This window comes from Arthrobacter sp. zg-Y1110 (genome assembly GCF_025244865.1).
GTDB lineage: Bacteria > Actinomycetota > Actinomycetes > Actinomycetales > Micrococcaceae > Arthrobacter_B.
In genome coordinates this window covers 224206-339548 of record NZ_CP104272.1, presented here as the reverse complement: position 1 = coordinate 339548, position 115343 = coordinate 224206, and the positions used below count along the sequence as shown (strand labels likewise).

General features: G+C 65.1%; 102 protein-coding genes (2 of these 102 only partly in view). 63 read left to right on the top strand and 39 right to left on the bottom strand.

Annotated features, from left to right (window positions below; genetic code table 11):
• Nucleotides 1-243, top strand: the end of a protein-coding gene (locus tag N2K99_RS01675) for an NUDIX hydrolase family protein (protein WP_227924051.1). It extends 297 nt beyond the left edge of the window; only the last 243 of its 540 coding nucleotides appear in the window; its start codon lies beyond the left edge, outside the window; its stop codon occupies nucleotides 241-243.
• A gap of 72 nt (nucleotides 244-315) precedes the next feature.
• Nucleotides 316-1182: a DUF6707 family protein gene (locus N2K99_RS01670; RefSeq protein WP_227934161.1), complete on the top strand. Its 867-nt coding sequence runs from the start codon at nucleotides 316-318 to the stop codon at nucleotides 1180-1182.
• On the opposite strand, the gene N2K99_RS01665 is transcribed toward N2K99_RS01670, so the two are convergent.
• The gene (locus N2K99_RS01665; protein WP_227934160.1) at nucleotides 1179-2213 is read right to left on the bottom strand and encodes an FUSC family protein; all 1035 of its coding nucleotides are present in this window, start codon (nucleotides 2211-2213) and stop codon (nucleotides 1179-1181) included. The two genes, N2K99_RS01670 and N2K99_RS01665, sit on opposite strands and share 4 nt — an antisense overlap.
• A gap of 194 nt (nucleotides 2214-2407) precedes the next feature.
• On the opposite strand from N2K99_RS01665, the gene tgt reads away from it, so the two are divergent.
• The gene (tgt, locus tag N2K99_RS01660; protein WP_227924055.1) at nucleotides 2408-3682 is read left to right on the top strand and encodes a tRNA guanosine(34) transglycosylase Tgt; all 1275 of its coding nucleotides are present in this window, start codon (nucleotides 2408-2410) and stop codon (nucleotides 3680-3682) included.
• Between the two features lie 70 nt (nucleotides 3683-3752).
• Here the strand turns inward: tgt and N2K99_RS01655 are convergent, their stop codons facing one another.
• Both N2K99_RS01655 and N2K99_RS01650 read right to left on the bottom strand, forming a co-directional pair.
• Entirely contained in the window at nucleotides 3753-3956 is a 204-nt protein-coding gene (locus N2K99_RS01655) for a hypothetical protein (RefSeq protein ID WP_227924056.1), read from the bottom strand.
• A 325-nt stretch (nucleotides 3957-4281) separates the two neighbouring features.
• On the bottom strand, nucleotides 4282-5016 hold the full coding sequence (locus N2K99_RS01650) for a queuosine precursor transporter (protein ID WP_227934159.1): 735 nt from the start codon (nucleotides 5014-5016) through the stop codon (nucleotides 4282-4284).
• Between the two features lie 191 nt (nucleotides 5017-5207).
• Between N2K99_RS01650 and N2K99_RS01645 the strand changes: the two genes are divergently transcribed.
• Both N2K99_RS01645 and thiD read left to right on the top strand, forming a co-directional pair.
• Nucleotides 5208-5861 carry a TetR/AcrR family transcriptional regulator gene (locus N2K99_RS01645; RefSeq protein ID WP_227924058.1) on the top strand — a complete coding sequence of 218 codons (654 nt, stop codon included), beginning with the start codon at nucleotides 5208-5210 and terminating at the stop codon, nucleotides 5859-5861.
• A 129-nt stretch (nucleotides 5862-5990) separates the two neighbouring features.
• Nucleotides 5991-6836: a bifunctional hydroxymethylpyrimidine kinase/phosphomethylpyrimidine kinase gene (thiD, locus tag N2K99_RS01640; RefSeq protein WP_227924059.1), complete on the top strand. Its 846-nt coding sequence runs from the start codon at nucleotides 5991-5993 to the stop codon at nucleotides 6834-6836.
• A gap of 90 nt (nucleotides 6837-6926) precedes the next feature.
• Here thiD and N2K99_RS01635 read toward each other — a convergent pair whose 3' ends face one another.
• The gene (locus tag N2K99_RS01635; protein ID WP_227934158.1) at nucleotides 6927-8444 is read right to left on the bottom strand and encodes a polysaccharide pyruvyl transferase family protein; all 1518 of its coding nucleotides are present in this window, start codon (nucleotides 8442-8444) and stop codon (nucleotides 6927-6929) included.
• Nucleotides 8441-9424 carry a glycosyltransferase family 2 protein gene (locus N2K99_RS01630; RefSeq protein WP_227924062.1) on the bottom strand — a complete coding sequence of 328 codons (984 nt, stop codon included), beginning with the start codon at nucleotides 9422-9424 and terminating at the stop codon, nucleotides 8441-8443. Before N2K99_RS01630 ends, N2K99_RS01635 begins: the two co-directional genes overlap by 4 nt.
• 291 nt (nucleotides 9425-9715) lie before the next feature.
• Between N2K99_RS01630 and N2K99_RS01625 the strand changes: the two genes are divergently transcribed.
• The gene (locus tag N2K99_RS01625) at nucleotides 9716-13630 is read left to right on the top strand and encodes a S8 family serine peptidase (protein WP_227934157.1); all 3915 of its coding nucleotides are present in this window, start codon (nucleotides 9716-9718) and stop codon (nucleotides 13628-13630) included.
• Between the two features lie 117 nt (nucleotides 13631-13747).
• Here N2K99_RS01625 and N2K99_RS01620 read toward each other — a convergent pair whose 3' ends face one another.
• The 4 genes from N2K99_RS01620 to N2K99_RS01605 all read right to left on the bottom strand — a co-directional run bounded on the left by N2K99_RS01620 (nucleotide 13748) and on the right by N2K99_RS01605 (nucleotide 17656).
• A complete protein-coding gene (locus N2K99_RS01620) occupies nucleotides 13748-14632 on the bottom strand; it encodes a DNA-formamidopyrimidine glycosylase family protein (RefSeq protein ID WP_227934156.1) in 885 nt (294 codons plus the stop codon).
• Nucleotides 14633-14711: 79 nt separating this feature from the next.
• Nucleotides 14712-15644: an RNA polymerase sigma-70 factor gene (locus N2K99_RS01615; protein WP_227934155.1), complete on the bottom strand. Its 933-nt coding sequence runs from the start codon at nucleotides 15642-15644 to the stop codon at nucleotides 14712-14714.
• 98 nt (nucleotides 15645-15742) lie between these two features.
• Nucleotides 15743-16126, bottom strand: a complete 384-nt coding sequence (locus N2K99_RS01610; RefSeq protein ID WP_227934154.1) for a DoxX family protein — start codon at nucleotides 16124-16126, stop codon at nucleotides 15743-15745.
• A gap of 81 nt (nucleotides 16127-16207) precedes the next feature.
• Nucleotides 16208-17656: a helix-turn-helix transcriptional regulator gene (locus tag N2K99_RS01605; protein ID WP_231709570.1), complete on the bottom strand. Its 1449-nt coding sequence runs from the start codon at nucleotides 17654-17656 to the stop codon at nucleotides 16208-16210.
• 196 nt (nucleotides 17657-17852) lie between these two features.
• On the opposite strand from N2K99_RS01605, the gene aceA reads away from it, so the two are divergent.
• The 3 genes from aceA (at nucleotide 17853) to N2K99_RS01590 (ending at nucleotide 21712) form a co-directional block, all read left to right on the top strand.
• Nucleotides 17853-19151: an isocitrate lyase gene (gene aceA / locus N2K99_RS01600; RefSeq protein WP_227934153.1), complete on the top strand. Its 1299-nt coding sequence runs from the start codon at nucleotides 17853-17855 to the stop codon at nucleotides 19149-19151.
• A 90-nt stretch (nucleotides 19152-19241) separates the two neighbouring features.
• Complete coding sequence (gene aceB / locus N2K99_RS01595) at nucleotides 19242-20873, top strand: malate synthase A (RefSeq protein ID WP_227934152.1); 1632 nt, start codon at nucleotides 19242-19244, stop codon at nucleotides 20871-20873.
• A 131-nt stretch (nucleotides 20874-21004) separates the two neighbouring features.
• Nucleotides 21005-21712, top strand: coding sequence for a DsbA family protein (locus N2K99_RS01590; RefSeq protein ID WP_227934151.1), 708 nt, complete (start codon nucleotides 21005-21007; stop codon nucleotides 21710-21712).
• Here N2K99_RS01590 and N2K99_RS01585 read toward each other — a convergent pair.
• Genes N2K99_RS01585 through N2K99_RS01560 form a run of 6 tightly spaced genes read right to left on the bottom strand, consistent with a single transcriptional unit; the run spans nucleotide 21709 to nucleotide 30870 of the window.
• Nucleotides 21709-23061: a M1 family metallopeptidase gene (locus N2K99_RS01585; RefSeq protein ID WP_227934150.1), complete on the bottom strand. Its 1353-nt coding sequence runs from the start codon at nucleotides 23059-23061 to the stop codon at nucleotides 21709-21711. The genes N2K99_RS01590 and N2K99_RS01585 overlap by 4 nt on opposite strands.
• A 57-nt stretch (nucleotides 23062-23118) precedes the next feature.
• Complete coding sequence (locus N2K99_RS01580; protein WP_227924079.1) at nucleotides 23119-23310, bottom strand: hypothetical protein; 192 nt, start codon at nucleotides 23308-23310, stop codon at nucleotides 23119-23121.
• 30 nt (nucleotides 23311-23340) lie between these two features.
• Nucleotides 23341-24465, bottom strand: coding sequence for a hypothetical protein (locus tag N2K99_RS01575; RefSeq protein WP_227934149.1), 1125 nt, complete (start codon nucleotides 24463-24465; stop codon nucleotides 23341-23343).
• Nucleotides 24466-24470: 5 nt separating this feature from the next.
• Nucleotides 24471-25835: a heparan-alpha-glucosaminide N-acetyltransferase domain-containing protein gene (locus N2K99_RS01570; protein ID WP_227934148.1), complete on the bottom strand. Its 1365-nt coding sequence runs from the start codon at nucleotides 25833-25835 to the stop codon at nucleotides 24471-24473.
• A gap of 14 nt (nucleotides 25836-25849) precedes the next feature.
• Nucleotides 25850-26818, bottom strand: a complete 969-nt coding sequence (gene dapA / locus N2K99_RS01565) for a 4-hydroxy-tetrahydrodipicolinate synthase (protein ID WP_227934147.1) — start codon at nucleotides 26816-26818, stop codon at nucleotides 25850-25852.
• Nucleotides 26815-30870, bottom strand: coding sequence for a Pls/PosA family non-ribosomal peptide synthetase (locus tag N2K99_RS01560; protein WP_227934146.1), 4056 nt, complete (start codon nucleotides 30868-30870; stop codon nucleotides 26815-26817). The genes dapA and N2K99_RS01560 overlap by 4 nt, the downstream gene beginning before the upstream one ends.
• Before the next feature lie 425 nt (nucleotides 30871-31295).
• Between N2K99_RS01560 and N2K99_RS01555 the strand changes: the two genes are divergently transcribed.
• Complete coding sequence (locus tag N2K99_RS01555) at nucleotides 31296-32441, top strand: heparan-alpha-glucosaminide N-acetyltransferase domain-containing protein (RefSeq protein WP_260554705.1); 1146 nt, start codon at nucleotides 31296-31298, stop codon at nucleotides 32439-32441.
• On the opposite strand, the gene N2K99_RS01550 is transcribed toward N2K99_RS01555, so the two are convergent.
• From N2K99_RS01550 to N2K99_RS01540, 3 genes are read right to left on the bottom strand one after another with little or no spacing between them, the layout of a single operon-like run.
• Entirely contained in the window at nucleotides 32438-33181 is a 744-nt protein-coding gene (locus N2K99_RS01550; protein ID WP_227934144.1) for a 4'-phosphopantetheinyl transferase superfamily protein, read from the bottom strand. The two genes, N2K99_RS01555 and N2K99_RS01550, sit on opposite strands and share 4 nt — an antisense overlap.
• A gap of 5 nt (nucleotides 33182-33186) precedes the next feature.
• Nucleotides 33187-33864, bottom strand: a complete 678-nt coding sequence (locus tag N2K99_RS01545) for a LytR C-terminal domain-containing protein (RefSeq protein ID WP_227924089.1) — start codon at nucleotides 33862-33864, stop codon at nucleotides 33187-33189.
• Entirely contained in the window at nucleotides 33857-34156 is a 300-nt protein-coding gene (locus N2K99_RS01540; RefSeq protein WP_227904874.1) for a type II toxin-antitoxin system VapB family antitoxin, read from the bottom strand. The genes N2K99_RS01545 and N2K99_RS01540 overlap by 8 nt, the downstream gene beginning before the upstream one ends.
• Before the next feature lie 103 nt (nucleotides 34157-34259).
• Between N2K99_RS01540 and N2K99_RS01535 the strand changes: the two genes are divergently transcribed.
• Entirely contained in the window at nucleotides 34260-35195 is a 936-nt protein-coding gene (locus tag N2K99_RS01535; protein WP_227934143.1) for a hypothetical protein, read from the top strand.
• A 21-nt stretch (nucleotides 35196-35216) separates the two neighbouring features.
• Here the strand turns inward: N2K99_RS01535 and N2K99_RS01530 are convergent, their stop codons facing one another.
• A complete protein-coding gene (locus N2K99_RS01530; protein WP_308036445.1) occupies nucleotides 35217-35858 on the bottom strand; it encodes a glutathione peroxidase in 642 nt (213 codons plus the stop codon).
• Nucleotides 35859-35912: 54 nt separating this feature from the next.
• Here N2K99_RS01530 and N2K99_RS01525 point away from each other — a divergent pair, with 54 nt between their 5' ends.
• A complete protein-coding gene (locus N2K99_RS01525) occupies nucleotides 35913-36941 on the top strand; it encodes an isopenicillin N synthase family oxygenase (protein ID WP_227934142.1) in 1029 nt (342 codons plus the stop codon).
• Nucleotides 36942-36947: 6 nt separating this feature from the next.
• Here N2K99_RS01525 and N2K99_RS01520 read toward each other — a convergent pair whose 3' ends face one another.
• Nucleotides 36948-37775 (bottom strand): VOC family protein, encoded by an 828-nt coding sequence (locus N2K99_RS01520; RefSeq protein WP_227924095.1) that lies wholly within the window; start codon nucleotides 37773-37775, stop codon nucleotides 36948-36950.
• Nucleotides 37776-37933: 158 nt separating this feature from the next.
• Entirely contained in the window at nucleotides 37934-39868 is a 1935-nt protein-coding gene (locus N2K99_RS01515) for a BCCT family transporter (RefSeq protein ID WP_227924096.1), read from the bottom strand.
• Nucleotides 39869-40267: 399 nt separating this feature from the next.
• On the opposite strand from N2K99_RS01515, the gene N2K99_RS01510 reads away from it, so the two are divergent.
• The 3 genes from N2K99_RS01510 (at nucleotide 40268) to N2K99_RS01500 (ending at nucleotide 44056) form a co-directional block, all read left to right on the top strand.
• The gene (locus tag N2K99_RS01510) at nucleotides 40268-40573 is read left to right on the top strand and encodes a zinc ribbon domain-containing protein (RefSeq protein ID WP_227934140.1); all 306 of its coding nucleotides are present in this window, start codon (nucleotides 40268-40270) and stop codon (nucleotides 40571-40573) included.
• A 39-nt stretch (nucleotides 40574-40612) separates the two neighbouring features.
• A complete protein-coding gene (gene fmdA, locus N2K99_RS01505; protein ID WP_227934139.1) occupies nucleotides 40613-41869 on the top strand; it encodes a formamidase in 1257 nt (418 codons plus the stop codon).
• 75 nt (nucleotides 41870-41944) lie between these two features.
• Nucleotides 41945-44056, top strand: coding sequence for an NAD(P)/FAD-dependent oxidoreductase (locus N2K99_RS01500; RefSeq protein ID WP_227934138.1), 2112 nt, complete (start codon nucleotides 41945-41947; stop codon nucleotides 44054-44056).
• Here the strand turns inward: N2K99_RS01500 and N2K99_RS01495 are convergent.
• A complete protein-coding gene (locus N2K99_RS01495) occupies nucleotides 44053-44643 on the bottom strand; it encodes a TetR/AcrR family transcriptional regulator (RefSeq protein ID WP_227934137.1) in 591 nt (196 codons plus the stop codon). The genes N2K99_RS01500 and N2K99_RS01495 overlap by 4 nt on opposite strands.
• A 55-nt stretch (nucleotides 44644-44698) precedes the next feature.
• Here N2K99_RS01495 and N2K99_RS01490 point away from each other — a divergent pair, with 55 nt between their 5' ends.
• Entirely contained in the window at nucleotides 44699-46186 is a 1488-nt protein-coding gene (locus tag N2K99_RS01490; RefSeq protein WP_227934136.1) for an MFS transporter, read from the top strand.
• 134 nt (nucleotides 46187-46320) lie between these two features.
• Nucleotides 46321-46986 carry an SDR family NAD(P)-dependent oxidoreductase gene (locus N2K99_RS01485; protein ID WP_227924106.1) on the top strand — a complete coding sequence of 222 codons (666 nt, stop codon included), beginning with the start codon at nucleotides 46321-46323 and terminating at the stop codon, nucleotides 46984-46986.
• Nucleotides 46987-46992: 6 nt separating this feature from the next.
• Here N2K99_RS01485 and N2K99_RS01480 read toward each other — a convergent pair whose 3' ends face one another.
• Both N2K99_RS01480 and N2K99_RS01475 read right to left on the bottom strand, forming a co-directional pair.
• The gene (locus N2K99_RS01480; protein ID WP_227934135.1) at nucleotides 46993-47820 is read right to left on the bottom strand and encodes an alpha/beta hydrolase; all 828 of its coding nucleotides are present in this window, start codon (nucleotides 47818-47820) and stop codon (nucleotides 46993-46995) included.
• Between the two features lie 279 nt (nucleotides 47821-48099).
• A complete protein-coding gene (locus tag N2K99_RS01475; protein ID WP_227934134.1) occupies nucleotides 48100-49863 on the bottom strand; it encodes an HNH endonuclease signature motif containing protein in 1764 nt (587 codons plus the stop codon).
• Between the two features lie 300 nt (nucleotides 49864-50163).
• Here N2K99_RS01475 and N2K99_RS01470 point away from each other — a divergent pair, with 300 nt between their 5' ends.
• Together N2K99_RS01470 and N2K99_RS01465 are read left to right on the top strand one after the other, a co-directional pair.
• Entirely contained in the window at nucleotides 50164-50379 is a 216-nt protein-coding gene (locus tag N2K99_RS01470; RefSeq protein ID WP_227924110.1) for a helix-turn-helix domain-containing protein, read from the top strand.
• Between the two features lie 4 nt (nucleotides 50380-50383).
• Complete coding sequence (locus N2K99_RS01465; RefSeq protein WP_227934133.1) at nucleotides 50384-50965, top strand: Clp protease N-terminal domain-containing protein; 582 nt, start codon at nucleotides 50384-50386, stop codon at nucleotides 50963-50965.
• 21 nt (nucleotides 50966-50986) lie between these two features.
• Here the strand turns inward: N2K99_RS01465 and N2K99_RS01460 are convergent, their stop codons facing one another.
• From N2K99_RS01460 to N2K99_RS01440, 5 genes are all read right to left on the bottom strand, one after another.
• Entirely contained in the window at nucleotides 50987-51592 is a 606-nt protein-coding gene (locus N2K99_RS01460; protein WP_227934132.1) for a bifunctional 2-polyprenyl-6-hydroxyphenol methylase/3-demethylubiquinol 3-O-methyltransferase UbiG, read from the bottom strand.
• Nucleotides 51593-51668: 76 nt separating this feature from the next.
• A complete protein-coding gene (locus N2K99_RS01455) occupies nucleotides 51669-52229 on the bottom strand; it encodes a hypothetical protein (protein WP_227924115.1) in 561 nt (186 codons plus the stop codon).
• A gap of 109 nt (nucleotides 52230-52338) precedes the next feature.
• Entirely contained in the window at nucleotides 52339-53559 is a 1221-nt protein-coding gene (locus tag N2K99_RS01450; protein WP_227934131.1) for an N-acetylglucosamine-6-phosphate deacetylase, read from the bottom strand.
• Between the two features lie 21 nt (nucleotides 53560-53580).
• A complete protein-coding gene (locus N2K99_RS01445) occupies nucleotides 53581-54327 on the bottom strand; it encodes a glucosamine-6-phosphate deaminase (protein WP_374200067.1) in 747 nt (248 codons plus the stop codon).
• Nucleotides 54324-55061 (bottom strand): FadR/GntR family transcriptional regulator, encoded by a 738-nt coding sequence (locus tag N2K99_RS01440; protein WP_227934130.1) that lies wholly within the window; start codon nucleotides 55059-55061, stop codon nucleotides 54324-54326. Before N2K99_RS01440 ends, N2K99_RS01445 begins: the two co-directional genes overlap by 4 nt.
• 200 nt (nucleotides 55062-55261) lie before the next feature.
• Here N2K99_RS01440 and N2K99_RS01435 point away from each other — a divergent pair, with 200 nt between their 5' ends.
• The 15 genes from N2K99_RS01435 (at nucleotide 55262) to N2K99_RS01365 (ending at nucleotide 69581) form a co-directional block, all read left to right on the top strand.
• Nucleotides 55262-56872: an ABC transporter substrate-binding protein gene (locus N2K99_RS01435; RefSeq protein WP_227934129.1), complete on the top strand. Its 1611-nt coding sequence runs from the start codon at nucleotides 55262-55264 to the stop codon at nucleotides 56870-56872.
• A gap of 120 nt (nucleotides 56873-56992) precedes the next feature.
• Nucleotides 56993-57901 carry an ABC transporter permease gene (locus tag N2K99_RS01430; protein ID WP_231709576.1) on the top strand — a complete coding sequence of 303 codons (909 nt, stop codon included), beginning with the start codon at nucleotides 56993-56995 and terminating at the stop codon, nucleotides 57899-57901.
• Nucleotides 57902-57904: 3 nt separating this feature from the next.
• Nucleotides 57905-60016 (top strand): dipeptide/oligopeptide/nickel ABC transporter permease/ATP-binding protein, encoded by a 2112-nt coding sequence (locus tag N2K99_RS01425; protein ID WP_227934128.1) that lies wholly within the window; start codon nucleotides 57905-57907, stop codon nucleotides 60014-60016.
• Nucleotides 60013-60828, top strand: coding sequence for an ATP-binding cassette domain-containing protein (locus N2K99_RS01420; RefSeq protein ID WP_227924124.1), 816 nt, complete (start codon nucleotides 60013-60015; stop codon nucleotides 60826-60828). The genes N2K99_RS01425 and N2K99_RS01420 overlap by 4 nt, the downstream gene beginning before the upstream one ends.
• Before the next feature lie 21 nt (nucleotides 60829-60849).
• Nucleotides 60850-61782, top strand: coding sequence for a dihydrodipicolinate synthase family protein (locus N2K99_RS01415; protein WP_227924125.1), 933 nt, complete (start codon nucleotides 60850-60852; stop codon nucleotides 61780-61782).
• Between the two features lie 5 nt (nucleotides 61783-61787).
• On the top strand, nucleotides 61788-62753 hold the full coding sequence (locus N2K99_RS01410) for an ROK family protein (protein ID WP_227934127.1): 966 nt from the start codon (nucleotides 61788-61790) through the stop codon (nucleotides 62751-62753).
• Nucleotides 62746-63420 carry an N-acetylmannosamine-6-phosphate 2-epimerase gene (locus N2K99_RS01405; RefSeq protein WP_227934126.1) on the top strand — a complete coding sequence of 225 codons (675 nt, stop codon included), beginning with the start codon at nucleotides 62746-62748 and terminating at the stop codon, nucleotides 63418-63420. Before N2K99_RS01410 ends, N2K99_RS01405 begins: the two co-directional genes overlap by 8 nt.
• Entirely contained in the window at nucleotides 63417-64400 is a 984-nt protein-coding gene (locus N2K99_RS01400) for an alpha/beta hydrolase (protein WP_227934125.1), read from the top strand. Before N2K99_RS01405 ends, N2K99_RS01400 begins: the two co-directional genes overlap by 4 nt.
• Entirely contained in the window at nucleotides 64397-64663 is a 267-nt protein-coding gene (tatA, locus tag N2K99_RS01395) for a Sec-independent protein translocase subunit TatA (RefSeq protein WP_227934124.1), read from the top strand. Before N2K99_RS01400 ends, tatA begins: the two co-directional genes overlap by 4 nt.
• Nucleotides 64664-64768: 105 nt before the next feature.
• Nucleotides 64769-64894: a hypothetical protein gene (locus N2K99_RS01390; protein WP_257793697.1), complete on the top strand. Its 126-nt coding sequence runs from the start codon at nucleotides 64769-64771 to the stop codon at nucleotides 64892-64894.
• A 112-nt stretch (nucleotides 64895-65006) separates the two neighbouring features.
• Complete coding sequence (locus N2K99_RS01385; protein WP_227934123.1) at nucleotides 65007-65399, top strand: hypothetical protein; 393 nt, start codon at nucleotides 65007-65009, stop codon at nucleotides 65397-65399.
• 53 nt (nucleotides 65400-65452) lie between these two features.
• Nucleotides 65453-66475, top strand: a complete 1023-nt coding sequence (locus N2K99_RS01380) for an NADPH:quinone reductase (RefSeq protein WP_227934122.1) — start codon at nucleotides 65453-65455, stop codon at nucleotides 66473-66475.
• Between the two features lie 158 nt (nucleotides 66476-66633).
• Nucleotides 66634-68175 (top strand): LTA synthase family protein, encoded by a 1542-nt coding sequence (locus N2K99_RS01375; RefSeq protein WP_227924132.1) that lies wholly within the window; start codon nucleotides 66634-66636, stop codon nucleotides 68173-68175.
• Between the two features lie 102 nt (nucleotides 68176-68277).
• Nucleotides 68278-68424 carry a hypothetical protein gene (locus N2K99_RS01370; protein WP_227924133.1) on the top strand — a complete coding sequence of 49 codons (147 nt, stop codon included), beginning with the start codon at nucleotides 68278-68280 and terminating at the stop codon, nucleotides 68422-68424.
• A gap of 8 nt (nucleotides 68425-68432) precedes the next feature.
• Entirely contained in the window at nucleotides 68433-69581 is a 1149-nt protein-coding gene (locus N2K99_RS01365; RefSeq protein WP_227934121.1) for a N(5)-(carboxyethyl)ornithine synthase, read from the top strand.
• A gap of 10 nt (nucleotides 69582-69591) precedes the next feature.
• Here the strand turns inward: N2K99_RS01365 and N2K99_RS01360 are convergent, their stop codons facing one another.
• The gene (locus N2K99_RS01360; protein WP_227934120.1) at nucleotides 69592-70017 is read right to left on the bottom strand and encodes a helix-turn-helix domain-containing protein; all 426 of its coding nucleotides are present in this window, start codon (nucleotides 70015-70017) and stop codon (nucleotides 69592-69594) included.
• 115 nt (nucleotides 70018-70132) lie between these two features.
• On the opposite strand from N2K99_RS01360, the gene N2K99_RS01355 reads away from it, so the two are divergent.
• The 5 genes from N2K99_RS01355 (at nucleotide 70133) to N2K99_RS01335 (ending at nucleotide 77528) form a co-directional block, all read left to right on the top strand.
• Nucleotides 70133-71005 carry an aldo/keto reductase family oxidoreductase gene (locus N2K99_RS01355; RefSeq protein ID WP_227934119.1) on the top strand — a complete coding sequence of 291 codons (873 nt, stop codon included), beginning with the start codon at nucleotides 70133-70135 and terminating at the stop codon, nucleotides 71003-71005.
• A 37-nt stretch (nucleotides 71006-71042) separates the two neighbouring features.
• The gene (gene murJ / locus N2K99_RS01350; protein ID WP_227934118.1) at nucleotides 71043-72758 is read left to right on the top strand and encodes a murein biosynthesis integral membrane protein MurJ; all 1716 of its coding nucleotides are present in this window, start codon (nucleotides 71043-71045) and stop codon (nucleotides 72756-72758) included.
• A gap of 92 nt (nucleotides 72759-72850) precedes the next feature.
• Entirely contained in the window at nucleotides 72851-73906 is a 1056-nt protein-coding gene (locus N2K99_RS01345) for a DNA polymerase IV (protein WP_227924183.1), read from the top strand.
• Between the two features lie 313 nt (nucleotides 73907-74219).
• On the top strand, nucleotides 74220-75713 hold the full coding sequence (locus tag N2K99_RS01340) for an amino acid permease (protein WP_227934117.1): 1494 nt from the start codon (nucleotides 74220-74222) through the stop codon (nucleotides 75711-75713).
• Between the two features lie 123 nt (nucleotides 75714-75836).
• Nucleotides 75837-77528 (top strand): cyclic nucleotide-binding domain-containing thioredoxin-disulfide reductase, encoded by a 1692-nt coding sequence (locus tag N2K99_RS01335; RefSeq protein ID WP_227934116.1) that lies wholly within the window; start codon nucleotides 75837-75839, stop codon nucleotides 77526-77528.
• Here N2K99_RS01335 and N2K99_RS01330 read toward each other — a convergent pair.
• On the bottom strand, nucleotides 77494-78330 hold the full coding sequence (locus N2K99_RS01330) for a PhzF family phenazine biosynthesis protein (RefSeq protein WP_227934115.1): 837 nt from the start codon (nucleotides 78328-78330) through the stop codon (nucleotides 77494-77496). The genes N2K99_RS01335 and N2K99_RS01330 overlap by 35 nt on opposite strands.
• 239 nt (nucleotides 78331-78569) lie before the next feature.
• Here N2K99_RS01330 and N2K99_RS01325 point away from each other — a divergent pair, with 239 nt between their 5' ends.
• From N2K99_RS01325 to N2K99_RS01310, 4 genes are all read left to right on the top strand, one after another.
• The gene (locus tag N2K99_RS01325; protein ID WP_260554704.1) at nucleotides 78570-79367 is read left to right on the top strand and encodes a hypothetical protein; all 798 of its coding nucleotides are present in this window, start codon (nucleotides 78570-78572) and stop codon (nucleotides 79365-79367) included.
• A gap of 121 nt (nucleotides 79368-79488) precedes the next feature.
• Nucleotides 79489-80874, top strand: a complete 1386-nt coding sequence (locus N2K99_RS01320; RefSeq protein ID WP_227934113.1) for an NAD(P)/FAD-dependent oxidoreductase — start codon at nucleotides 79489-79491, stop codon at nucleotides 80872-80874.
• A gap of 1 nt (nucleotide 80875) precedes the next feature.
• On the top strand, nucleotides 80876-81706 hold the full coding sequence (locus N2K99_RS01315) for an SDR family oxidoreductase (protein WP_227934112.1): 831 nt from the start codon (nucleotides 80876-80878) through the stop codon (nucleotides 81704-81706).
• Between the two features lie 204 nt (nucleotides 81707-81910).
• Nucleotides 81911-82498 (top strand): DUF3060 domain-containing protein, encoded by a 588-nt coding sequence (locus N2K99_RS01310; RefSeq protein ID WP_227934111.1) that lies wholly within the window; start codon nucleotides 81911-81913, stop codon nucleotides 82496-82498.
• Nucleotides 82499-82655: 157 nt separating this feature from the next.
• On the opposite strand, the gene N2K99_RS01305 is transcribed toward N2K99_RS01310, so the two are convergent.
• Nucleotides 82656-83756 (bottom strand): acyl-CoA desaturase, encoded by a 1101-nt coding sequence (locus tag N2K99_RS01305; protein ID WP_227934110.1) that lies wholly within the window; start codon nucleotides 83754-83756, stop codon nucleotides 82656-82658.
• A gap of 307 nt (nucleotides 83757-84063) precedes the next feature.
• Here N2K99_RS01305 and N2K99_RS01300 point away from each other — a divergent pair, with 307 nt between their 5' ends.
• Nucleotides 84064-85350 (top strand): DUF3500 domain-containing protein, encoded by a 1287-nt coding sequence (locus tag N2K99_RS01300; protein WP_227934109.1) that lies wholly within the window; start codon nucleotides 84064-84066, stop codon nucleotides 85348-85350.
• Here N2K99_RS01300 and N2K99_RS01295 read toward each other — a convergent pair.
• A complete protein-coding gene (locus tag N2K99_RS01295; protein WP_227934108.1) occupies nucleotides 85347-86690 on the bottom strand; it encodes an APC family permease in 1344 nt (447 codons plus the stop codon). The two genes, N2K99_RS01300 and N2K99_RS01295, sit on opposite strands and share 4 nt — an antisense overlap.
• 87 nt (nucleotides 86691-86777) lie before the next feature.
• The gene (locus tag N2K99_RS01290; RefSeq protein WP_227934107.1) at nucleotides 86778-87737 is read right to left on the bottom strand and encodes a LysR family transcriptional regulator; all 960 of its coding nucleotides are present in this window, start codon (nucleotides 87735-87737) and stop codon (nucleotides 86778-86780) included.
• Nucleotides 87738-87809: 72 nt separating this feature from the next.
• On the opposite strand from N2K99_RS01290, the gene N2K99_RS01285 reads away from it, so the two are divergent.
• Both N2K99_RS01285 and N2K99_RS01280 read left to right on the top strand, forming a co-directional pair.
• Nucleotides 87810-88772, top strand: coding sequence for a DMT family transporter (locus N2K99_RS01285; RefSeq protein ID WP_260554702.1), 963 nt, complete (start codon nucleotides 87810-87812; stop codon nucleotides 88770-88772).
• Between the two features lie 53 nt (nucleotides 88773-88825).
• Nucleotides 88826-89239: a VOC family protein gene (locus tag N2K99_RS01280; protein ID WP_227934105.1), complete on the top strand. Its 414-nt coding sequence runs from the start codon at nucleotides 88826-88828 to the stop codon at nucleotides 89237-89239.
• Nucleotides 89240-90090: 851 nt separating this feature from the next.
• Here the strand turns inward: N2K99_RS01280 and N2K99_RS01275 are convergent.
• On the bottom strand, nucleotides 90091-90576 hold the full coding sequence (locus N2K99_RS01275; RefSeq protein ID WP_227924151.1) for a nucleoside 2-deoxyribosyltransferase: 486 nt from the start codon (nucleotides 90574-90576) through the stop codon (nucleotides 90091-90093).
• A 120-nt stretch (nucleotides 90577-90696) separates the two neighbouring features.
• On the opposite strand from N2K99_RS01275, the gene N2K99_RS01270 reads away from it, so the two are divergent.
• The 3 genes from N2K99_RS01270 to N2K99_RS01260 are packed head-to-tail and all read left to right on the top strand — an operon-like array spanning nucleotide 90697 to nucleotide 92741.
• On the top strand, nucleotides 90697-91398 hold the full coding sequence (locus N2K99_RS01270; RefSeq protein ID WP_227934104.1) for an MSMEG_4193 family putative phosphomutase: 702 nt from the start codon (nucleotides 90697-90699) through the stop codon (nucleotides 91396-91398).
• Between the two features lie 15 nt (nucleotides 91399-91413).
• Nucleotides 91414-91974: a DUF3090 family protein gene (locus N2K99_RS01265; protein WP_227934103.1), complete on the top strand. Its 561-nt coding sequence runs from the start codon at nucleotides 91414-91416 to the stop codon at nucleotides 91972-91974.
• Nucleotides 91974-92741, top strand: coding sequence for an SCO1664 family protein (locus N2K99_RS01260; protein ID WP_227934102.1), 768 nt, complete (start codon nucleotides 91974-91976; stop codon nucleotides 92739-92741). Before N2K99_RS01265 ends, N2K99_RS01260 begins: the two co-directional genes overlap by 1 nt.
• Before the next feature lie 37 nt (nucleotides 92742-92778).
• Here the strand turns inward: N2K99_RS01260 and N2K99_RS01255 are convergent, their stop codons facing one another.
• Both N2K99_RS01255 and poxB read right to left on the bottom strand, forming a co-directional pair.
• On the bottom strand, nucleotides 92779-93180 hold the full coding sequence (locus N2K99_RS01255; protein WP_227934101.1) for a hypothetical protein: 402 nt from the start codon (nucleotides 93178-93180) through the stop codon (nucleotides 92779-92781).
• A gap of 422 nt (nucleotides 93181-93602) precedes the next feature.
• Entirely contained in the window at nucleotides 93603-95321 is a 1719-nt protein-coding gene (gene poxB, locus N2K99_RS01250; protein WP_227934100.1) for a ubiquinone-dependent pyruvate dehydrogenase, read from the bottom strand.
• A 567-nt stretch (nucleotides 95322-95888) separates the two neighbouring features.
• On the opposite strand from poxB, the gene N2K99_RS01240 reads away from it, so the two are divergent.
• From N2K99_RS01240 to N2K99_RS01190, 11 genes are all read left to right on the top strand, one after another.
• A complete protein-coding gene (locus tag N2K99_RS01240; protein ID WP_227934099.1) occupies nucleotides 95889-96488 on the top strand; it encodes a hypothetical protein in 600 nt (199 codons plus the stop codon).
• Between the two features lie 392 nt (nucleotides 96489-96880).
• A complete protein-coding gene (locus tag N2K99_RS01235; protein WP_227934098.1) occupies nucleotides 96881-97945 on the top strand; it encodes a GAF domain-containing protein in 1065 nt (354 codons plus the stop codon).
• Between the two features lie 67 nt (nucleotides 97946-98012).
• A complete protein-coding gene (locus N2K99_RS01230) occupies nucleotides 98013-98456 on the top strand; it encodes a Panacea domain-containing protein (protein ID WP_227934097.1) in 444 nt (147 codons plus the stop codon).
• A 126-nt stretch (nucleotides 98457-98582) separates the two neighbouring features.
• A complete protein-coding gene (locus tag N2K99_RS01225) occupies nucleotides 98583-99629 on the top strand; it encodes an HNH endonuclease (RefSeq protein WP_227934096.1) in 1047 nt (348 codons plus the stop codon).
• A gap of 186 nt (nucleotides 99630-99815) precedes the next feature.
• On the top strand, nucleotides 99816-101270 hold the full coding sequence (locus N2K99_RS01220) for a DUF3375 domain-containing protein (protein WP_227934095.1): 1455 nt from the start codon (nucleotides 99816-99818) through the stop codon (nucleotides 101268-101270).
• The gene (locus N2K99_RS01215) at nucleotides 101267-102055 is read left to right on the top strand and encodes a DUF4194 domain-containing protein (protein WP_227934094.1); all 789 of its coding nucleotides are present in this window, start codon (nucleotides 101267-101269) and stop codon (nucleotides 102053-102055) included. The genes N2K99_RS01220 and N2K99_RS01215 overlap by 4 nt, the downstream gene beginning before the upstream one ends.
• Nucleotides 102052-105363 carry an ATP-binding protein gene (locus N2K99_RS01210; RefSeq protein ID WP_227934093.1) on the top strand — a complete coding sequence of 1104 codons (3312 nt, stop codon included), beginning with the start codon at nucleotides 102052-102054 and terminating at the stop codon, nucleotides 105361-105363. The genes N2K99_RS01215 and N2K99_RS01210 overlap by 4 nt, the downstream gene beginning before the upstream one ends.
• 21 nt (nucleotides 105364-105384) lie before the next feature.
• Entirely contained in the window at nucleotides 105385-105579 is a 195-nt protein-coding gene (locus N2K99_RS01205) for a hypothetical protein (RefSeq protein ID WP_227934092.1), read from the top strand.
• An 82-nt stretch (nucleotides 105580-105661) separates the two neighbouring features.
• On the top strand, nucleotides 105662-106582 hold the full coding sequence (locus N2K99_RS01200) for an oxygenase MpaB family protein (protein ID WP_227934091.1): 921 nt from the start codon (nucleotides 105662-105664) through the stop codon (nucleotides 106580-106582).
• Nucleotides 106583-106851: 269 nt separating this feature from the next.
• Nucleotides 106852-108330: an MFS transporter gene (locus N2K99_RS01195; protein WP_308036441.1), complete on the top strand. Its 1479-nt coding sequence runs from the start codon at nucleotides 106852-106854 to the stop codon at nucleotides 108328-108330.
• A 309-nt stretch (nucleotides 108331-108639) separates the two neighbouring features.
• Complete coding sequence (locus N2K99_RS01190) at nucleotides 108640-110436, top strand: HNH endonuclease signature motif containing protein (RefSeq protein WP_227934090.1); 1797 nt, start codon at nucleotides 108640-108642, stop codon at nucleotides 110434-110436.
• Between the two features lie 37 nt (nucleotides 110437-110473).
• Here the strand turns inward: N2K99_RS01190 and N2K99_RS01185 are convergent, their stop codons facing one another.
• Nucleotides 110474-111172: a hypothetical protein gene (locus N2K99_RS01185; RefSeq protein WP_227934089.1), complete on the bottom strand. Its 699-nt coding sequence runs from the start codon at nucleotides 111170-111172 to the stop codon at nucleotides 110474-110476.
• 45 nt (nucleotides 111173-111217) lie between these two features.
• On the bottom strand, nucleotides 111218-112111 hold the full coding sequence (locus N2K99_RS01180; RefSeq protein ID WP_227934088.1) for a LysR family transcriptional regulator: 894 nt from the start codon (nucleotides 112109-112111) through the stop codon (nucleotides 111218-111220).
• Between the two features lie 218 nt (nucleotides 112112-112329).
• Between N2K99_RS01180 and N2K99_RS01175 the strand changes: the two genes are divergently transcribed.
• From N2K99_RS01175 to N2K99_RS01165, 3 genes are all read left to right on the top strand, one after another.
• Nucleotides 112330-113016 carry a thioredoxin domain-containing protein gene (locus tag N2K99_RS01175; RefSeq protein ID WP_227934087.1) on the top strand — a complete coding sequence of 229 codons (687 nt, stop codon included), beginning with the start codon at nucleotides 112330-112332 and terminating at the stop codon, nucleotides 113014-113016.
• A gap of 231 nt (nucleotides 113017-113247) precedes the next feature.
• Nucleotides 113248-114312: a phosphatase PAP2 family protein gene (locus tag N2K99_RS01170; RefSeq protein ID WP_227934086.1), complete on the top strand. Its 1065-nt coding sequence runs from the start codon at nucleotides 113248-113250 to the stop codon at nucleotides 114310-114312.
• A gap of 42 nt (nucleotides 114313-114354) precedes the next feature.
• A protein-coding gene (locus tag N2K99_RS01165; RefSeq protein ID WP_227934085.1) for a hypothetical protein crosses the window boundary here: on the top strand, nucleotides 114355-115343 show its 5' portion. 316 nt of this gene lie beyond the right edge of the window; only the first 989 of its 1305 coding nucleotides appear in the window; it begins with the start codon at nucleotides 114355-114357; the stop codon falls past the right edge of the window.

Genomic DNA, 115343 nt, shown 5'->3' with positions numbered 1-115343 from the left:
TTCGCCGTCGCCGAGTACTTCCCCTCCCCCTCCCAGAGCGGACTGACGGATGAACGCCAGCACGCCGTGGCGCTTGCCTATCTGATTCCCGTGACCGGTGAGTGCAATCCCCGCCAGGATGCATTGGAACTGTCCTGGCTGACTCCGGACGAAGCACTCAGCCCCGCGATCTACGCCGAATTTTCCGGCGGCCGCGGAGACCTGCTGCGCCAGGCACTGGCCTCGGCCGGCTGGGGTCGCTGAAAAAGGCGCCGCTGACAAGCTTTATATACTGGAGGTTCTGGGGAGCCGAGGTCCAACCACGAAGGAATCGCCATGTCTGAGAGCCTGCCGGAAACGTACGCGTTCCGGGTCAACGCGGAACTGCTTGCCCCCGGACAGATCCTTGTCCCGGGTGAGGGTGCTGCAGAACCCCTGGCTCCGGTAGCCGGAACCAGGGTGGAGGCCGATGATTTCGGTGTTCCCGCGCTGGTGCTCGCTAAATTGGATGACGGAACTTCGCTCCGGTTGGCCTACGGATCCGCCGTCCGGGTACAGGCTCCGGCTCCCGAAGGCGCGCCGTCGGACGCTGTTCGGCAGGTGCCTTCGGAGGAAGACAACGCGGCCGAAATCATTGCCGACGCCGCGGCCGCCCACCCGGAAAACTCCGCCGTCCAGGAGATTGCAGCGCGCCTGGAGCGTGGTTTGAACGTGAAATCCGGCAGCCACCTGCAGGATGTCCGAGATTTGGCCCACATTCTCTATATCGATCTCGGTGATGCCGAAAACGCCCTGAAGGTCTGCAACGTCATCACGGGGCTCCCCTTTGACGGGAACTTTGGCCGTTGGAACTGGATCCAGGGCGCTTTGGCCCTGGCGGCGCACATCACCCATGAGGCGGGCGACGCCGAGAGCGCGGCAGCGTACAGCCATGCCGTGCGTGCTGCGGACACGTCCGAGACGGACCCGATGAAGGCCAAGCTCGCTGCCGAGCTGCTGCAGCGCCAGCTGAACGAACCCAACCTGTACGACCGCGAAATCCACCGGGCTGCCGAGGCCGGTAAGGAGGCCAGCGAACGGGAATGGCGGATCCTGCGCCTGAACGCCCTGCTCTACCTGCGCTCCCACGGCGGTTCGCAGACGCTGTCCGACGCGGAGCTGGACCGGCGCATCCGCACCGAGCTGATTGCCGTACGCGGCTAAGCGGACTTCCGCTGCTTTTGCTGCAGCTGCTTTTGCCGGACATGGACGGCCAGCACCACGGCCATGCCGACGACGGCGCCGATCAGCGTTTCAATGCCGCGGTCCCGAAGCAGCTCCATCGGGTTGCTCTGGTGGGCCAGCTCCGTGCTGACCAGCGCCAGCGGCGTGACCACCACCTGCGCCAGCGCGTATTGCCGCGCTATGAACATCTCGGCCCCGAACTGGCAAACGGCAATGACCAGGACCATCTGCCAGGGCTCCAGTCCCGGAAGCAGGATCAGCGCCGTCAGCAACAGGCCGCCGAACGTGCCCAGGATGCGCTGCAGGCCGCGGTGGACCCGGTGGCGTACTGTCGCGCCGATCAGTGGAACGGTCGCCGCGACCATCGCCCAGTAGTTGTGGCCGATTCCCAGCAGGGTCGCGATGGATCCTGCCACCACTGCGGCCACCGCATACTGCAGCCCGTCAATGTAGATGAGGCGGCGCCGGGCCGGCGGAAAGGGCAGGCGTTCCGGTCGTTTCCATTCCGTGCGGTACTTCTGCACGAGCATCCCGGACAGGCCCAGCAGGATGGAGAAGGCCACCGTGAGGACCGCGGTGAGCATCCCCTGCCAGAGCGGAGGATGGTTCGGGACGGAGGATATGGCGGCGAAGGCGAAGATATGGAACAGCGAGCCGACTGGGCGTAGCCGCCAAAAGCCCGTGGCAATGGTGCCGAGCCCGGCTACTGCCGTGGTGCCGATGACGATTCCCCAGTCATCCAGGTCCAGGCGGGCACACAGCGCTGCCGCCAGGATGACGGCCAGCATAAGTGTCCCGGCGCGGCCCTGATGGCCCAGTCGCTGGCGGTGCGGTTCATTCCGGCCGTAGATCCCGGTGAAGGCACCGAACGTGGCGAAAATGGCCAGGTCAATCCGCCCCAGGAAAAGCAGCAGGACAAGCGGCACTCCCACTCCAATGGCGCAGCGGACGGCCGCGTGGTGGTCGTTGTGTGCCGGAGCGATCCGAAACATTTCCTGCAGGTGCGTCAACGCGGGTGGCCTCTGCCTTTCGTGCCGTAGGCATCGGAGGGGTGCGGGGGATATTCCGGCGGCCGGTTGCATGGCCGGTGGAATTCCGCCAATCCAACCTATCCCCGCCAAAGCGCCGGCAGACATAAATGTGGTGCATCTCCCAGCAGCCGCACCCGGCGGAAGGCCGGCGCGGAGTAGGGCAAAATGGAGGGGTGTCTTCCTCAGCCTTTTCCTTCACCCTCGGTAAGCGCCTGCGCGAAACCGCCCCTGCAGCGGCCGAACAGCGCGTCGAGGCGAACGGCGGCGGTTTTCAGGGCCGCACCGGCACCATCTCCACGCCGCACGGCGAGATCGCCACTCCGGCGTTCATCGCGGTAGGCACCAAAGCCACGGTCAAGGCGGTGCTCCCCGAGTCGGTCGCGGAACTCGGTGCACAGGCCGTGCTGGCGAACGCCTATCACCTGTATCTGCAGCCCGGCCCGGACATCCTCGATGAAGCCGGCGGCCTGGGGAAGTTCATGAACTGGTCCGGCCCCACCTTCACCGATTCGGGCGGATTCCAGGTCATGAGCCTGGGTGCGGGCTTCAAGAAGGTCATCAACATGAATGCCGACGGCACCACGCACGCCACCGGGGCGGACGACGACGTCGCCCCCGGCAAGGAACGCCTGGCACATATTGACGACGACGGCGTCTGGTTCAAGTCCCATCTGAACGGCGACAAGCATCGCTTCAGCCCGGAGATCTCGATGCAGGTGCAGCACAAAATCGGTGCCGACATCATGTTTGCGTTTGATGAGCTGACCACGCTCATGAATTCCCGCGGATATCAGGAAATGTCGCTGGAACGGACCCGTCTTTGGGCCCTGCGGTGCCTTGCCGAGCACCAGCGGCTGACCGAGGAACGCGCCGACAAGCCCTACCAAGCCCTGTTCGGCGTGCTGCAGGGCGCGCAGTACGAAGACCTGCGGCGTAAGGCAGCCCGGGATCTCGGTGCCATGGACTTTGACGGCTTCGGACTGGGCGGGGCGTTCGAAAAGGAAAACCTCGGCACCATTGTCCGGTGGTGCACGGAGGAGCTTCCGGAGAATAAGCCCCGCCACCTGTTGGGGATTTCCGAGCCGGATGACATTTTCACCGCCATCGAAAACGGCGCCGACACCTTCGACTGCGTTTCTCCCACCCGGGTGGCCAGGAATTCGGCGTTCTACACGCCGTACGGCCGCAAGAACCTGTCGAATGCCAAGTTCAAGCGGGACTTCGGGCCGTTGGTGGAGGGCTGCGACTGCTATACCTGCACCCATTACACCCGTGCCTACATCCAGCACCTGTTCAAGTCCAACGAGATGGTCAGCCACACGCTGATTTCCATCCACAATGAACGCTTCACCGTGAAGCTCGTTGATGATGCCCGGCTGTCCATCGACGACGGCACGTTCTTCGACTTCAAGGCAGAGGTCCTGGGGAAGTACTACAGCGGCAAGTAGTTGTTCTACCTACCGCAGCAATCCTTGCGTGCGACGTGCCGAGCTCCAGGGATTCTGCAGAGCCGGGCTGTTAGGAATTGTCCGGCTTGGCCTGGGTCGATTCATCCTCTTCCAAGGCGGGCTGGGCATCCCGTTCTTCGTCTCCGGGGCTCGAATCCTTCTCCTGGGCGTCGTCGATCATCGCCTGGGTGACTTCATCGTTGAATTCCTCCGCGGTGCCGGCAAGATTTTCATCTACTGCCTTGGCACCGGGGTTCGGGACTGGATTGCTCATGTTTGTCTCCTGCCGTACTGGGGAAGTGAAACGCTGGCGTTCCCCCACCTTTGCACACCTGGGCAGGGATTGCGCCCGGTGACCTGACGAGCATCACCGCACCTCAAAATCCCCGACACTCCCGCAAAACCGCCCGGTTTGAGAAACTGCTGCCAGTTTGTGGCTTTTGCTGCCGTTCTGCGCGGCAGCAGAATCCCGAGATGGCAGCGGATGTACAAACCGGCAGCAGAAACCCCGGCGAATAGCCTGCCCAGCGGCGCAGGCAGCGGCAGGCGCCTGACCCAAGCGCGTACTAACCGGCCCGTGTCAGCTCCGGCCCCGGGCCCTACGCCGCCACGGGCTCCAACTCAGTCGGTACATAGCTGGGTTCGCGCTTCTTGATGACCCGGATGACCAGGGCGGTGACCGGCACAAAAAGGTACTCGATGAGCGTTTTGTAGAGGAAGCCGAACAGGACGTAATTGAAGAACCCGCCGGCGTCGGTAATCCCGATGACTGGTGCCGCAATGGCACAGAAAATCAGGGTGTCCGCAAACTCCCCCACACCGGTGGATAGCATCAACCGTCCGGCCAGTGCCTTCTCGCGGAACCGCTCCTTCATCCGCACCAGCACCATTGAGTTCAGCAGCTGGCCGGCCAGGAACCCCAGCAGGCTCGCAAGGACAATCTGCCAGACCGGCCCGAGCGCCACTTCCAGTGCAGCCTGCTTCTCCAGCCCGTAGGCATCAGTGAACCCGGGCAGGGCAATGATCACGGCGAAGCTGGCGACGGCGAGGAGTGCCATCGCAAAGCCGGTAAAGATGGCCCGGCGGGCGGCTTTGAAACCGTAAACCTCGCTGACCACATCGCCGAGGATGTACGCGAGTGGAAAGAGGAAGAAACCGCCGTCGGTGACGATTTCCCAGCCGCCGGGAAGGGAAAACTGCACTCCCTTGGTGGCGCCGATATTCGAAATGACGATGACCACGCACATCAGGGTGAGGATCAGGTCGTACTGCGAGCTCCCGCGGGAGGCGTAAGTTGCAGAAGTTTTCACAGCTGCCCGTGGCTGTGCATCCATGGCAATTCCGTTCCGGTAGTGGTTCGCCTGGCTTTCGCCGGCTGTATTAGCACTGTGCCCGCTGCCCCGGGCGGCCCTATTGGACCGCCTCCATTCTGCCATGCCCGGTCCGCTCCTGCCGCGCACCCAATTTTGAACACGTTCAAAAGAATGGTCTACTAAACGCTGAAAATACTGCAAAGGGAGCATCATTGGCCGTCACCGCCAAGAGCGAACAGACGCGCCGGCTCCTCATCGACACCGCGCTGCGCCTCTTCGCCGCACAGGGCTACGAAAAGACCACCATGCGCGCCGTCGCGCAGGAGGCAAACGTTTCGGTAGGCAACGCCTACTACTATTTCCGTTCCAAGGATGACCTCCTCCACGAGCTTTACCGGTCCCTCCAGGACGAACACCGTTCAATTGCGCTGCCGCAGATCCGCGAGGGCCACAATCTGGGGGAAAACCTGGCGGTTATTCTGTCCACCGGCCTGACAACCATGGAGCCGTACCACGCCTTCGGCACGCATTTCCTGCGCGACGCCATGTCGCCGAACCGCAGGGAGGACGACGCCGTCGGGCGGGGGAAATCCATCGCAATGTTCCGTCAGGCGGTGTCGACCGCCCGGCCGCAGCCGCCCGTGGCTATCCGCGGCGACCTGCCCGAACTGCTCTGGCTGATGCATATGGGGATCACCTTCTTCTGGGTGTATGACCGCTCCCCCGGTCAGCGCAGGTCCCACCGGCTGGCCGCGAATCTGGCCCCGCTGGTGGCCAAACTCGTGATCCTGTCCCGGCTCCCGGTGGTCCGGAACATCCTCGAGGACGTAGTCCGCCTGCTCCGAGGCGTCCGCCGGGACGGTTAGCCCGCAGCGGCGGGAGCCGGCACGGTAACGCGCCGGGACACGACGGCGGCGGGGCACGACGGCGGCGCGCCGTAACAGCGCGTCTTACAAGGGTGGCCGGTTCCGCCGTTTTGGGTGGAAGATGGACCCATGTCTGCAAACACACCCACTTCTGCGGCCTCAGCTCCGGCCGTCACGCTCACCATCGCAGGTTCCGAAGCCACCGGCGGCGCCGGCGCCCAGGCCGACCTGAAGACCTTCCAGGAACTCGGCGTCTACGGCATCACCGCCCTGACCTGCATTGTGTCCTTCGATCCCAACAATTCGTGGAACCACCGGTTTGTCCCGGTGGACCCGCAGGTCATCACCGACCAGCTCGAAGCCATCACGACCGCCTACGACCTCGACACGGTTAAGATCGGCATGCTCGGCACCCCGGCAACCATCGACGTCGTTGCCAAGGCGCTGCAGGCCCAGGACTGGAAGAACCTCGTGCTGGACCCGGTGCTCATCTGCAAGGGCCAGGAGCCCGGCGCGGCACTGGATACCGACAAGGCGCTCAAGGCCCAGATCCTCCCCCTGGCAACCTTCGTGACCCCCAACCACTTCGAGTCGATGTCCCTGTCCGGCATGGACTCCATTGAGACCGTGGAAGACCTGCAGGAAGCAGCCCGCCGCATCCATGAAGCCAGCGGAGCCGTAGTGCTGGCCAAGGGCGGTGTCCGACTGGAAGGCGACGACGCCGTCGACGTCTTCTACGACGGCGAAACCATGGAGGTCCTGCGGGCACCCAAGGTAGGCGAGGTAGCTGTCAGCGGTGCCGGTTGCACCCTCGCTGCGGCCATCACTGCTGAACTGGGCAAGGGGGCCACGCCTCTGGAAGCGGCCAAGACGGCGAAGGCCTTCGTCACGGAAGGTATCCGCAACCGCGTTTCCTCCAACGCACCGTTTGATGCGCTGTGGCAGGGCAACGCCGGCCAGGGCCCGGCCCTCTAGGTTCCGGCCTAAGCGCCGCGCACCTTCCGCCTCCGTCGTTCACGACGGCAGCCGGAGGTGCGCGGCGCTTTCTATGCAACCGGCTGCGGCTTAGGCGCGGTGTCGGCGGAACTTCGACAAGGAACTGTGCAACCCCAAAGCGGTCTGCACGGTCCTGCTGCCGGCCAGCCGCTGGTGCGCTGTCCGCTCCTCCTCCAGGGCACGGTAGATAGGAGCAGTGAAGGACTGCACCCGTTCGTCCTCTGCCGCCAGGCGTGCTGCCAGGAGGGACTGCGGGTAGAACCGCCGGCGCAGCTCAGTCTCCGCGGCCGCCCACTCCCCGCGGCCCTCCAGCCGGGCACTCGGCGACAGGCCGGTTGCCCCTGGCGCCGCAGAAACGGCCGCCGCGGAAGTATCGGCCTGCAGGACGGCAGCCACCCGGTCCCACCAGATGCCGGCATCGCGGGTACGGAATTCCAGCACTGCCTTCAGGTGGCTCGCTGTTTCGGCACGCCGTTCCCATGCTTCCAGCAGCGCCTCATCCAACAGGTCCTCCTGCAGAGCGGGACGCGACAGCACAAAATCGTCCATCCCCCAGTTCTCCATGGCGCCCCTCAGGCGGGCATCGGAGTAGGCCTCCACGGACAACGCCACGGCGGCAACACCGGCAGAAAGCGCAAACACCGCCGGGTGGTAGCGGGTGGTCACCACGAGGGACGCCCCGCGTGTCAGCCGGGCAGCCTCACGGGCCTCCACGACCGGCACCAGGACTGCAGGCGTGTCCATCAGGGCCGCGATCTCCGCGTGCATGCCGGCGTCGGCGTCGATGTTTCCGGGGACACCCATGTGCGGGATGAACACGGCGGGCAGCTGCGTCTTGGCATGCAGCTGATCCAGTGCTGCCGCCAGCCCGCTCCGGAAGTCTTCATCCCCTCCGGGGGCAAACGTAACTGCCACATAGTCCCCCGCCGGAGCTTCATAGCGCGGCACGGGCCGAGCGGCGTCCTGCTGGACGGCGGCGCCGCCGTCGGGCAGCGCCGGGTCAGCGAGGAACGAGGCATCATCCAACCCCTGCACTGCGTCCACACCCAGTTCCCGGGCGATCCCGGCAGATGTGGATTCGCGGACGCCAACCAGTTGGGCGCCCTGAAGCATTTCGGCCAGGACCTGGGCATCCCGGGCTGTCAGCACCGGCCCGAGTGTCTGGCCGGACACCACTACGGGTTTGCCGAGGCTACGGGCAATCGCTGCCACCGCGGCACGCTCGTACAGGAGCCATCCGAAGCGCGAGTTCAGGTTCCCTCCGCCGGCAATCAGCACCGCATCCACTGACGCCAGCTGTTCCCTCAGCGCCAGGGCCGGATCCGACTCCGGCAAGGAGGACGCCCCGGCAAGATGCGCCTGGATGCGGCGCAGGTAGTCCTCACGTTCGGCAGGACTCCAGGGGAACTCCAGAGTCGATACGGCGGGATGCCCGTAGCCGTCCTGCGTCTGGTCGGGGTCCCGGGACAGCAGGACGACGTCGAACCCGCGCCTGGTCAGCTCGTCAGCAGCCGCGAGCCCCATGGCTTCGTCTCCCACGTGGTACACGTGCTGTCCGACGTCGGCCAGCACCGCAACGCGCGTCACTTCGCCGCCCTGCCGGTCAGGGAACGGATCCGCCCGGCCACTGAATGTATCCGGTCGACCGATCTGCTGAGACTGGTCCGCCGCACCACCGTATCTTCCAGCCGGAGGAGGGACTCATTCAATCTGTGTTCCATCTCCTCCATCCGCCGGCGGTTTTCCTCCAGGAGTTCTTCCTGCCGGGCCAGCAGCTTGGTCAGGTGCAGCAGGGTTCCCATACCGTGCCGGGAAATATCATCGCGAAGATAGGCGTCACGGACCTTGGCATCAAAACGGCGATGCGCGTCGGCCTTGTTGTTTACGCTGTTTGCACTGTCGCCGGATGCATCGGGACGCTGGCACCAAAACGCCAGCGGTTCGTCGTCGAGGAATTCCAGGGTGTGCCGGGACAGTACCCGGAGATGGAATTCCCAGTCGCCCACCGCTTCGAGGCTCTCGTCGTAATACCCGAGCTCCTCGTGCAGGGACCGCCGGTAAAGAAAGGAAATGGGCACGGCCTGGTTGATCCGCAGCATGGCGCCAAGGGAAACCTGCGTCATGTCGGGCCAGAAGGGAACCGAGTCGATTTCCCGGATATCTCCGCCGGCCATCTGTTCATAGCGGATGTTTGTCCGGACCATCACGCCTGCGGCAGCAGTGCTTTCCAGGCAATCCACGGTCCGCTTGAGGAAATCGGGATGCCACAGGTCATCATCGTCGTGGATGGCAATGTAGGTACTTGAGCAGGCCCGGATACCCGCGTTGGAGGCAGCTTCCATGCCTCGGCTCTCAGGCCGGTGAAGCACGGTAATACGTTCCCGGTACTCACCCGGGACAGCGGAAACTACTTGCTCGACGTCGGCCGGGGCGCCGCCGTCGTTAACCACGACCACAGTGAAATCACTGAAGTTCTGGCCGAAGATATTCTCCAGGGCCCGGGCCAGAAACAGCGGCCGATTCCGCGTCCTGACAACAATCCCGACGGAGGCAGAATCTAAAACCACGTGGCTCCCAGCTTTGGACGAACGTTCAGCTCACCTTACCAAGAAGGCGTAAGCACCCGACCCGTCACAAATCACCCGCCAGTAACACTGGTAACACCGTTGACATCCCTCCCCGGAGGGATGACTCTACTAGCAGTGCTGCAGCGTTCGGGGTCGCTTCTTTGGGGGTCACTGCATTCTGAGGCACCGGATCTGCCTATCCATTTTGCCAGGTTCGCCGGTCTCGGTCACTCTGCGGAACTCACTGCCGTACTTGTCCCTGGCCCCGGCGGCCTCTTTTGAGGGAGAAGTATGAACAATCCAAACCACCGGAGAGCAGGAAAGGCAGCGCTGGCAACAGTCGCAGGCTTTGCCCTCGCCTCCAGCATGTGGGCACCGGCTGCGGCCACTGAGGGGACCGCAAACGAGGAACCGACCATTCGGGGAATCGAAACGGTTACGCCTGATTTCAAGGTTTCACCGGATCTCGAAACCAAGCAGGGCCCGGTCTCGGTTTTCGTACAGTTCAGCGGCAAAGGCGCCTATGAACAGACCCAGCCCGTCGAAGTACTCGAAGGACTCGCCGAACCGCTGAACAAGTCCGGCCAGGTGCAGGAAATCCGCAGCGGCATCGAGACGAAGGCCGAAGAAGTTGCCCAGGCCGCTTCCTCGTCCATTCTTTACACCACCACCAACACCATCCCGGGTGTTGCCATCAACGGCGACGCTGAGGCAATCAGGGCGCTGGCAGCACGCGGCGACGTCGTCAAGATCACCGGCATCGTTCCCAAGACCTTTGACAACAAGGGCGGGGATATTGACGTCCGTGCCGTGGATTCCTGGGTGCAGCGGTCCCAGACCGGTGAGGGCGTCACCATTGCCGTCCTCGACACCGGCCTGGACTACACGCACTCGGACTTCGGCGGCCCGGGCACCCCCGAAGCGTTTGCGGCGGCGCAGGCTTCGCCCACTATCCCGGCAGCAAACTTGGGCCTTTACGATCCGGCCAAGTTCGCCGGCGGCTGGGACCTCGTCGGTGACGCCTACAACGCGGATCCCACCGACCCCGCCACGTACAGCCCCATCCCTGTCCCGGACGCCAACCCCCTGGACTGCGGGAGCCACGGCACCCACGTTGCGGGAACGGCAGCGGGTTACGGCACCAACGCTGACGGAACCACGTTCAGCGGGGACTACTCCACGCTCACCGGCAACCAGGTGAACGCCATGGGCATCGGCCCGGGCACCGCACCGAACGCCAAGCTCGTCAGCGTCCGTGTCTTCGGCTGCGTCGGCTCCTCCGAGGTTGTCGGCCAGGCCCTGGACTACGTCCTGGACCCGAACGACGACGGCGACTTCAGCGACCGCGCCCAGGTTGTGAACATGTCCCTGGGTTCCGCTTTCCCCGCCTATGACGATCCCGAAAACGACATTGTCAATGCGCTCACGGCCCAGGGCATCCTCTCGGTCGTGTCCTCGGGCAACTCCGGCGACATCTACGATATCGGCGGCTCCCCCGGCAGCGCCGAGACTGCACTGACCGTGGCAAACAGCGTCGGGTCCCAGACCACCCTGGACGCTGCACGCGTCCTGGCTCCGACTGCCGGAACCGGCAAGGGCCAGTACACCTCCAGCTTCGACTACGCCTCCGCTTCCGAGGCCGCTCGGACGGGCACCGTGGTGATGGCGCCGCAGGGCGGCAACTCCGACGGCTGCGCCGCACTGGAACCCGCGGGCGCCAATGCGGGCAAATGGGTCTGGCTGACCTGGGATGACAACTCCGCCACGCGCGAATGCGGTTCGGCCGTCCGCTGGAACAACGCCGCAGCCGCCGGCTACGCCGGCGTCGTCCTTGACTCCACCCTGAACGGCTTCTCGGCCGGTATTGCCGGAAACGCTACGATCCCCGGCTTCCAGTTCACCCGCGAATCCAGCGAGCAGCTGCGGCCGGCCGCCGAGGCCGGGACCCTGCAGATTCAGCTCGCTCCCGAGCTGGTGGGCAGCGTGACCGGACAGTCCGGCGCGCTGGACACCCTGAACGCCAGCTCCTCGCGCGGCGTCCACGGCTCCAACGGCGTGATCAAGCCCGACGTCGCCGCCCCGGGAACGCAGATCAAGTCCGCCCAGGTTGGCACCGGCACCGGCGCCTCCATCAAGTCCGGCACCTCGATGGCTGCCCCGAACGTAGCGGGTATTGCCGCACTCGTTGTGGGCGCGACGGATTACAACCCGTACGAGGTCAAGTCGATCATCATGAACACGGCGACCCACGACGTATTCGCCGGTGAAGGCGTAGTCCATGCGCCGAACCGCGTTGGATCCGGACGCGTTGACGCCCTGGACGCCCTGAATACGAAGGTCCTGGCCTACGACGCAGACAACCCGCGCCTGACGTCCATGAACTTCGGCGTCCTGGAAGTCGGAGCCGAGCCGGTCGAGATCACGCGCACCATCACGGTCGAGAACAAGGGCGATTCACCGAAGACGTACACGCCCGAGTACCTGCCCGCAACCGACATGCCCGGCGTCAGCATCAGCGTCAGCACTGCACCCGTGCAGGTTCCCGCCAACGCTACTGCCACCATCCCGGTCACGCTGAGCATTGCGGATCCCACCGCGCTGGCAAAGCGGATCGACCCGGCGGCCGAGCGGACCCAGGGCACTGGCGCCACCGCGCGCCAGTACATCGCCGAAGAATCGGGCCGCATCCAACTGACGAGCGAAGGATCGCCGGCCCTGCGGGTGCCGGTCTACTCCGCACCGAAGCCGACGTCCGACATGCAGGCAAGCTCCAAGATCTCGTTTGCCGGCGCGGCAGACCTGGCTACGTCCGTCACCTTCACCGGTCGCGGACTGGCCCAGGGCGAAGGCACCGAGGCTTATGTTTCGATGATGACGCCGCTGGTGCTGGGCGAGGAAAGCCCGCGCAGGAGCGATCTTGCGCTGGATTCCCTCTACGGCCTGGACCTGCGCAACGTCGGTGCTTCGTCCAACGTTCCGGCACTGACTGCTGCAGGGAGCACCAACCTGAACGCGGCTGTCCTGAACATCGGATTGAGCACCTGGGAAAACTGGGCCACGATCAGCGGTAACAGCACGATCCTGGTCGAGCTGGATACCAACTCCGACGGTGTACCCAACTTCGTGGCCGTCACCACCCGGATCACGGGTCTTGACCAGAGCGTCTTCCGCATTGCTCCGGTGACGGGCGTCGATGCGGACGGAGGGCTCGTGCTGGGCACCCCGCTCCCGGGTTCCTACCCGGTGAACGGTACCGTGGGCAACGTCGACAGCAATGTCTTCGACACCAACGTGATGACCCTGCCGATTCCGGCCGGTTCCCTTGGCCTGGATCTCACGAAGTCACAACCGATCCAGTACCGCATCTCCACCACCAACGCCATCAACGTGGATGAGTCCGGCGAGCGGGTTCCGGTTGACACCACCGCATGGATTCCGTTCAACCTCAGCCAGCCGGCCGTTTGGTTCCAGAGCAACAGCCCTGCTGCCTTCGTCTACGCGGAAGAGGACGGCGCAACCCTTACGGTCAACCGTCAGGCCAGCACCACGGGCGCCAAGGCACTGTTCCTGCACCACCACAACGCCGAGGGCGTCAAGGACCAGGTCACTCAGGTGGAAGTTGCTCCGCTGCGGTTCCCGGATGTTCCGGGCACCATGTTCGAATCGGACATCAACTGGATGGCTGACCAGGGGCTGACCACCGGCTACGAGGACGGCACCTACCGTCCGGCCGGTTCCATCAACCGCGATGCAATGGCGGCGTTCCTGTACCGTCTCGCGGGTTCGCCGAACTACGACGCGCCGGACGTGTCGCCGTTCACGGACGTCACGCCGAGCACGCAGTTCTACAAGGAGATCTCGTGGCTGGCCGAATCGGGCATCACTACCGGTTATCCGGACGGCACCTTCCGCCCGGTGGCACCGGTCAAGCGTGACGCGATGGCTGCCTTCATGAACCGGTTTGCCGGGGAGAAGTGCGGGATCGACGCCGCCGAGGGCTACCAGGCTCCGGGCACGGCTTCCTTCACGGACGTTCCGACCAACGACCAGTTCCACCGGGAGATCTCCTGGATGAAGGCATCCGGAGTGTCTACCGGTTACCCGGACAGCAGCTACCACCCGGGTGAGAACGTTTCCCGCGAGGCCATGGCGGCGTTCATTCACCGCCTGGACACCTACACGGAAAACAACGGTGGTTGCCGCTAAGCCCGTAGGGGCCTGGCACCGAAACACACCGGCAAGATAAACAGCACAACATAAAAACAGCGGGCCCCGGAGAAATCCGGGGCCCGCTGTTTTTCTGCCGGAAGCCCGGCCGCGAAGCTACTTCAGCAGCCGGGACATCCTCCGGTCCGCCAGCAGCTTGCCGCCGGTCTGGCAGGTGGGGCAGTACTGCAGGGAGGAATCCGCGAAGGCCACCTCCCGGACGGTGTCCCCGCACACCGGGCAGGGCTCACCGGTCCGCGCATGCACCCGCATGGCCTGCCGCTTGGAGTCCTTTAATTCCGCGGCGGGACGCCCGGACGCATTCTCGATTGCAGATTCCAGGACGGCACCCATCGCTTCGAACAACCGTTGGACCTCGCCCGGTCCGAGCTTGGCGCCGATGGCAAACGGAGACAGATGTGCTGCATGCAGAATCTCGTCGCTGTAGGCATTGCCGATCCCCGCGATGGCTGATTGGTCCCGCAGCAGACCCTTGATCTGGCCGTGATGGGAGCCGACCAGCTCCTCGAAAGCCGCCGGGCCGACGTCGAGCGCTTCCGGCCCCAGCCGGGCAATCCCAGGGACGTCCGCGACGTCCCGGACAACGTAGACCGCCAGCGACTTCCGAGTCCCCGCTTCCGTGAGGTCAAAGCCCGGTTGCGCCGAGCCGTCCTCCGTTGCGAAACGCACCCGCAGCGCCATCGCTCCCCGGCCCGGTCGCAGCCGTCCCGGCTTCAACGCATCGGACCAGCGCAGCCAGCCCGCCTTGGCCAGGTGCATCACCAAATGCACTCCCCCGGCGGTGACCACCAGGAACTTTCCCCGGCGTTCGACGTCGGACACCGGGCCTGCGTAGAGCTCCTCCAGCGGCACCGCAGCGGTTTTCAGCACGGGGATAGACAGCACTTCGACGTCGGCGATCACCAGTGCGGGGGCATCGGGCGGGAGCAGCTTTGACCGCAGGTAATCAACCAGTCCCTGCACTTCAGGCATCTCGGGCATGCCAACACCCTAGGCGAAACCAAAACCCTGAACCAGCGCTTATCCCGTACCGGGCCGGCAGTCCAACCCCGCTGCTGGCTCAGTTCCCCAGTGCTCTTACTTCACGGTTGAGTTCCCAGGCGTCCGCTACTGCTCCCAGATGCCGTAGCTTGTCGGGATTGATGACCGAGCGAATCGCCTGGATCCGCCCATCGAGCATGTCAAGCACCACCGTGGTCAGCACCCGCCCGTCCCGGTCACGGACTATCGCGCCGGGCTGCCGATTGATTTCGTGCTGCTCGATGGTGATATCCAGCCGGACCATGCGGGGGAAAACTGCGGCCAGCAGACGGGCCACGTTTGCGGCGCCGATAATCGGGCGAGCCAACTGCGGGGCGTTGCCGCCGCCGTCGCCGACCATCGACACGTCAGCGGCGAGCACTTTCTGCAGGCCGGCGATGTCACCGTCACGGAGGGCGTCGAAGAACCTCGCCGCCAGTTCGGAATGCTCGGTTCGGTCCGCCGCGAAACGTGTCCTGCCTGCTGCCATGTGGTCCCGTGCCCGCACCGCCAGCTGGCGGCAGGCGGCCTCCGACCGCCCGACCGCGGAGGCGACCTCCGGGTAGCCGAAGTCGAAGACCTCCCGCAGGACGAAGACCGCCCGTTCCAGCGGGCTGAGGCGTTCCAGCAACAGCAGCGCCGCCAGTGACACCGAATCGGCAAGCTCAGCGGCCCGGGCCGGATCCTCATACGGATCGTCGACCAGCGGTTCGGGGAACCAGGTGCCGACGTATTCCTCCCGCTGGACCCGCGCCGAACGCAGCACGTCGATCGAGCTCCGGGTCACCGCGGTGGAGAGGAAGGACTTCGGAGAGCGGGGCTCCCCGGGGTAAGCCTCGAACCGCAGCCAGGTATTCTGCAGCACGTCCTCTGCCTCGCTCACGCTGCCCAGAATGCGATAGGCGATCGAAAACAGCAGCGGCCGCAACGCCACGAACTCTTCGGTCCGGCCCACCGGGGTACCTCTTTCCATGAGCGATGCCGCCCGCAGCCGGGCGGCATCGCTGGTGTGACCACCACCCTCCGCGATGGGTCAACGAGTTTCAAGCCCCGCAGGAGTCCCGGGACCGCTCACGCAACAAAACGCTCGGGACCCAGCCTGCCCCACGCGATGAAGGCGGCCAGTGCCAAATACACCAGGTTGACCAGCATCAACGGGGCCTCGCTGCGCCGGCCGTGCGTGATCATCGCGCCGATCATCAGCAGGACCCAGCAGATAGCGGTCACCGGCACCAGAAAGGGTGCAACCCCGGAGACAGCAGGCAGGATCAGGCCCGCCGCAGCCATGACTTCGAGGACACCAAGGGTCTTGACGAATCCGCCACTGACATCGGCAGCCCATCCCCCTCCCTTGGCCGCAGCGAGTTTGGCCTTTGGAACGCATAGCTTGAGCAGTCCGCTGGCCAGGGCTACAGCCGCCAGCATCCCGGCGGCAATCCACAGTATGAGGTTCATCGTCTGCTCCTTGATGAGGAAATACCTACATCAGAGATGACGAAACAGCCGCTGCGTCTGTGACATGCCCCCGTGGTGGCGCTACCCCTCCGAATGCGCCTGCAGGAAGGAATACACCTCGGTCTCGTCCACGCCGGGGAACGCGCCGGGCGGCAGGGCAGCCAACAGGTGCGAATGTGCCCGTGCGCTGGGCCAGGCAAAGCCGGACCACTCGGACGCCAGCTCCCCCGGCGGGGTGCGGCAGCAGTCCGGATCGGGACAGCGGGATTTGGAACGTTCGGTGGTGTCCCGGCCCCGGAACCACTTCACGTGCTGGTACGGCACACCGATGCTGAGCGAAAACTTCCCGGCCGAACCCCGTTCCGTACGTGCCGTGCACCAGTAGGTGCCGGCCGGAGTGTCGGTGTACTGGTTGAACGCACTGAACTGGTCCGGCACGGAAAAGACCTCCCGGGAGGTCCAGTACCGGCAGATCGGCTGGCCCTCAATGGCGCCCGTGTGGTCCGCAGGGAACGTCACGCCGTCGTTCTCATATGCCTTGTAGACAATGCCGCTCTCGTGCACCTTCTGGAAATGGGTGGGAATCCCCAAATGCTCGGTGGCGAGATTGGTGAACCGGTGCGCAGCAGTTTCATAGGACACCGCGAAGGCATCACGGATGTCCTCCACGGCAATCTCCTTGGCAGCCTTGGCCCGCTGCAGGAACTCCACCGTGGCTTTCTCCGGCAGCAGCAACGCGGCGGCGAAGTAGTTCGTGGCCACCCGCTGGCCCAGGAATTCCCCGTAGCTGCTGGGCGTCTGGTGCTGAAGCACGTAGTGCCCCAGCGCCTGCAGCAGCACCGACCGCGGATCGTGGTCCGATCGCTGGGACTGGGTCAGGTAGATGCGCCGGTTCTTCAGGTCGGTGACGGAGCGCGTGGAGTGCGGCAGGTCGTTGACGTGGTGCAGGCTGAAACCCAGATGAGCCGCAATATCGGCGATCACATGCTGGGACAGCGGACCGGACGTGTGCCCCACCGAATCCAGCACCTTCTGCGCCTCGGCCTCGTATTCGGGGAAGTAGTTGTTGCGCTCGCGCATCATGGCCCGCAGTTCACCGTTGGCCCGGCGCGCTTCCTCGGGGGTGGCTACCTGCTCGTTGAGCCGGCGCTCGAGCTCGGCCTGCAGCCCCACCAGGGATTCCAGGACGTCGATGGGCAGCCGCGAACCGATCCGCACCTTCGGCAGGCCCAGGGAAGCATAGAGCGGGCCGCGCTGCGCCCGCTCGAGTTCGATTTCGAGCGCGGCACGCCGGCTGGGCGGCTCCGAGCCCAGCAGGGAATCGATGCTGACATCCAGCGCAGCGGCCAGCGCCTGCATCATGCCGAGCTTCGGCTCCCGCTTGCCGTTCTCGATCAGGGACAGCTGGGACGCCACGGTTCCGACGGCGGCACCCAGGTCATCGAGCGTCATGCCCTTGGCCTTGCGCAGGTGCCGCACGCGGCGGCCGAGGCTAATCACGTCCAGCGTGCGCTCGGCGTCGGGCCCCAATCCGCCCTTCGGAGAGTCTGGAGCGGGTCTGTTCCATGTAGTAGGCGTCACATTTTCAGATTACGCGAAGAATCGCATTTCTTTCCATAGAAAACCCCTAGAAGAGGGGTTGTTGTTGGCACAGGCTTAGTTCACAGCAGGAAATTCCGGTTTGAAGCGGACCGGTTTGAATGAATGAATTCAAGGAGATACAAGCATGAGCCAGGACCAGTTCACCGCCCCCACAGCAGAACAGCTCACTTCCGACTGGGAGACCAACCCCCGCTGGGACGGCATCGAGCGCGACTACACCGCCGACGACGTCGTCAAGCTGCGCGGCCGCGTCCAGGAAGAGCACACGCTGGCCCGCCGCGGTTCCGAAAAGCTCTGGGACCAGCTGCGCAACGCAGGCAATGACGGCTACACCAACGCCCTCGGCGCCCTCACCGGCAACCAGGCCGTCCAGCAGGTCAAGGCCGGGCTCAAGGCCATTTACCTCTCCGGCTGGCAGGTAGCCGCCGATGCCAACAACTCCGGCCACACCTACCCGGACCAGTCCCTCTACCCGGCCAACTCGGTTCCCACCGTGGTCCGCCGCATCAACAACGCCCTGCTGCGCGCCGACCAGATCGAATTCGCCGAAGGCATCCAGAGCGTCGAGGACTACCTGGTGCCGATCGTGGCTGACGCCGAGGCCGGCTTCGGCGGCCCGCTGAACGCCTACGAACTGATGAAGGCCATGATCACCTCGGGCGCCTCTGGCGTTCACTGGGAAGACCAGCTTGCCTCGGAGAAGAAGTGCGGCCACCTCGGCGGCAAGGTCCTCATCCCCACCGGCCAGCACATCCGCACCCTGAACGCCGCCCGTCTCGCGGCCGACGTCGCCGGCACGCCCACCGTGGTGATTGCCCGCACCGACGCCGAGGCCGCCACGCTCATCACTTCCGACGTCGACGAGCGGGACCAGGAGTTCATCACCGGCGAGCGCACCGCGGAAGGCTTCTACAAGGTGCGCAACGGCATTGAGCCCTGCATCGCCCGGGCCAAGGCCTACGCCCCGTACTCGGACCTGATCTGGATGGAAACCGGCACGCCGGACCTGGAGATGGCCCGCAAGTTCGCCGAGTCCGTGCGGTCCGAATTCCCCGACCAGATGCTGGCGTACAACTGCTCGCCGTCCTTCAACTGGAAGAAGCACCTGGACGACGAGACCATCGCCAAGTTCCAGCGCGAACTCGGCGCCATGGGCTTCAAGTTCCAGTTCATCACCCTGGCCGGCTTCCACGCCCTGAACTACTCCATGTTCGACCTGGCGCACGGCTACGCCCGCTCCGGCATGAGCGCCTACGTGGAACTGCAGGAAAAGGAGTTCGGCTCCGAATCCCGCGGCTACACCGCCACCAAGCACCAGCGTGAGGTCGGCACCGGCTACTTCGACGCCATCGCCACGGCACTGAACCCCGAAGGCAGCACCCTGGCCCTGGCCGGCTCCACGGAGTCCAGCCAGTTCCACTAAACCCCGGTACCGCGGGGGCGCCGGCTGCATCCGCAGCGGCGCCCCCGCGGCAACACCGCCACAGTTTTGAAAGACCACAAGGAGAACGCCATGAATGACCCGATCACCCTGAACGGCATTTCCCTCACCGCTCACGCAGTGCGGCGGCAGGAGGAAATCCTCACCCCGCAGGCGTTGGACTTCGTCAAGGCGCTGCACCGGGCCACGGCCACCCGCCGGCAGGAACTCCTTCAGCAGCGCCAGGCCCGCCGGACGCAGATTTCCAACGGTGCGGACCCGACGTTCCTGCCCGAAACCCGGAACATCCGCGAGGACGACACCTGGCAGGTGGCCCCCACGGCACCGGGGCTGGAAGACCGGCGGGTGGAAATCACCGGCCCGGTGGACCGGAAGATGACCATCAACGCCCTGAACTCCGGTGCGAAGGTATGGCTGGCCGACATGGAGGACTCCTCCACGCCGTCGTGGTCCAACGTCATCAACGGCCAGTTGAACCTGCGCGACGCACTGGACCGCCGGATAGACTTCACGTCCCCGGAGGGCAAGGAATACCGGGTGCAGGGTGCCTCACTCACCGAGCTGCCCACCATCGTGGTCCGCCCCCGCGGCTGGCACCTGCCGGAAAAGCACATGCTGGTGGACAACACCCCGATCGCCGGCGGCCTCGTAGACTTCGGGCTGTACTTCTTCCACAACGCCCAGCGCCTGATCTCCCAGGGCCGCGGCCCCTACTTCTACCTGCCGAAGATTGAAAACCACCTCGAGGCACGGCTCTGGAATGACATCTTTGTCCTGGCCCAGGACCTGCTCGGCATCCCGCAGGGAACCATCCGCGCCACGGTCCTGATTGAAACCATCACCGCCGCGTTCGAGATGGAGGAAATCCTCTACGAACTGCGGGACCACGCTGCAGGCCTGAATGCCGGCCGCTGGGACTACATCTTCTCGGTCATCAAGAACTTCCGGACCCGCGGACCCCGGTTCGTGCTGCCGGACCGCAACATGGTCACCATGACCGCACCGTTCATGCGTGCCTACACCGAGCAGCTGGTCCGGGCCTGCCACCGCCGCGGCGCCCACGCCATCGGCGGCATGGCTGCCTTCATCCCGAACCGCAAGGACGCCGCAGCCAACGACGTCGCCATGGAGAAGGTGCGCGCCGACAAGACCCGCGAGGCCGGCGACGGTTTCGACGGATCCTGGGTGGCGCACCCGGACCTGGTCCCCGTGGCCATGGAGGTGTTCGACGGGGTGCTCGGCGACCGTCCCAACCAGCTGGAGAAGACCCGCGAAGACGTGGTGCCCAACGACAAGGCACTGCTGGACATCGCTTCCACGCCCGGCGTCATCACCGAGGCCGGCATCCGCAGCAACATCGAGGTGGGCATCCGCTACATCGAGTCCTGGCTGCGGGGCAACGGTGCGGCCGCCATCAACAACCTGATGGAAGACGCCGCCACCGCGGAAATCTCCCGGTCGCAGATCTGGCAGTGGATCCACAGCTCCGCCGTGACCGACGAGGGCGACGTCGTGACCCACCAGTGGGTGGAGGAACTGCTCGACGAGGAGTTCACGAACCTGCAACGCTTCGAGGGCGACCGCTTCGACGACGCCCGCGAACTCTTTGAGGAAGTTGCCTGCGGGGAACATTTCCCCACCTTCCTCACCGTGCCTGCCTACGCCCGCTTCCTGCATGAATCGCAGGAGCTGGCCACGGCATAGCCGCTTGGGGGCGGCGAGGCGGATACCGCTTCAGTATCCGCTTCAGCAAGGGCCGGGAATCATTACCGCAGATGTTCGATTCGTTGAGCACTGCGGGAATGGCTCCCGGCCCTTGGCGCGTTGCACCCGATATGAAGATTGATATCTGGTTCGACATTGCCTGCCCGTGGTGCTACATCGGCAAGCGCCGCTTCGAGACAGCCCTCGCCCGTTTCCCGCATCGGGACGAGGTGGAAGTCCACTGGCACAGTTTCCAGCTCGACCCGTCCCTGCCGGACCACTTTGACGGCACCGAAGTCGAGTACCTCAGCGAGCGCAAGGGCATCGACCCCGAACAGCTCGCCGGAATGCTGGACCAGGTAACCGTCCAGGCCGCCGGCGAGGGACTGTCCTATGACTACGACTCCCTCGTGGTGGCCAACAGCTTCTCCGCCCACCGCCTGATCCACCTGGCCAAGGCGGAAGGCGGGCTCAAGGCCGCCGACGCCGCCAAGGAAGCACTGCTTTCGGCCCACTTCGAAAAGGGCATGAACATCGGCTCCGCTGACGACCTGCTGGAAATCGGCACCGGCATCGGACTGCCCGCGGACCGGGTGAAGGCCGTGCTGGCCAGTGACGAATACGCCGATGCCGTTCGCGCCGACATTGCCCAGGCACGCTCCCTGGGGATCAGCGGAGTCCCGTTCTTCGTGCTCGATGACAAATACGGCATTTCCGGTGCGCAGCCTGCCGATTTGTTTGCCTCCGCCCTGGAACAGGCCTGGCAGGAATCGCACCCGCTGGTTCACCTGACGCCGAAATCCGCGGATGGACCTGCCTGCGGACCTGACGGCTGCTAGGCCCTGAAGACGGCTGCCGGGACCGTGGGGTCGAACAGCCACGGCCCCAGCAGTCCGTTGGCCGAGACACCGGCGGCGGCATATGCCTTGTCGGCAAGGTCCAAAAAGTCAGAAGTACCGGCACAAGCGTGCCGGTACTTCTGCGTCCACTCCTGCAGCAGCGCGAAGAAGATCCCGTCACCGGCGCTGCGCCGCAGGACGTGCAGCGTCAACGCTCCGCGCCGGTAAACCCGTTCATCGAACATGGCTGCCGGCCCGGGATCTGCCAGCTGCAGGTCCTGCCGCTGGTGCTGCAGCCACTCCAGGTCCGCCGCGGCCCGCTGGTCGCTGCGGGCGCCGTCGGCCGCCTCCGCCCACAGCCACTCCGCGTAGGTTGCGAAACCCTCGTGCAGCCAGATATCCCGCCAACTGCCCGCCGTGACCGAATTGCCGAACCACTGATGCGCAAGTTCGTGGGCCACCAAAGACGCCGAACCCGAACCCAGGTGGTTGCATCCGAAGACCGACACCGACTGCGCCTCCAAAGGGATCTCCAACTCGTCGTCGGTCACCACCACCGTGTACCGGCCGAAGGGGTAGGGCCCGAACCGGGAGGTAAACAGGGTCATCATGGAATCCTGCCGGGACAGCGCGGCACTCGCGCGGTCGGTCAGGGACGGGGGCACGACGACGGACTGCGGTACCGCGCCGGGCAGGTCCAGGCACTCGTACCGCCCAATCTGGACCGTCGCCAAGTAGCTGGACATGGGTTCGGGTTGTTCGAAGACCCAGGTCTCCCGGCCGCGGCGGTCTTCGTGGGAGACCAGCTCTCCGTTGCACGTCACCCGGTAGCCGGACTCCACCGTCACGCTGATCCGATACCGTGCTTTGTCCGCAGGCAGGTCGTTGCAGGGAAACCAGGACGGAGCCCCGGTCGGCTGTCCGGCAACGAGGGCGCCGTCGGTCAATTCCTCCCAGCCGATGTCCCCCCACAGGCCGTTGCCCGCACGCGGTTTGCCCCGGTACCGGATGCCCAGCCGAAAGCTGTCACCGGCCTTCAGCTCCCGACTGGGCGTTATCGCCAGTTTGCCGCGTCGCTGGCGGAAGGAACGGACGTCCACCGGAGTTCCGGCGCACCAAAGCAGGACTTCTTCCACCCGCATCGGCCGGTCCAGGTCCAGGGTGAGCTGTTCAATGTCGACCAGGGCCGAGCCGGCGAGGCGCGCCTGCCCCTTCAGCCGGTTGAGGCCGACGTCGTAATCCAGTGTCAGGTCATACTCGCTGATGCTCAGGTCCGTGGAGCCTGACGCGGGAGTGTAGGGGTCGGGCGCGTGGTGCGGGTGTTGATGGTGGGATCCGGTCTGCCGCATGGCGGACATCCTGACACGGTGCGGCGTTTTCGCCACGGGTAGCTCCGGGAACCGGCCTTAGTTTTCAGCGTCCCGGGCGTATTGGCGCCACCGCTGCCGGTCCGCTTCGGGCAGGTCCTCCCAATCGGGTGCCGGGGGCATCCACAACCCGGGGAGCAGGGCCGCCCGTTCCTCGTACAGCAACCTGCCCTCGTCGGCTGCGTCGGGGTCCGTCCAGGCCGTCCCGTCGCCGGCAGGTGTTTCGTTCACGCTTAAACTCTAAGCGACACCGCAAACGCATCAGGGATTGTGTGAAGAAACGTCCTCCCGCGGTTTCCCTTCGCGCTCACTGTCCACCGGCCTGTCCACCGGCCGGTCGAGCGGCCGGTCCCGTGTCCGCTCCAGCTGCCGGGACGCGCCTGCCGGAGGGGCTTCCGCCGGCGGGGACCACCCCGTATGGGTCCGTGGTCTTGCCGCACTCTGGCGGTCCGACGCCGCCGTCTTGGCGAATGTGCCGGCGCTGGGCGGAGAGCCCGGCGGCTTCCGCCGACGCCCGGCCCTTTTGAGCGCCAGCCGGATCAGCAGCCCCAGCGCCGCCAGTACGCCGAGGGTCGTCAGCGTGCCGGTCAGCGTCTCCAGCCTGTGCTCGACTGCCGCTGCCTTCTCTTCTGCACGGGCCGCAGCGGCGGCAGCTTCGGAGGCGGCAGTGGACGCCGTGAAAACGTCTTCCACGGTCCCCATAACGATGCGGTCGCCCGGGACGGCCCTGCGCAGCAAGCGTGTGACCGTGGCCAGGTCCGTGGAAATGCATCCCCACGTTGGTGCGTACCCGGCATGGAAGAAAATCGCGAAGGAGGCACCCTGCCGGGTCGGCATATCCGGCGGGCGGTTCCAATTGATCACTGCTGCCTGCTCATAGAGGCCCTGCTCCATGTACCGCCAAAGATTCTCGTCTGCTCCTGCGCCTTCCCCTTCGAAGTACTGGTTATAGGTCTCCCCGTGCTGCCCGCCCCACCGGGAGGAGGGATTCAGCTCGTGATATTCCAGTTCAGTGCCCGGGTTGCTGCGTCCGAGCGCCTCGGTGAAGCTGAAGGACCCGGTCGGTGAATACAAGGTGTTTTCCCACATGCTGCCCGGGGGTGCAAAGCCGTTGCGGCCGCTGAAGCCCCAGGACTGCCATTCCTGCACATAGCCCCCGTCCTCGAAAACACAGCCGGTGAGGCGGGTTTCCGCAGCTCCGTACTTTTCAGCCGTCGCGAAAGTGACGCGCTTGGCTTTATGGACGGAGTAGCGGACTTCGCCCGCGTTGAGCCTCGCACACGGGTCGTGCTCCTGCTCCGCGCCGGCGGCCGGGAGAGGATGCAGCAAAAGGGCAGCAAGCAGCACCGAAGCTGCCGCAAGCCCGAGACGGCGTGCACGACTCAACAGCATCAACTGCGCTGACGGGCCCGGTGACGGGCCCGGCCTTCCGGCTCCGGCGGAGCCGGCGGATAGGGCGGGGCGGGTGGGTAGGCCACCGCGCGCGGTGCCGACGACGACGGTGCAAGCGGCTCAGCCTGGGTTCCCGCAGCCGCTGGATCCGGCCTTGTCGGCGACGTCAGGCTCTTCCGCTGACCTCCGGTGCGCTCCAGGTATTTGTTCCGCGCCCACTTCGAGGCTTCGGCAACACCCTTTTCCAGCGGCCCCTGGGCGGCGTACCGCAGCCAGATGGCGGCGAAGGCCGAGAGGATGACCAACTGGAGAATCATTGCCGGCACTGGCTGGTCCGCGAGCAGCCCGGTGGCCAGGAGTATCAGGTGCAGGGAGTACAGGGTCAGGGTCATCTTTCCCAACAGAGCCAAGGGCTGCAGGAGCCGCCCGCTGGCCCGCCCCAGCAGCAGCAGCCCCGCCAGGAACGCCGCCGAGATGCCGATGGTGTTGGCCAGCACCAACGGCGTACTGGAATAGGGGGCCAAGGAGGAAAGCCACCACCACGAATCTGTCGGCATCACCGGGTCCGGCCCCCAGATCAGTATCTCCTCAACGGTGCCCTCGGGGGCCGAAGACCATACCGACGTCGCGTCGATCAGTTGTTGCCGCCCGCCGAAGGGGCCGAGGATGAGGGCGGAAAGGACTGCTGTTGCAAGGGCAAGGCCGATGCCGGCCACCAGCAGCCGAATCTGCACCCCCCGCTCGGCCAGGTCCAGCCGACCGATAGCCAAACCGACGCAGACGTACGCCATCCACGGCAGTGCGGGATACGTGCCGGAGAGAAGGACCTGGCCAAGGACACCGCCGGGGGCTTCGACGAGCGTGGAGAAGCTGGGTTCCACACCGTTCATATCCGGCAGCAGATCCCTGGTGGCGTGCATCAGGACGGGGCCGGCGGCAGCGATACCTGCAGCAAGAACCAGCAGGGTCCGCACGCGCAGCCCGAGCAGTGGAAGGGCGAGCAGGAACATCACGCCGTAATAGACGAGGATCACCTGGGCGTTGATGGCGAGGTAGCCGAGCAACAGCCCGATCACGGTGATGAGGCCAGCGCGCACCGCAAGTCCGTATCGGACGGCAGCCATCTCCCGTCCCCGCGGCGGGTGCTTGCCGCCTGACATAAAGGCCAGCGATATCCCGGCAAGCAATGCAAAAAGGGCGGCTCCTCGGCCGGCGAACAGAAGCCAGGTGAGCGTGGGTGCGAACTCCTCGTTCCAGGCGGGCAGGATGTGGATCGCCATCATGGCAATCAACGCCGCGCCCCGGGCAGCATCGACACCGGTGACTCGCCGTTTGCCCACCCCTGCTTGAGCCGACCCGCTCATGCTTCCCCCTTTGCTCAATGCGCCCGTGCCAGAGTTTCGGGGAGTGTGGGGCCGGACGCAAGCGTAGTCGGCAATCCCGCGGCGGCGAGGTCAGCCACAAGCAGTTCAGTCTCCTCTTCGCTCAGGTCGGTCAGCGGTCCCCTGACGGGGCCGGCGGGCAGCCCCAGTTTCCGAAGCGCCGCCTTGGCCGATGCCGCGCCGGGGCACCGGAACATACCGGTGTAGATCGGCAGCAGGTCACGGTGAATCCGCAGCGCGTCGTCCACCCGGCCCTGCCGGTACGCGACCGTCAGGGCACGCAGCCGGTCAGCGGCGACATGGCCGACCACCGAGACGACACCGACAGCGCCAACGGACATCAGGGGCAGGTTCAGTGCGTCATCACCCGAGTAATAGACCAGCTCGCTGTGCTTCATGACCCAGGAGGAGGATACGAGATCCCCCTTGGCGTCCTTCACCGCAACGATGTTCGGGTGGCGGCCGGCCGCCACCAAGGTTTCGGGGGCAATTGCGACGCCGGTGCGGGCGGGGATGTCGTAAAGCATCACCGGCAGGTCGGTGCTGTCGGCAATGGCTTCGAAGTGGCGCAGCAGGCCTTTTTGCGTGGGGCGTGAATAGTAGGGGGCAACCACCAGCAGCCCGTCCGCCTTCTGTTCCGCCGCAGCCCGGGCCAGCTCGATGCTGTGCCGTGTGTCGGTGGAGCCCACTCCGGCGATAACCCTCCGCTCGGTGCCCGCGGTGACCCGCTTGGCCGAGTGGATCATTGACGCTTTTTCCCAGTCCGAGGTAGCGAAGGACTCCCCGGTGGTGCCGTTGACCACCACGCCGTCATTCCAGCCGGTCCGCAGCAGCCATCGGGCCAGCTCCTCGGCGCCGGTCTGGTCCAGTTGGCCGCGCTCGTCCATGGGCGTGACCATTGCGGTAAGCACGGTGCCGAACCGTCGGGAGACGGTTGTCCCTGTGTTGTCCGTAGATGTACTCATAATCCTGCTCCTACAGTTTTGTACTCGATCGATTTACGGTGACGGGCACGGCGTTCCGTGGGGCGGCTCTGGCCCCAATGTGCCAACGGGTTCCCGCACCAGGCGCTGTTCGTGGGGACGCTTTCCCCGCGCATCACCAACGAGCAGCCACCAACGGTGCCGCCCACTTCGATGGCGCTGCCCGGCAGCACGATGCTGTTGGGTCCCAGCGTGGAACCGTCGCCCAGCGTTACTTCGTCCAGGCGCATGATCCGGTCATGGAAAAGATGGGTCTGCAGTACCGTGCCGCGGTTGATGCTCGCTCCGTCGCCCACCTGTATCAGGTCGAATTCCGGCAGCCACCAGGTTTCGCACCAAACACTGCGGCCGATCCGCGCACCCATCCAGCGCAGCCAGGCGTTGAGCATCGGGGTGCCCAGACTCATCCGCACCAATCCGGGAACGGCCAGGGCTTCGGAAAACACGTCCGCCAGCTCGTTCCGCCAGACAAACGAACTCCACAGCGGGTGCTCCGAAGTTTCGAAACGGCCCACCAGCAGCCACTTCGCCATTACGGCGATGAGCGCTGCGGCGATCCCGCTCAGCAGGAGGACCGGACCGGACCACAGGACGGCCGTGAGGAACCCGAAGGCGTCATACAGTCCGGCCAGCGCCCACACTGTCAGCAGGGCCAGCCAGGCCGTGATCACCGCAGGCAGGATCCTGCAGGCTTCAACCGCGCTTCGGGCAACCAGCAGGCGTCGGGGAGGATCGTAGGTCCGTGCGGTGTCCCCCACCTGCACCGGCCTCGGAAGCTCCACCGCCGGACGCCCGAACCAGGAAGTGCCCGCCGGCATATTCCTGGGAGCCGAAGAAAGTACCGCGATCAGGGAGTTCCCCGGAACGTGTGTGTCCGGCCCCACGATCGCCGAGTTCCCGACGAAGGACTGTTCCGCGACACTCGCGGGACCGAGGTGCAGCCATCCCTGGCGCACCCGCCGCGCCGACATCATGGAATGGTCCGCCAGGAAGGTCCGGTCCTCCAGCCGCGTCAGGTGCGGCACGGTTTCCATAGTGGAGATTTCCACGTGCCGGCCGACCTTCGCACCCAGGATCCGCATCCACACCGGCGTGAGCACGCTGGCGTAGATCGGATACATCGTAATCAGCGACCGGCTCAGCATCAGGTTGCTCAACCAGGACGCCCAGCCCGTTATACCGTCCGCCGGGTGCATGCCCGGCGGCATCAGGTGAGCTGTACCGCGGACCACGGCGGCGGTGAGCACGAGGAACATCAGCATGGAAATCACCACGAAGACAGGTGCCCAGACGGCCAGGATCCACAACGCGTCGGTGAAAGAGGAAACACCGTTCAGCAACCACAGCATCAGGGCGGATCCGGGCGCTATGGAAAGGAGATTCAACAAGGCGATGCCGCCCAGGGATGCCGGGTAGAGCAACCGTACTCTTCGGGATTCAGCGGCAGGCGCTGCTTCCTCTGGCCATCCCGCCCCGGCACTACCGGTCTTCCGCATCTGGGATCCCGCCCAAAGCTCAAAGGCGGGGATTTCGCCGGAGACCAGGGTGCCCGGTTCCGTTTCCGCTCCGCGGCCTACCTTCGCCCCGCCCATCAGCGTGGACCGTGCACCGATCCGTACGTCTTCACCGATCTGGATCCTGCCGATGTGGAGCTGCCCGCCTTCAACCCAGTGGCCTGCCAGGTCTACTTCGTATTCGATGGAGGACCCGTCACCTATCGACGCAAAACCGGTAACGGGCGGCATGGCGTCAAGGTGCACGCCTTCACCGATGTTGCAGCCCAACTGCCGCGCATACCAGGTGCCCAGCGGGGATCCCATGATGGGCTCGAGCTTGCAGTACGTCACTATCCGCTCAGCAGCCCACAGCCTCAGGTGGGTGCTGCCGCCGCGCCGATAAATGCCGGGACCGATTCCCAGGAGCAGCAACCTGGACGAGACCACCGCGGCGATCATCCGTGCCGGCAGGCTGTACAAGGCCAGCCAGGCCGCAAGGGTGGGAACCACCGGTGGATCCGGAGTCCAGGGGCTGCCCACTACATGGAACATCACCATGCACACGACGGCGATGCCGGTGACGTACCGCAGGCCCGTGATCCCGTAGAGCGCCACGATCAGCGGCGCCTGGACCAGCCCCAGCCACCAGGGCGATTCGGGGGTTTCGCGGACGTCCAGGGTTGAATCGCGCAGTGACGCCAAGTGCTCGGACATCGTGATCAGCGTCGGATGCTCGTAGATATCGGCGACCGAGACCTTGGGGTAACGTTCCCGCAGCGCAGAGACCAATTGGGCGGCAGCCAGGCTGGCTCCGCCCAGGGCAAAGAAATCGCTTTCCTCGGTCAGCGGCAGCGGTCCCAGCAGATCGGTCCACCGCTGGCCCAGCCAACGCAGATCGGCGTTGAGCTCCACCCGGACGTCGGTTGGGGTTTCCATAACAGGCAGGGGCCAGGGCAGGGCCTTGCGGTCAACTTTCCCCGAGGCCTTCATCGGCAGCTCATCGACGATCCCCAGCGACGGGACGATGGATGCCGGCAGGTTCTGGGCCAGCTGGGCCCGTGCGGCGCCAAGGTCCAGGGTGGCGCCGGCCGCCGGGACCAGATATCCGGCCAGCACCTGGTTTCCGGACTGGGTGGAATGGACGGCGGCTGAAGCTACGGCCACGCCCGGCAGCCGGCTTAGGGCATCGTCAATCTCGCCGAGCTCAACCCGCCGGCCGCCCAGCTTGATCTGCTCATCCACCCGCCCCACAAAGACGAGGCCTTCCTGGTCTGCGCGGACGTGGTCTCCGCTGTAGTAGGCCCGTTCCCATCCGAGGGCGGGAAGCGGGGTGAATTTCTCGGCGTCCTTTTTCGGGTCGAGGTACCGCGAAACCCCTACACCGCCGATGACCAGTTCGCCCACTTCCCCCCAGCGCACGGGGGTCCCGTCTTCGCCGATGACGGCGAGGCTCCACCCGTTCAGCGGCAGGCCGATCCGGACGGTGGACTGTCCGTCCAAAAGTGCGCCGCAGGCAATAACCGTGGTTTCAGTGGGGCCGTAGGTGTTCCAGACCTCGCGCCCGGGGGCAGCCAGACGCCGGACCAGGTCCTCCGGGCAGGCTTCACCGCCGAAAATCAGCAGCCGCACGCGGTCAAGGGTCTCGGTGGACCAGTGCGCGGCAAGGGTGGGCACTGTTGAAACGGCAGTGATTCTCCGTTCGACGAGCCAGGGGCCGAGGTCCGCTCCGGACCGCACCACGGAACGAGGCGCCGGAACCAGGCACGCACCGTGGGCCCACGCCAGCCACATCTCCTCACATGAGGCGTCAAAGCTGACAGACAGCCCGGCCAGGACCCGGTCCCCCGGCGAAAGCGGGGCACTGACGCAGTAGAGCGAGGATTCGGCATCCACCAGGGCAGCCGCTGAGCGGTGGGTGACGGCCACCCCCTTGGGCTTGCCCGTGGAACCGGAGGTGAAGATGATCCACGCATCATCTTCGGGGTGCGGCTGGGGGCTGTGTCCGCCGCTGGGGACGCCCTGGAGCAGGTTCAGCTCCAACCCTGCTTCAATAACCGCGCAGACTCCGCCTTCGGCCCACACCGTTTCGGCACGGCCGGCCGGTTCGTCCGTGTCCACGGGGACATAGGCGGCACCGGAGTACAGCACACCGAGAATAGCTATGTACAGATCCACGGACCCGGAGGGGACATAGATTCCCACCCGGTCTCCTGCACCGATGCCGCCGGCCCACAGCCGCCTTGCGAGGTCCTGCACCCGGAGCTGAAGTTCGGCGTAGCTCAAGGAGACGGATCCGTCATCAATGGCGGGTGCGCCCGGATAGGCGGAGACCGTTTCGGTGATGATATCGACCAGTGTGCGCTGCTCCGGTGTGCGGCCGCCGTGAAGAACCGCCGATCCTGCGGGAACGGGACCGGAGTTTGCTACTGATGGTTCCCTCTGGGGAAGGGGTGGTGCGGTCTTGCTGCCGGAGGCGGCCGGGTGCCGGGTGGTTAATGGTCCTGCCGCCACGTCTTGTGGGTTTTCGGGCGTGTTCATATAAAGCAGTTCTCCCTGCTGGTGCATCTCATATCCGTGGTCGAGGGACCACAACCTGAGCCCGGCGATGGCCGGGGCGATGCAGGGAAGACTAGGAAAATCCCAGCGGATTCACATGAGTACCGCGGGCACGCAGGAGTCCATTCAGTACGGGGTTAATTACTCCCCCACCGCAGCGGCTACTCGAACCACTACCCGACCTGGATTCCGTTCCTCGGGCATCCCGCGTCAGGACGGGCAAGCAGGGCACAGGTAAAAACGGCTTCCGGTGCTTCACAGCCTGCGCTTAGGTTTCCGATAGGTTACGGACAGACGCCGTTGGTTGTGTGGTCCACCCCGGCACTCGACAGGGGCGCTGGACAACACCTGCCGATGGGATCCAAAGCATGTCTTCCTTAGCTACATCGAGACCCAGGCTGTCAGGAGTGGACGCTGCGCGCGGGCTGGCGCTTTTCGGGATGATGGCGATCCATCTCCTGCCTGCCTCGGGTGAAGATGTCGAGCCGACCCTGACGTGGCTGCTGTTCGCCGGCAAGGCGGCCGCGCTCTTTGCCCTTCTGGCCGGGGTTACGTTGGCCTTCACCACCCGAAGGGCAAGGACGGAAGGGGGACACTTCCTGACTGCGGCCCGGAGGAGTGTGGCGGCAAGGGCGGGACTGGTTACCGCCCTTGGCCTCGCCATCGCTTATGTGGACATGGACGCCTTCATCATCCTGGCCTACTACGGTGCCATGTTCCTGCTGGCAGTCCCGCTGCTGGGAGTATCGACCCGGACACTGCTCGTCGCCGCAGCGGCGTTCGCGCTGCTTGGGCCGATCCTGATGCAGGGCCTGCGGGATTACCTCCCTGCGCCCGGATTCGACCCCACCTTCTCCACTGTGTTCACCGAACCCGGCGTCTTCCTGAGTCAGCTTTTGCTGACAGGGACCTACCCCGCCATTCCATGGCTGGCCTACATTGCCGCCGGGCTCGCTATCGGCAGGATGAGCCTGGACCGTCCCAGAGTGCAATTGGTGCTGCTGGGGTCAGGCGCGGCACTTGCCGCGGCTGCCTGGTTCGGCTCCCGGCTACTGCTCGCCGGTCCGGGGTTTGACCGGTTGCTGGCATCGGAACCGGATCTAAGTCCAGACGACCTCCAGGGCATCCTGGTGTGGGGCACCGACGAGTACCTTCCCACCAGCTCCTGGTGGTGGCTGTCCATCGCCGCGCCGCACAGCACCACACCATTCGACCTGCTGCACACCATCGGAGTTGCCACGGCCGTGCTCGGCGCCATGCTGCTGGTTTCACGCTTTGCCGGTAAGGCGTTACTCCTCCTGTCCGCGCCCGGCCGGATGACGCTTACCCTCTACTGCACCCATCTGCTTTTCCTCGGCACCGGGGCACTGGCCGACCTCCCGGTAATCTCCCTTTGGCTTCAGATCACCGCATTCGTAATCTTCGCGGTGATTTGGCAGCGTGCGGGGAAACAGGGGCCGTTGGAGAAACTCGTCTCCCGGGGCGCCGCTTCCGCGCGGGACTCCGTCCTTCGGCGGCACCCGGATCCCCGTTCCGCCAAGCGGGGCCGCTAAGCCAACCCGTCCGCAATACTCGCGTCCACGGCGTAGGACAGCGCAAAGGAGGCGGGTAGCCCCAGCTGCTCCGGCCCGACGTCGTACGTGCGCAACCCGCTGAATCCGGCGCCGTTTCCGCGCCCCCGTTCGCCGAAATCCGTTTCCACATTGCGGGGATCAACCCGCAGCCCCTGGCCGGAGGCCTTCAGCAGGGCTTCCTTGCGTACCCAGATCTGCGCCCGCAGGCGGGGGCGGTTGGAAACCGCGGCGGCCGCGATGGCCGCCTTTTCCGTATCGGTGGCCATAACGTCCTCCACCGCCGTATCGGCGAAGGCCCGGGCATCTGAGTCCTCCAAGTCCACCCCCACACGCGTCTGCGCGAGCGCCGCCGCGAGCCAGTTCCCGGAACGGCTGAAACTGACCCTGAGCGGGGTTGGCTCGCCCGCAATGAAATAGCGCGGCTCCCCGTGGCTTCCGTCATTGCCGTGCAGGCAGTCGGGACAGTGCGCCACTGCGCTCACCGCGTCCTCGGGCGCTTGCAGGTACGCGGCCACCAGGGACCGGGCGGCCAGCCGTCCGGCAAGGAAACGACGGCGGTCCTCCTCGTGATGGAATCCCTGTGCCCGTGCGCGTACGGCGGGGCCCAGGCTGTCCGCTGCCCGAAGGTCCACCGAGTCCAGCGGCCGTACCGCCAGCCGCAGTACCGCCGGTTCCTGCCGGTGTCGAAAGGCGCGTGTTTCACTGTGTGGCAGGCCCACCGCGGTTACTGTCCGTCCGGCGTCGAACTGCCCGGACAACTCAGGGCACCCGGGCCCGCCGCCACGGCCTGTTCCGCCGGGAGGAGTTCCTGGAATCCGGAGCCGATCACCACGTCCACCGATGCGTCCGTCCGCTCGTCCAGGACGTAGTCCGTGCCGGGAATGTGCTGCTGCAGCGTGTAGGCGGCCGCGGCCCCGGAGGGTCCGGAAAGCACCAGCGCGGTCATGCCGGAACGGTTCACGCTGCTGTTGCCTATCCGGTCCACCCGGAATCCGCGCTCATTCAGGGCGTCTCCGACGGTTCCGCCCAGGCCCGGCGACGCCGTCGCGTTGTAGACATTCACCGTCACGGTGGCGGGGTCCAGATACGGAAAAGGCCCGGCCGGACATTCGTCCACCGGACCCGCAGAGGTGCTGGGTGCTGCCCCGGGCAGCCGTACCCACCCCGAAACCAATCCCTGGGCCAGGATCACTGCCAGCACCAGGAACAACGCCAGCACCCCGACCACTGAATTATGCAGCCGCCGGCGCCGTCTCGCACGCCGGACGAGCTCCGGTTCCTCGGTCGGTGCAAATACCGCGCCGAGGTCGCCTCCGGTAATGATCCGGTGCCCGTGCCATTCCCTTGGATCGTTCCTCGCCGGGTTGCCGCGGTGCCGCCCCTCAAGGGGCTCCTTAGTCATCGAGGACCAGCACGCGTGCGTGCAGTATGGTCCGCTGGTGCAGTGCCGTCCTTACGGCCCGGTGCAATCCGTCTTCGAGGTACATGGTGCCCTTCCATTGGACGACGTGCGGGAACAGGTCTCCGAAAAAGGTGGAATCCTCGGCCAGCAGCGCGCCGAGGTCCAGTGTGGCCTTCGTGGTCACCAGTTCATCCAGGCGAACCTGCCGGGGAGGTACCGCTGCCCAGTCCTTCGGTGTTACGTATCCATGGTCAGGGTAGGGGCGTACGTCGCCAACAGCTTTGAAGATCACTAGTACAGAGTAGATAACATCCGCATCCAAAGAAACAGCGGTGCTCGGGCGCGCCGCCCGCAAAAGCCCCGATTAGGCCGCTGATTACCCCCGAGACACGAAAATGCGGCCCGGGCAGCAGACACGGGATACTGGGGAGGTGAACACCTCTGCTCCCCGAATCGGTCTCCTGCTCGACGTCGACGGCCCCGTGGCCAGCCCCGTCTCCCGGAGCGTCCGTCCCTCCATCATCCGGGACCTGGTTACCCTGGCATCCGCAGGCTGGCCGGTCATTTTCAATACGGGCCGTTCCGACGCCTTCATCCGCGAGCAGGTCATGCAGCCGATGATGGCCGCTGGGCTGCCGGAAGGGGTGCGGCTGCACGCCGTGTGTGAAAAGGGTGCCGTCTGGTTCTCCTTCGACGGGACCGGATCTGACCAGCCCCAGGTGGACCCGGAATTGAAGGTCCCCGGCGACTATGCCGAGGCCATCCGCGACCTGGTGGCCGCCAAGTACTCCGAGACCATGTTCTTCGACGAAACCAAGCTGGCCATGGTCTCCGTGGAGCAGCACGTGCAGGTGGACAACTCGGATTACCTCACGGACCAGCGCCGCTTCGACGCCGATGCCCTGGAACAGATGTCCCTGGCCGGAATGGGCGGCCGGCGTTTGGAACATGCCATTCCGGATGCCCGCGGAACCGTCGCCTTCCGCATTGATCCCACCATCATCTCCACCGACATTGAAGCCATGGGGGTGGGCAAGGACCTGGGTGCACGGCGCGCACTGTCCCTGCTCGAAGCCGACGGCACGCCGGTTCCGCACGTCTGGCGGACGGTCGGCGATTCCCGCACCGATTACGCCATGGCTGACGAACTGGACGCACAGGGGTACGACGTCGCGCACGTGGACGTGCGGCCGGCGGACGGGGTCCCGTCCACGCCCTATCCGGTGCTGACGGCCGGGTCCCTGATTCACGACGACGCCGGCGCGGCCTTCTTTGAACGCTGGGTGGCAATGGCTGCCGGGGAAGCGGACGACGACACCGTCGTCGTCTAGCACTCCCCCGGCGCTGGAGCCCTACTCCAGGCGCAGGACCGCTTCTACGGATTCCTGGATTTCCGGTGCCCCGGGGGCGACGGCGGACGCGAAGCGGCCCACAATTTCGCCGCTGTCGGTGATGAGGAACTTCTCGAAGTTCCAGCCGATTTCGTCGCCCAGCTCGCCGTCATGGAACCGGGTCAGGGCTGCGTAGAGCGGGTGCCGGTTCGGTCCGTTGACGTCGACCTTGGCTGTCAGCGGGAAGGTGACGCCGAAGTTCCGCGAGCAGAACTCGGCGATCTCTTCGTTGGTGCCCGGTTCCTGCCCGGCGAAGGAGTTGCTGGGCACGCCGAGGATGGTGAAGTTCCGGTGCTCATAGGTTTCGTAGAGGGCCTGCAGTCCCTCGTACTGGGTGGTGAAACCGCAGCGCGAGGCAACGTTCACCACCAGCACGGCCTTGCCTCGGAACAGTTCTCCGAAGGTGGTTTCGGTGCCGTCCAGCATGGTCAGGGGAATGTCGTACAAGTTGTCGTTCGTATTGTCGTACGAGTTGTCATACAAGGCGTTGTCCTCCACGGAGCTCCCTTTCGTTTGGCCTGCTTCCATTGCATCCCATTCGCGGCGCAATACCGAATTTCCGGCGCCGATGCCTACCGAACGAAACACCGGGACGTGGTTCATAGCACTTCGTAATATTCTGTTCGAACTTGACATGCCCGGTGATAACTTGCCGCTATGAGTGTGATTCCCGAGTCAATTCCCGTCCTGGACCTGAGCACGGCACGCAACGCCGACGGCTCCTTCAATCCCGAATTCATCGACCAACTGCGCGATGCCACGCACCGGATCGGCTTCTTCCAGCTGGTCGGCTACGGTGCCGCCCAGGCCCGGGTGGAGGAGCTGTTCGACGTCACGAAGCGGTTCTTCAACCTGCCGCTCGAGGACCGGCTGGCCCTGGACAACCGCAATTCCCCGCACTTCCGCGGCTACACCCGGCTCGGCACCGAAATCACCAAGGGCCGCCCCGATGCCCGCGAGCAGGTGGACTTCGGCCCGGAACGCGCACCCGTGGCGGATTATCCTGCGGACCAGCCGTACTGGCTGGTCCAGGGCCCCAACCAGTTCCCGGATGAGGTGCTGCCCGAGCTGCGCTCCACCGCCATGGACTGGGCGGAGGCGATGAGCTGGGTGGGTGCGGAGCTGCTCAGCGCCATCGCGGTGTCCCTGGAACTGCCCGAGGACCACTTCGCCGAACCCTTCGAGGACACCCCCGCCTGGATGGCCAAGCTCATCCACTACGTGGGCGGCGTCGTGAAGGAAGCCGGCACCCAGGGCGTCGGCGCCCATGCCGACTACGGCTTCATCACCCTGCTGCTGCAGGATTCGGTGGGCGGCCTGGAAGTGAAGCCGCATGAGTCCGACACCTGGCTTCCGGTTGAACCCATCCCCGGCGCGCTGGTGGTGAACCTGGGCGAAATGCTCGAGGTGGCCACCCAGGGCTACCTCTCCGCGACTATCCACCGTGTCCTGGCACCGGCGCCGGGCGTGGACCGCTACGCCATTCCGTTCTTCTGGTCCCCGCGGCTGGACACGGTGATCGACCCGGTGCAGCTCCCTGCCGAGCTGGCTGCGCAGTCCCGGGGAATTTCCGATGATCCGGACAACCCCATGCTGGCCTCCTACGGCGCCAACGTCCTGAAGGGCTGGCTGCGGGCGCACCCGCAGGTGGCCAAGCTGCATCATCCGGAGCTGGTGGGGAAGTAGGCCGGCTCAGCCCGACGGCGGAGTGAACTGGCTGGCGGTGAATTCCGCACCTTGCGGGTCACGGATCAAGGCCGTGCGCGACCACTCTTCATCGCTCTGGTCCAGGACGGTGCCGCCGAGTTGTCCGGCGGCACCTGCAGTCCGGTCGCGGTCCGATACGGCAAACGTGACATGCCAGTGCGGCTGTTCGCCGGCGCCTGCATCCACATACCAGGCAACCGCATCTTCGAAGCCGGGCGGAACCTGGATCCCTGCCTGCCGCTCCCGGATGCCGGGATCGACCGTCGCCTCGAGGTGGTCGCCGTAGCCCGGCCTGCGGACCAGCCACCCGTACCCCAGATCGTCGGCCTGCCAGCCGAAGGCGTTGCCGTAGAACGCGGCGGCAGCACCGGCGTCGGCCGTATGCAGATCACTGAAGTTCCATGCCCCGGGCTCGTTGACCACCTGGGTTCCCAACCGGCGCCGGGCCTGCCAGATCCGGAACTCAGCGCCCTCGGGATCGGCCAGCACAGCGGCGCGGCCGCCCTCCCCGGCATCGGACGGCGGGGACTTCACCGTCGCACCGGCAGACTCCAGGCGTTCAGCCGCGGCCTCGGCGTCGTCGACTGCCAGATAGGTATTCCACGCCGCACCGGACCCGCCGCTGTCAGCGAACCCGCCGACGTCGGCTCCGTTGAGTCGGGCAATCCGGTAGCGCCCCGGCGCTCCCGGCGGCGTCGCATCCTCGAAGGTCCACCCAAAGAGCCGCCCGTAAAAGTCAGCGGCGGCGTCAACGTCAGGCTGTTCGGTGTCGATCCAGCACGGCACTCCCGCCGGATAGGTCCTTGCTGTCATGGCCTGCTCCCGTCCACGGCCACAGCCTAGTAGGCGGGAAACCGGCAGGGTAGACCCGGGAGCTGCCGGGGACATTCGAGGCCGGCGAGATGATTCCAGCCGGCTGCGGAAGCGGGAACCATGTGGTGCCCGCTTCCGCTTTCAGTTCGGCAAGAGCGCTAGTCGACGGCGCCTGCTTTTACCTTCTCCGAAGGCTCTTCCTCCGGGCCCTCAACAACATCCTGGTCCTGCACGTTGTCCGTGTACCACTCGGTGAGGGCGGGGTCGTCGCTCTCAAAGTCGGCACCGGCGCCTTCAGCCTCCGGCACATGCGCGGTGCCGAAGACGAAGTCGTCTCCGTGCTCGTCGATGCCGCGGCGCACGCCGCCGCTGATGGCCTCCAGCGCATACCGGCGCCGGATCATCAGCGGGTCGTTGCGCAGGTCCTTGGCCCAGGAGATCATCACACCGACGAGGATGATGGTGAACGGCAGGGCGCTGGTCACCATCATGGCCTGGAGTCCCGAGAGGGCGTTGTGCCCCCCGGCCAGCAGCAGGAACATGGCCATCAGCCCGAGTGCCGCCGACCAGATGATGGTCACCGATTTCGAGGGCACGGGCCGGCCCGACTGGGACATCGAACCCATGACGTTGGCCGCCGAGTCCGCGGCGGTGACGAAGAAGACCATAATCGCGAGCATGCACACGATCGCCGTCACGGAGCTGAACGGCAGGTTGGCCAGCAGATCGAACATGACGTTCTCTCCGGAGCCCTTCATGGTCAGGTCCAGCCCGTTCTGGTTCATCCAGATGGCGGTGCCGCCGAAGACCGTGTACCAGCAGACGGAGATGGACAAGGGAACGAAGACGACGACGGTGACGAACTGGCGCAGGGTGCGGCCCTTGGAGATCTTGGCGATGAACATTCCCACGAACGGCGACCAGGAGATCCACCAGGCCCAGTACAGGGTGGTCCAGCCGGTCAGGAAGGCCTCCTGCTCGGCGCCCTGGCCGGCGAAGACGGTCAGCATGTCCGGCAGGTTGCCGACAAACGCGATGAGCGAGGCGGGCAGCAGATCGAGCAGGAAGAACGTCGGACCGGTCAGCAGGACAAAGAGCGTCAGCAGAATGACCAGGGTCATGTTGAGGTTGGAGAGCAGCCGGATGCCCCTCTTGATGCCGGCGACCGCGGAGATGGTGAAGACAACCGTCAGGAGGCTGATGGCGACGACGACGAAGCCGTTGCCCAGCTCCTGGCCCGTGATGATCGAGACTCCGGTGCGGATCTGGATCGCGCCGATACCCAGCGAGGTCGCGGTGCCGAACAGTGTCACCAGCACGGCGGAAACGTCGATGATCTTTCCCAGCACGCGGTTGTTGCCGTCGGGGAAGACCGGTTCAAACAGCGACGAAATCAGCGGCAGCCGGCCGCGCCGGAAAGAGGCGTAGGCCAGGGCGCCGCCCACCAGGGCGTAGATGACCCAGGCGAGACTGGCCTGGTGCAGGAAGGTGGTCGACATGGCCGGCAGGATGGCGGCGGAGGTGCCGGCCTCGGCATCAGTCGAGGGCGGCGGGGAGAGGAAATGGCTGAGCGGCTCCATCGGCCCGTAGAAGATCAGCGCGATGCCCAGACCAGCTGCGAACAGCATGGAGATCCAGGACGTCGTGGAGTACTCCGGCGTGCTGTCGTCGGCCCCCAGCCGGATTTTGCCGGTCGGCCCGAAGCCGACCACCAGCATGAAGATCGCGGCGGCAACCATGGTGGCGTTAAACAGCCATCCGAAATGCACAACCACCCAGCCCTGTATGCCGGTGCCCACGGAACTGAGGTTGCTGGGCGCAAAAATCGCCCACGCCAGGACAGCGACAGAGATGGCCATGGCAAAAATGAACACGCTGCGCCGGGTCGGATAGCTGACCCCGGTGTCCTCAACGCTGATACCCGGGACCAGCCCGGGATGGAGGCTAAGCGCTGGGGCGGAAGCAGCAGTACGCAGCGCTTTTTTGACACGCTCGACAGGGCGGCCGGCAGCCTTGCGCACCGGAGCCCCGGACACGCTCGAACCGTCGGTACTGCCTGAGGCGTGCTCTGGTGGTGAAGACTCGGAATTCATAACGCTAAACTTTAGGGCATAAAGCGCCAATTACAGTAAATCATGGATTGCAACGGTGCCCCCTCGACCAAGCGCGGAAGCGCCCGCATAGCACTAATGCCGCGGTAGGACCAATCGAGCGTCAGGGCCCAAACCATGCTCCATGGATAGCCCTGCGCCGCGAAAGTATTGCACTTTACTCACCGATGCAGTCGACAGAAATAGCGAAAGTCCTGTTACTAATATCTCTTAACAATTCATTCTGATAATTCCCTCAAAACAATTGCAGCCGGCCGAATATCCCCATCGCGCACCTACCGTTGACTCGCTCCGGCCCCGTCCCTAGGCTGTCGGGCAAGCCGGAGCGGCACCGCTATTTCCAGTCCGTGACGCTCCCTCGGTGATCGAAAGGCTTTCGACATGCCGCTCTACGCCTATCGCTGCGGTTCAGCCGGGTTCACCTGCGCCGATTTCGAGGTCCAGCTCGCCATGGGCTCTGCCCCTGCTTCCCTCCCCTGCCCCAGCTGCGGGGCTCCCGCCCGGCGTCGCTTCACCGTGCCCAATCTCTCGCGCGCTTCCTCCACCGCGTACCAACAGATCGAGTCCACGCAGCGCTCGGCGTCGGAGCCCGCCGTCGTCCGCTCCCCCGGCCCGATGTCCGGTACCCGTCCGGCCGGCAACATCACCACCAATCCGCTCCACCGAAAGCTGCCCCGCCCCGACTAAAACTCCGCGCAAGAGCCCGCCCCAGTTAGAGGAGAAGCCATGCCGAAGACCGTCTTTCCCCTTGATTCGTCCCGGAAGTTCGAGGACCAGGAAAAGCTGGGGCACAACCGGTGGCATCCCGAAATACCGCCCGTCGCGGTGCTCAAGCCAGGAGAGGCCTTCCGGGTGGACTGCCGCGAGTGGTTCGACGGCGCCATCGTCAATGACGATTCCGCCGAGGACATCCTCAACGCCCCGCTGCTGACCGTGCATAAACTCAGCGGCCCGTTCGCGGTGGAAGGCGCGCGTCCCGGCGACCTGCTCGTGGTGGACATCCTCGACGTCGGCCCCATTCCCCAGGAAGACTCCGGCCCGCTGGCGGGACAGGGCTGGGGTTACACCGGGATTTTCGCCCGGGAGAACGGCGGCGGTTTCCTCACCGAGCAGTTCCCCGACGCTTACAAGGCCGTCTGGGATTTCACGGGCCAGACCGCCACCTCCCGGCACGTTCCCGGCGTCTCCTTTACCGGCCTGATCCATCCCGGACTAATGGGGACCGCGCCGTCGTCGGACCTGCTCGCCAAGTGGAACCGGCGGGAAGGCGACTTGATCGCCACCGACCCGCAGCGGGTGCCGCCGCTGGCGCTGCCGCCGGAGGCCGAACACGCCGTCCTCGGGGGCCTGCCCCGGGACCAGTGGGAACGGGTGGGCGCGGAAGCTGCCCGTACCGCGCCGCCGCGGGAGAACGGTGGAAACCAGGACATCAAGAACCTGTCCAAGGGGAGCCGGATCTTCTATCCGGTGTTTGTGGACGGCGCGAACCTCTCGGTGGGTGACCTGCACTTCTCCCAGGGCGACGGCGAAATCACCTTCTGCGGCGCCATTGAAATGGGCGGGTTCATCGATCTCCGAGTGGACCTTATTAAGGGCGGCATGGAGACCTACGGCGTGTCCGAAAACGCACTCTTTATGCCCGGCAACGTGGATCCGCAGTTCAGTGAGTGGATCGCGTTCTCGGGCACCTCGGTGACGCTCGACGGCGAGCAGCGCTATCTCGACTCGCACCTGTCCTACCAGCGGGCCTGCCTGCACGCGATCGACTACCTGACGAAGTTCGGTTACAGCCCGGAACAGGCCTACCTGCTGCTGGGTGCCGCACCGATCGAGGGCCGCCTGTCCGGAGTGGTGGACATCCCCAATTCGTGTTCCACGGTGTACATTCCGACGTCCATTTTCGACTTCGATGTCCGTCCGTCGGCGGCCGGACCGTTCCAGATTGACCCGGGCATTGGAGCGCCGCGGGCAAGCCGCACCTGACCGGCGGGGAGCGGGCGCGGCCCGGCGGGCCGCGGCGCGTGTTTACGGTGTACACATCGGGGCTAAAATACCCCTGTGAATACCAAAAACTTCCCCCACCTCATGGCCCCGGGGCGCATGGGCCCCATGGAAACGCACAACCGCATCGTCCTGCCGGCGATGGACATGAACGTCTCCGAGCACGGCGAGATTGAACAGCCTGAAATCGACCACTACGTGGCCCGTGCCGCGGGAGGCGCCGGCCTGATCATCACCGGTGCCTGCGCCATCGCGTTCCCGCACGGCGCGGCGTCCATGAAGGAGCCGGGACTGTCGGATGACAAGTACATTCCCGGCCTCAAGGCGCTGGCCGATGCCGTTCACGCCGCCGGCAGCAAGCTCTGCATCCAGTCCACGCACCACGGCAAAGTTGCCCGCGTGGACGTCGCCAATGACCGTCCGGTGCTCGCACCCAACCAGCCGGACTACACCTATGACATGTCCGCCCTGGCGGACAGCACCCGCGAAGAGCTCGGCAAGATGGGCGCCGCCACCGCCGGCAAGAAGACTGCCTACCGCGAGATGACGGCCGAGGACATTTCCTGGCTGGTCTCCACCTGGGCCGACGCCGCCGAACGCGTCGCCAAGGCCGACGCCGACGCAATCGAGATCCACGTGGCGCACGGCTACATCCTCGGCGTCTTCCTTAACCAGCGGGACAACCTGCGCACGGATGAATACGGCGGCTCCCTGGAAAACCGGGCCCGGCTGGCCTGCGAAGTCATCACTGCCGTCAAGGAGCGGGTAGGCGATCGCCTGGCCGTCCTGGTCCGTGTGGCCGGTGAAGAATACGGACAGGAGGGCGGCCTGACCCTCGACGAGGCGATCGAGGCCTCCAAACTGTTCGAAAAGGCCGGCGCTGACGCCATCCACGTCACCGGCTGGGGACGCAACCCGTTCGACAACTTCACCGACGGCCCGCTGCCCAACAAGGTGGGTGCCTACCTGAAGAACGCCGCGGAGATCAAGAAACACGTCAGTGTTCCGGTGATCGCCGTCGGCCGGATGCTGCCGGAGGTTTCCGAAAAGGCGCTGGCCGCCGGAGAGATCGACTTCGCAGCGATGGGACGCCAGCTGCTGGCCGACCCGGAGCTGCCGAATAAGCTGCGTGACGGCAAGTTCGACCAGGTCCGCCCCTGCATCAACTGTTACCTCTGCGTCGCGGAGAACTTCTTCGACGACACCCCGTTCTGTGCGGTCAACCCCGCATTGGGCAACGAGGCACTGCTGCCGCTGAAGCCTGCATCCGCGACCAAGCACGTAGTGGTTGTCGGCGCCGGCCCCGCCGGTCTGGAAAGCGCCCGGGTCCTGACCGAGCGCGGCCACCGGGTCACCGTCGTGGACAAGTCGGACCGCCTCGGCGGCACCATGTGGTTCTCCACCATGACCACCCCGGACAACGAACGCCTGCTGAAGTGGTTCAAGTCCGAAATCCGGCGCCTGAACATTGCGGTGAAGCTGAACACCCCGGCCACCGTGGAATCCATTCGGGCCCTGCACCCGGACCACGTGATCGTGGCCACCGGCGCCGTCCGTCCCAAGCCGGACTTCCCGGGCGGCGACCTGCCGATCGTACAGACCGGTGACACGCTGCGTGCCATGATGCTCGGCACCGCCACCGCTGAGGAAGCCGGCGCAGTGTTGAGCACCCTGGGCAAGCTCGGCCGCCTCTCCGGCGTGACCAAGAGCCCGGAGTTTGTCCGCCAGTTCACCAAGGTCTGGCTGCCCATGGGCAAGGACGTGGTGGTGATCGGCGGTTCCCTCGTGGGCCTCGAGCTGTCCGAGTTCCTTGCCGAGCGCGGCCGCCGGGTCACGCTGCTGCATGAAAAGCAGCAGCTCGGCCTGCCGCTGGCCATGCCGCGCCGCTGGACCGCAGTGAAGGAATCGGAAAAGCACGGCGTGAAGATCCACCGCAACGCCTCCATCACCCGCATCACCGAGAAGAGCGTCGAGTGGACCGTGGGCGGGGAAAGCTTCTCCGCCCCCGCCGACATGGTGGTCTACGCGGACGGCACGACGTCGGCCTCACCGCTGGCGGACGAGCTGCGGGCCGCGGACATCAGCTGCGACGTCGTCGGCGACGCCGGTGAAGTCAACTACATCCACGGCGCCATCCACTCGTCCTGGAAGGTGAGCACCGAGCTCTAGGACGGTATTGCCTCCTCCTTTGGAGGCGCAAGAAGCCGGCAGGCCGCAGTGATGGCGGCCTGCCGGCGTCGTTCGCGGGCGGCCTCGGAATCCTCGGTCCTGCCGGTGTAGAGCAATTCCGGGGACTGCGCCCATGCAGTGGCCAGCGAAAAAAGCAGGGTCATCAGGTCATCCGGATCCCAGGCAGGATCAATGATCCCCTGTGCCTGGGCGGCGGCAATATCGGCGGACGACGGCCCCGGGCGGCTGCAGGGGGCCAGCACTTCCGGCGCCCCCTCGAGCCGGGCCCAGTCCAGCATGCGCAGATGCTCGGGGTGCTCCACCGCATGGTCGTAGAGGGCGCCGACGAACCCGGGAAGGTCCAGCGCATCCCGTGGAACCTGGTCCGTGGTCTCCTGCAGGTTCGTTGCCAGCACTGCGGCGAACAAGGCACTTTTTCCGCCGAAATACGCATAAAGACGTTCCTTGCTGGCGCGTGCCTCTTCCGCAATACGGTCAACACGGGCACCGGCCAGCCCATACTGTGCAAACTCTTTTCGTGCTGCAGCCAGGATCCTGGCCCGCGTGGCTTCGCCGTCGGTTCTCATACCTGTAGTCTAGCTAAGCCAACCAACCAGTTCGTTTGATTAGGATTTCCCCTTCATGGACCGCACCATCCCTTCCGGCCTGCCCCGGGCCGCCGCCGTGGACCACTCGGCACATCCGCACCGCTGGCTGCTGCTGGCCGTCCTGGCGCTGGCTCAGCTGATGGTGGTCCTGGACGGAACCATCGTGAACATCGCCCTGCCGGATGCGCAGCGCGAACTGGGGATGTCCGACGGCGACCGCACCTGGGTGGTCACGATCTACGCACTGGCCTTCGGCTCGCTGCTGCTGCTCGGCGGTCGCATCGCCGATTACTGGGGCCGCAAGCGCACGTTCATGGTGGGAATGGCCGGCTTTGCCGTCGCTTCCGCCATCGGCGGTTTCGCGGAAAGCACCGAAATGCTCCTGACGGCCCGCGGCCTGCAAGGTGCCTTCGCCGCACTGCTGGCACCGGCGTCGCTCGCCATCCTGACCATCACCTTCCCCTCGGGCAAGGACCGCATCAAGGCTTTCGCCGTGTACGGTGCCATCGGCGGCGGCGGCGCGGCCATCGGCCTGCTGCTTGGCGGCGTCCTGACGCAGTACGCCAGCTGGAACTGGTGCCTGCTGGTCAACGTGCCGATTGCGATTGTCGCCATGGCCGCCGCCCTGCCCCTGATCCGGGAGAGCAAAGCCCACGGCAACACCCGCTACGACCTGCCGGGCGCCATTCTCGTGGTGGCCGGACTGGCTTCGCTCGTGTACGGGTTTTCGCAGGCCGAAAACGGCTGGGCGCGTGTTGAAACCATTGCCTTCCTTGCCGCAGGCGTACTGATCCTGGCGCTGTTCGTGTTCGTGGAAATCCGCGTCTCCAACCCGCTGCTGCCCCTGCGCGTGCTGACCAACCGGGTCCGCGGCGGCGCGTTCCTGACCTCCACGCTGACCGGCGCTGCCCTGCTGGGCGGCATCCTCTTCCTGATCTTCTACTTCCAGATTGTCCTGGGCTACTCGCCGCTGAAGTCCGGCCTCGCGTCGCTGCCCATGACCATCGCCATCACCGTCGGCGCCGGCGTGCTGTCCAAGTTCCTGCCGCGCACCGGCGTACGCCTGCCCATGACCGTGGGGCCGATCGTCGGCGCTGCCGGCCTGATCTGGCTCTCCTTCATCACAGTGGAAGGGAACTACGCCCTGGAGGTCCTGCCCGGACTGGCGCTGCTGGGCTTCGGCCTCGCCATGATTTTCGTGCCGCTGCAGAACGTGGCCCTGGCCGGCATTGACGAGCACGACGCCGGCGTGGCCAGCGCCGCGGTATCGGCCACCCAGCAGATCGGCGGGTCCATCGGCACCGCACTGTTCACCGCCGTCTACACGGCCGGCATCACTTCCTACCTGAGCAGCAACGGCGGCCAGCCTGCCGCGGAACTCGAGGCGCTGGTGAACGGTTACTCCACCGCATTCATCTGGGCCGGCGTCGCGCTCTTCCTTGCCGCTCCGATCGGTTACTTCATGATCCGGCCGTCCAAGGAGGACCTGCTGAAGGTTCCCGAGGTAGCCCCCGTCGGCTAAAGCGGTCCCACCCTCTCTCACCGAAAAGGAACCGGCTCCCGCGAAAGCGGGACCGGTTCCTTTTCGTGCACCCGGAGCCGGGCCGGGCAGGAAACCTCCGGAATTATTCGGCGCCCCGCCCAGTTAGCTCCCCCATGACTACTATCGCGATCATTGGTGCAGGACGCGGCCTTGGTGCCGCCGTGGCACGACGTTTCGGCGCAGAGGGATTCTCCGTTGCGCTGATCTCCCGCAGCCAGGCAAAGGTGGATGCCCTCGCCGAAGACCTTGGCAAGGACGGGATCCCGGCCCGGGGCTTTGCCGCCGACGTCCGGAACCCGGAATCGATCGCCGCGGCCCTCGAAGCTGCGGCCGAAACCCTCGGCCCCGTCGAGGTGCTGCAGTACAGCCCCCTTCCGCAGAAAGACTTCATGCGTCCCGTCCTTGAGACGACGGTGGCGGACCTCCGGGGTCCTGTTGAGTTCTCCATCTACGGGCCGGTGGCCGCAGTCCACCAGGTGCTGCCGGGGATGCGGTTCCTGGGTGAGAACCGAGGCACCATCCTCTTCGTCAACGGCGGTTCAGCCGTAAAGCCCGGGCGCGGTGTCACCGGAACCTCGGTGGCGTTCGCCGGCCAGGCTGCCTACGCGCAGCTTCTCAACGAGGTCCTCGGCGAGGAGGGTATCCACGTATCGCAGCTCATCATCGGCGGACGCATCATCGAGGGTGATCCGGAAAAGGATCCCGACGTTCTCGCCGGCGTCCTCTGGGACCTCCACACCCGTCGGGACACGTTCCGCCACCAGATCAGCACGGACTGATCCGTGTTAGGGAGCTGACGGCTGCGGTTGCGTGTGGCCGAGGGTCCAGTCGAGCGCATAATCTGCCACCTCTTCCCACCCCGGTTCGGCGCAGGTCCAATGCGCCCGGCCGTCAAACTCGTGATACTCCGTGAGGGCGGGTGATTTGGCCCAGTGCTTGGCATTGGACTTATTCACCGACGGAGGCATGATGTGGTCTTCGCTGCCTCCGATAAACAGCAGCGGCGCCCTGTCGGTTGAGTAGTCCACCCAGGTCTCCTGGTGGCCCGGCTGGAAATTCGCAAGCAGTCCGTACGCCCACACCCAGTTCCCGGGAGCGGCAATGGCGTACCGTTCGTAGGCGGCGTCGGAGTCCTCCCGGCTGAGCGTATTCGTGAAGGCATAGTGCCACTCATCCGGGGTAAACCCGACCGCTTTATGGAAGTTGGCAGGATTCTTCAGCGCGGGAAAGAGTGAGCGGGCCTGGGACAGCGGAGTAACCCTGACCCCCTCGGTTGGTGCCGAATTGATGGCGGCCCCGGCAACACCCAAACCGCGGGCGAGCAGCATCTGGGTCAGGAGCCCTCCGAAGGAGTGGCCCATGATGATGGGCGGACGGGGCAGGGCCTCGATGACGCCGGCAAGATAATCCAGGGTTTCCGGCACGGTGAGCGCGGCGATCACGTCCGGGTTTTCGCGCAGTGACTCAACCTCTATCTCGAAGCCCGGATAAGCGGGCGTCAGGACGTTGAAGCCCTTCGCCTCATAATGGGCTTTCCATCCTTCCCAGCTCCGGGGCGTCACCCAGAGCCCGTGGACCAGCACGATCGTATCCGGGGTGTTGGAACCGTTCATGGTGACCCCTTTGGTGCTCCGTTGGATTCGGTGGAAATCAGCGTATGCCGCAGGGTACGTAGTCCTGCGGGATGGAACAATCCTGGAAGTCAGTTTTGGTTGCGGAACCTGTCACGTCCGTGCAGCCCGACGCGGTGGGACACTATGCAGCTCTGGATGCACGTAGCTTTGGAAGCAACGGAACGGCTCGCGAACGCGATGTTCGATTTTCTCCGTGTACACGTTCCCAGTGGTCACGAGGCTCCGATACCGGTCGGTTCAGAACAGCGACGCCGGTGCCTAGAACGGCGGCGCCGATGCTTGCCGGGGGTCTTTCTCCCCGTGGTCCGTTGGCTGCTGGGCATTGGGTGGATGTGTTGCCTGTTCGACTGCCGGGTCCGGCGGTCCGAGTTCCAGAAAAGGCTCGGTTTTATAGACCCGCCCGGTCGGCGAGGTCCATTCGATCACCCCGGGTGTTGGCTGGCAGGCCTTCCAGAACCCGAGGGTCTTGAAGCGGTGGTGCCGGCGGCAGAGGTGTTCCAGGTTTCCGTGGTCTGTGGGTCCGCCTCGTGCCCAGTCGATGGTGTGGTCGATGTCCGCGTTTGCGGTGTTGACCCGGCAGCCGGGGAACCTGCAGGTTCCGTCCCGGGCGCGAAGCCAGCGGCGGAGCCCGGCCGGGACCTTTCGGCGTCTCCCGACGCCCAGGATCTCCCCTGTCTTTGGGTCCTGAGCCAGCCCTGTCCATCCAGCTGCGTTCCTGGCCAACCGCCGGGCTTCTTCGGCGCTGATGGGGCCGTAGCCGTGCAGCTCGGCGGGTTCGTCGTCGGCTCCGAAGAGGGTTTCCGCGCTGATCAGGACCATGATTTCCGTCCGAGGGACGATTCCCTCATCCGGTCCGGACCCCGCGTCCGGTCTGGCCTTCGTATCGGGGCTGTCTTCCAGGCCGCCGTCGTTCTCCGGGACGCCGTCAAAACCGATGCTTCCCCCGTTCTGTCTGGTTCCGTCAGTGTCGTCGCCGGTATGCCCGGCCCTGCTGTTGTTTCCGGCCTCGCCTCGACTTTCGGCCTCGCCTCCGGTTCCAGCTCCGGTTCCAGCTCCGGGTCGGACCCCGGTTGCGTCTTGGGTTCCGGCCTCGTCCGAGGTTCCGGTTGTCACGAAAAGTCCCCGGCTGCCGCCCATCAGCAACTGCGCCAGAATATCCGCACGCAGCTGGTCCGTGGTCCGGGAATCCCCTCCCGACTGCTCACCCCGCGCCGCAGTGCTGAGAGCGGTATAGATCTGCTGCGCTTCCGCAGCACGCAGATAGGCCGAGAGGCAGGACATGCCGTCCTCTTCCCGGTCCAGGGTGACTTTGCGCTGCTCGAAAGCAGTCAGGTGCCTTTTGCTTACGGTCTCCGGGAACGTCTTTTCGCGCAGCCGCCGGGCCTTGGCTGAGAACTGCGCCCGCGTCTGACCCTCCGCAGCCTTCAGCAGGTCCGCTTCGAACCCGGGCAGCTTGTCGGAGGGAACGTTCCGGCACTGTTCCAGGACCACCTGCGCATGCTGGTACGAGAAGCGGCCCTCTTCCAGCCCGGCCAGGGTGGCGGTATGGGTGCCGCACAGCTGCCCGGCCTCGCTCAGCAGCCGCTGGCCGGTCACCTGCGGAACATTCAGGATGGCGGCGCATTCGGCCGCTGCGAGGCTGAAAGCGATCCCGGGTTTATCGCGCTCCGACGGGTCGAAGAAGTTGTGTCGGAAGATTTGCTCCATCCGGTTCAATAGGTGGGCCCGCTGCGCCTGCCCCCAGGAAATCAGATGTTCCATCCGGACCAAGGCCTCACCAACCGTGGCTTCGTCGAAGGCTTCAAGGTTCTGCAAGGCAAGGGTCCCGGTGAAACCGTCAGGGTAATCAGCGGCAAGACTTCCCGCTCCGCCGGCAGGAGTGGTCCCGGCAGGCTCGGCGGCCAGTTCCGCCCGGTACACAGCCAGAGTGACCGAAGGACAGGGCGATTCGGCGCCACCGGCCTGTCCTTCCGGCTGCTGGTTCTCACCGCTCTGCCCTTCGTTGAGGGGTTCGGTACTCATGGGCTGATCCATGTCTTAGGATTTCATCCCGCACTGACATTCCAGGCCGAAAAATAGGCCGAAAACGGCCATCAGAAAAACCCAAAATACCCGTCTTTCGCACCCAACTACCTGCCCGCAGCCCCGGCGTCGTCAGTCACGGTCGACAAACCCGCCCGAGCTAAACCCGACGCCAGCGAAGACCCGCTTAGGTAGACCGACCTGAGCAGCCCGTCAAAGAAGCACCCGGGCATTTGCCCTGACTCCAGCGATTTCGCTAACCCCCTTGACGCCCTCCCTCCGTCAATCTAAGTTGACGACATGGAAGATCAATCCCGCCTGGCCGCCGCGGCGGCAAGTCCCGATCCGGCCACCGGGCTGCGCGCCGTCGTCGCCCTCGGCAGGCTGCGCGACCAGCTCGAGGCCGTGCAGGTTGCCAATGCCCGGGCGCAGGGCTGGTCCTGGCAGGCCATCGCCGACCAGCTCGGCATCAGCAAGCAGGCAGTACACCAGAAGTACAACCGGAAAGCGAAGTAGCGCCATGTTTGAACGGTTCACTCAGCAAGCCCGCCAAAGTGTCGTCTCCACTCAGGAAGAAGCCCGCACCTTGGAGGCGACCCAGATCCTCCCGGTGCACGTGCTGATCGGCACGGTGTCCGCGGTCGAAACATCCACCCCTCAGCTGGCGTCCGTGCTGGCCGAGTGCGGCCTCACGTCAGCGCAGCTGCGTGCGGACCTACGTGCCATGGGCCCGGACTCCGCGTACGACGACGCCGCCGCCTTGGAATCCGTCGGTATCGACCTGGACGAGGTGCGCCGCGCCGTCGATGCACAATTCGGTGAAGGCACCCTGGATGCGGCCGCCGGTGCCGCCCCGCAGCGACGTCGCCTGTTCGACTCCCTCAAAGGCGGGCACCTGCCCTTCAGCAGCGGCGCGAAAGCCGTACTGACGAACAGCCTGCGCGAATCAACGGCCCGGAAGGACGGCTACATCGGGACGGAACATCTCCTGCTGGGAGTCCTCCGCGGCGCCGATCCCGCAGCCATGTCCCTGATCAGCCGGCATGTCGGGCCGGAGGACCTGAGGGTGCGGATTCTCGGCACCATGGACGCCGCGGCCTAGGCTTCAGGCGCGGCCCAAGCTTCAGGCGCGGCCCAGCACCGCCACCAGGAAGTCCGACTCGGGCGTGAACGGCCGCAGGTCCCACGTGGAGAACCGCTGCTGGACGTCAAGGCCGGCCGCGGCGGCGTCGTCGAAGAAGGCCTCGAAGGCATACCCGCGGTTTCCGCCGAACCCGATAACCACCCGGCCGTCGGCTGCAAGGTGCTCGCGCATCCGGGTCAGGACGTCGACGGCGGTTCCCGGTGCCAGGAAGGTCATCACGTTGCCGGCGCAGACAATCAGGTCGAACGGATCGGGAACGCCTTCGGCGGGCAGGTCCAGTTCCGAGAGGTCCCCGACGAACCACTGCAGGTCCGGGAAGTCCTGCCGGGCGGCGTCGATAAGTTCCGGATCGACGTCGACGCCGACGACAGCGTGGCCGCGCCGCGCCAGTTCCCCGCCCACCCGGCCGGGACCGCAGCCGGCATCGAGGATCCGGGCTCCCCGCGGCAGCATGGCGTCGATCAGCCGGGCTTCGCCGTCGAGGTCCTGGCCCTGCTCCCGCATGGCTTCGAACCGCGAGATGTACCAGGCGGAATGCCCGGGATTCTGCCGCTTTTTCGCTTCCCAGAGGGTTTCGTTTCGCATCTTCCAAGCCTACGTCGCGAAACCGGCGGCCGGTCAGCCAACAGGGCTGCCGGCCGCCGGGCCCAGAAGCGTCAGCCTAGGCTTTGACGGGCTTCTTGCCCTTGCGGTACTGCCCCATCGATTTGAAGTAGTGATTCGACGGGGTCAGGAACAGCAGCACCGTTGCGGCCAGCGACAGCAGGACGGATACCAAAGTCACCCAGGCTGCCGGGTAGACCGTCACGACACTCGCGAAGAACTGCACCCGCGTGTTCAGCGCGGTGGAAATCACGACGAGGATAAGGACTATCCGGGGCCAGCCAAAGCCCATCCGCGACAGCAGGGCAATCGCTGTGAGGATGACGGCGGTAAAGATACCCCCCGACACATAGCCGGAGATTTCCTCGGAGGTCCACCAGGGGATGTTGGCCGTACCGAAGATCGACCCTACTTCCTCCTTGTGCTTCTCGGAGTTCACGGCTGCGATTCCCACCGGAATCCGGATGAGCACCAAAGCCGCTGCAGCGATCAGCAGCCAGAAGGCGGTCTCCACTGTCTTCGGCCGCGCCGGAGCTGCGACGGGAGCTGTAGCGGGCGTTGCCGGCTGGACTCCTGCGTAAGGATTGTAATTGGCGTCCTGCGCCATTTGCTCGGACATGCTTCCCCCATAAAGCTGGCTGATTCCGCGGCAGGTTTGCCGCGACGGTAGGTAAGCCTATCCGACAGCAGGCTGTCTTTTGCACACGTCGTCCGCCACCTCTGCGGACCTATGGGGCGGCCCGATACAGCCATTTCCCCCGCCGCATGACCCCGCGGAGCTCCAGGTCCGGGCCCAGGACGAGCACGTCCGCAGCGCCACCCTGCATCAGCTGTCCAATCTGCTGCTCCATCCCGAGAACCCGGGCCGGCACCACTGCTGCTGCGGTCACGGCATCCGCCAGGCTGACACCGGCACGGACACTGTTCCGCACCAGGTCGAGCATGGAAGCCGTCCCGCCGGCAATCGCTCCGGTGTCCATAATCCGAGCCGTACCCGCGAGCACCGTGACCGCTGCGGGGCCCAGCCGGTAGTTCCCGTCCTCCAGCCCGGCAGCGGCCATCGAGTCCGTCACCAGGGCAATGTTGTCTGCACCGAGGAGCTCGAACATGGTGGCCACCAGCGCGGGGTCCAGATGGACATTGTCGGCGATCAGCTCGACGACGGCGGCGCCCGCCTTCGCTGCCCGGAGGCAGGCGGTGAGCGCTCCCGGCGCCCGGTGATGCAGCGGGTCCATGGCGTTGAACATGTGGGTGACCGTCGGGCGGGGTGGAACTGCGGACGGTACCTGCCGGGACAGTGCCTGCCGGGAGCGGGCAAGGGCCTGCCGGGCCTGTTCCGGGGAACAGGCCGTGTGGCCGAGGGAGGGAATGATGCCGTTGCCGGCCAGGAGCTCAATAAGCTCGTCCGCGCCGGAGCGCTCGGGAGCGTAGGTCATGGTCCGCAGGGTGCCCCGGGCGGCGGAAATGAACTTCTGCGCCAGGGCAGGCTCGGGGTCCAGCAGCCACCGGGGATCCTGCGCGCCGCAGCGGGCTTCGGCCAGGAAGGGCCCCTCCAGATGCGTCCCGGCAATCAGTTCCTCCTCGGCCAGGCCCGCCAGGACCTCCAGCTGCGGGAGAAGGGCGTCCGGGGAGTCGGTGACGAGGCTGGCCAGGAACGTGGTGGTGCCTGTCGCGTGCAGGGCAGCAATTCCGCGGCGCATCTCCGCCGTGTCGGCGCCGGAGAAATCCACACCGTGGCCGCCGTGGCAGTGCAGGTCCACCAGTCCAGGTACCAGGACCTCGCCGGGGGCGAGCTCTACCAGCAGGTCCCCGGGCCGCGGCTCGAATCCCTCCGTCGGTCCCGCGTACGCAAGTACGGCCCCCTCCACCGCAACGGTCGCGTCCGGCAGTGTTCCGCCGTCCGTGACGGCTCCCCCGCGCAGGACGGTTCGGGCAGTCAGCTGGTTCACACGGTGTCCGTTTCTGTTTCGCTAGGCCAGAAGCGCGGCAGCGGCGTCGTCGGCAAGGACGGTGACGTTGCCGTGCAGCTGCAGCACCGATGCGGGGCAATCCGGTGTCACCGGGCCGGTCAGGGCGCGTGCCAGGGCTTCGGCTTTGTCTTCGCCCCGCGCAATGAGCAGCAGGTGCCGGGCCTCCAGTATGGTTCCGAGCCCCTGGGTGAGGCAGTGTGTCGGCACCTCGTCGAGGGAGTCGAAGAAGCGCTGGTTGGCGCGGCGGGTGTCTTCGGTAAGGGTTTCGACCCGGGTGCGTGAGTCCAGTGCAGCTCCGGGCTCGTTGAATGCCAGATGGCCGTTGCGGCCGATACCCAGGATCTGCAGGTCGATGCCCCCTGCATCGGCGATGCGCCCCTCATATTCGGTTCCGGCGTCCTGCAGGTTTTCTCCGTGCGGGTCGGGTACATGGACGCAGCGGGGGTCCAGACCCAGGGGTTCGATGATTTCCCTGCGGAGCACCTCGGCATAGCTCTGCGGATGGCCGGGCGGCAGCCCCACGTATTCGTCGAGCGCGAACCAGGTCACGCCGGTGAAATCGCGGCCACTGCCGGCCAGCGCGTCATACAGCGGCGAGGGCGAGGAGCCGGTGGCGACGCCGATCACGGGGGCGGGGCGAAGGTCCAGTGTTTTCAGGACGACGTCGGCACCGGCCGGTCCGATTCGGGACGGGTTGAGCCGCCGGATGTCCGGTGTGGGGAGGTGCTGAAGGGAACGGGTACTCACGGGGCATCCCGCAGCTTCGTCAGCTGGGCACGGATGCCGTCGAAGTGCCGCCGCAGGCGTTCGGAGGCCAGGTCCTTGTCGCCGGCTTTGACCGCTTCGAAAATCCCGCGGTGGACGGCGGCCGTCTCCACCAGGCTGATCAGCGGATCCTCGCCGAGCTCCAGGTGGATCTTTCGGTAGACCTTCCAGAACACGGACATCAGGTTCAGGAGCAGCTCATTGCCGAGCGGTTCGAACAGCTGGAAATGGAACGTCTGGTCCACCTCCGTGAATCCTTCGCCGCTGTCCGCCAGCGCCTCCATCCGCTGGACCGTGCCTTCGATCTCGGCCAGGTGCTCCGGCGTGGACAGGTCCATGGCCTCGCCGATCAGGCCCGCTTCCAGGGCCTGGCGGACGTCCACGAGCTGCAGCGCTTCATTGCCTTCATGGCGCAGGGACAGCCGCCCCCGGAAGGTCAGCCCGTCGGCCAGCGCATCGAAATTGGCCGGCGCAACAAACATGCCAAAGCCGTGGCGGATTTCAACCACGCCCAGGGCCTGCAGCACCTTGAGGGCTTCGCGCAGGGTATTGCGGCCGATCCCCAGGGCCTGGGTGAGCTCGGCCTCGGTGGGAAGCGCGTCACCCGCCTTGAGGTCGCGGTCGAGGATCAGCTCCATGATGTCCGCCTGGAGGGCACGGGAACGGTTCTGGGCACTGAACCGTGCCGGCGGCAGCGAGCCATCGGGCACACTCATTCGGATCTCCTGGGACGGGTGGTGAAAACGGACTCAGAAACAAAAAGCTGGTTGTTGCCCTCAGGATATAGGATGTCCTATCTCCAGAAAAGACTTCTGCCGATCGCGCTTGACGTTCCGATGTGATGAACCTTACAGTTTCGGAACGACCATCGGACATCCTACGTCCGATAAGTGACATGGATGGGTGAGGCGCAACGATGAGCAACACTTTTGAAAGCAGCGGGCTCCTGAAGGATTCGAGCCGGCGTAACTTCCTCAAGCTGGCCGGCGTTATGGGCGCCGCAGCAGCCTTTGCAGGGTCCATCTCGGCCTGCAGCCCGGGTGGAAGCCCTGCCACGGGCGGCGGCACAGCGGCCGCTGAAGGCACCGGCTCGATTGAGGCCGGTATCTCCTACCAGCTCTCCACCGGGTTTGACCCGATGCTTTCCACGGGCGCCACGCCGCAGGCAGCGAACCTGCACATTTTCGAAGGCCTGACCGAACTCCATCCGGCTACCCGGGAACGGTATCTCGCCCTGGCTGCTGCGGAACCGCAGATGGTGGACGACACCACCTACGAGGTCAAGCTGCGCGACGGCGCGAAGTTCCACAACGGTGAGCCAGTGACCACCGCCGACGTCGTCTTCTCCTTCCAGCGCGTCCTCGATCCGGCCAACAAGTCACTCTTCGCCGGCTTCATCCCGTTCATCGACACCGTGACCGCCAAGGACGATTCGACCGTCCAGTTCAAGTTGAAGTACCCCTTCCCGGGCTTCAGCTCGCGCATCTCGGTCATCAAGGTGGTGCCCGAAGCCGCAGTGAAGGCCGACCCGGCCGGTTTCGACCTGAAACCCATCGGCTCCGGCCCCTACAGCCTGGTCTCGGCCGTCAAGGAAGACCGCCTCGTCTTCAAGAAGTTCGACGACTACAACGGCAAGTACCCGGCACGCGTAGCGGACATGACCTGGCTGCTGCTGGCCGATCCGGCTGCACGGGTGGCCGCAGTACCCTCCCGGACCCAGGCCATCGAGGATGTCCCCTACCTGGATGTTGACCAGCTCGCGAGCAAGGTCGACGTCGAATCGGTGCAGTCCTTCGGCTTGCTGTTCCTGATGTTCAACTGCACCAAGTTCCCCGACAAGCGGGTGCGCCAGGCGCTGCATTACGCCATCGACACGGACGCGGTCATCAGCAAGGCCCTCCTGGGCAACGCCACTGCAGCCTCGTCCTACTTCCAGGAGGGACACCCCTCCTACAGCAAGGCGTCCACCGTCTACGCGTATGACGCCGCGAAGGCGAAATCCCTGCTGAAGGAAGCGGGGATGGAGAACATCACCATCACCCTGACCTCCACGGATACCGGCTGGGTGACCCGCGTGGTTCCCCTGATCAAGGAGTACTGGGACGCCATCGGCGTGACCACCACCCTGGAAATCCTCCAGTCCGCCGCGGTCTACGCGCCGGAGAAGGTGGGCGGCAAGAACTTCGATGTGCTCTGCGCCCCCGGCGACCCCTCGGTCTTCGGCAACGACGGCGACATCCTCCTCAGCTGGTTCTACCGCGGCGCCACCTGGATGGAGGCCCGTGCCGGCTGGAACACCACCCCGGAATTCGCCGCCGTGCAGGACAAGCTGGACCAGGCCGTCAAGGTGGATCCGGACAAGGCCAAGGGCATCCACGCAGAGGTCATCGACATCGTCTCCGAGGAAGCTCCGCTGTACCCGCTGTTCCACCGCAAGCTGCCCACCGCCTGGGACAGCAACGCACTCGACGGCTTCCAGCCGCTGCCCACGACCGGTGTCTCCTTCGTAGGCGTAGGACGCAAGTAGCGAGACAACCGACGGCGGGGCGCCTCCCCTTCAAGCGCCCCGCCGCACCCCCTGCATTGGAGTTATTGAGTGACAATGTTTATCCGCCTGTTAGGGCGCCGGCTGGCTGTCCTGCCGATCATGCTGCTGGGCGTCACCGTGATGGTGTTTATCGTGCTGTCGGTGGTTCCGGCGGACCGCGCCACGGCTGTCCTGGGTGAAAACGCCAGCGAGGACGCCAAGGAAGCCTGGCGGGAGGAACGCGGACTCAACGCTCCGCTGGTGGTCCAGTTCTTCCGCTACCTGGGCGGTGTGCTCCGGCTCGATTTCGGCGTGACCAACCCGCCGGAGGAGTCGGTGGCCAGCAAGATCGCCACCGCCTTCCCGGTGACCCTGCAGCTGACCTTCCTGGGCATCCTCCTGGCCGTTGTCCTCGCCCTCACGCTCGGTATCCTCGGTGCGCTCTACCGGGACCGCTGGCCGGACCAGGCCATCCGCGTGTTCTCCATCGCCGCAATCGCCACCCCCTCCTTCTGGCTGGCGATCCTGCTGATCCAGTGGTTCGCCCTGCCCGAAGGCTCCATCTTCCCCACCGGCGGGCTGGCCTGGGCGGACCAGTACGGCTTCGTCGGCTGGCTGTACTCCATGGCCCTGCCGGCCCTCGCGCTCGGCATCCCCGTCTCGGCGTCGCTCATCCGGGTGGTCCGTACCTCGATGGTGGAGGAACTCGACCGGGACTACGTCCGTACGGCCATCGGCAACGGCGTGCCCTACCGCACCGTCGTCGCCCGCAACGTCCTGCGCAACGCCCTGGTCACTCCAGTGACGGTGCTGGGACTCCGGGTGGGCTACCTGCTCGGCGGCGCCGTCGTCATCGAAAAGATCTTCAGCCTCAACGGCATGGGTGACCTGATTGTGGTGGGCCTGACGACGTCGGACACCAACCTCGTGCAGGGCGCGGTGCTCACCATCGCCGTCGCCTTCGTCCTGGTCAACATCGTGGTTGACCTGCTGTACCTGCTTATCAACCCCCGAATCCGGACGGTGTAACCCATGCGCAATTCACTGGCCGAACGGCTCAGCAGCGGCGGAGCACGCTTCACCGCACTGAACCTCAGTTCAAAACTCGCCCTCGGATTCCTCGGGTTCATTGTCCTCGTGGCAATTTTCGGCCCGTTCCTGGCCCCCTACGGCGAGAACGAGTCAAGCGTTCCGGTTCTTTCCCCCAACGGTGAGCACCTCTTCGGCACCGACGGTTCCAGCTACGACGTGTTCTCCCGGATGCTCTACGGCGCCCGGGTGTCCATCGCCATCGGCCTCGGCGCCGTGGCCGTGGCCCTGGTCCTCGGTTCCATCCTCGGCGCGGTTGCCGCGACGTCGCGCAAGGCCGTCAGCGAGACGGTCATGCGCATCCTCGACATCATGATGGCCTTCCCCGGCATCGCCCTGGCCGCCGCACTGCTGTTTGCCCTCCGCGAGCATTCGCTGAACCTCTTCGGCTCCACCGTCCCGGTGATCATCCTGGCCATCGCCATTGTCTACACCCCGCAGCTGGCACGGGTGGTCCGCGCCAATGTCCTGGCCCAGTACGGCGAGGACTATGTACGGGCCGAACGGGTGATCGGCGCCAGCCGCACCTACATCCTCCTGCGCCACATTGCCCGCAACTGCGCGGCGCCCATCCTGGTGTTCGCCACCGTGATGGTGGCCGATGCCATCATCCTGGAAGCCTCTCTGTCCTTCCTCGGCGCCGGCGTGCAGCAGCCCGCCGCGTCCTGGGGCAACGTCATGGCGGACGGGCGCAACGTGGTCTTCAGCGGCGCCTGGTGGCCGACGACGTTCGGCGGCATCACCATCCTGCTCACCGTCCTGGCACTGAACATCCTGGCGGAAGGACTCACCGACGCCATGGTCAACCCGGGCGTCCGGAAGGACCGCCGGAAGGGGGCACCGGCCGCCGTCGAGGCCGTCGCCACGGCAGCACAGCCGTCCGCACTCGATGCCGCCGGGACGTCGCTGACGCAGGCCGACGGCGGCCGGGAGCTGGAAGCCGCACCGGTCACCGGCACGAACGTCAACCAACCCGGATCCCTGGCCGCCCTGGCCGTGGAGCTGGAGATGCTGGCCGCCGTCGAGGCCTCCCGCACGGACCGGCTCCCCGCCGTGGCCGACGACGCCCCGGTGATCCTGGAAGTGAAGGACCTGTCCATCCGCTTCCCGGAGCGCTACGGGGACACCGCCATTGTGGACAGGGTCAGCTTCACCGTCCGCGAGGGCGAAACCATGGGTTTGGTGGGCGAGTCCGGCTGCGGAAAGTCCATCACCTCCCTGGCGATCATGGGGCTGCTCCCCCGCACCGCCCGGCTCTCCGGATCCATCCGGTTTCGCGGCGAGGAACTGCTGACCAACGATCCCAAGGAACGCGACCGGCTTTACAAGGGCCTGCGCGGCGAGCAGATTGCCATGGTCTACCAGGACGCACTCAGCTCCCTGAACCCCTCGATGCTCATCAAGGACCAGCTGCAGCAGCTCACCAGGCGCGGCGGACGCAAGACCCCGCGCGAACTGCTCGAAATGGTGAAGCTGGACCCGGACCGCACCCTGAAGAGCTACCCGCACGAGCTCTCCGGCGGGCAGCGGCAGCGCGTGCTGATCGCCATGGCCCTGTCCCGGTCGCCGAAGATCGTGGTGGCGGACGAACCCACCACGGCGCTGGACGTGACCGTGCAGAAGCAGGTAGTCGATCTGCTCAACGGACTGCGCGAGCAGCTCGGCTTCGCCATGGTGTTCGTCAGCCACGACCTGGCCCTGGTTGCCTCCCTGGCCCACCGGGTCACCGTGATGTACGCCGGGCAGGTAGTGGAATCCGGCAACGTCCCGGACCTGCTGCGCGATCCCCGCCACGAATACACCCGCGGCCTCCTCGGCGCGGTGCTGTCCATCGAAGCCGGCGCCGAACGCCTGCACCAGATCCAGGGCACCGTCCCCTCCCCCGGAGATTTCGCCCGCGGCGACCGCTTCGCCGAACGCTCCCTGCGTCCGGACGCAGATCCGGAGCAGGTCCTGGAATTTGTCCGCATCGGCGAAACCAACCACTACTGGGCCAGCCACGAAAAACCCGCGGCCTTGGTGGACACCGGCACAACAGCAAGGCAGCAGGCATGAGCAACAACGCAGAAAACAGCACCGCACCGGTCCTGGAGCTAAAGGACATCAAGGTCTACCACCGGGCCCGCTCGGGCTCCCTGTTCCGCCCGAACATCGTCAAGGCGGTGGACGGCGTCGACTTCACCGTCCGCCGCGGCGAGACCGTGGGCATTGTGGGGGAATCGGGCTGCGGCAAGTCCACCCTGGCCTCCGTGCTGGTGGGGCTGCAGGAGCCGACGGCGGGAGAGGTCCTGTTCCACGGGAAAAAGGTCAGCACCAAGGCCTCCTCGTCCAAGAAGACCTTCGGCCGCGACGTCGGCGTGGTGTTCCAGGACCCGGCCACTGCCCTGAATCCGCGGATGACCATCCATGACATCCTCACCGACCCGCTGCAGGTCCACGGGATCGGCACCCAGCAGAGCCGGGACGCCAAGGTGAAGGACCTGCTTTCCCTGGTGGGCCTGCCGCAGTCCGCCGCCGCGGTCACTCCGCACCAGGTCTCGGGCGGCCAGCGCCAGCGCGTCGCCATCGCCCGGGCGCTGTGCCTGGACCCGTCGGTCATCGTGGCCGACGAGCCGACGTCGGCCCTGGACGTTTCGGTCCGTGCCCAGGTGCTGAACCTGCTTTCGGACCTGAAACGGGAACTGAACCTCGGCATGGTCTTCATCTCCCATGACATCCAGACCGTCCGGTACGTTTCCGACCGCATCTGCGTGATGTATTTCGGCCGGATCGTCGAGGAAGGTCCCGCCCGGGACGTCTTTGATTCCCCGGCCAACGACTACACCAAGAGCCTGCTCGGAGCAGCGCCCAGCCTTTTGCACATCTAGAACCAAGCACTGGAGAACTACTTGTCACACGCAACACAGTCCCGCTTCCACGGAGTCATCCCCCCGGTGGTCACGCCCCGCACCGCGGACGGCGCCGTCGATACCGCGTCGCTGGAAAAGCTCACCAAACACCTGCTCGACGGCGGCGTCTCCGGACTGTTCGTCCTGGGCTCCTCCGCCGAGGTGCCCTACCTGACCAATGACGAACGCGACCTGGTGGTGCGGACCATTGCCGGCGTCAACGCCGGTGAAGTGCCCATCCTCGCCGGTGCGGCCGAGCAGACCACTCCCCGCGTGATCGAGGAGGGACGCCGGCTCATCGGCCTCGGGGCGGACGCAATCGTGGCAACCTCGCAGTTCTACGCCATTTCGGATGCCGCGGAAACGGAGATCCACTTCCGCGCCCTGCACGCCGCCTTCGACGTTCCCCTGTTTGCCTATGACGTGCCCGTCCGGACCCACTTCAAGCTGCCGCTGGACCTGCTGGTACGGCTCGCCCGGGACGGCGTCCTCGCGGGTGTCAAGGATTCCTCGGGCGACGACGTCGGGTTCCGGCAGCTTCTGCTGGCCACCCGGGATCTGCCGGACTTCGCCGTCTTCACCGGACACGAGGTAGTGGTGGACGGTGCGCTGCTGGGCGGCGCCCACGGCGTGGTTCCGGGGCTCGGCAACGTGGACCCGGCCGGCTATGCGGCGCTGTACAACGCCGCGCGCAGCGGCGACCACGCCGAAGCGGCCCGGATCCAGGACCGGCTGGCCTCCCTCTTCAACATTGTGTACACGCCCACTCCCGGCCGCGTCTCACCCGGCGCGGCAGGACTCGGGGCCTTCAAGACGGCGCTGATGCTGCTCGGCGTCATCGACACCAATGCAATGTCCGCCCCGATGGTGCCGCTCAACGAGGCCGAAACCGCTGCCATCCGAAGCATCCTCGAGTCCAACGGGCTGCTCTGATACCCATGCGCCATGTGATTGGGCTCGATCTGGGCGGCACCAAAACCGCCGGCGCAGTGGTCGACGGCGAGGGGCGGATCGTCTCCTCCTCCACAGTGGCGACGCCGGCCCAGGCCGGGTCCGACGCCGTCCTGGCCGCCGCTGCGGGCCTCGTGGCTTCCCTCCGCGCGGACGCTTTGGACACCGGGGTAGCCGTTGATGCGTTGGGCATTGGCGCCGCCGGCGTGATCGATTCCCGCCGCGGCGCCGTCGTCTCGGCCACGGACGCGATCCGCGGCTGGGGCGGCACCGAGCTGACTGCCGAGCTCACCCGTCGAACCGGCCTGCCCGCCACAGCCATTAACGACGTGCATGCCCACGCCCTGGGAGAGTGCTGGCTCGGCGCAGGCACCGGGGTGCCCAGCGTGCTGTTCATCGGCATGGGCACCGGCGTGGGCGGCAGCTACGTCCTGAACGGCGAATGCGTCGAAGGGGCCAGCTTCACCGCCGGACACGTAGGCCACTTCGCGTCCCCGTTCGCGTACGAGGCAGGCGCGTTTGAGAACGGCCTGCCGTGCAGCTGCGGCGGGGCGGGACATGTGGAAGCCGTCGCGTCCGGGCCGGGAATCTTCGCGCTCTTCTCCCGCCTCGGCGGGGTTGGGGCCGAGGACACCCGCGGGGTGTATCGCCTCGCCGCCGAGGGACACCCCATTGCCGCCGAGGCACTTCGCCGCGGAGCAACGGCTGCCGGCAGCGCCATCGGCGGACTGGCGAACATCCTGGACCCGCACGTCGTCGTCGTCGGCGGCGGGCTTGCCTTTGCCGGGAAACTCTGGTGGGACGCAATGGAGCAGGCGGCCCGCCGCGAGCTCCTGCGTCCGCTGACCGGACTGCGGGTTGTTCCCGCACAGCTCGGTGAAACGGCCGCCATCCGCGGTGCCGCCCGCCGGGCACTGACATTGAATCCCATCTCCGAAGGGCAGCATGTTTAATCTCGAGAGCCTCCGCTCCTCCCTCATCGTTTCCTGCCAGGCCTACCCCGGCGAACCGATGCGGGATCCGCGCACCACGGCGCAGGTGGCGCAGTCCGCCGTGATCGGCGGGGCCGCCGGAGTACGCGTCCAGGGAATCAGCGACATCCAGGCCGTACGGTCCGCCCTGGAAGTTCCGGTGATCGGGTTGTGGAAGGACGGGCACGACGGCGTGTTCATCACCCCTACGCTGCGCCATGCCCTGGCCTGCGCGGACGCCGGCGCGCACATCGTAGCCCTGGACGGCACCCGGCGGGAGAGGCCGGACGGGCTCTCATTGGCTCAGACCATTACCGCCGTCCACGAGCAGACCTCTGCACTGGTCATGGCGGACTGCGGGTCCGCCGCCGACGCGGTCGCTGCGGCCGAGGCCGGAGCGGACATCATCGGGACCACGCTTGCGGGCTATACCGGGGAACGGGCAAAAACGTCCGGGCCTGATCTGGAACTGCTTCAGGAGCTGACGGGTCTGGGACTTGATGTTCCGGTGATTGCCGAAGGCCGCATCCATACCCCGGACCAGGGCCGGGCCGCGCTGGACGCAGGAGCGTTCGCCGTCGTCGTCGGCACCGCCATCACCCACCCGGCCACGATCACCAGCTGGTTCGCCGCCGCCCTAGAGTCATGACCGGGTTCCGCGACCGGGTTGATCCGGAGCTGCTGCCGGGACTGGAGTATTCGGAGGCTCATCCGCCGCCCACGACGGTGGCGGAGCTCGCGGTGTTCCGGGCCGGGACTTCCCCGGCGGCACCCAGCTGCACCCGTGCGGCCTTCCAGGACTACTCAACGGACGGAATTCCCCTGCGTGTTTTCAGCCCCGCAGGGACCGGCCCGCATCCAGCTATCTACTGGATCCACGGCGGCGGCATGATTGCCGGGAGCATCGAGGGCGATACGTCCTACTGCGCGGATCTGTGTGCCCGGACCGGAGCCGTGGTGGTTGCCGTGGATTACCGGCTCGCTCCGGAGCACCAGTTCCCGGCACCCCTGGATGACGTGACGGCCGGGCTGAGGTGGCTGTTTGCCTCAGCCGACGCCCTGTCTGTAGATCCGCAGCGGGTGGCCGTAGCCGGTTCCAGTGCAGGCGGCGGCCTGGCTGCCGCACTCACCCTGCGGAACCGGGACTCCGGCGGTCCGGCGATTGCCTTCCAATACCTGATGTATCCGATGCTGGACTCCTCGCACACCTCCGGTTCAGCAGTCGAGTTCGCTGAAATTCCCACCTGGAACGCCGCGCACAGCCGTTTCGCATGGGAGTGCTATTTGGGCGGTTCGCCTGCGAGCGCCCATGCGGTTCCGGCTCTCGCAGAAGATCTACGCAGCCTGCCGCCTACCCTCATCCAGGTGGGCGAACTGGACCTGTTCCGGGACGAGGACATTTCCTTCGCAGCCCGCCTGCTGCAGGCCGGCGTGCCCACCGAGCTGCACGTGTATCCCGGCGCCTATCACGGGTTCGAGCTGAACTGTCCGGACTCGTATGTCGGCGCCCGGAGCCTGCGCGACCGGGACCGTGCGCTGGCCCGGGCCCTCCACGGTTTCGGCACCGCCGATTCCCCCGCAACCTATTCCTCCCCCACCCATACCCCGATGGAAGGTTCCCCGTTATGAGGCTTGAAGGCTGGCAAATCATCGTGGTCGTCGTTCTGGCCATAGTCCTGTTCGGTGCACCGAAGCTGCCGGGACTGGCGCGCAGTGTCGGCCAGTCACTGCGGATCTTTAAGTCGGAGGTGCGGCAGCTTAAAGACGAGAACAATGCACCCGAGGCCCCCGCGGATTCCCTGGCTGGCGACACGGTTCCAGCTGCGGCACCCGCGCCGGTACCAGTGCCGGTACCAGTGCCGAAGGACGGCAACGCCACCACCCCGCAATAAAAATCACCTGCACCCGGGTTCCTAACCTGCCCATGTGGGGCAGGATGGGTGTACCCAGCCGGGGCCGTATGAGCTCCGGACCGCACAGAGGGAAGGCATTATCCAATGGCAGATCTAGGCGGCATGGCAGACAAGGCGAAGGACGCAGCCAAGGACAACCCGGAGAAGGTTGACCAGGTTAAAGACAAGGCGAAGGACGCCGTGGACGGAAACAAGGACGACAAGAAGTAGTAACCGTCGTCAAACAGAGCCGGACCGTCCCCGCGGGGGGCGGTCCGGCTCTTTGCAGAACTCGTTGCAGAACCGAGTCGACACCCCGGGGGTCGGGGGAAATGGGGGAACAATGTCGCTGAGCACGTCGCGGGTGAGCATCGTTGCGGATCTGCTCTCGTACGGTGAGGACGCCGCTGCACAGTGGGCGTGGGAAGCGCCCCGAGAGGTGCTGGAGGAGGTTCTGACCGTCGCAAGCTGGGTGCTCTACAACGGTCCTGGCTTGGCCGACGGTTCCAGCATGCTGATCAGCAAGGCGGTCGCCCTGGCGGGGGTCTACGTCCACGAATCCCGCCCCCGGGACCTGCACCGCAAGCGACGGGATTTGCGGCTCTACGCTGCCACCGTCGCCAATGACACCCTTTACGCACAGGAGCGCTTCCTCGGCAGCGATGACTACGATGCCGTCGGCCCGGATGCCCGCAGTTATTGGGGCCAGCAGCAGCTGCCCCAGGCGAGCACCTGACCCGATTGTCCGCACCGGGGAATAGAACTCCGCCCGGGTTTCTTGTACCGCCCATGAAAGCAATCGTGTACTCCGCCACCGGCCCCTCGTCCGTCCTCTCCCTCGTTGACCGCGACGCCGCCGCCCCCGGCCCCGGCGAAGTGCGGGTTCGGGTTACCGTTTCGGGCGTGAATCCCACCGATTGGAAGGCCCGCGCCGGCAGCAGCCTGGCGTTCCCCGAGGTGGTGCCGAACCAGGACGGCGCCGGGATTGTCGACGCCGTCGGCGAGGGCGTGACCGACCTTCAGGTGGGCGACCGGGTGTGGATCTACCTCGCCGCCCACGGCCGTCCGACCGGGACCGCCCAGGAATTCACCGTTCTCCCCGCTGACCGGGCGGTGCGGCTCCCGGAAGGCATCGGCTTCGACGTCGCGGCCAGCCTCGGTGTCCCTGCCATGACCGCACACCGCGCCCTCACCGTCCACGAGCATGGCCCGTCCCGGCTCGCCCCGGGCGCCCTCGCCGGACGCACCGTCCTGGTTCAGGGCGGCGCCGGAGCCGTGGGCCATGCCGCCATCCAGTTCGCCGCCTGGGCCGGCGCCACCGTGATCGCGACGGTCAGCAGCGACGCGAAGGCCAAGCTCGCCACCGCTGCCGGCGCCCACCACATCGTCCGCTACCCCGACGACGCCGAGGCCGACCGGATCCGCGAACTTGCCCCGGACGGCGTCGACCACATTGTCGAGGTGTCCCCCGCCCAGAACGCCGCCCTTGATGTGGACGTAATCGCCAACCACGGCAGCATCGCCTACTACGCCAACAACAACGGCGAGGAATTCACGGCGCCGATCGTTGCGAGCTTCGCGAAAAATGTCCGTTGGCAGGGCGTCCTTATATATACGGTGGGAACCCAGGCCCAGCACGCCGCGGCAGAGGACATCACCGCAGCACTGCAGGACGGCGCGCTGCCCGTCGGCGAGTCCGCGGGACTGCCCCTCACCTGGTTCCCCCTCGAGGAAACCGCCGCTGCGCACGACGCCGTCGAGAACGGAATCACTGGCAAGATCCTCATCCGCGTTGGTGACGAAAGCGCCTAGACCACAGATCTTTCGCGGAGGTGTCCAGCCCGTTCCTGAGGGATGAACCAAGGTTGAACAGGTAGCATGACGGTACTATTCTTCTTTGACCCCGAGATCGGGTTGGATGTCAAGGGTGCTCGGCGAGAAGGCGGGCATCTGGAACGCGAGGTATCTTCATGTCTGGCCAGATTCTTGACGTGACCCGACGGGTCGGCGTCGTTATGGGACGCGTCTTGGTCTACGTCCTGATCTGGCTCGGCTTGGCGATGCTTATTGCCGCCGCGGGTATCCGGTTCTTCTGGGGGGAAATCTCCGTGGGCCAGATGCTCCTGAACCTCGTCTCGGTGGAGACCGACGGCGGCGGCGGGGGCATTGTCTGGCTCGGCATCCTGGGGGTCGGCGTCCTGCCCCTGCTCCTCACCGGCGGGATCGCCCTGTGGCAGTACTTCCGCCGCCGCAAGCGCCGCAACGGGGAGGACACCGCTCCTAACCGCCCGCCGTGGATTATGCGCACGGTCTCCACCGTCCTCGTGGGCGCAGTGGTCATTGGCGGCACCACCGCCTTCGCCAGCACGGTGGGCATGGCCGACTACATCAAGGCGGCGAACTCCAAGTACAACATCGGCGACTACTACGTGGAGCCGACCGTCACCGGGGCGGAGCAGAAGCGCAACCTGGTGCTGATTTACCTCGAGTCCGGGGAAGCCACCCTCGCGGATGACCAGCTCTTCGAAAAGGACGCCTTCGTTCCACTCAAGGACACCACGCAGCCCTCCGAGGGGTGGCAGAGCGTGGAGAATTTCCAGCAGTACGAGGGCGGCGGCTGGACCATGGCCGGCCTTGTCTCCACGCAGTGCGGCGTCCCCCTGAAGGGCGTGGGCTCCTCCGAGGAGAGCAGCGACGCGAGCAACCTCGACGACGACGGCGACACGTACCTGGGCGGGTCAACCTGCCTTGGGGATGTCCTGGAAGAGCAGGGTTACACCAACGTTTTCCTGGGCGGCGCCAACGCCTCCTTCGCCGCGAAGGACACCTTCCTGGGCACCCATGGCTACTCCGAAGTGAAGGACCTCTCCGACTGGCGCGACGCCGGCGAACCGCAAGAGAACTTCCGCAAGGACTGGGGCCTGAGCGATGAACGCCTCATGGCACATGCCAAGGAGGAGGTCGACAGGCTGCACGCCGAGGCGGAGGAAACCGGGAAGCCGTTCAACCTCTCCATGCTGACGCTGGACACGCACGAACCGGTGCACGTCTACGACTACTGCGACGTGGATACCGAGAACAATGTGACCTCCGTGTTCGCCTGCTCCATGACCGAGGTGGCCGGATTCGTGGAGTACATGGAACAGCAGGGGTACCTCGAGGACACCGCTGTGGTGATCATGGGCGACCATCTCAAGCACATGAGTGCCGGCGACGCTTTCCACGAGCAGCTGGACCATCACACCAACCGCACTATCTTCAACCGGGTCTGGGTTCCGGGCCAGGCACCAGGCACTCCGCTGCGCCCCGGTGCGGACCAGCTGAACATGTACCCGACCATCCTCGAAGCCGCAGGCCTGACCCTCAAGGATCGTCAGGCCGGGCTGGGCGTATCCGCCTTCACCTCGGAGATTCCGGCCGAATCGGCGCAGGCCATGGAGCGCGATGCGTATATCGAACTGCTGGAATCGCTTTCCCCGCAGTTCTACGCGGAGGCCTGGGCCGGGCGGTAGGCCCCACAAGCAGGCCCTGTTGGCTCCGCCTCCAAGCGCCCGGCTGCGGTGCATGTATGGTTCAGAGTCAGGAACCGCCTCGGTTCCGCTACAGGAGCGAACATGTCTGACAAGTCCCCGCGCCAAGCAGCATCGAAAAAGTCCGGCAAGTCCATCAAGGAAAAGCGTGCCGATAAGAAGGCCGCCGCGGCTCCGCCCGCCCTCGACAAGGCCGCCGGCGCCAAACCCGCACCGCCTAAAAAGAAGTGAACCGCCCCGTGGAGCGTCTCACCCTCGGCGTCCTGTCCAGCACACGCAAGCCCGATGAGCGGCGGCTGGCCATCCACCCGCTTCATCTGGAACGCATCGCCCCGGAGCTTCGGCGGCAGCTGCTCCTGGAAGAAGGCTACGGAGAGAAGTTCGGCGTTTCAGACATGGAACTGAAACCGCTCGTTGGCGCCGTGCTCCCGCGGGCACAGATCGTGGCGGAGGCCGACGTCGTCCTCCTGCCCAAGCCGCAGCCCGAGGACCTGGCCGAACTGCGGGACGGGCAGACCCTCTGGGGCTGGCCGCACTGCGTCCAGGACCGCGCCGTCACCCAGCTCGCCATCGACAAAAAGCTCACGCTGATCGCCTTCGAAGCGATGAACCACTGGGCCGGCGACGGCGGTTTCGGCCTGCATGTCTTCCACAAGAACAACGAGCTGGCCGGGTACTGCTCCGTCCTTCACGCCCTCAGCCTGACCGGCTCAACGGGCGACTACGGCCGTCGGCTCAGCGCCGTCGTCATCGGCTTCGGCGCAACGGCACGCGGCGCAGTCACAGCCCTGAATGCCCATGGCATCCACGACGTCCAGGTCCTGACCAACCGCGGCGTCGCGGCGGTCGGGTCCCCGATCCACTCGGCGCGGATTGTCCAGTTCGACCATGACGACAACTCGCCGTTCCTCAGCGAGGTCATCACCGAAGAGGGGCGGGTGCCGCTGGCCCCGTTCCTTGCCGAGAGCGACATCGTGGTCAACTGCACTTTGCAGGATCCCAACGCCCCGCTGACCTACCTGCGCACCGATGACCTGGAGGCGTTCCGGGCCGGCAGCCTGATCGTGGACGTGTCCTGCGACGAAGGCATGGGCTTCGAGTGGGCGAAATCCACCACCTTCACCGACCCGATGTTCGAGGTGGGCGAGCACATCAACTACTACGCCGTCGATCACAGCCCGTCCTATCTTTGGAACTCCGCCAGCTGGGAAATCAGCGAGGCGCTCCTGCCCTTCCTGGAAACGGTCATTGCCGGTCCTGCGGCGTGGACGGAGAGCGAAACCATCCGGCGGGCAATCGAAATCCGCGACGGCGTGATCCTCAACGAGGACGTGCTGCAGTTCCAGCAGCGGGAGCCCGCCTACCCGCATGCGGCGCTGGGTTCCTAGCCCGGAGGGGTCAGGCGCCCCGGGTGTCGTAGGCGGCGCGCTCGGCGAAGACGTCATCCATGTGCTGTTCCGCCCAGGCCTTGATGCCGCGGGTTAGTCCGTGCAGGGAGCGCCCGAGATCGGTCAGCTCATAACTGACGGTCACCGGCACCGTGGGGGTGACGGTGCGGGTGAGAAGACCGTCCCGCTCCAATGAGCGCAGTGTCTGGGTGAGCATCTTCTGGCTTACACCGGCCAGCACCCGGGACAGCTCGGAGAAACGCAGCGGGCGGGGATCGCCGTCGCAGTCCGGCCCGCTGCCGAGGGCGGCCAGGACCAGCGTTACCCATTTATCGGAGATCCGGTCCAGCAGCTGCCGGCTGGGACATACATCCAGGAACGCGTTGTACTCCGCCTTGTCCTGCGCTCGTTTCTCTGCCGCTGTCATCGTGGCCATTGCTGCCCTGCCTTCCGGGTTACTTACGCACTTTCAGGTGCCTACTTCCTGCTGGGAAGTTGCGTCTCCATAGTGGACTGCGGAAGTAAGGACCACCACCCCTGAAAGGCAGAACATGAGCACACTTACCACATCGCTTCCCGGCGGCACCTGGACCTTGGGCGACCTTGAGGTGTCCCGCTTTGGATACGGGGCCATGCAACTCGCCGGGCCGGGGGTGATGGGGCCTCCGCTGGATTACGACGGCGCCCTCGCGGTCCTGCGCGAGGCCGTCACTCTCGGCATCACCCACATCGACACCGCAGAGGCCTACGGGCCGCACATCACCAACTCGCTCATCCGCGAGGCGCTGCACCCCTACCCCCGAACCCTGCATGTGGTGACCAAGGTGGGGGCCGACCGCGACGACCAGGGCGGATGGACGCCGGCACGGAAGCCTGACCAGCTGCGCCGTGCCGTCGAGGAGAACCTGGAAACACTCGGTCTGGATGTACTGGACCTGGTGAACCTCCGGATGGGCGACGCCCATGGAACCGTGCCCGGTTCCCTCGCCGAAGCGCTGGAGACACTCGCGGAGCTCCAGCAGCAGGGGCTCATCCGGCACCTCGGGGTGAGCAACGTGCTGACCGAGCAGGTAGCCGAAGCACGCAGCATTGCCCCCATCGTCTCGGTGCAGAACATGTACAACCTTGCCTTCCGCCAGGACGACGGCCTGATCGACTCCCTCGCGCAGGACGGCATCGCCTACGTGCCGTTCTTCCCGCTGGGCGGTTTCAGTCCACTCCAATCTGAGGAACTCTCCGCCGTCGCCGCACGCCTGGGTTCAACCCCCATGTCCGTCGCCCTGGCGTGGCTGCTGCAGCGTTCTGAGAACATCCTGCTTATCCCCGGCACCTCCTCCGTAGCGCATCTGCGGGAAAACATGACCGGTGCTGGGCTGATGCTGTCCGCGGAGGATGTTGCGGAGCTGGACACCATCGGCGGGTAGCGCGGGTTCCTGCCGCGTATCTGGAACGATGGCCTCCATGAGCTCAACCGCGGCGCCCACGAATGCCAACCAGGCAGACCGGGACACCCGCGCGGCCCCGAACAGCGGTTCGACCGCGCGGGCCAGCGCTGTTATGGCAGCCGGCACCGTCGTGTCCCGGGTGCTCGGACTTGTCCGGACGGCACTGCTGGCCACGGCTATCGGCGCCTCGGCTGGGGTATCGGACCTGTTTTCCTACGCGAACGCCCTGCCGAACTTCATCTACCTGATGGTGGCGGGCGGGGTTTTCAACGCGGTTCTGGTGCCCCAGATTGTCCGGGCCAGCCGGCAGCCGGACCGGGGTGCAGATTACGTCAGCAGGATCCTGACCCTCTCCGTAGCGGCGTTGCTGGCCCTCACGGCGGTGGTGACGCTGGCGGCTCCCTTAATTATCAATGCGGCGACGCGTTTCACGGGCAGCAACCTCGCCTTGGCCACGGCGTTCGCCTACTGGTGCCTGCCGCAGATCTTTTTCTACGGGTTGTACGCCGTGCTGGGCCAGATCCTGAACGCCAACGGCTCCTTCGGTCCGTACATGTGGGCTCCCGTGGTGAACAACCTGGTGTCCATCGGGGCGCTGGTCGTGTTCCTGTCGCTGATGGGTGCCGAACAGTCGGAAGGCTATACGCCTGAGACGTGGACGCCGGAGCATACGTTCCTGCTGGCGGGAGGCATGACGCTCGGCGTCGCCCTTCAGGCGCTTTTGCTGTTCCTTCCGCTTCGCCGTCTGAAACTGGGCCTGAAGCCGAAGTTCGGGCTGCACGGCACGGGGCTTGGACGCACGGGCCGGTTGGCATCCGTCACGATCGTCACGATGCTGGTCGGCAACGGCCTGTACTTCGTCAATCTCTACGTTGCCACTATCGCCTCCGACTCCCGGCAAGCACTCACCGACCAGGGCCGGCCGGCCCGGATCGCTGGCTTGGCGAACCTGGACATCGGTGCCATGGTCTACCAACTGCCGCACGCCGTGATCGCCCTGTCGCTGGCCACGGTCATGTTCAACCAGCTTTCCGCTGCCTATGCCGGCGGGAACCTTCCGGAGGTACGCGCGGTGCTGTCCCGGGGGCTGCGCATCACCGGTGTCGCCACGGTGTTCGGCGCGGCGGCCCTGCTGGCGTTCGCCGGGCCGCTCGGAATGCTCTTCAGCGAATCGCCCGAGGTGGCCACCCTCAACGGAATCATCATCGCCATTCTCGCCGTCGGGGCTCCGTTCCTGAGCGCCAATTTCCTTCTCGGCCGGGTGTTCTATGCCGGCGAGGACGTGAAGACGCCGCTGAAAATCCAGCTGATCCTGTCCGGAGTTGGTGTCGTTCTCGCCGTTTTTGCGGGCATGCTCGATCCCCGGCTCATTGTGCCCGCCCTCGCGGCCGCCTATTCGCTCGGCAACGTGATCGCCGTCGTCGTCAGTCATCTCTTCCTCGCGCGGGCGATTGGTCCTTACGGTGCCGGGCAGGTCTTTGACGTGCACGTCCGGTTCACGGTTGCCGGCCTTGTCGCCGCCCTCGCGGGGACGGCCGTGTCCTGGGCGTTCGGCGGGTACGACGCCGGCGGGTACCTTTGGCAGTCGAAGTTCCATGCCCTTGTGGTGCTCGCCGTGGGCGGCGTCGTTATGGGTGCCGTGTACCTGGGCATGCTGAAACTGCTTCGGGTGGCCGAGTTGGGCCAGCTTGCCGGGTCGCTGCAGATGTTGGTCCGGCGGGGCCGTAACTGACCGTCGCTGCGCCCCCGCAACCGATCGGCGCGGAAGCCGGTGCGTCCCAGCGTTCGTTAGGGCACACTGGTCGCGTGAACGCTATCCCCTGGGTGCTGCACGTCGACCTCGACCAGTTCATTGCCGCCGTCGAAGTGCTCCGGCGGCCGGAACTTGCCGGCAAGCCGATCATCGTCGGCGGCCGGGGCGACCCCACCGAACGTGCCGTGGTGTCCACCGCATCCTACGAGGCCCGGGCATTCGGCGTCGGGTCCGGGATGCCGCTGCGGATCGCGGCCCGGAAGGTGCCCGACGCCGTCATCCTGCCCGTCGATGCCGAGGCCTACCTCGAGGCGTCGGACACGGTGATGGCCACCCTGCGCGCCCAACCCGGCGCCGTCGTGCAGGTATTGGGCTGGGATGAAGCCTTTGTGGGTGTGGAGACGGAGGATCCGGAGGCCTACGCCCGCCAGCTTCAGGCCGAGGTCCTGGACCGCACGCAACTGCATTGCAGCGTGGGCATCGGCGACACCCTGATCCGCGCCAAGAACGCCACGGATTTCGGCAAGCCCGCCGGCGTTTTCCGCCTAACTACCGCGAACTGGCTCGACTTCATGGGCGGACGGCCCACCAAGGAGCTGTGGGGCGTCGGGAACAAGATCTCGGGCCGGCTGGCGAAGCTGGGGATCAATACTGTTGCCGAGCTCGCCGCGGCCGACCCGCAGACACTGGTTCCGGAGTTCGGGCCGAAAATGGGCCCTTGGTACAACGAACTCGGGCGCGGGGACGGCAGCAGCGTTGTGGACGACACCCCGTGGGTTGCCCGTGGGCACAGTCGGGAGACCACCTTCCAGCAGGACCTCACCGATCCGGCGCAGGTGGACGACGCCGTCCGCGAGCTGACCGCGCAGGTCCTGAAGGATGTGGCCGCTGAAGGGCGCCCGGTGATCGGGCTGACCCTCAAGGTCCGGTACGCACCGTTCACCACCAAGACGCATGCGCGGAAGATCCCCGAGACCTTCGACCGGGAGGACGTCCTCACCAGGGCCCTGGATCTCGCCGGTGCCATCGAACCCGGCCGACCGATCCGGCTGCTGGGCCTGCGGGCCGAAATGGCGATGCCCGACGACGCCCGGAAGGGTCACACGCCTACGCGCGGCGGGTGGTGAAGGGTCCGCACCCGTTTTGACGCTCCCGTGTGACTACTGCCATAGTCTTCGGGTGAACTTGTCAGGGATCCGAACATTCGGACAGCATGAGTTAGCACCTGCGAGCGCCCCTCAACGCATTCTGCGGCGATTCAGAGGCTGAGTAGGCGCCTGACAGAACACCGAAGAACCCCCGCCTTTCCCTGCCCTAGGGCCGCCACGCCCTGATCCGGCACAGGGAACCCGAACCCCGGTGGGCTGCCCGTCGGCGAGCAGCCCCCCGAACCCTTCAGCCCGCAGCACCCCGCGAGGCTGAGCAAGCAAAGGACCCCCCATGACACAGCCATCACCGGTCACGCAGAGGCCGGCGATCCCGGACTCCGCGCGTGCGGCGAACGCCCCTGAACCCACCTTCCACCACGAGGAAGAGGGCTATCACAAGGGACTCAAGCCCCGCCAGGTCCAGATGATCGCCATCGGCGGCGCCATCGGCACCGGGCTGTTTATGGGTGCCGGCGGCCGCTTGGCCACCGCAGGGCCGTCGCTGGTCATCAGTTACGCCGTCTGCGGTTTCTTTGCCTTCATGATTCTGCGGGCCCTCGGCGAACTGGTTATGCACCGGCCTTCCTCCGGCTCGTTCGTCTCCTACGCGCGCGAGTTCTTCGGCGAGAAGGCCGCCTTCGTCACCGGCTGGCTGTACTGGCTCAACTGGGCGATGACCGCGATCGTGGACATCACCGCCGTCGCGCTCTATATGAACTTCTTCCGGAAGTACTGGCCGCCCATCGCGGATGTACCGCAATGGACCTGGGCGCTGGCCGCCCTGATCCTGGTGCTGGGCCTGAACCTGGTCAGCGTCAAGGTGTTCGGCGAACTCGAGTTCTGGTTCGCGCTGATCAAGGTGGTGGCACTGGTTTCCTTCCTGATCGTGGGCATCTGCTTCGTCATCTTCGGCACCCCGGTGGACGGCCAGCAGGTCGGCTTCAGCCTGATCTCGGACAACGGCGGCATGTTCCCCAACGGCCTGCTGCCCGCCGTCGTCGTAATGCAGGGCGTGGTGTTCGCCTACGCCTCGATCGAGCTCATCGGCACGGCCGCAGGCGAAACCGAGCACCCCGAAAAGATCATGCCCAAGGCCATCAACACGGTGATCGTGCGCATCGCGGTGTTCTACGTCGGCACCCTGGTGCTGCTTTCGCTGCTGCTGCCCTACAGCTCCTACAAGGCCGGCGAAAGCCCGTTCGTCACGTTCTTCGGCTCCATCGGAGTGGACGGTGTGGACGCGATCATGAACCTGGTGGTCCTGACCGCAGCGCTGTCCTCGCTCAATGCGGGCCTGTATTCCACCGGCCGCATCATGCGTTCCATGTCCGTTGCCGGCTCCGCCCCGAAGTTCGCCGGGCGGATGAACAAGGCGGGCGTCCCTTACGGCGGTATCGCCCTGACCGCGTTCGTTGCCCTGCTCGGCGTCGTCCTCAACGCCGTTGTTCCCGCCCAGGCCTTCGAAATCGTCCTGAACGTCGCGTCCCTGGGCATCATCAGCACCTGGGCCATGATCGTCCTGTGCCAGATGGAGCTGACGAAGCGGGCCCGGCGCGGCGAACTGTCCCGCCCGTCCTTCCGGATGCCCGGCGCACCCGTGAGCGGCTGGATCACTCTCGCGTTCCTTCTCGCCGTGCTGATCCTGATGGCCTTCGATTCGCCGGTGGGCACCTGGACCATCGCCTCCCTGGTGGTCATCATCCCCGCGCTGATGCTCGGCTGGCGGCTCTGCCGCGACCGCGTCCTGGAACTCGCGGCGGTCCGCGACGGCGACGCCGGGTTGTAGCCTCTGACTGTTCCGGCGGCCCATCCATTTCCGGGCCCAATCGGGTAATCTCACTGCATCCTCAATCCACCTCCCAGCTCCGCGTTTCTTCTGGATGAGCACCATCCCTGCGGAAGGATCAACATGACGGATATCAGTGAGTACCCCGCCCAGCGCACCGGTGACGTGCCTCGTCTTTCCGACCCGCAATGGGAAAGACTCCTAGGCATGGCCGCATCCGCCGACGTCAACGCCGGCGACTATGTCTTTCGTGCAGGGGATTTGAACTATCCAATGATCCTCGTGGAATCAGGGTCCATTGAAATGGTTCGCGACCCGTTGTGGTGGGACGACGAAACCGTTCTCAGCACCCTGGGGCCACGCTCGTTCGGCGGTGAACTCGGGCTGCTCAACGGACAGGCCGCACTCCTGTCGGCGCGGGTAAAGGAATCCGGGCGCATTCGACGCCTGGCCCGCGAAGATCTGCGGCTGGTCATGAACCAGGACGATGATCTCGGCGGGATTGTTCTGCATACTCTGTGGGAGCGCCGCGAAGCGCTTCGCCGAGGCCCTGCCGCCATGACGCTCAAGTTCGTCGGGACGGAAGCGTCGAGTGAACTGCTGGCTCTTCGCCGCTTCGCTGAGCGCCTGGATTTGATCCATACCGTCTTCGTCGTCCCGGCGGACGGCATGGGCGCCCTCGACGGCCACGGCATCGCAGCCGAGGACCTGCCGGCAGCGCTCATCCAGGGCAAGCTGATAAAGCGTGCGACGCCGGGGACTATCGCCGAGCGTCTCGGGTTGAGTTACCAGCCCCATCAGGAGGGCTCGACGGACCTGCTGGTCGTTGGCGGCGGACCTGCCGGGCTCGCGGCGGCCATCTATGCAGCCTCCGAAGGGCTGAGCACGGTGGTGCTCGACGCCGTCGCGCCCGGCGGCCAGGCGGCGTCGACCTCCCGAATCGAGAACTTCCTTGGTTTTCCCTTCGGAGTGGCCGGCGGAGACCTCATCCGCCAAGCGACACTGCAGGCAATTAAGTTCGGGGTAAGGATCTGGGCACCCTGCGATGCGGTGTCGCTCGAGACTATGAATGACGGCCTCAAGCTCACGCTGGGTGACGGCGCCACCCTCCATACCCGCACCGCATTGATTACGTCCGGGGCCTCCTATCGAAGTCTCGGAGTTCAGGGGTGGGAGGACTTCGAGGGACACGGAATCTATTACGCCGCTACCAGCCTCGAGGCGCGCCAAGTCGCAGGGCACCCTGTGGTTGTAGTGGGCGGGGCAAACTCAGCCGGCCAGGCCGCGCTCTATCTCGCGTCCCATGGCTGCCAGGTCCATCTGGTGGTGCGGGGAAGGGAGGTTGGGGCGCGGATGTCCTCCTACCTCGTGGACCGCCTGCGGGAGAATTCCCGGATCTCTATCCATACTGAGTCGAACATCATCGGCCTGGACGGTGGCTCCGCCCTGGACTCGGTCCGCATCGATACCGCCGGCACGGTGGATGCACGCGGGCTGTTCTGCTTCATCGGAGCCGACCCTGCCAGCGCCTGGCTGCCCACCCTGGACCGAGACACGGCAGGCTTCATCCGCACCGGAACCGACATTGCCATCCAATCCTTGGATCAGTGGCAGCCGTTGGGCCGTGAACCTATGCCCTTTGAAACCTCCACCCCACGGGTATTTGCAGCCGGCGATGTCCGTCACGGCTCCATGAAGCGCGTTGCGGCAGCGGTCGGCGAAGGGTCCAGCGCCGTCGCGTCCGTGCACCGGGCCCTTAGCGACCCTGCCAGCCTGCACGCTACAGCCGGACCGTCCCCTCGACGCAGCCCGTGACCTGTCCGCCCACCCAGATTTTCCCGTCGCTAAGACTGATGTGCACCCGTCCCTGGCGTCCGAGAACTGTTCCCTGGGAGGCCGCGTAGGGCGCGGTCGCCACAGCTGTGTCGGTGAGCCAGCGGGCCAGGCCCGCGTTCAGGCTGCCGGTCACGGGGTCTTCCCAGACGGGGTCGCCTCCGACGAAGGCACGCACCTCGACCTGGGTTTCCTCCGTGGACTCGTGCGGCCCCACCACACCGATTTCCAGGTCACCGGCCTTGGCCCGGTCTGGTTGCAGGCTCAAGACTTCCTGTGCCGAGGAAAGCCGGACGCCAATCCATCGAGGACCATTAACCAGCCACGACGCATCAAGGATGTTCACCCGCGGGATTCCCAGGATTTCCGCTATCCGTTGGACGAGCGGCTCGTCCACGGGTTCGTAGCGGGTCAGCGGCGGCGCCTCGAAGGCCAGTTGATCCTCCGCTACACGGATCGGGATCAGCCCTGCCGCACATTCCTGGATGACCGTTCCGTCGAGCCTTGGCGATCCCCCGGCGTCCAGCCAGGCCTTGGCGGTTCCAAGCGTTGGATGGCCGGCGAAAGGCAGTTCTTCGATGGCGGTGAAGATCCTCACCCGGTAGTCGGCCTCCGGGCTGCTCGGGGCCAGGAGGAACGTCGTCTCCGAGAGGTTGGTCCACGTGGCGAACCGCTGCATCTCTTCGGTACTCAGGCCGTCGGCATCGTGAACAACAGCCAAGGCATTGCCCCGATACGGCTCAGAGGAGAAGACATCGACTTCGCTGTAGGGGCGCACTTTCATGGTGCCACTGTAGTTCAGGGGCCGACGGCGGGCCTGGCGCTGAGGCCCGCGCGAATCCATCCTGGTGTTCAACCTCCGGGAATTCAAAGTCTGCCGGGACGGTTATATAGGGGTAGAACATCTGCTCTTGGGGCAGCCTAAACCGGGATCGGAGTCCACAGCCGATGACCGGGGTTTAGTTGTAATCTGGCCGTAGGTGGCTTGCGGCTCCGCCACCACCCATTCACGAGAGGATCATGATGTCTCGCCTTACTGCGGGGAACATCTTCAAAGTCACTGTCGCCCTCCTCTTCTTTCCTTTTATGCCTCTCCTGGTGCTGATGATCGGGGTGCGCAGGAGTAACTGGAAGGTGATCCTTGAGGGTGGCCTGTACGTTGCGCTCGTCCTGGCGGCCGTCGCCCTGCCCGGCAACGCAGCGCAGTTCATCCTTTCGTTCTTTGTGATTCTCGGACTCATCGCTGTAGCGGGCATGCGGTCCTACATGCTCCGGGACCTGTGGCTGCATCCCAGGGTCCGGGGACCGCAGGGCCAGGTTATGACCCAGTCCCCCGCGGCGAATCGGGCGGCCGGTGCCCCCGCCCAGCCAGGGGCATCGGCGCCGCCGGAGGACCTGTCCGCTGCTTTGGCCTGGTCAGCCGCCCTCGCCAGGCGAAACAAGAACCGGCTACCCGCTGACGCGTACGCCAGCATTCTGGAAACCTGCCAGACGCTGGACGCGGTGATCGACGCCGAAACTCGGCAGCCGCTGGGCGATCCCCAATTTGAGTACGAACTGTCCGCCACGGTGCGTGACTATCTGCCGAGCGTTCTGCGGAGTTACGTGGCCATTCCGCCTCGGATGCTGGAGACCAAACAGGCGAGCGGAAGGACCCCCAACGAGGAACTGGTCGAGCAGCTGCAGCTCCTTGCCGGACAGGCCGAGACACTGCACGCCAGCCGACACCGCCGTACCTCCGCGGAGCTGACCAACACGGGCAACTTCCTTCGGGAGCGGTTCGGGCACCTTCAGGGCGGCTATGACTTCGGCATTAAGTAGTCCCGCCTCGAAGCCGCGGGCCCGATGCTGCCTGCCGGAGTGTTGATGATGCTGGACGCGGCCAGGTGAGCCTACAGTGACGTAGGTCACACGATCACACATCCACCTGCTTGGAGCGCCAATGATGACAGCCCACAGCACACCACCCACCGACGAGCTCGGCAGCAGCGAGCGCGAGCGCGTGTGCGTCATCGGCGCCGGCTGCTCCGGAATCACGGCGGCCAAAGTCCTCCACGAACGGGGACTTGCCTTCGACTGCTTTGAACTCTCAGACCGGGTCGGCGGCAACTGGGTATGGGGCAACAGCAACGGAGTGTCCGCGGCCTACAAGTCTCTCCACATCAACACCTCGCGCAGCCGGATGGAGTTCAGCGACTTTCCGATGCCCGCGAACCTGCCCAATTTCGCACGCCATGACCAGGTCGCGGCGTACTTCGACGCCTACGTCGACCACTTCGGGTTCCGGGACAAGATCACCTTCAACACCGGTGTGGAGCACGTGCGCCCCCTGCCCGGGGGCGGCTTCGAGGTTCGGTTGAGCACCGCGGAGACCCGGCGCTACGGTTCGGTCATAGTGGCCAACGGCCACCACTGGGACCCCCGCATGCCGGAGCCAGCCTTCCCCGGCGCCGAAGGCTTCACCGGCGAGCAGATGCACTCCCACGACTACAAGGACGAGCAACAGCTCACCGGCAAGCGGATCGTGGTGCTCGGCATGGGCAACTCGGCCATGGACATCTGCACAGATGCCAGCTATCACGCGGCCGAGACCTACCTCTCCCATCGGCGGGGCGTGCACATCATTCCCAAGTACGTCTTCGGCAAGCCCTTCGACGAGATCGGAGCGCACGAGAAGATCCCGTCCCGCGTCCGCTGGGCGGTCGCCCGCGTGATCATGCGCGCCGCCACCGGCCCGATGTCGCGTTACGGCCTCCAGGAACCCGACCACAAGTTCGCCCAGGCCCACCCGACCGTCTCCGGCCGGATACTCGACAGGCTTGCCCACGGCGATGTGGTCCCGAAGCCCAACATCCAGCGCTTCGACGGCGACAGCGTCGTCTTCACCGACGACACCCGCGTCGCGGCAGACCTCGTGATCTACTGCACCGGGTACAGAATCTCATTCCCTTTCTTTGACGCTGAGTTCCTCAACCCCTCCGGAGATAACGAGATCCGGCTCTACCAACGGATGTTCCACCCCACGGTGCCGGGGCTGTACTTCATCGGACTGGTCCAACCGCTCGGCGCGGTCATGCCGATCGCCGAGCGGCAGTCCGAGCTCGCCGCCGACCATCTCCAGGGCCGCTACGCCCTGCCCGGGCGGGCCGCGATGGACGCCGAGATCGACCGCCACCGCAAGGCGATCACCAAGCGGTACGTCACCAGCAAGCGGCACACCATCCAGGTGGATTTCGACGATTACATGCGTGCCCTGCGCAGGGAGCACGATGCCGGAGCGCGGCGCATAACCACTGCGCAGGCCGCAGCCCACCGTGTGGGGGCCTGACATGGCCGGGAACACTGAGCAGCACTCACGCCGCGTCGCCGTCGTCACCGGCGCCGCCCGCGGCATCGGGCACGCCACCGCGGCCCGGCTGCTGCGCAACGGATGGATAGTCGGTGCCTTCGACATCGAAAGTCACGGCTTGGCCGAACTCAAGGACATCGCTGCCGAGTACGGCACCACGGTCGTCACGGGAACACTCGATGTCCGGGACGCCCAGCAGTGGCGCGAAGCCCTGGCCTCCGTTTGCGAGGACCACTTGGACCTTCTGGTCAACAACGCCGGGCTGCTGGCCGCCGGCCCGTTCGTTGATACCGATCTTGAACGGCACCGGGCGCTCGTGGACGTCAACGTTCTTGGGACGATCAATGGTGCGCATACCGCGTTCCCGTACCTGAAGAACGCGGACAGGCCGGTGCTGCTCAACCTCGGATCCGCCTCAGCCATTTACGGGCAGCCCGATCTTGCCACCTACGGCGCCACGAAGTTCGCGGTCCGCGGGCTGACCGAGGCATTGGAGCTGGAATGGGCGGAGCATGGCATTGCCGTGCTGGATCTGTGGCCGCTGTTCGTCAACACCGCGATGGTCAAGGGCGTCAGTATCGGAGCAATCCAGTCGTTCGGCGTGCGGCTGAACGAAACCGATGTTGCCGCAGCCGCTGTCGCCGCCGTGGAACGCAGCATCAGGTCCCGCCGCAATCGGAAGTGGCCCCGCAACGTCCACCATGCCGTCGGATCGCAGGCACGCTTCCTGGCCGCACTCTCCCAGGTGACGCCGAACTGGGCCAACCGGCTCCTCACCGAGCGTCTCACCCGGCGGCCGGCTGCCTCCTAGGTCTCGGCGACGGGGGATACCGGCCGACGGCGACGGAGTATCGGCCCAGCATTCTGCGGAGTTACGTGGCCATCCCGTCCAAGATGCCGGACAATAAAACAGGCAAGCGGAAGAGCCCCAAATGAGGGATTGCTCGGGCAGCTGCATGTTCTCTCCGGGCAGGCCGACCCAACACCCAGCCCCGTCTAGCTGAGGAGAACCCGCATGTACCGAAGCTCCCGCATCACCGCCCCCGTGATCACCGCCGTCGCGGGCCTGGCACTCATCGCCGGATGCTCTGCCGACCCGGCGCCGACACCCGAGGAAACCGGAACCCCATCATCAACCAGCGTCGGAACACCGGAGAGCACGGCCACGGCCTCCGGGACAGACTCAAGCGCATCAACGGCATCAGGCTCCTCCGGTGCAACGATCACCCTCAGCCGGGGGCAAGAACATAAAATCACGGAAGCGAACACCAGCGTCAGCATTACCTGCTCCGGCGGCGGGGACATCGACGTCGAGACAAATGGCTCCACGGTGCGGACCACCGGTCAATGTGAAGACATCGACATCCGGGGCAATGACAACACAGTCAGCGGCGAGGACGCAGAAAGCCTCGACATTGAGGGCAGCAATAATGAAGCTACCCTCAGCAATGCGCCCGACATCGATGTGGACGGAACCGCGAACACTGTCAGTGTCGAGGAGACCCGTGACATCGACGTCGAAGGAGAGAACAACACCATTACCTACACCTCCGGGGACCCCTTGATCGAAACCGAGGGTACGAACTCCGTCTCGGCCCGCTGAACCCGAGCGTGGCCACCTGCTTATCTGATTAGCGTCCGCGAGCTGCCCGTGCCTTGATCGCCAGGATGACGTCGGTTTTGGCGTCGGCGTAGTCGTTCTTCCCGGCCACCGGTCGTCGTAGCTGTGGAGGTGAAGTTGGAGGACCCTTGAACCGCCGTTACACGCGGTGCGTGCTGGCCAGCGGGCATGCCCACGTATCGACCCCGCCGCGGCCCACCCTGTTGATATAGGCGGTGACGTCCTTCAAGGACTGGCCAAACCCGGTTTCGGTGTACCGCACCCCCAGCTGATCGCAGTACTGGCGGACCAGCGGGGCGACTTTTCGCAGATTCGGGCGGGACATGGAGGGAAACAGGTGGTGTTCCACCTGGAAGTTCAGTCCTCCCATGAAGGTGTCCACCCACCGGCCGCCGGTGATGTTGCGGCTCATCAAGACCTGGCGGCGCAGGAAATCGATGCCTGCTTCCCGGGGCGCGATCGGCATGCCGATGTGGTTCGGGGCAAAGGAAATACCCATATACAGCCCGAAGACGGCGAGCTGGACGCCGATGAACGCTGCGCCCTTGCCCGGAGAAAGCACGGCGAAGACCAGCACCACGTAACTGGCCAGACGCACTGTGATGAAGCTAAGTTCCACCCACCGACGCTTGACCCGACCCTTTCCCAGTACCCGCTTGATGCCCTGCACATGCAGGTTGACGCCCTCGAGCAGGAGCAGTGGGAAGAAAAAGTAACCCTGTTTGGTGGCGAGCCAGCGCGTGAAGCGGTTCTTGCGCGCTTCGGCGGCCTCGGGGGTAAAGGCCAGGACGCCGGGAGCGATGTCCGGATCCGTGCCGACCTTGTTTGGTGCGGCATGATGCTTGCTGTGTTTTGCATTCCACCAGCCAAGGCCCATGCCGGCAAAGAGGTTAACCACGATCAGCGAGACCCACTCATTCCACTTCGGCGACACGAAGATCTGCCGGTGTGCGGCGTCGTGCCCCAGGAACGCGATCTGCGTCATCAGTAGCGCCAGCACCACCGCGGTCGCCATCTGCCACCAGGTGTCCCCCAGCAGGATGAAAGCCACGGCCAGCACCAGCCCAATCAGGGTTACCCCGATCAGCTTGGCCCAGTAGTAGCCGTAGTTCCGGCGCATATAACCGGCTTCCTGGATTTGCCGGGTCAAAGCCGTGAAGTCGCTGAGGTGCCGTTGGCGGGCCGGGCCAGCTGGCCGGCGTTTGCCTTCTTCACTCGAATCCACACTGGTCCCCGTCATAACGGCGTCTTCCATAATTCACTTTCATATCGGCGGACGTAGTCCATGTCATGTTAACCAACAGCACCGGATCCGCCCCGTTTGGCCGGGGTGGAGGTCCGCTGCTGTATGCATTTCCGGCTGGCCGCCGTCAAAGCTAAGTGTGCTTATCGTATATGGAAGACGTCTTCTCCCTTTCATTAGGGGGCGGAACGCTGAGCCGTGTTGACGCATAATCCGGCCCGTTTCCGGATATTCGACACACGGTTTCAGGAGGCTCTCAGCAACTAGGAAGCGAACGGCAAGCGGCTTTTTCTACTGTGTTCACATGAAGTCATTCAGAACCACCGATACCCTGCCCACGGCGTCGTCGTTGGTACGACGGCGCGCCCTGCGGGCCGTCTCGCTCCTCCTGGCAGGCGGCCTCGCCCTGACCGGCTGCGCGGCCGACGTCGCTTCCACCTCCGGCACGGCGTCCCCCTCTGCTGGGAGTGATTCGAGCAGCAGCAGCACGGCCGCGGATCCGAAAACAGGCGGGACGTCCTCGACGACAACCGAGGAGACGATTTCCTCGACCGCAGCTGCCGCTGACGCATTCCTGGCGACGCTCAGCGACGAGCAGCGCGAGACAGTCCTGTATGACTACGACGACGCGACGAAGACAACGTCCTGGTCAAACTTTCCCGTGACGTTCGTCGAGCGTGCCGGCCTGAACCTCGCCGACCTGACCGACGAGCAGAAGACCGCAGCACTGGCGGTCCTGCAGGCGCTCCTCAGCGACGAAGCGTACGACACCGTGTCCGGCATTATGGGCGGCGACGAGTATCTGCAGCAGAACAGCAGCAGCACCGAGCAGTCCCTCGGCCAGTACTACATCGCCTTCTTCGGCGAGCCGTCTGACACCGGCGCCTTCGAAGTGCAGTTCGGCGGCCACCACCTCGGTATCAACGCGACCCTCGACGGCGCGACGGACGCGATCACGTTCGCTCCCACCCACCTCGGTGTGCAGCCTGCCGTTTACACCGACGACGACGGCAACGAAGTGCGGCCGTTCGACGGCATCTACACCGATGCGTTCGCATTCTTTGACAGCTTGACGGGGGAACAGCAGGCAGCGCTCACATCGGGCGACGTCAGCATGTGTGCCCCTGGCGATACCTGTGATTTCGACGCCGGAGCCGGCCTCACCGGCGCCGATCTGACCGACGCGCAGAGGCAGTTGCTCCTCGACCTCATCGCGAACTGGTCCGGCATGGCTGACGAGCAGACCACAGCCGACTCCCGGGCGAAGATCGAGGCCACCATCGATGACACCGTCATCGCGTGGACCGGGGAGACCACGTACGACATGAGCACTGGGGACGGTATCTCATTCTCGATCTCTGGGCCGAACGTTTATGTCGCCTTCCAGGCGCAGCAGGGGTCGGCAGGCGCAGATGTCGAAGGAGTGTCCACCTCCGGCTGGGGACACGTCCACACTATTTACCGCGACCCCACGAACGACTATGCCAACAGCGTGACGCAGCAAGCTGCTTCCGGTATGGGCGGTGGGACCGGACCTGCCGGCGGACCACCCGGCGGCGGGACCCCGCCCGACGGCGGCCCACCTCGTTAGCTACTGGCGCTCACGCGTTCCTCGCGTTTGCGTCCGGCCCGGGCAGCGAGGAACAACAAGGATCCGACCACGATGTAGGCGGCGGCTCCGAGCCAGATGATCCCGGTTTGTTGTGAGAGGAGTGCGATGCTCGCAATGATCGCGAGGACCGGCAGGATTCTGGGGGCTGAGAAGTGGTCGTGGTCGACTTTGTCCTTTTTGAGGACGAGGACGCTGACGTTGGCGGAAAGGAACACCAGGAGTAGGAGCAGCACGGTGGTTTCGGCCAAGGTGGCGACATTTCCGAGGAGGGTCAGGACGATCGTCAATCCGGCAACCACAACAATGGAGACCCAGGGAGTGCGACGGCCTGGCAGCACGCGAGCGAAGGCGCGAGGGAGCAGTTCCGCTTCTGCCAATCCGTAGCCGACCCGGCTGGCCATGACCATGAACAGCAGTGCTCCGTTGGCAATGGCGATCAGGGCGATGATGCTGAATAGTCCGGGCGGGATTCCGACGCCGCTGGCGGCGACGACGTCGAGCAGGGGTCCGGTGGACTCGGCCAGTTCGGCCGGGGGCATAACAATGACCGCACCGAGAGCGATGAGGAGGTAGACGACCCCGGCGGTGCAGATCGCACCGAACAATGCGCGGGGGTATGCCCTGGATGGGTTACGTACTTCCTCGGCCATGTTTGCTGCGGCCTCGAAGCCCAGGAAAGAGAAAAACGCGACGATCGATGCGGCGAAGGCGCCCTGGAACGGCGGTACGTCCGGTGCGAACTCTAGGAGCCGGGAGGGGTCCCCGTTGCCGGAGGCGAGGACGATGGCGGCGACGATGATGACGATGACGAGGCCGGTTACCTCGATGACGGAAGCTACGAGGTTCGCGCCGAGGGACTCCTTAACGCCGCGAAGGTTGATCAACGTCAGCAAGATAATAAATACGATCGCCGCGGGTGCAGCTGGCACGTCGATGAGCGCGGTGAGGTAATCGCCCGCGAAGGCGTTCGCGAGGGCAGCGGCTGTGGTGATTCCCGAGGCCATCATCAGGAAGCCGACGAGGAATGACACGTAGGGGATGCCAAAAGCCCGGTCGGCGTAGCGCGCGGCTCCTCCAGCGTGCGGGTACTTGGTGATCAACTCCGCGTAGGTCGCGGCAGTGAGTAGCGCGACGACCAGTGCGATCAGCAAGGGTATCCAGATCGCGCCACCGACATCGGCCGCCATGGTACCCACGAGGGTGTAGATGCCGGCACCGAGGGTGTCGCCCACGATAAACGCGAACAGCAGCGGCGTACCAATTGCCCGCTTCAGCCCGGTTGGTGCTTTTGATGCGGTCGTGCCGGGATCTTTCGTCATTGGGCTATTGGATTCCGTTTGCCGTCCCTGCGCAACTACTTTGGCGAAATCCAGTGCACCAAAATCGTTGGGGCAGGTAGTCGAGCACTACTTACCGGATCGCGTCCCGCTGACCGGTTCCTCAGAGGATGCCAGCGGCTGGCACCGGGGTTGGGCAGAAGACGTATTCCGTCGCAGAGTGGTGACGACCTGCTGGACTGCGGTCCGGTGGAGGGCTTCTGGACGGCAGAGGACGTCAACGCACCTGGCCAGCGGTAGATCGCGGATTGGTTTGAGAACAATTCCGCTGCCAGGCGGCGGGGAAGCGGTGTGGCGGGGCATCAGTGCGATGGCAGGTCCGGCGGATACGATCGCGGCCGCGATGAAGAACTCGTTGATCCGGTGCGTGACGTTGAGGGGTTGGCCGGCGTGAACGGCAATCGCCTGCAGAGCAGGCATGAGCGGAAATCCGTCCTGAACGGACACCCATTCTTCATCGATCAGGTCGGCGATGCTGACGCTTGGTGCGTTGGCGAGCCGATGTTGTTCTGACATGGCGATGTCCAGGGGCTCGCGCACCAGTGGCAAGACGGTGATGGATTCGGGCCACGGCGTGCTGTGCTCGAGGCGGTGCGCGATGACCAGGTCGTAATCCGCAGTCAGGGATGGAAATTCTTCCTGCCCCACATCCCGGTCGGAGCAGACCAGCCGCGGGCTGCCCTCCCCGGATAGGGCCTGGAGCAAGGGGCCGAAGTAGGTCAGGCCCGCGCTGTTGAACGCGCAGAGGCTCACCGTCGCGCAGGGGTCTTGGAGATAGTGGCTGACGGCCTGTTCGGCGGAGCGCATCGCAACGCTGATATCGACAGCAGCACGGGCCAAGGCCTGACCGGCACCGGTCAGGACAAGATTCCGTCCCCGTCGTTCGGTCAGAGGAACCTCGACTCGGCGCTGCAACGCCGTGAGTTGCTGCGACACGGCTGACGGAGAGACATGGAGCGCGCGGGCGACGGCGGCAAGGCTTCCCCGCTCGCCCAACTCCCTAAGCAACCGCAACTGGTGGAGATCCATAAGGGAAATCTAAACCATTAGTTCACCAAATGCCCTCTCGTCTTACGGGTACATTGCCATAAGACTTGTCGGGTGCCCTCCCCGTACCTCACTCCCGCCCCTCGCATACGCGATGTGCGACGTCGCCCGCTCTCCTCACGTGTCGCTGCGCGCAGGGTGGACCTGTTCCTGCTCCTGGTCGCTATCGCGTGGGGCAGCAGCTACCTTGCTGCCAAAACCCTCACCGACACGGTCGGCGTCACCGTCATCCTCTCGCTGCGTTTTCTCATCACCACGCTGGCACTGGCGCTGATCTGGCTGATCTGGAACCGCCGCCGGGCCGTGCGCCGCGAACTCATAGTCGGCGTCGTCCTGGGTCTCACCCAGGCCGCGGTGCTCATTCTCGAAACCCACGGGATCGCAGGCACCAGCGCCACGAACGCAGGGCTGATCATCAGTCTCGTCGTTGTTTTCACCCCTCTCACTGAAAGCGTTGCCTTCCGGGTGCGGGTGCCGCGCACGGTATTCATCGCGGGCGTCATCGCTGTCGTGGGCGTGTGCCTTCTTGTCTCCGGCGACGGATTCGCGGCACCGACTCTTGGGGACATGCTCGTGCTGGCCGCAGCGGTTGTACGGTCCATCCACGTCACCGCGGTCTCCGCCCTTACCCGGGGCCGTGGTTACAGCGCACTGAATTTGACCCTGGCCCAAAGCGCGGTCTGCGCCGTCGTCTATACCTGCGCCGATTACCAAGGTGTGCTTCAGGCAGTGCACAGCTTCGATGCGGGCGAATGGATGGGCGTGCTCTACCTTGGGCTGACGTGCAGCGTGTTCGCTTTCCTCATCCAGACCTGGGCCATTCAACAAACATCCGCATCCCGGGTTAGCCTCCTGATGGGAACCGAACCCATCTGGGCCGTTCTCATCGGAATCACTATTGGCCGGGAAACCCTCACGCTTCTGGGCATCCTCGGTGCCGCACTCATCATCACCGGCACCTACCTGGGACTACGATCCGAAACATGCCACCGGGCAGCACCGATGCCGGCGGCTTGATGTGGTGTGGCGAAGGCTGGCTAGGGAACCTTAATGATGGTTAGTCTCGGCCCATGAGCGTATTCCCTCAGGTGCTTCACACCGTTCTCGACACTACTGATGTGCGCGGACTGGCTGAGTTCTACCGTCATCTGCTCGGACTCCAGTATCGGCCAGGAGATGAGCCCGCGGGTGAGGGCATGCCTGACGACGCCGATTGGCTCGTTCTCACTGACGGACAGGGCGACCGCAAGCTTGCTTTTCAGCACGTTGATCATTTGAAGAGGACAACATGGCCGCTGCCTGATGTGCCGATGCAGATGCACCTCGACCTAACAGTTCCTGACCGAGAGACACTCGAGCATCACCACTCCAGGGTGTTGGCGTTGGGGGCAGAGCTCCGCTTCGATCGTACGGACGACCTGAACGAGCCGTTGTACGTTTACGCCGATCCGGCCGGTCATCCGTTCTGCATCTTCGTAGCCTGAAGCGAGCATGACGTCCACTGTTCGTTGAAGGATCATTTAGCTCGAGGATCGCTAGATTGCTTTTGGCTGCCGGCATCCGTACTGGCACCGCTGCGGATCAAAGCGCATTCCCCCTTACCGGGCCCACCTCAGAGTCAATACGTGGGCGTTGGAGGAACCTCAGGTGGCACGTCTACAGCGTGCTTTCCCTCAAGGCCCGGCTGTAGTTAGCTGTGTTGTTTCTGGTGTCCGCAGATACGACTAGGTGCTGGTGGCTGAGGCGATGGGCAAAATACCCGCGGTATGGCAGGACGATAATGGTATCGATTCCGCTCTTCCAAGCAGGGATGAGTGCTTGAAGACTCCTGCGTTCGCCATCGTGCGGAAACTTGGGCATTAGGCGTTGTTCCCAAGCCTGGTAAGCGTCTCGGTCAAGGCCCTCCCATTCGTACCGCTGTGTCCAGAAGGGTGGGATGAACGGGTTCAAGCCCTGACTGGGATCTTGGGACTCGCGCATCTCGGCAGGCGTGGGAAGGTGCCCCCTCTCTTCGATCTCATACCAATTCAAAGCCTCGTTCCAAATCGTTTTCCAGCGCATATCCCACGTGGAGGCATCTGCTGAGTTAGGCATTTGCGAACGTCCACAATCAGGTTCGGGCTGCAACGGAGGGATGTCGATATCAGGGGCGAGGGACCACGCCTCCCGGACAAAGAGCAAGAGCGTCAGGTGGTGCGGAAGATCATTCACTCGGATCACCATGTCGTGCGGCCACGGATTACCCGGTACCAGCTTGCTCCATTGCATGTCGCTCTACCCCCGATTCAACGAACCGCCTCAGAGGCGCTCGTGTCTCAACAATGCACGCGGTTTATTAGCCTGTATAGGCATCCGGCGCCGTTGGGGCAACCGTGATTGGGCAGCCTCTGGATGCGACAGAATTCGAGTCAGGCCGAGGCGGCGGGCACTTCGCGATCATAGCCAGGAGGTCGTCCAGGGTTCCGTGGCACTTCTCCACCTCAGGTAGGTGGTAGAACGCGCTGGTGGTCTCAGGATTATTGATGTCGTCCGCCGAATACAGGATTATTCGTCTGCCTTGAGCGATCGCGATGCCAAGCTCGATGTGCGTGCCCTTCCCGCCCGGAAGCAGGATAACGACGACGTCGGCCCCCATCACTGCATCTCTCTCCTGCTGCCCGATAGAGCGCAGATCATCGAGGGTAACTGTCCCCGCATCCCGCGCTGACGCGTTCTGCGTCCAGTCGTACGCGTTGACGTAGCCCTTGCTTTCCAGCGTTTGCGCGACATACCGGACGTTGACGATATTTCTGAAGCTCGACGCAACATAGAACCTTTTCAAAGCTTCTCCCTCCAGATTCGAACTGCGCCCATTGTTCCTTACTGAGCTGGCCTCTAGGGAGCACGCCCCGCACCGTTCACCTGCGCGCCGGACCCTCGAGCACATGACTACTCTGGGGAGATGGCAACAGTAATCCTCGTGCGGCACGGCCGCACCACAGCGAACGCCACCGGCGTGCTGGCCGGCCGGACCCCCGGCGTCGAACTCGACCAGGTAGGCAGCGACCAGGCCGCCGCGACCGGCGACCGGCTCGCCGTCGTGCCCGTGGTCGGGGTGGTGTCGAGCCCGCTCGAGCGCTGCCGGCAGACCGCCCAGTTCATCCTCGACCGCCAGGCCGGCGCCCCGCACGCACCGGTCGACGACGCTCTCACCGAGTGCGATTACGGCTCCTGGCAGGGCCGCACGCTCGAGGAGCTCGCGAAGGAGAAGCTGTGGGCGACGGTGCAGTCGCAGCCCTCGGCCGTCACCTTTCCCGGCGGCGAGTCCATGGCCGCGATGCAGGCCCGCTCGGTGGCCGCGATCCGGCGCCACGATGCAGCCTTGGAAGCCGAGCACGGGCCCGGGGCCGTTTGGGTGGCGGTGAGCCACGGGGACATCATCAAGTCGGTCCTCGCGGACGCGCTCGGCATGCACCTCGATATGTTCCAGCGCCTCAATGTGGGCCCGGCCTCCGTGTCGATCGTGCACTACGGCACGGGACGCCCCACCGTCCTCGCGACCAACACCGACGCCGGGGACCTGTCTTGGCTGGCGGCTCGGCCGACGTCGGACGACGCCCCGGTGGGCGGTGGTGCAGGTCACGCGGCGCCGCCGGCCCGATGAGCCTAGAGTAGTTCTATGCCTACAACCGTTCACGATTTCGACTGGCCGGACCGCGTCGTCGTCGGCACTGTCGGCGTTCCGGGCCAGCGCACGTTCTACCTGCAGGTGCGCGCCGGGAAGCAGATTGTCAGCATCGCTCTGGAGAAGCTGCAGTCGGCCCAGCTCGCCGAGAAGATCGACGAGATCCTCGACCAGCTTATGACCGTCGACGGCAACCCCTTCCACGTTCCCGCGAGCACTCCTCTGGAGCTCGTGGACAATGACGATCTCGAGGCTGTGGAGGAACAGTTCCGCGCCGGTGTGATGAGCCTGGGCTGGGACCCGACGACGGCGCAGGTCGTCATCGAGGCCTACCCTCTCGACGAGGTGGATGAGGACGACGACGGCTTCCTCGAGGATGACGACGACGAGGCCGACGACGCCGAAGAGGTGCTGCGGGTGCGGATGCCGGTCGGCACGGCCCGGGCCTTCGCGAAGCGCACGCGGGAAGTGGTGGGCGCCGGGCGTCCGATCTGCGTGATCTGCGGTCAGCCGATGGACGCCGACGGGCATACCTGCACCTTCCCCGAGGCCTGATGCCCACGCCCGACCTGGTGACCGCCGAGCTGACGCTCACCGGCCGGCTCACGACGGCGTCCAACGCCACCTTTCTGGGCAGCATCGGCGACGCCTCCGTCGTCTACAAACCGATCGCCGGCGAGAAACCGCTCTGGGATTTTCCTGACGGCTGCCTGGCCCACCGGGAGGTGGCCGCGTATCTGATGTCGGAGGCGCTGGGCTGGAACATCGTGCCGCGCACCTGGCTCCGGGACGGCCGGTTCGGTGAAGGCATGGTCCAGCTCTGGCAGGAGACCGACCCGGAGCAGACCGCGGTGGACCTCGTGGCTGTTGATGACGTGCCGGAGACCGGGTGGAAAGAGGTCCTCCAGGGCCAGGACGAAAACGGGCGAGTCGTCTCCCTCATTCACGAAGACACTCCGGCGCTGCGGCGGATGGCCGTGTTCGATGCCCTGGTCAACAATGCCGACCGCAAGGGCGACCACGTCCTCGCCATGGCCGACGGGCACCGGTACGGCGTGGATCACGGGCTCACATTCCACAGCGACCACAAGCTGCGAACGGTGCTGTGGGGCTGGATCGGTGATGAGTTGAGCGCCGAGGAACTCGAGGGTGTTGACCGGGTTCTCGAAGGACTGGACGGTGAGCTGGGCTCGCAGCTGGCGAAGCTGCTCACCGCTGAGGAGGTTGCTTCGTTTGCTGCTCGTTGCGACCGGCTTCGTTCGGCTGGGGTGTTTCCCGCTCCGAGCGGTGACATGCCTGCGGTGCCATGGCCGCTGTTCTAGGTCGGCATAGCTCGGCCGGCGTCAGGATCTGGCCAGCCTAATTAACTGGTTCCCCAAAATAAACGACCGTTCCTTCGACCTGATTGCGCGTCGCGAATTGACCGCCTGGAATAGCGGCGCTGGGGACTTGAATCGCAAAGCGACCAGTGGATTCTATGCCCGTCTTAGCAATGATGTCAGACTGTCCAGTCCAGCTCTCTTCCAGTACGACAGATGAGTTATCGTCGTTCCACGTGTCATAGATCCTTCCGTCGCTGCCGATAAATACCGGCATAACAGATGTTGGAGACGAAGGCTCACCAGCATCCGCACTTGGAAGGTTTTCGTTCACCACCGAAGTCATGCGGCCCAGCACGTAAGCCGAACCTTCCTTAACTTCGTTATAGGGGTTCTCAGCGAGAATCACCTCTGAGCCGCCGGTGACTATAGTTTCAGTCACAGTTACGTCCCACCTGCTCTTAGGAGAAGAGGGAGCCAGCGTTCCAAAGGCATATGGATGGGATGCCGAGCCTTCGGGATCCGAAGCCGCTTTATCCGCAGGGGGCCTTGATGCCGCTGGAGCCTCTGTAACGGATTTTTCGGCAGACGAAGACGTCGAGTCACTACATCCAACGAGCACCAGAGCACTAAGCGTGGCAGCGGCAAAAAATTTCAAGTACTTCAAAGATCCCCCATGAAAGGTGCGATGCGAACACTCTTACTGTCGGCCATTTACATGAAAACGTAAGGACTTCGTTCCCTGCCTGGGGCCGAGACGACTCCATCGACTCCCTCTGATGCCGCTGATCAAGGCGGGTTGGATATGACGTCACCGATGTGTTCCCCGCGCAATGACCTCATCAGCCCAAGCAAGCGAGGGGCTCAGAGCAGCTGCCGTGCGTTGGCCTTTGCCAGATCGATGAGCTCGCGGCCGTTCCCGGCGAGTACCGTGCGCATCGCGTAGACCGCAAAGCCCGTGGCCTGCTTCGCATCGATCTTCGGCGGCATGGAAAGCTCCTGCCGCTCCACCGCGACGGAGACAAGCGCGGGGCCGTCGTACGCGAACGCCCGGCGCAGGGCGCCCTCCAGGTCCTCCGGGCGCTTTACACTCTCGCCGTGCATCCCCACCGCCTGCGCCACCGCACCGAAGTCCGGGTTCTCGAGCCCGGTGCCGAAGTTGACGATGCCCGCCGCCTTCATCTCCACCTCGACGAAGCTGAGCGCCGCGTTGTCGAACACCACGATCTTGATCGGAAGCTTGTGCTGCACCACCGTCAGCAGCTCACCGAGCATCATCGCGAGGCCGCCGTCGCCGGCGAGGACCACGACCTGCCGGTTCCGGTCCACCGCCTGGGCGCCCATGCCGAGCGGGGTCGCCGCCGCCATGGTGCCGTGCCAGAAGGAGCCGATCAGGCGCCGTCGCGCGCTGATGTGCAGGTGCCGGGAGGCCCAGATGACTGGAGTGCCGACGTCGGGCAGGAAGACCGCGTCGTCGGCCGCGAGCTTGTCGATCAGGTGGGCGAGGTGCTGCGGATGGATGGTGCCCGGGCCCTGCTTCTCGAGGTCGTCGAGCTGCGCGCGGGTGCGGCGGTAGTGGTCAAGAGACTTCTCGAGGTGGGTGCGCTGCGACTTCCGCTCGAGTAGCGGCAGCAGCGCCTCCGCCGTCTCACGCACCCCGCCGACCATGCCCTGGGTGAGCGGCACGCGGCGGCCGAGCTGCTCGCCCCGGACGTCGACCTGCAGGATCTTCGCCTTCTTCGGGTAGAACTGCTGGTACGGGAAGTCGGTGCCGAGCATCAGCAGCGCGTCGCAGTCCTCCATCGCCCGGTATCCAGACGCGAAGCCCAGGAGCCCGGTCATGCCGACGTCGAACGGGTTGTCGTGCTCGATGAACTCCTTGCCGCGGAGGGCATGCACGATCGGTGCTGCCAGTGCGTCGGCGAGGGCGAGGACCTCCTCGCGTGCCCCCTCGACGCCGGCGCCCGCCAGGATGGTGACGTTCCCGCAGGAGTTCAGCGTGGCGGCTGCTTCCTGCAGCTCCGCCGGGGAGGGCACGGTGACCGGGTCGGTGCGGCGGACCGTGAAGACGCGCTCGTCGACGGCGTCTTCCAGCGCGGTGTCGCCCGCCATTACGAGCACGGCGACGCCCCGCTTTTCGATGGCCGTGCGCATGGCAATTTCCAGCAGCCGCGGCATCTGCTCGGGGCTCAGGACCATCTCGCAGAAGACCGTGCAGTCACGGAACAATTCGGTGGGCCGGGTCTCCTGGAAGTACTGGCTGCCGATCTCCTCGCTCGGAATGTGCGAGGCGATCGCGAGCACGGGCACCCGGCTGCGGTGCGCGTCGTAGAGCCCGTTGATGAGGTGCATGTTGCCGGGGCCGCAGCTGCCCGCGCACACCGCCAGCTCGCCTGTCAGCGCCGCCTCCCCGGCGGCAGCGAACGCGGCCTCCTCCTCATGCCGGGTGAGCATCCATTCGATGCCCTTCTCCCGGCGGATGGCTTCGGTCACCGCGTTCAGGGAGTCGCCGGGAACTCCCCAGATGCGCTGGATCCCGTTGGCGGCGAGGTTGTGGACAACGGTCTCGGCGATCGTGGCCATGCTGCTCCTCCGTTCGGCGTGTCCGTCAGTCTAGGCGGCGGGATCGGGTGGGGCTAGAGGTGTGGCTAGAGTGTGCGGATTGCCGCGCCGGGCCTTCGCCAAGCGAACCCGGGTGGGCGCCGTCGTCCCACCAGCGTCATCTGCGTCCAGCCGTTCGACCCCGGCGGGCATACCTGCACCATCCCCGAGTCCTGATGCAGCACCGACCTAGTCACCGACGAGCTAACGCTCACCGGGGGCCTCACGACGGCGGCTGACGCCACCTTCCTGAGCAGCATTGGCGGCTCCGCGGTGGCCTACGAACCGATAGCGGGCGAGCAGCCGTTGTGTGCCCTTCCCGACGGCTTCTAAGATTCATGACTGTGGTCTTCACGGGCTAAGTCACTCGACGACATGTGGCTTAGATTGCCGTTCAGATTCGTCATTTCTGCGCTCAAGATCATTGGCGGTGATCTTCGTAAGAACCGAGCGAGTATATCTAGAGGAGCATAATGAGTATCGATAGTCCTGCCTCTAGAAGCAATCATTGGGCCTCTGCTTGTCAGTAGCAACTTGTAGGCTGAATACATGAACACAGCCGATAATGAAAAACTCTCACTGCTCGAAGCCAAGGCAAGATCATTCGAAGATTCACTAGTCTCAGCTGCCATTGGATGGGCGACGACACAGGCAACGCTTACGAGCGAGTTCCTTCGGGAGGAGGCTCGGATCACCGTGATGAATCAGTCTCGAATTACGGAGCAGATCGCCAACGACATGCCGGCGCTGAAGGCAGAGGTTCAGGAACTCTGTAACAAACTGGTAGCGAAATTTGATCAATGGTGCGGGTCAGTCGACTCGGTCAAGGCGATGGATTTGGCACAGAATCCCCGAAAAGTATTCCTCGAACTCACTGAAGAGGCTCACCGCGCATTCGGAGACTCCTTCATAAGCCGCGGGTACGACCCTGGGTCACGGTCACGCGGGCTGAGCGATTACACACCCGTTTGGCACTTCTACGTACCGGAAACAGGGAGCGCGCGAAACTCAGTCATGAGATTTGACCATGGGACAGCAAGAGAACTGTCAGACCTATGGAGTTCGTGGGCATCAATCTCACGGCAGATCGACACGGCCAGAGACGATATCCTGCGGAGTCGGGCAGCTCGCCTCTGGGACGAAGAATAATTCGTTAACATCCCACATCGCTCGGAGCTAACGCCGCCGAGTCCCCCACCCCCATATTAGCCAGGTGAGGCCGCCTGTTTGATTGTGTCAACTCGACGAGTGTGAGCCATCGGTGTGTGCGGTGAGGTTTTTTACGCGGTCTTTTTGATGGAGATCGTCATCCAACGGCGCAGGTAAGCACAAACCACACCGAAGCCCTCAGTGATCTGGGACATGTGCGTGTCACCCTTGTGGGCCGCCGCAACGCCACGGTGAGGGAATTCTTCGGAAAGGCTCTGGCATGATGAGCACCGTGCACCCGCAAAGATCAAATTCTAACGAGAAACGTATATACCGAATCTTCAGCCGTCACATTCACGTGGACTTAACACTTCGAACAATAGTGCGCAAGAATGGGTAACTCTGAGGCATCACGGGGGGATGAAATGAGTTCGGTGTTGGCGAGTCAAGGGGCAAGAGTCTGGCGCTTTGTGACGTCTCTGTTCGCCCAGAATGAATCTGGATTGAGCTGGTTTTGGCGTTGGGGGGCTCTGCTCACTTCCTTGATCATGGCGACGGCCGGCACCACGATGATCGGTCTCGCAACGAAGGGAATTGGCGCACCAACTACTGCTGACCCCAATGCTGAAGTTCCTGGTGTCGACTGGCTGCTGCTGTCATGGGGCATCGCATTGCTGGCTATCAGCTTTGCGTGCAACATCGCCAACCAATTGAAGAACAGGAGTCACGCAAAAGAGGTTGACGCCAAACGAGGCGCGCACTTGACCCGGTTCAATGACGAGTTGTCTTCCGTCATCGAAGTCTTCATCGAGCTGCTTCAGTCGGATAACGATGAAAAAGCAGGACAGCGCTTCTTCCAATCAGCGGTGAGAGAAGCTCGGCGCTTGGTCTCCTACGAGGGTGTGCGGATTTGTGTATATCAGCTGGAGGACCATGAGGCTGAACAGGTGGAGGGCGTGGAAGCTACGAATCCGTCCGCTGGAGTGCCCGCAGAATCCAGTGAGCCTACTGAAGCGTTAACAGACCAAAGCCAAAGCTCCCGAGTGGTTTTGCTTATGCGCAGAGCCTATGGCGGCAGGAGTGACCCACCGCGGCCCCGATTTACGCCGGATACCGAACACGGTAAGGCGGTAATCTCTGTGGCACACGGAACAAGTACAGTCAGGATCGATGATCCTCAGGCTCCTCCCCTGCCCACGGACAGGAATCCTGGTGCTGTGTGGTCGTCTGCCCTTCTCGTGCCTCTGATACAGGATCACGTACCAAAGGGCATCCTCATGATTGACACACGGGAGCCCGTGAAATTCACTTCCGAAGACGTCAGCATCGGTTGGACGATCGCGACAATCATCGCGCTTGGCATGGGGAGCCTGTATCGCGGTGGAACCGAGACCAAAACCGAGGCAACGGACGCTAGGAAGAAACTGGCTGCCCTGAGAGTCGACACGACGGCATAAGGTGCCCTATAGCGTCGAGGCTATGCCTGAAAGAACTAGACTCACAACACAGGAGAGGAGACCCCGCATGGCAACGATTCATGATGTAGCCGCCTACATCGTCCAGCACTTCCGTTCGGATATCACGCCCATGAAGCTACAAAAACTCACCTTCTTCAGCCAAGGCTGGAGTCTCGCCCTGCTCGACGAACCTCTCTTCAACGAGAAGTTCCAAGCATGGGTGAACGGGCCAGTTTCCTACGAACTGTTTGACTTGCACAGGGGCCAGTGGGCCATCGACTCTTGGGACCACGGTAATCCCAATAATCTGACGCCCCAACAAAAGATTGTTGTAGATGCCGCGCTTCGTAACTACGGAGCCTTGTCTGGGCGCGAATTAAGTGAGCTCACACATCAACCTGGCACGCCGTGGTCCGAGACGCGCTACGAAGAAGGAGTGGGGCCCAACCAGCGATCCACTGCGTCGATCACTGATGAGCTGATGAAATCGTATTTCCAGAGCATTCTTTAATGATTGGTCCTCGTCGCCTTAGACGATGAAATCCCTAGCCTTCTTAAGATAAGAGGCATTTTTACCGCTTCAGCATATATCGCTGTTCTGGCTTTTCATCGCGTTCCATGCACGAAAAGGTTACTAATGGCAATTGAAGAACTGACGCGTGAATCCATTCTCCACGCCATCGGCGAGTATGACAGGCTTGGCCGTTCAAGATTTCTAGACAAATACGCATATGGCAAGTCGGATGAATACATCCTTGTACACAATAGCCGCTATTACGATTCGAAGGCCATTGTTGGCGTGGCGCATCTCGCTGTTACCGGAGTCCGCCTATCCCAAAACCAGCTCAGGGGTGGACTGCGCGGGGCAAAACGCCATCTTGAGGACCTTGACTTCACCGTCTTATCGCAGCGGCATGGCTCGCTCACGCTGTCGTGGGACCCAATAGAATGTCCTTGGCCTGAAAAGGAAAGAATGCTTGTCCAGCAGGTGGTTTTGGCAGGATTAGCAAGACCGGGCATATGGCCGAATAGTCACAGTCACACTGTCCATCCCGGGGACCGCATCTTCCTTTTCCTTTGCGGAAGGGAAGACCATGGCCTTATTGCATCCGGACACGTATCGGACGAGCCCTGCCACGATCACAATGCGTCTGATGACAAGGGTCGACCGCAACTGATCTCGATTGCGTGGGACATGCTCTTGAGCCCCAGCGAAAAATTGCCGTTGGATGTGATTCAGCAGGGCGTTCCAGGGTTCTCCGGAAGATCTCTCGGAGGACGGCTGGACGGTCTGCAGACCCTAACTCTCGATGCGATGTGGCAAAACCATGCTGATGGGGCTCTCCTGCATCAGGTCGGAACTGATCAGCGCGATTCTGATATAAAAAGTAGCTACTCCTACGGCACCATGAAGCGTCGTAACCACCAACGTAAATTCAAAAACTTACTTCTCCGAGCCTATGAACCTGAATGTGCAGTCTGCGGCTTCGACCAGATAGAAATTCTCGAAGCCGCTCATCTCAAGGCCGATAGCAAGGGGGGCCCATCTTCGATTCAGAACGGACGGCTGCTCTGCCCTAACCATCACCGCGCGCATGACGCCAATCTTTTCCATTTCCAGGACGGCAAACCGGTTTGGCATCGCCGTGAATCAGAATTCCTCGCTCCGGTCCGCCCCAATTGACAGCGGCGTTTTGTCATAGTTAGTTTAGCGATAAGCCGATAAGCCGCATATGGCAACTGGAGAGCGTACCCCACAATCTGCGAGACCTTCCCCGTCCTCCCGCACGCCGCTGGCCCACCCCGCCCTCCCACCCGGCTAAAATCGAGGAGGCCCGTCTCTCCTCACCGCACGGCCGGAAAGCGCAGAATGTCCTTCATCGAGAACGCCGTTGCCCGCTGGGCCGAACTGCAGCGGCTCCAGGCCTCCCCCGGCTGGAAACTGACCAACGCCAACGCCTGGGTCCCGGCGCTCTTCCGTGAGGCCTTCACCCGCACCCGGCCGCGGGTTCCGCTGGACGACTTCCACGCCATGACGGACTCCTTCCTGAACCGTCTCCGGATGGACGGCGTGCAGCTGCGCGAGGACTGGACCGGACGGAACTACGCCGATGACTGGGTGGCCCGCCGCTTCCTCGCCCGGCCCCGAGCGGACGGGAAGTTCGTCTACGAACTCACCGAATCCTCCGCCCGCTTCCTCTCCTACTTGGACGGTTACACCAGCGACAAAACGTCCCTGAACTCCTCCCGCCTGGCCACCCTGCTGGACCGGGTGGAAAACCTGGCACAGGAATCCAACCCGGACCCCGCCGCCCGCATCGCCGTCCTTAAAGAAGAGGTCGCCCGCCGCGAGGAAATGATCCGCGCGCTGGAATCCGGCGAGGCACCTCCGCCCCTGCCGGACGACACCGCCGTCGAAGCCGCCCGCGACATCCTCGACCTGGCCGCCGCCCTGCCCGCCGACTTCAAGCGGATGCGCGACGGCCTGGAAAAGATGCTGCATGACCTGCGCCAGGAAATGGTGGAATCTAACGCCGCCAAGGGCCTGACCATGGGCGAAATCCTCGAAGCGGACAAGAAGCTGCGCAGCACCGCCGAAGGCCGCACCTACGAGGGCTTCACCGCCTTCCTGAACGACGCCGACCAGCAGGCCCGCTTCCGCGCCGCAATCGCGGAGGTGCTGGAACGGGACTTCGCCGACGACATGAGCCCCGAGGACCGGCAGAGCCTCTACCGGCTGATCAGCGACATGCGGGACCAGGCCACCGAAATCCACCGCATCTACGGCCGGCTCTCCGAATCCATGCACACCTACGTGCAGAGCGACGAGTACCGCGAATCCGTGCAGCTGCGCCAGCTCATCCGCGCCGCCGAAACCGCCATCCACAAGGCTCCGCGCGGACGCCGCCGCGCCGCCGTCGTACCCGCCCCGCAGCTGCACGGCTCGGGCTTCGAATCCCTCAGCATGGTCCGGGTCTACAACCCCGAAGACCACGCCGCCCCGCGCACCCTGCCCGAACCGCCGCAGTTCACCGAGGCGGACATCCACCGCTCGGTCCGCACCCCGCGCGCGGACCGTCGGGTACTGGCCGACGCCGTCTCCCGGGCGACGGCGACCCGCGCCAGCGCCACCGTGGCCCAGGTGTTCGAGCAGCTGCCGCCCGAACACCGGCACCTGAACAGCATCCGCGCCCTGCTCGCCGGCGGCGCTGCCGATTTCGATGCAAGCAAACCCCTTGAATCCGTCACCTTTACCCAGATCGACGGCAGCGAGCGCACCGCGCTGCTGCCCGCCGTCGCCGTCGCGAAAGCCCCCCAAAAATGAGCGAGACCACCGCAGACCTGACCACAGCGCCGGAGGAATTCGACCCGGAGCTGGAAGAAGAGCAGGACGAGCCCGCCCCGCGCGACCTCCTCGTCGACGGCCCGGAGCTGTTCCCCGGCGACACCGGCACCCTGCCGCTGAAGCTGCGTCAGTCCTTGATCCGGCTGCTGCGCGGCCCGTACCTGGACGCGAACTCCTCGGACAACGTGTACGAAACCGTGGTGGACAACCAGGAGCAGCTGCGCGTCCGGCTGAGCGAACTGTTCCTCACCCTGGTCATTGACGAGGACCGCAAGGTCGCCCTGCTGCGCCCGGTGGAAATGGCCGAACCGCACACCTCCGCCCTGCAGCGCCAGCGCGAAATGACCCGCGAGGAAACCCTGCTGCTGCTGCGCATGCGGCTGATCCTGGACCGCCACACCGGCACCGGGAACGAGGCCACCATCGCCCGGCAGGACATCATCGAGGTGCTCGAGGGCTACGTGGATCCGGGCCAGCGCGACGCGAAGTCCGTGGAGGACCTGGCCGACGCCGCCATCCGCAAGCTCGTGCAGGACCGCCGCCTGCTGCTCCCCACTGAGCTGGACAACGTCTGGGTCATTTCCAACGCCCTGCCGCTGGCCCTGCCGTACAGCCAGATCGGCGACATCATCACCTTCATGCAGACCCTCGGCGGTGACGACGCGGGGGACGACACAGCCGCCGCTCCCGCCATGGACCTGGACAGCACCCCCGACACCGGCACCCCCGCTGACGAAGAGAACGACGGCGAGGAGCCGGCATGAGCATCGAAACCACCCTCCCCATGGGAGACCTGATCAACCCCGGCCAGAACCGGCTCGCCTCCGTGCAGATCGTCAACTGGGGAACCTTCGACGGCGCGCACACCATCCAGGTGGACCGCGCCGGCACCCTGCTCACCGGCGATTCCGGCGTCGGCAAATCCACCATCTTCGACGCCATGCTCCAGGTCATGGACGCCCGCCCGCGGATGAACGAGGCCGCGCAGAACAACTCCGGCACCAACGCCGAGGAAAAGCGCAACGCGTTCTCCTACATGCGCGGACGCCTCGGCACCCAGGGAGCCGACGACGGCGCGGGCACCGCCTACCAGCGCCCCGGCGCCACCTGGTCCGCGGTCTGCCTCACGTTCGACAACGGTCTGGGCCAGGTCACCAGCCTCTCTGTAGTCATGGACCTCCCCGCCACCGGCACCGAGCACAACCTGGGCCGCTACTACCTGGTGCACAATAAGCCGCTGGACCTCAAGGCCCTGCAGGCCGGCATGCGCGGCCGCTTCACCAAGGGAAGCCTGGAAAACCTGCTGCCCGGTGCCGCTGTGTTCGATTCGCACAAGATGTTCGCCGAACGCTACCGGCATGCCCTGGGTGTGGAGGACGAGAAGGCCTTCAACCTGCTCCGCATCCTGCAGACCGGCAAGGGCCTGGGCGGCACCGTCAATGACTTCTTCCGCAACCACGTGCTGGACACCCCGCGAACACTCACCGCCGCCGAAGAGGCCGTGGAGGACTTCAGCCACCTGCGCAGCATCCGCCGCCAGCTCGAACGCGCCCGGCAGCAGCGCGACCACCTGCAGTCCGTCCCCGAACTGCACACGCGCTACCGCGAAGCCGCGGACGCGCTGGCGCACAACCGTGCCCTGGCGAAGGAAGGACTGCCCGCGTACCGGCAGCGCCTCGCCCTCGAAGGCGCGCAGCGCACCGCCGAGAAGCTGGAGCAGGCCGCAACGGAAGCCCGCTCCGAACTCTCCGCCGCCGAAACCCGCCGGGCCACGCTGAAGGACCAGCGCGACGCGCTCAGCACCCGGTACACCGAAGAGGGCGGCGGAGCCATCGCCACCCTCGAGCGGGAACTCGCGGCCGCCTCCGCGCAGCTGCGCTCCCGGGAAACCGTGGAAAACGCTGCCAAGGACGAGCTCGCCGCGGCCGGGATCGACGTCGACTTCTCCCCCGCCGGCCTGGTCACCGCCCGCAGCCGCGCCGCGGAGCTGGTGAAGTCGCTCGGCACCGAGCTCGACGCCGCCCGCGAGCGCAGCAGCAACGCACATGGCGAGGCGTGGTCCCTCAAGGGGCAGATCGCGAAGCTGGAAAACGAGATCGGCTCCTTCCGCCGCCGCACGTCCAACATCCGCCAGGACTCCCTGGACCAGCGAACCCGGATCTGCGCCGCCACCGGCATCGACGAAGCGGACATGCCGTTCGCCGGTGAACTGATCGACCTGCCCAACGAGCACGTCCAGTGGCGTCCGGCCGCGGAGCGTACCCTGCGTTCCCTTGCCACCGCCCTGCTGGTGCCCGGCGAGCACATGGCCGCCGTGACCCGCTACCTCAGCGAGAACGACATGCACGGCTACGTCCGCTGCATCGACGTCTCCGTTCCCGTGGACGGCCCCACCGAGCCGGGCCCGGATGACCTGATCACCAAGCTGCTCACCCACGACTCCGAAATGGGCGAGTGGGTCCGCCACAAGATCACCGCGCACTACGACTTCGTCTGCGTGGAGGACCCGGCCGGGCTGGCCGACGTCGCCAAGGGTGTGAGCCTGGGCGGTGCGGTCAAGCGCAACCGCAGCACCACCGAGAAGGATGACCGGCACACCAAGGCCTCGGACAACGTCCTGGGCTTTGACAACAAAGACACCGTCGCGGCCCTCGGCAACGAGCTGCTGGCCCTGCGCGGCGTCTTCGAGGAAGCGGACAACCTCTCCCGGCAGCACGCCTCCGAACAGGACGAGCTGGTCCGCCGGCTCGCCGCCGTGCGCGCCATCGCCGCCGATGACCGTACCTGGGAGGACCTGTCGGCCGACGCCGCACGCGCCGCCGTCGCCGTCGCCAATGACCGGCTGGAGTCCGCCCGGGACGCCAATGCCGATCTGGAGCAGATCCGTTTCGAGCTCGACACCGCCGAGCTGGACCTCACCGCAGCTACCGAGAAAGTCGGTGTGCTCAAGGGCGACGCCGCGAGGCTCGACGCGGACAGAGCCGCCGCCGTCGAACGCCGCACCGCGCTCTCGGCGAAGGCACCCGAAGCCCTGTCCGAGGGACTGCGTTCCGCGCTGGCCGAACTGTTCGAACCCTTCGGGGAACTGACCGACCCGGCCCGCCTGAAGGAGGCCGCCGGCGAGGTGGAACGGTCCCTGATCACCGAGCAGGCCCGGCTGGAGAAGACCCTGCTGGAAACCCGTGCGAAGCTGGAACGCACGTTCGAGACCTTCAGCGACAAGTGGGGTTCGGACTTCGGCACCTCGGTGGAATCCGCCGGCGCCTACGAGGACCGCTTCGAGGACATCATTTCCGAAGGCCTGCCGCAGCGCGAAGCCGAGTTCCGCGAATACTTCAACAACCGCACCTATGAACGCTTCAGCGACCTGCTGCAGCTGCTCGACGAGGAACGCCGCAGCATCTCCTCGCGCCTGCTGCCGCTGAACTCGGTGCTGCGCCGGGTGGAATACTCTGCCGGCAGCCACCTGGAGATCGAGGTCGCCACCACTGTTCCCGACGCCGCGCACAAGTTCCGCACCGAACTGAAGAACGCGCTGCCCATGATGGGCTCGCGGCAGGATAAGGCGGACATGGACGCCCGGTACGCCGCGCTCGAGGGGCTGGTGGACCGGCTGAAGGATCCCGAGGAGAAGCGCTGGCGGGCCGAGGTGCTCGATGTCCGCTCGCACGTGACCATCACCTGCACGCATCGCCTTGCCAGCGGGCACACCTACACCAACCTGCAGGCGTCGCTGATGTCCGGCGGCGAGGGCCAGCGGTTCACCGCGTTCATCATGGCATCGGCGCTGGCCTACCAGCTGGGCATTGTGTCCCAGGGCTTCAGCACATACGGAACCGTAATGATGGACGAGGCGTTTGTTAAGTCGTCCCTGTCCTTTGCCGAGGCGTCCATCAACGCGCTGCACGAGTTCGGCTTCCAGCTGCTGCTCGCCGCACCGGAGGACAAGGTGGACCTCTCCCGGTTCCTGGGCTCGGTCACGGAAATCCTGCGCGACGACGTCACCAACCGTTCCGGCGTGATGGAACGGGCCATGGGTAACTCCCGGTCGGTGGACATCCTGCTGCGCTAGGCGTGTATGAAAGGTAATGAGATGAAAGACAAGTACGCGGTAAACGCCGTGATGCTAGCCGGCGTTGCCTGCATTCTTCTTGCCACGTTAGGTCCGCTGGGGAACATTGCGGGCATTCTGTGGCTCGCTTCGCTGCTGTTCTTCGCAGCGGCCCCGGTGCTGGCCTTCCAGCGGCACCAGCGTGACGGAGGACCGGATTACGGCCCGCGTCTTTAGCCTGCGGGGCCGGCAGTACCGAACACCGGGCGGTCACAAGGGGCACTAGGCAAGCGGTCCGGGCGGATGGACACTGGGGAAGATGAGTGCTCTTCACCTTCCCCGGTTCATCGGTTCCTGGCGCCGCCAGCTGATCGGCACGTTCAGCAACAACGCCGCCGAGATTCCGCAGTGGGAGCTTGAGCTGGCAAAGGGCGACGACGTCGGCCATTTCGGTCCGGACTCCGCGGTCTGGGCGGTGCACGGGTCCATGACGCCGGTCATCGCCGGCATCCGGGCCCTGCTGCTGCAGGCCCTGCATCCCGGGGCGATGGCCGGGGTGCATGACTTCTCCGACTATAAGGAGGATCCGCTGGGCCGGCTCGCCGGGACCATCCGCTGGATCTTCACCGTCACCTACGGGGACACGGCCGCTGCCAAGGCGGGCTCGGACTGGGTGCTGCGGCTGCACGAACGCGTACACGGCACGTATGTGAACGCCGACGGCGCGGAGCAGCCGTATTCAGCCAACGATCCCGAGATTGCCCGCTGGGTCCATCTGGCCTTCACCGACGCGTTCCTTTCCTCGCACCAGCGCTATGGCGGACCGATTCCGGGCGGGGCTGATACCTATGTGGCGGAATGGGCTGTCGCCGGCGAGCTCATGGGCATTCCGGATCCGCCGCGGTCCGAAGCCGAACTGCGGAAGCAGATGGCCGGCTACGATACCCAGCTGCGCAACAGCGAGTACGTGAACGAAGCCCTGGGGTTCCTTCGCCGTCCTCCCCTGCCGGGAAACCAGCGGTTCGGGTACCGGGTGCTCTTTGCCGGGGCTGTAGCCAGCCTGGAACCGAAGCACCGGGAACTGTTGGGGCTGCGGGCTCCGCATCTGGGTCCGGTTCCGGTGCCGATGAAGTTTCCCGTGAAACTTGTTTTGGGTGTTATCCGGCTTGGGCTCGGCCCGCAGGGACCCAGCGAACGGTCCGCCCGCGAGCGGATCGGGCGGCTTTCCACCGGGCAGTAGGGTTCTGCCGGGCAGTCCGAGCTGCCGCACGGAAGTCCAGACGCCCTGCGTCGGCCTGCCGGCCGGCGTCGTCGTCCTTGGGCGCTTACAGACAAATATCGCCATCCGCAGCTCCCACGATCCCTTGTTGTCCAGCAAACAGGGCATTCCAGAGAAATCTGTCTCAGAGGGCGATATTATTGTTAACCAAGCGTCCATTCTTCCGAGGCCTTCCTGTTACGACGTACTGGGGCCATGGGCGCCTTCAACTGAATTGGTGAGATAGACCCGTGAGTGAAATCACCCAGCGCCGCGTCAATGTAACCGCATTGATGACGGCGCTTCTGGCTGCCTGCATGGCATTCCAGCTGAACGCTTCCATGCTCTCCCCCGCACTGGTCACGGTTGAGAAAGAGCTGAACACGACCTCTGCGGCCGTCGCCCTGACCCAGACGGCATTCTTCACCTCCGCCGCGCTGTTCTGCCTCTTCCTGCCGCGGCTGGGGGACATCATCGGCCGCAAGAAGGTCCTTGGCGGGATGATCCTGGCCTTGACCATCGGCTCCGTAGTGGCAGCTCTGGCGCAGAGTATCGAAGTTCTATTCCTTGCCCGCCTGATCCAGGGCGTCGCCGGACCGACGATTGCCCTGTCCCTGATCATGCTGCGGGTCGAGGTGCGGGAGCCCAAACGCTACGGCACCTTGTTGGGCGTGCTGACTGCAGTCAACGGCGGCATTGCCGGCGTCGACGCCATCGCCGGCGGCTACCTGGCGCAGAATCACGGCTTCGCCTCGGTGTTCTGGGTTATGGCCATCGCAGGCGCCATCGCGTGCACACTGGTCATCGTCGCCGTGCCCGAATCCGTTTCCATGGTCAAGGAAAAGATGGACTGGGTGGGCGTTGTCCCGCTGGTGATCTCCGTGGGCACCCTGCTGACCGCCTTCAACGAAGCCGGCAAACTGGCCGCAGCCAACTGGCCCCTGGTGGGCGGACTGATCGTCGTTGCCGTTGTCGCTTTCGCCGCCTTCTGGAAGGTGGAGAACCGCACCGCCCACCCCCTGATCGCCACCTATCTGCTGAAGCAGCGCTCCACCTGGGCACTGCTGCTGACCACGCTGCTGACCATGACCGGAGTTTTCGCCGTTATGAACGGCATCCTTCCTGCCCTGGCCCAGGACGGCGTTGTCGGCTTTGGGATGGGCGCGGAGGTATCCGCCTGGTGGACCCTCACGCCATACGCCCTCGCGGGCTTGGTTATTGGCCCGTTTGCCGGCCGCCTCGCGGGCAGCTGGGGTTACGCCAAGGTGATGCGGATCGGCACAATCGGCTCCGTGATCGCCCTGGCCCTGATGCTCCCGGTTATCGGCAGCGATTCCCGGCTGGGTCTGCTGGCCGTCTCCATCCTGATCGGCATCACCTACGCCGGCATTAGCAATGTCATGCTCAGCGGCCTGGGCGTGATGCTCTCCCCGAAGGAGAACCCCGGTTTCCTCCCGGGCCTGAACGCCGGAGCCTTCAATCTGGGTGCGGGCCTGAGCTTCGCCGTGATCTACGCCGTGCAGACCGCAACCACCACCCCGGACGGCACCGGCACCGAGGGTTACACCGGCGGCGTCACAGCCGGTCTGGTCATCCTGCTCCTGGCTCTGGCCGTTTCCTTCCTGATCCCCAAGCCGGCCGACGCTGAAACCGTCGCAGATGCCCAGACCGACGACGCCGGAAACCAGCTCAGTGCCAAACCAGTCCAGGCAACGGCCGCCCTGCGCTAAAAACGCGCGGGAGAATGGCTGCCCCGGACTTCAGCGAACGGTGGGCCCCGGAGCGGAAACAAGACCAGTTACCGCCCCGGTTCACCGTCTATGGTCCCCTTGCTGCCCGGTAAACACCTACGTTCGACCTGCGGCCACCGCCACAAGCGCGGCCTTCGTTCCGGAACGGAGGCCGCTCCGGAGCTTGCGGTTTTGTGGGTGTGCGGGTAGGTAATTGCGTTTGAAAGACGGGTATTTCAAGTTTTCTAGACCTCCGTTTTCGGCCTGTTTTTGGGGCTGAAATGTCAGTGCCGGATGAAATCCTGAGGTATGGATCAGCTTGGAAACACCGAACGGATAACCGAAGAGCCAAGCAGTGAGAACCGGCAGCCGGAAGAGCCGGCCAGTGGTGCCGAGCCGCTGCGCCCGCCCTGCAGCGTGTCGGTTTACCGGGCGGAACTTGCCGTCTCCGAGCCTGCCGGGACCGCAGCCTCGAGTGCCGACACTTCGACTGCCACGATTCCCGGGGACGACGCCGAGGCCACTTCCACCGACGACACAGAAACCGCATCTACAGAACCTGAAGTCGCTGGCCGCGTGGGTCCGGACGGAGAGGCTGCCGGCGGCTTCCCGGACGGTTTCACCGGAACATTGGCGCTGCAGAACCTTGAAGCCTTTGACGAGCACGCGGTCGGTGAAGCCCTGTCCCGCTTGGCCCATTTGATGTCTTGGGTGCAGGCGCTGCACGCCCGCCTGCTGAACCGCATGGAAGAGGTCTTCCGGGAGGACTTCCACGCCGCTTCGGGGAGGCCCGAACCCGGGATCGCGTTCAGCCTCGCGTCTTCCGAGTGCGCCGCCATTTTGAATGTTCCACAGGTCGCTGGTCAGCGGATGATGAGCGAAGCACTCAGTCTGTGCAGTACCCATACGGCCACCCTGACCGGCTTGGAGGAAGGGAATCTTAGCTATCAGCACGCCCAGGTGGTGCTGGACCAGTGCCGGAATGTTCCCGCCTCGAAGCTTCCTGAGTTTGAAGCAGACCTGCTGAAGGCAGCGGAGGGACAGACCCGGGCGCAGTTCTCCTGCAAAGCCCGGCGGCTGCGTGAGAGGAAGTTTCCGGACACCGTCAGCAAACGACATCTGACCGCGTTCGAACAGCGCAAGGTCGCCCTGGACCGGGAAGAGGACGGAATGTCCTGTCTTTCAGCGCACCTGCGTGCGGCGGAAGCCCAGCAGATTTACACAGCACTCAGCACGGCAGCCCGCGGCGAACAGGTGGCCGGCGATTCCCGCACCACGGATCAGCTGCGCGCAGACATTCTGGCCCAGTTGCTGATGGGCGGCAGACTTTTCGCCGCGACCGGAACCCCACACGGGAGCGGAACCAAGCCCGGAGGTGGGCACGACGGCGGAGGAGGTCACGACCACGGAGGCGGGCACGACGGCGGAGGTGGACACGACGGCGAGCAAGCCGGCGGGTCCGAACACACAGCAGGAGCCACCGGGAACGACAGCGACGTTGGATTTTCCGGCGGCGAGCACCTCGGATATGAGGCTGGACCAGACGAAGGAATTATCCCGCGGGCAGAAATCATGGTCCTGATCAGCGCCGAAACCCTCTTCGGCGCCGACGATCAGCCCGCTGAGCTGCACGGCTACGGACCCATCAGCGCAGAGGAGGCCCGACGGCTGGCCCGCCACGCCGTCGGCTGGACCGGACTGGCGCAGGACCCGCAGTCAGGAGAAATCCTCGGTGTGGGACGGCGTCGAAAAGTCCCGGCAGGCCTCAGACGCTGGCTCCGCGCAAGGGACGGAACCTGTCGGTTCCCCGGCTGCCGGGTCAGCACCGCGAACGCGGACATCGACCACACCGTCGACTGGGCCCACGGTGGGCCTACGGACCACGGAAACCTGGAACACCTCTGCCGACGGCACCACCGGTTCAAGACTCTGGGTTTCTGGAAAGCCTGCCAACCGACGCCCGGGGTAATCGAGTGGACTTCACCGACCGGATGTACCTACCGCACCGAGCCATTCCTGGAACTGGGTCCACCGGGTCCGGCGGCAGACCCGCGAGCAGACCATCAGGACAACGAGCCCCTGCAGGAACAGGCACCGCCGTTCTAGGCAGGCCCGGTCCTAGTCAGGGCAACATGCAGGGCCCCTAGCCGATTGGCCCTTCACGTAGCAGGAGCCGTCGAGATCGGCTGGGGATCCCCCGCGCCCAGAAGGCGATCATCAATCCGACTGTTGCTGCCCCGCCAGCGAGGGTCCAGGCCGAGGACCACAAGCCTTCCGGAGTCGGGATAACGAAAGCAATCCACACGGTAGCCACAGCAAGTAGGATCTCTACGGCGGCCTGCAGCGGCCTGGCCCGGTACTCCGGGTAGGCCAGCCGGATCAGGGGAATGACAGGCAGCAGGAACAGGCCCAGGCTGGGGAGCGGGTAGAGCTGATTTACCGTGAAGACCACCAGTCCCAGCGCCAGCAGGCCGAGGAACTTCAACACCTGCAGCACCCGGAGTGGGTTCTCCCGTGTCCACCTGCTCAAAAGCAGGCCCCATGCCGGGAGCCCGAGCAGCCAGCCGCCCGCCCAGTAGCCCAGGTCCAATAGCGCCAAGGGCGTGAGTAAAACGCCCGGCAGTAGGAACCCCACGGCCTGCCGCAGCGACGGGAACTTCCTAGCCGGGCCGAAGATGCAGACCCCGATCAGGAGGTAAACGGCTATGTACGCCAGAAGCAGCCCGATCACCGAGCCGCCTAAGGCAAACATCATGGGCGGCAGGGTCACCACCATCACGCACACCGCGGCGAACGCCCACGGCCGGCGGACCGCGTTCGGTGCGGCATCCCCCAATGTCATGGATCGCACTCTAGCGTCAATGACTCCCGCGCCACCCGAAAGCACCTACGTTCGCGCGGCAGCCACGGCCACAAGCTCGGCCGCGGCACCGGTCAGTCGACGCGGACCGGACCAGATGGCAGTCAGGGGACGGCTGATTCCCTCTCCTTCAAAGGGAACCCGCAGCAGCTCCCCGCTGGCAAGCTGGTCGCGAACCACCAGTTCGCTCAACACGGCAGGGCCGGCTCCGGCAGCGACAGCAACCCGTACCGCAGCATTGCTGCTGAGCACCTGGGCCGGCTCGACGACGTCGTACCCGGCAAGTACCTCCTGGAGCGCCTCGCGGGTACCGGACCCTGGTTCCCGAACCACCAGTGGGGTTTCCGCCAGTTCCTGCAAACCGATCCGGGTCCGGTTGGCCCATTCGTGATTCGGACCAACAACCACCACCAGCTCGTCCTCGCGGACCACCAGGGCGTTCAGCCCCACCGGAAGGTTCGGAGTCTCCACAAACCCCAGTTGGAGGGTGCCCCGCTGCACTTCCTCAATGACCTGCGCCGAGTTCTCCACCTGCATATCAAGGCGGGCCTGCGGCAGCCGGCGCTTCAGTTCGGCAAGCCAGGCCGGCAACAGCATGTCCGCAATGGTGAGGCTGGCACCCACTCGGAGTTCCAACGTCTCTCCGCTACGGCTGGAACTCACCACACTGTTGAAGCGCCGCGCAGCCTCCAACAGCTCCCGGGCCGAGTCCGCCAGCAGAAGTCCCATTGCCGTCGGCGCCGAACCGCGCGGGCTGCGCTCAAGCAGGGGAGTCTTCAGATCCGCTTCCAACTCGGCAATAGCCCGGCTCGCATTGGGCTGGGCCATGCCCAGTTTCCGCGCCCCGGAAGCCACGCTGCCCTCGTCCACCACGGCAACGAACAGTTCCAGCACCGAAAGGTTCGGCCACGCCTGAGCCATATCAAAAGCATATAAACCCATGCCGGATTGCAGGCTACCGGACGGTCCAATCCGGTGGGAGCATCAAAGATAGTGGGCGCAGCCTGAGCCTCACGGGTGGACACCGCTTCACGGGTGGGACATCGCCTCACGGCAGCCATCACTTCATGCTGGCACCGCCGTTGGAGGCCTTCAGAGCGCGCCGAACCGCGAACCCTGACACTTCACCGGAAGGAACTATGCGCAAGAGCATCCTCGCCCTGCTGATTGCCTGGCTGCTCGCAGTCGGCACCCTGGTCTCCTGTGCGGCGTCGGATTCCGAATCGTCGGGAGGCACCGCCACGGCAGAAGCAAGCCCGTCGGCGGAAACTTCCATCCCGGCTGACCGCATGGAGCAGGTGGCTCCCGCGGATGCGAGGGCAATCACCGACCCCGCAGACCCCAAAGCCACCCTGGTGCTGTTTACGGACTACCAGTGCCCCTACTGCGCTCAGATGGACACGCTGATCCAGCAGGCCAAAAACGATTACGGAGATGATGTCCGCATCCTCGTGCGGAACTACCCGCTGCCCAAGCACCAGAACGCAGCGCCAGCTGCCCGGGCCGTGGAAGCCGCCGCGGAACAGGGCGCCCAGGAGGAGATGGCTGCGTCCATCTTTGAGCACCAGGAGGACTGGAAGAACGAGAGCGACGTCGATGACCTCTTCGTCTCCTACGCGGAGGACCTGGGTCTGGACACGGAGAAGTTCCAGGCCGATTACACGTCGGACGCCATTAAGGACCGGGTGGCCCGGGACCTCGAGGACGCCCAGGACCTCCAGCTTCGCGGCACCCCCTCGCTGATCCTCGATAACAAGATGCTGGAGCTGGACTCCGTGGATTACGGCGCCATCCAGGAACAGCTGGATGCGGCCCTGAACAAGTAGGGACTGAATCCCCCAACCAAGATCCCCGGAACAGGCCGGACTGCCCGCCCAGCGGAAGCGGTCCGGCCTGCTGCGCGGAAGGGAAGGGAAGGGCCACCGGGCAACTACCAGCGCCGGCTTCCGGCTTCCGGCCACGGCGGCGGAAACAGGCCCCCTGTGTGATCGAAAGCATACTGAGGGTGGCGGTCTCTCGATAACAGGTTTATGACAATTGTGGGATAAAAATATCTCATGACTATCGAAGCCGGCTCCGTCCGCCCTGCCTGGCGCCGCCTCTTCGGCGTCCCCCTGATTGTGTCGGTCATCTTTACCGTGGTCATGCTGGTGACCGCCGTCGTGACGGGTCTGCCCGTCCGGGATCCGGAAGGATTCCTGGGCCCGAGTTACGTACGCCTGCCGCTGATGGTGCTCCTGATGATCGCCGCCGACGTCGTGCCCCGGGTCTTCGCTCGACGCCGGGAGCTGGGCGGCGTAGGAGCCGCCACGTCCGATGTGCTGCGGACGCGCTGGTCCGGACCCCGGCTGGCCGTGGCCGTGGCGGGACTGATCACCTTCTACCTGGCGTACATGTCCTACCGGAACCTCAAGAGCTTCCTGCCGTTCCTGCAGGACCACCTGACGGACCGGCTGCTGGAGGAATCGGACAAATGGCTGGCCGGAGGGAACTACCCCGGCGACGTCCTGCATGAACTGCTGGGAACCGGTTTCAGCGCCGACCTGCTCTCCGGCGTCTACATGCTTTTTATGGTCTTCGTTCCGGTCTCGCTCGCTGCGGCGCTGGTGTGGTCCAACAACCTGCAGCGCGGGGCCTGGTATGCCACAGCCCTGTCCTTCAACTGGATCCTCGGCACCGTCAGCTACTACGCCCTGCCGTCCCTGGGTCCGGTCTACTACGACGCCGCCCCGTTCAGCGACCTGCCGGAAACCGCCGTCTCCGGCCTGCAGGACAGCCTGTACGAAAACCGGATCGAAGTGCTGGCGAATCCGCTAGCCACCGACGCGGTCCACGGCATTGCAGCCTTCGCTTCCCTGCACACATCCATCGTCTTTACGGCAGCATTGGTGGCGCACCTGACCCGCCTGCCGAAGGTGGCGCGCTGGGTTATGTGGATCTACGTCCTCCTGACCACCCTGGCCACGGTCTACTTCGGCTGGCATTACGTCCTCGACGTGTTCGCCGGACTTGCCCTCGGTGCCGTCTCGGTGTGGCTGGCCGCGAAGGCCGTGGGGGCCGGGCGGACAGAGAAGGAAGCAACGCCCGACGTCGAACCGGAGCTTGCCTCGGCCGTACGGTAGGCTTCCCCAGCGGGAACCAAACCCCTACTGAGAGGCAGCACGTTGAGCGGACATCCAAGCGTGCTGCCCGACTATCTGACTCCGCCCCAGAAACGCAGGGTCATCCCGCTGCGGAAGATCGTCGTGAGCCTCTTTGTGGCGGCTGCACTTGTTGCCGCCTATCTGTGGGTCGAGCACTTAACGTATACCGAGGCCGCCGAGGATTCCCGGGCGGAAGGCTACGTAGTGGTGACCTCACGCAGCACTGTGCATTACGCGTCGGACCCGCTCCCCGCAGACATCAGCGAGGAAGACTACGCGGCCTTCTGGGCTGAACCTGCCCTGAACACCCCGGAGGCCCTTGCGCTGCTGGACGTCATCAACGAGGGATGGAAGGCGCGTCTCCAGGAGGACGTGAAGCACATGGGCTACAACGTGGACCAGATCGTAGACCCAGCCAAACGTGCCAACGCCCAAGCCGCCGTGGACGCGATAGCCGAGCTCGTCTCACACGGCACGGTCCAGGGTGCGAAGAGTGCGGTTTATGACGACTTGGCACAGCTGTCCAGAAAGACCTGCCACCGCTGGGACACGGACGACGTCTCCTACCAGGCCAACGGGCATCCCATTCGAAACTGGACTACCACCCAGCCCCAAATCCTGTCGCTGCTGGGATCGGAGGACTCTACAAGACAGGCAACCAGCCTGGTGGCCAAGGTCTACCCGGCTGCCTTTGAAGCCGCCCTCCCCCGTTTCTGCAAGTTACCGATACCGCCGGAGAGCAGCCATCCGGGCGATATGAACCTCCTGTTCTCGGTTACCCATGAGGCAGATATGCTGCTGGAATCCTTGGAGACGCACCCCAACGCCGCGGGGCAGCTGACGGCGGAGGATTACGAGGCCTTCTGGAACAGCCCGGTGATGATGTCGCCGGAAGTCCAGGCCTACCTGGACCGGGTGGGGGGAAAAGCCGTCATCGACCACCGCGGGACGGCGGCCTACAGGCAAAAGCGCGAGACCGATCAAATCGTGGATCCCGGCGTGCGGGAGCA

Bases quoted from the DNA above. Each gene is read 5' to 3' on its own strand.
- N2K99_RS01460 (WP_227934132.1), bottom strand. From the start codon at position 51,592: ATGCGAAACGAAACCCTCTGGGAAGCGAAAAAGCGGCAGAATCCCGGG.
- dapA (WP_227934147.1), bottom strand. From the start codon at position 26,818: ATGAGTACATCTACGGACAACACAGGGACAACCGTCTCCCGACGGTTC.
- N2K99_RS01220 (WP_227934095.1), top strand. From the start codon at position 99,816: ATGTCCTTCATCGAGAACGCCGTTGCCCGCTGGGCCGAACTGCAGCGG.
- N2K99_RS01515 (WP_227924096.1), bottom strand. From the start codon at position 39,868: ATGAATTCCGAGTCTTCACCACCAGAGCACGCCTCAGGCAGTACCGAC.
- N2K99_RS01650 (WP_227934159.1), bottom strand. From the start codon at position 5,016: ATGGATGCACAGCCACGGGCAGCTGTGAAAACTTCTGCAACTTACGCC.
- N2K99_RS01310 (WP_227934111.1), top strand. From the start codon at position 81,911: ATGTACCGAAGCTCCCGCATCACCGCCCCCGTGATCACCGCCGTCGCG.
- thiD (WP_227924059.1), top strand. From the start codon at position 5,991: ATGTCTGCAAACACACCCACTTCTGCGGCCTCAGCTCCGGCCGTCACG.
- N2K99_RS01320 (WP_227934113.1), top strand. From the start codon at position 79,489: ATGATGACAGCCCACAGCACACCACCCACCGACGAGCTCGGCAGCAGC.
- poxB (WP_227934100.1), bottom strand. From the start codon at position 95,321: ATGGCCACGATCGCCGAGACCGTTGTCCACAACCTCGCCGCCAACGGG.
- N2K99_RS01180 (WP_227934088.1), bottom strand. From the start codon at position 112,111: ATGGCTCAGGCGTGGCCGAACCTTTCGGTGCTGGAACTGTTCGTTGCC.
- N2K99_RS01170 (WP_227934086.1), top strand. From the start codon at position 113,248: ATGACTATCGAAGCCGGCTCCGTCCGCCCTGCCTGGCGCCGCCTCTTC.
- N2K99_RS01620 (WP_227934156.1), bottom strand. From the start codon at position 14,632: ATGCCCGAGATGCCTGAAGTGCAGGGACTGGTTGATTACCTGCGGTCA.
- N2K99_RS01510 (WP_227934140.1), top strand. From the start codon at position 40,268: ATGCCGCTCTACGCCTATCGCTGCGGTTCAGCCGGGTTCACCTGCGCC.
- N2K99_RS01185 (WP_227934089.1), bottom strand. From the start codon at position 111,172: ATGACATTGGGGGATGCCGCACCGAACGCGGTCCGCCGGCCGTGGGCG.
- N2K99_RS01370 (WP_227924133.1), top strand. From the start codon at position 68,278: ATGTCTGACAAGTCCCCGCGCCAAGCAGCATCGAAAAAGTCCGGCAAG.
- N2K99_RS01355 (WP_227934119.1), top strand. From the start codon at position 70,133: ATGAGCACACTTACCACATCGCTTCCCGGCGGCACCTGGACCTTGGGC.
- N2K99_RS01205 (WP_227934092.1), top strand. From the start codon at position 105,385: ATGAAAGACAAGTACGCGGTAAACGCCGTGATGCTAGCCGGCGTTGCC.
- N2K99_RS01465 (WP_227934133.1), top strand. From the start codon at position 50,384: ATGTTTGAACGGTTCACTCAGCAAGCCCGCCAAAGTGTCGTCTCCACT.
- N2K99_RS01670 (WP_227934161.1), top strand. From the start codon at position 316: ATGTCTGAGAGCCTGCCGGAAACGTACGCGTTCCGGGTCAACGCGGAA.
- N2K99_RS01375 (WP_227924132.1), top strand. From the start codon at position 66,634: ATGTCTGGCCAGATTCTTGACGTGACCCGACGGGTCGGCGTCGTTATG.
- N2K99_RS01190 (WP_227934090.1), top strand. From the start codon at position 108,640: ATGGATCAGCTTGGAAACACCGAACGGATAACCGAAGAGCCAAGCAGT.
- N2K99_RS01615 (WP_227934155.1), bottom strand. From the start codon at position 15,644: ATGGAAAGAGGTACCCCGGTGGGCCGGACCGAAGAGTTCGTGGCGTTG.
- N2K99_RS01270 (WP_227934104.1), top strand. From the start codon at position 90,697: ATGGCAACAGTAATCCTCGTGCGGCACGGCCGCACCACAGCGAACGCC.
- N2K99_RS01390 (WP_257793697.1), top strand. From the start codon at position 64,769: ATGGCAGATCTAGGCGGCATGGCAGACAAGGCGAAGGACGCAGCCAAG.
- N2K99_RS01405 (WP_227934126.1), top strand. From the start codon at position 62,746: ATGTTTAATCTCGAGAGCCTCCGCTCCTCCCTCATCGTTTCCTGCCAG.
- N2K99_RS01590 (WP_227934151.1), top strand. From the start codon at position 21,005: ATGAAGATTGATATCTGGTTCGACATTGCCTGCCCGTGGTGCTACATC.
- N2K99_RS01430 (WP_231709576.1), top strand. From the start codon at position 56,993: ATGCTGCTGGGCGTCACCGTGATGGTGTTTATCGTGCTGTCGGTGGTT.
- N2K99_RS01235 (WP_227934098.1), top strand. From the start codon at position 96,881: ATGGGTAACTCTGAGGCATCACGGGGGGATGAAATGAGTTCGGTGTTG.
- N2K99_RS01290 (WP_227934107.1), bottom strand. From the start codon at position 87,737: ATGGATCTCCACCAGTTGCGGTTGCTTAGGGAGTTGGGCGAGCGGGGA.
- N2K99_RS01495 (WP_227934137.1), bottom strand. From the start codon at position 44,643: ATGAGAACCGACGGCGAAGCCACGCGGGCCAGGATCCTGGCTGCAGCA.
- N2K99_RS01655 (WP_227924056.1), bottom strand. From the start codon at position 3,956: ATGAGCAATCCAGTCCCGAACCCCGGTGCCAAGGCAGTAGATGAAAAT.
- N2K99_RS01455 (WP_227924115.1), bottom strand. From the start codon at position 52,229: ATGTCCGAGCAAATGGCGCAGGACGCCAATTACAATCCTTACGCAGGA.
- N2K99_RS01380 (WP_227934122.1), top strand. From the start codon at position 65,453: ATGAAAGCAATCGTGTACTCCGCCACCGGCCCCTCGTCCGTCCTCTCC.
- N2K99_RS01295 (WP_227934108.1), bottom strand. From the start codon at position 86,690: ATGACGAAAGATCCCGGCACGACCGCATCAAAAGCACCAACCGGGCTG.
- N2K99_RS01260 (WP_227934102.1), top strand. From the start codon at position 91,974: ATGCCCACGCCCGACCTGGTGACCGCCGAGCTGACGCTCACCGGCCGG.
- aceA (WP_227934153.1), top strand. From the start codon at position 17,853: ATGAGCCAGGACCAGTTCACCGCCCCCACAGCAGAACAGCTCACTTCC.
- N2K99_RS01280 (WP_227934105.1), top strand. From the start codon at position 88,826: ATGAGCGTATTCCCTCAGGTGCTTCACACCGTTCTCGACACTACTGAT.
- N2K99_RS01330 (WP_227934115.1), bottom strand. From the start codon at position 78,330: ATGAAAGTGCGCCCCTACAGCGAAGTCGATGTCTTCTCCTCTGAGCCG.
- N2K99_RS01340 (WP_227934117.1), top strand. From the start codon at position 74,220: ATGACACAGCCATCACCGGTCACGCAGAGGCCGGCGATCCCGGACTCC.
- N2K99_RS01560 (WP_227934146.1), bottom strand. From the start codon at position 30,870: ATGAACACGCCCGAAAACCCACAAGACGTGGCGGCAGGACCATTAACC.
- fmdA (WP_227934139.1), top strand. From the start codon at position 40,613: ATGCCGAAGACCGTCTTTCCCCTTGATTCGTCCCGGAAGTTCGAGGAC.
- N2K99_RS01240 (WP_227934099.1), top strand. From the start codon at position 95,889: ATGAACACAGCCGATAATGAAAAACTCTCACTGCTCGAAGCCAAGGCA.
- N2K99_RS01175 (WP_227934087.1), top strand. From the start codon at position 112,330: ATGCGCAAGAGCATCCTCGCCCTGCTGATTGCCTGGCTGCTCGCAGTC.
- N2K99_RS01480 (WP_227934135.1), bottom strand. From the start codon at position 47,820: ATGAACGGTTCCAACACCCCGGATACGATCGTGCTGGTCCACGGGCTC.
- N2K99_RS01305 (WP_227934110.1), bottom strand. From the start codon at position 83,756: ATGACGGGGACCAGTGTGGATTCGAGTGAAGAAGGCAAACGCCGGCCA.
- N2K99_RS01200 (WP_227934091.1), top strand. From the start codon at position 105,662: ATGAGTGCTCTTCACCTTCCCCGGTTCATCGGTTCCTGGCGCCGCCAG.
- N2K99_RS01570 (WP_227934148.1), bottom strand. From the start codon at position 25,835: ATGAGCGGGTCGGCTCAAGCAGGGGTGGGCAAACGGCGAGTCACCGGT.
- N2K99_RS01435 (WP_227934129.1), top strand. From the start codon at position 55,262: ATGAGCAACACTTTTGAAAGCAGCGGGCTCCTGAAGGATTCGAGCCGG.
- N2K99_RS01315 (WP_227934112.1), top strand. From the start codon at position 80,876: ATGGCCGGGAACACTGAGCAGCACTCACGCCGCGTCGCCGTCGTCACC.
- N2K99_RS01535 (WP_227934143.1), top strand. From the start codon at position 34,260: ATGCGGCCCGGGCAGCAGACACGGGATACTGGGGAGGTGAACACCTCT.
- N2K99_RS01425 (WP_227934128.1), top strand. From the start codon at position 57,905: ATGCGCAATTCACTGGCCGAACGGCTCAGCAGCGGCGGAGCACGCTTC.
- N2K99_RS01265 (WP_227934103.1), top strand. From the start codon at position 91,414: ATGCCTACAACCGTTCACGATTTCGACTGGCCGGACCGCGTCGTCGTC.
- N2K99_RS01490 (WP_227934136.1), top strand. From the start codon at position 44,699: ATGGACCGCACCATCCCTTCCGGCCTGCCCCGGGCCGCCGCCGTGGAC.
- N2K99_RS01585 (WP_227934150.1), bottom strand. From the start codon at position 23,061: ATGCGGCAGACCGGATCCCACCATCAACACCCGCACCACGCGCCCGAC.
- N2K99_RS01440 (WP_227934130.1), bottom strand. From the start codon at position 55,061: ATGAGTGTGCCCGATGGCTCGCTGCCGCCGGCACGGTTCAGTGCCCAG.
- N2K99_RS01360 (WP_227934120.1), bottom strand. From the start codon at position 70,017: ATGGCCACGATGACAGCGGCAGAGAAACGAGCGCAGGACAAGGCGGAG.
- N2K99_RS01475 (WP_227934134.1), bottom strand. From the start codon at position 49,863: ATGAGTACCGAACCCCTCAACGAAGGGCAGAGCGGTGAGAACCAGCAG.
- N2K99_RS01325 (WP_260554704.1), top strand. From the start codon at position 78,570: ATGTCTCGCCTTACTGCGGGGAACATCTTCAAAGTCACTGTCGCCCTC.
- N2K99_RS01210 (WP_227934093.1), top strand. From the start codon at position 102,052: ATGAGCATCGAAACCACCCTCCCCATGGGAGACCTGATCAACCCCGGC.
- N2K99_RS01520 (WP_227924095.1), bottom strand. From the start codon at position 37,775: ATGACAGCAAGGACCTATCCGGCGGGAGTGCCGTGCTGGATCGACACC.
- murJ (WP_227934118.1), top strand. From the start codon at position 71,043: ATGAGCTCAACCGCGGCGCCCACGAATGCCAACCAGGCAGACCGGGAC.
- N2K99_RS01470 (WP_227924110.1), top strand. From the start codon at position 50,164: ATGGAAGATCAATCCCGCCTGGCCGCCGCGGCGGCAAGTCCCGATCCG.
- N2K99_RS01400 (WP_227934125.1), top strand. From the start codon at position 63,417: ATGACCGGGTTCCGCGACCGGGTTGATCCGGAGCTGCTGCCGGGACTG.
- N2K99_RS01530 (WP_308036445.1), bottom strand. From the start codon at position 35,858: ATGAACCACGTCCCGGTGTTTCGTTCGGTAGGCATCGGCGCCGGAAAT.
- N2K99_RS01225 (WP_227934096.1), top strand. From the start codon at position 98,583: ATGGCAATTGAAGAACTGACGCGTGAATCCATTCTCCACGCCATCGGC.
- N2K99_RS01300 (WP_227934109.1), top strand. From the start codon at position 84,064: ATGAAGTCATTCAGAACCACCGATACCCTGCCCACGGCGTCGTCGTTG.
- N2K99_RS01420 (WP_227924124.1), top strand. From the start codon at position 60,013: ATGAGCAACAACGCAGAAAACAGCACCGCACCGGTCCTGGAGCTAAAG.
- aceB (WP_227934152.1), top strand. From the start codon at position 19,242: ATGAATGACCCGATCACCCTGAACGGCATTTCCCTCACCGCTCACGCA.
- N2K99_RS01610 (WP_227934154.1), bottom strand. From the start codon at position 16,126: ATGAACCTCATACTGTGGATTGCCGCCGGGATGCTGGCGGCTGTAGCC.
- N2K99_RS01525 (WP_227934142.1), top strand. From the start codon at position 35,913: ATGAGTGTGATTCCCGAGTCAATTCCCGTCCTGGACCTGAGCACGGCA.
- N2K99_RS01385 (WP_227934123.1), top strand. From the start codon at position 65,007: ATGTCGCTGAGCACGTCGCGGGTGAGCATCGTTGCGGATCTGCTCTCG.
- N2K99_RS01230 (WP_227934097.1), top strand. From the start codon at position 98,013: ATGGCAACGATTCATGATGTAGCCGCCTACATCGTCCAGCACTTCCGT.
- N2K99_RS01335 (WP_227934116.1), top strand. From the start codon at position 75,837: ATGACGGATATCAGTGAGTACCCCGCCCAGCGCACCGGTGACGTGCCT.
- N2K99_RS01625 (WP_227934157.1), top strand. From the start codon at position 9,716: ATGAACAATCCAAACCACCGGAGAGCAGGAAAGGCAGCGCTGGCAACA.
- N2K99_RS01545 (WP_227924089.1), bottom strand. From the start codon at position 33,864: ATGACTAAGGAGCCCCTTGAGGGGCGGCACCGCGGCAACCCGGCGAGG.
- tatA (WP_227934124.1), top strand. From the start codon at position 64,397: ATGAGGCTTGAAGGCTGGCAAATCATCGTGGTCGTCGTTCTGGCCATA.
- N2K99_RS01485 (WP_227924106.1), top strand. From the start codon at position 46,321: ATGACTACTATCGCGATCATTGGTGCAGGACGCGGCCTTGGTGCCGCC.
- N2K99_RS01215 (WP_227934094.1), top strand. From the start codon at position 101,267: ATGAGCGAGACCACCGCAGACCTGACCACAGCGCCGGAGGAATTCGAC.
- N2K99_RS01410 (WP_227934127.1), top strand. From the start codon at position 61,788: ATGCGCCATGTGATTGGGCTCGATCTGGGCGGCACCAAAACCGCCGGC.